The following is a 115,343-nucleotide window of genomic DNA, read 5'->3' as shown; positions in this document are numbered from 1 at the left end:
GGCATTTGTCACGTGTTTTCACGACGCTCAACCCTCATTTAGCGTCTTGACAGATCACGGTATTTTCACGGAAATGGTCGTCCGCACGCTCCCGGGTCCTATCTCTCGATGATCAAATCCGAACTTGTTCAGCGTATCGCCGAGCACAACCCGCATCTGTACCAGCGGGATGTCGAGAACATTGTGAATGCGATTCTCGAAGAGATCGTAGCGGCTCTCGCGCGCGGTGATCGCGTCGAGTTGCGCGGCTTCGGTGCCTTCTCGGTCAAGCATCGCCCTGCGCGCGCAGGGCGCAATCCGCGCACCGGCGCCCATGTGCCTGTCGATCAGAAGAGCGTTCCGTTCTTCAAGACCGGCAAGGAAATGCGCGAACGGCTGAATCGCGACCATCCGGATCCAGGCGCGCCAGACTGAGGTCCACCTCAGGGTTTCCCGCGGTCGCCAGTGATGCGGCCGCAACCTTGATTCAAGGCGAGCGAGCCGAGATGCGAAAATTCCTGAGCGCGCTGGTCGTGATTCCGCTGGGCCTGGTCCTGATGGTCTTTGCCGTCGCCAACCGGCATTTCGTCACGGTCTCGTTCGATCCCTTCGTTTCCAACGACCCGTCATTCTCGGCAACGCTGCCGCTGTTCCTGCTCCTGATCGTGGTGGCTGCGCTCGGGGTCCTCGTGGGCGGGTGTGCCGTCTGGTTCGGCCAGCGGCACTGGCGGCGTGCGGCGCGCCGGCATGACGCGGATGCCCGGGCCGCGCGAGGCGAGCTGGCTGATCTGCGGGCCCAGTCTGCCGCAGCAAGGCCTGAGTCCCAGCGCCTCCCCGTTCCCTCCGGTGTGGGGCTTTACGGGCCCGTCGGGCGAGACAAGCAGCGCGCGACGTTGTAGAAGCGGCCGCAACCGAAAAGCCCGTTTTCCGGCCGCGGACCCGCGGCCCTCCATTTGCTTTGAGCCCATATCCGTCGAGAACATGTCCTTGCTCGTCAAAATCTGCGGCCTGTCCACGCCCGAGACGCTCGAAACGGCGCTCGAGGCGGGTGCCGACATGGTGGGCTTTGTGTTCTTCCCGCCGTCGCCGCGGCATTTGTCGCTGGAAGCCGGCCGGGAGCTCGGCCGGCAGGTGAAGCGGCGCGCGCTCAAGGTCGCGCTCACCGTCGATGCCGACGATGCCACGCTCGACAACATCATGGACGCGCTGTCGCCGGACATTTTCCAGCTTCATGGCACGGAGAGCGTGGCCCGGCTGCGCGACATCAGGCAACGGGTCGGTCGTCCGGTGATGAAGGTCGTGCCGGTCGCAACGTCAGCCGATCTCGCCGTGCTGCCCGGTTACGCCGAGATAGCCGAACGCATCCTGTTCGATGCGCGCGCACCGAAGGACGCAACGCGGCCAGGCGGCCTCGGCGCACCATTCGATTGGCATCTGCTCGGAAACCTGGAGCTCGCGTTGCCGTATATGGTCTCGGGCGGCCTCAGCGCCGACAACGTCGCCGAAGCCGTTCGCGTCACCCGGGCCGGTGGCGTCGACGTCTCCTCCGGTGTCGAGAGCGCCCCGGGCGTGAAGGACCCCGAGATGATCAAGGCCTTCATTCGCGCCGCGCGCGCAAGCCAAGATGCAAGTCAAGAGTTGAGCGTCCGATGAATGTTGCAAAACCCAATTCCTATCGCAGCGGCCCCGACGAGCGCGGCCATTTCGGCATTTTCGGCGGACGCTTCGTTGCCGAAACCCTGATGCCGCTGATCCTCGATCTGGAGAAAGCCTACACCGAGGCCAAGGTCGACCCGGCCTTCCAGATCGAGATGAACGGCTATCTCAAGAATTATGTCGGCCGGCCCTCGCCGCTCTATTTCGCCGAGCGTCTGACCGAGCATCTGGGCGGCGCCAAGATCTACCTCAAGCGCGAAGAGCTCAACCACACCGGCTCGCACAAGGTGAACAACGTGCTCGGCCAGATCATGCTGGCGCGACGCATGGGCAAGAAGCGCATCATCGCCGAGACCGGCGCCGGCCAGCACGGTGTCGCCACCGCGACGCTGTGTGCGCGCTTCGGCCTGGAATGCATCGTCTATATGGGCGCCGTCGACGTCGAGCGGCAGCAGCCCAACGTCATCCGCATGGAGATGTTGGGCGCAACGGTCATTCCAGTGCAGTCGGGCACGCGCACGCTGAAGGATGCCATGAACGAGGCGCTGCGCGACTGGGTCACCAACGTGCACAACACCTTCTACTGCATCGGCACGGTCGCGGGTCCGCATCCCTATCCGACGCTGGTCCGCGACTTCCAGTCGATCATCGGCAACGAGACCAAGGTGCAGATGCAGGAGATCGAAGGCCGCCTGCCGGATTCGCTGGTCGCCTGTATCGGCGGCGGCTCCAACGCGATGGGCCTGTTTCATCCGTTCCTCGACGATTCCACCGTCGAGATCTTCGGCGTCGAAGCTGCGGGCCACGGGCTGACGCAACTGCATGCGGCGTCGATCGCGGGCGGTCGTCCCGGCGTGCTGCACGGCAACCGCACCTATCTCCTGATGGACGCCGACGGCCAGATCCAGGACGCGCATTCGATCTCCGCCGGGCTCGACTATCCCGGCATCGGCCCCGAGCACTCCTGGCTGCACGAGATCGGCCGCGTGAACTATCTCTCCGCGACCGACGACGAGGCCCTCGCAGCGTTCCAGTTGCTGTCAAAGCTGGAAGGCATCATCCCCGCGCTCGAGCCGGCACATGCCATCGCCAAAGTGATGGAGCTCGCGCCGAAGCGGACCAAAGATCACCTGATGGTCGTCAACCTCTCCGGCCGCGGCGATAAGGACGTCCCGCAGGTCGGCGACATCCTGAGGGGCAAGAGCAAGTGACCACGCGTATCGACACCCGTTTCGCCGAGCTGAAGAAAGCCGGCCGCGCGGCCTTCGTCACTTTCGTGATGGCCGGCGATCCCGATCCGGCCACCTCGCTCGAGATCATCAAGGCGCTGCCGAAGGCGGGCGCCGATGTGATCGAGCTCGGTATGCCCTTCACCGATCCGATGGCCGACGGTCCGTCGATCCAGGCGGCAGGCCTGCGCGCGCTTAAGGCCGGCATGACGCTGAAGAAGACGCTCGATCTCGTGCGCGGCTTCCGCAAGGACGACAATGCCACGCCGATCGTGCTGATGGGCTACTACAACCCGATCTACATCTATGGCGTCGACAAGTTCTTAGGTGATGCCAAGAGTGCCGGCATCGACGGCCTCATCATCGTCGACCTGCCGCCGGAAGAGGACGACGAGCTCTGCCTGCCCGCGATGAAGGCCGGCCTCAATTTCATCCGCCTGGCGACGCCGACCACCGACGACAAGCGCCTGCCGGCCGTGCTCGCGAACACGTCAGGCTTTGTCTACTATGTCTCTATCGCCGGCATCACCGGTGCAGCGGAGGCGGACGCCAATGCCGTCGGCGACGCGGTCGCGCGCATCAAGCGGCATACCAAGCTCCCGATATGCGTCGGTTTCGGCATCCGCACGCCGGAGGCGGCGCGCGCCATTGCCGAAAAGGCCAATGGCTCGGTAGTCGGCACCGCGCTGGTCGATGCGCTCAAGAACAGCCTCGATGCGGAAGGGCGCGCGACGGCCAAAACCGTCAACGCCGTCGCCGAGCTGACGGCGGCACTGGCCCAGGGCGTCAAGGGCGCGCAACAGGCGGCGGAATAGGCCTTAATTCCGCTGCCAAGTCCGACGAGCAAGGCGGACGATACGGCGGCTTGCCGGGCCGGGTCCCGGCCGCCATATATCCCTTCAGGTGGTCCCCAGGCGGGATCGCACATCGGAGCAAACCATGAACTGGCTTACCAATGTGGTCCGGCCGAAGATCCGCAACATGCTGCGGCGGGAGACGCCGGAGAATCTGTGGATCAAGTGCCCGGATTCCGGACAGCTCGTGTTCTACAAGGACGTCGAGGCCAACCAGTTCGTCATCCCCGGCTCGAACTATCATATGCGCATGAATGCGGTGGCGCGTCTGAAGTCGATTTTCGACAATGAGACCTGGTACGACGTCGCGCTGCCTGACGTCACGCCCGATCCGCTCAAGTTCCGTGACGAGAAGAAGTACGTCGATCGCATCAAGGATGCCCGCGCGCGGACCAATCTGAACGACGCGATCAAGGTCGGCTACGGCAAGCTCGAAGGTGCCGCCGTCGTCGTCGCGGTGCAGGATTTCGACTTCATGGGCGGCTCGCTCGGCATGGCGGCGGGCGAAGCCATCGTGCGCGGGCTCGAGCTCGCGGTCGAGAAGAAGTCACCCTTCATCGTGTTCGCCGCCAGTGGTGGCGCGCGCATGCAGGAAGGCATCTTGTCGCTGATGCAGATGCCGCGCACCACGGTCGCGGTGCAGATGCTGCGTGAAGCAAAACAGCCCTACATCGTCGTGCTGACCAACCCGACCACCGGCGGCGTCACTGCGTCCTATGCGATGCTCGGCGACGTGCAGATTGCCGAGCCCGGTGCGCTGATCGGTTTTGCCGGCGCGCGCGTGATCGAGCAGACCATCCGCGAAAAACTCCCCGAGGGGTTTCAGCGCGCCGAATACCTCAAGGAGCACGGCATGATCGACATGGTCGTGCATCGCCACGAATTGCGCCCGACCCTGGCGCGGCTCTGCCGACTGTTGACCAGGGCGCCGGCGCTTGAGACCGCGTCAAAGCCGGTGCAGCCGGTCGTCAGTCCGGCGCAGATTGTATCGGCTCCCGAAACGGCGCCGGCCGCGCCGCACGCGTGAACGCTTCCTCCGACCGCGCAAAGCCGCCGCTCGACGAATTGATCGGGCGGCTGTCGGCCCTGCACCAGAAACGCATCGATCTCGGGCTGGAGCGGATGCACCGCCTGTTCGAGCGGCTCGGTCATCCCGAGCGCAAGCTGCCGCCGGTGATCCACATCGCCGGTACCAACGGCAAGGGCTCGACGCTCGCTTATCTGCGCGCGACGCTGGAGGCAGCTAACCTGCGCGTCCACGCTTACACTTCACCCTATCTCGTTCGCATCAACGAATGCTTCCGGCTCGGCCGCGTCGGGGGCGGCGTGCTGGTCGGCGACGACGAGTTGCGCGCGGCACTGGAAGAGGTCGAGCGTGTCAATGCCGGCGAGCCGGCCACCGTGTTCGAGCTCAAGACGGCGGCTGCATTTCATCTGTTCGCGCGGAACCCGGCCGATGTGGTTCTGCTGGAGGTCGGCCTTGGCGGTCGGCTTGATTCAACCAATGTGGTTGACGCGCCGGCGGCCTGCGTGATCACGCCTGTCAGCATGGACCACATGGATTTCCTCGGTGACACCTTGACGTCGATCGCGGGCGAAAAGGCTGGGATCATCAAGCGTGGCGTGCCCGTGGTTTGCGCCGAGCAGCCGGCTGAGGCGATGGCCGTGATCGAGGCGCAGGCCAGGCGCATGCGCGCGCCGTTGTTTGCCGCGGGCGAGAGCTGGCATGTCAATGTCGAGAACGGGCGGCTGGTTTATTCCGATGAGCGCGGCTTGATGGATCTCACAGCGCCGCGCCTGTTCGGCCGGCACCAGTTCGACAATGCCGGTCTCGCCATCGCGACGTTGCGGGCCACCAACGCCTTCAAGATCAACCAGGCGGCGTTCGAGGCGGGGATCGTCGGTGCGGAATGGCCGGCGCGGATGCAGCGCATCGCTTCGGGCGAGCTGCTCGCTCTCGGCCCGCAGGGCTCGGAGATCTGGCTCGACGGCGGCCACAATGCGGAAGGCGGCCGCGTCGCGGCGGCCGCGCTCGGCGATCTCGAAGAGCGGGTGTCGCGGCCGCTGGTCGTGATCGTGGGCATGATGGCCAACAAGGACGCGAAAGGCTTTCTCGCCAATTTCGCCGGTCTGACCCGTCACATCATCGCAGTGCCGATTCCCGACACCGACAACGCGATGCCGGTCGACCGCCTTACGGATGCCGCCCGCAGCCTCGGCATGCGCGTCGAGCCCGCGCCCGGCGTGGAGGCCGCACTGCGCGCCTTGGCGAAGCTCGCCTACGAAGTGCCGCCGCGCATTCTGATCACCGGCTCGCTCTATCTCGCCGGCCACGTGCTCGCCATCAACGGCACGCCTCCTGTATAGTCTTCGCTCCATCCGAGCTACGGGAAGACCCATGCGTTTTGCCGCGATTGCCGACGTCCACGGAAATTACCTGGCGCTGGAAGCTGTGCTCGCCGACATCCGCGCGCAAGGCGTCTCCGAGATCGTCAATCTCGGCGACATGCTGAGCGGCCCGCTCGATGCGCGCCGGACCATCGAAATCCTGATGCAGCTCGATGCCGTGCACGTGCTCGGCAATCATGACCGCTATCTGCTCGACCGTCCGCCCGAGAAGATGGGCTCGTGGGATCGCCCGGCCCATGCCGCGCTCAATGCCGCGCAACTCGACTGGCTGCGCGCGCAGCCGATGACGCGCGTCTTTCGCGATCAGGTGTTCCTCTGCCACGCGACGCCCGACAATGACGAAGTCTATTGGCTCGATACCGTGCATCCCGACGGCGCGGTGGCGCTGTCGCCGCTCGATCGCATCGAGAAATTTGCGCAAGGCATCACGCAATCGCTGATCCTGTGCGCCCACACCCATCTCGCCCGTGCCGTGCGACTTCGCGACGGAAGGCTGATCGTCAATCCCGGCAGCGTGGGCGGCCCGGGCTTCCGTGACAAGCATCCGTTCCCGCATGTCGTCGAGGCCGGCACGCCGCACGCGCGCTATGCGATCCTTGAGCTAACCGATGGTGCCTGGCAGGTCACGTTCCGCCATGTGGTCTATGATCACGAGGCGATGGCCACGCTCGCTCGCCGCAACGGCCAGCCGGAGTTGGCGAACGCGCTGGCGACGGGATGGCTTGCCTAGCGGCTACGGCTACGGCTGTTTTAGCAGCTTCATCGGATCCACCGCCTTCTGCTTCAGCTGCTCGAAGCTGCATTGCCGCGGGGCCTTGTCGAGGCGCCAGCGCAGGATCGAGGTGCCGTGGCGAAAGCGCTCGCCGCTGAAATGGTCATAGCAGACCTCGATCACCAGCTTCGGCTTGAGCGGACACCACTTCGCCGAGCGCTCGGTGGACCAGCGGCTGGGGCCGCCCGGCGCGTTGCCGGTGAAGCCGGGCTCGCCGATCAATGCCTCAAGCCGATCGGTCAGGTCAGGCTTTTCCGCCGCTTTGATCGCCGAGGTGAAGCCGACATGGTGCAGGAGACCATCGTCATCGTAAAGCCCGAGCAGCAGCGAACCGACCACGCTCCGGCCGGCGATCTTGTTGGTCGCATAGCGGAAACCGCCGACCACGCAATCGGCGCTGCGGAATTTCTTGATCTTCTGCATGCCGTCGCGATTTCCCGCCTGGTAGGGCAGGTCGACGCGCTTGGCGATGACGCCGTCCGAGCCGCCGCCGGATTGCGCCAGCCACTTTTTCGCAAGGGCGTAGCTCGTCGTCGCCGGTGAGAGGCGGAAGATGCTGCTTTTCAGATTCGCCTTGGCAAACGCTTCCAGCGCCGGTCGCCGCTCCCTCAGCGGTTGCCCGGCAAGCTGCTTCTCCTGGCCGTCGCAAGCAGATCGAAGGCGAGATAGAGCGCCGGCGTCTCCTCCGAGAGTTTCTTCACGCGGCTCGCCGCAGGGTGAATGCGTTGCAGCAGCGCGTCGAAGGAAAACCCCTTGCCGTGCGGCACGACGATCTCGCCGTCGAGGGTGAAGCGATCCGCCTTCAGCTTCAGCGCCGCGGCGACGATCTCGGGGAAATAACGCGCAAGGTCTTCACCGGATTTCGAGCGCAGATCAATGCTGCCGCCGTTGCGCGAGAGCAGGCAACGAAAGCCATCCCATTTCGGCTCGTATTGCCACTCCTTGCCGCGCGGGATCGCGTCGACCGAGCGCGCCTCCATCGCCACGAGGGGGTCCGACTTTCGCGCGCGTTTTGCGGGAGGAGGAGGCAACAGGCGGGACTCATCATACGCTGGACATGTCCCATCAACGCGAAACGGCCGACTTTCGCCGGCCGTTTCCAAAAATAATCTTGCGCGCGGCGGATCAGACCGCGGAAGTGATCCACTGCTGCAGCTTCGCCTTCGGCGCCGCGCCGACCTGGCGGGAGGCCATCTCGCCGCCCTTGAAGATCATCAGGGTCGGGATCGACATCACGCCATATTTCGACGCGGTCTTCGGGCTCTCGTCGACGTTGAGCTTCACGATCTTGACCTTGTCGCCCATCGCGCCGGCGATCTCGTCGAGCGCGGGTGCGATCATGCGGCAGGGGCCGCACCATTCGGCCCAGAAATCGACGACCACGGGGCCGTTTGCCTTGAGCACTTCGGCTTCGAAATCGGTGTCAGAAACCTTACCAACGGCCATGGGAGTACCTCGTACCTGAGAGAACGGCGCGACGGGAATCGCGCCAAGATCATGGCGTCAACCTATGAATGGCTCCTTGCCGGGTCAAGGACGCTCACACCGAGATGAAGAGATGCCAGCGCCGCGTCCAGCGCGGGAGCCGAAATCTCCATATATTCAAGGGCCTCGGTCCAAAGCAGGACGGCGCGGACAGGCTTTTGGGGATAAAGCCGCGATAGCACCGCCCGATAGAGCGCAAGCTGCCGGACATAGGCGGCGGGCGCCGCATCGGCGCTCCTGGGAGCCGCCTGATTGGTCTTGAAATCGACGATCAGGACCTCATCCGGCCGAACGACCAACCGGTCGATCTGCCCCGACACCAGCGCCCGGGCGTGGCCCGGCCGTTCCAGCCGGCCGACGATCGCGACCTCCGCCCGGCTGCCGGCCGCAAACACGGGCGCAAACCGTGGCTCGGCGATCAAGCTGAGCACCTTGTCGGCCAGCGCGGTCCGGTCGGCCTCCGCCCAATCCGCCGCGTTGCGCGCCATGAAGCCGAGCGCGGCCTCGCGTCGGCGCTCAGTGGCGATGTCGGGGAGCGATTGCAATAGCCGGTGCACCAGCGTGCCGCGTTGCAGCGCGAGCGCGCGGACTGCACTGATTCGCCCGACTGCACGGCGCGGCCGTCCCCGGACGGCTGGCCGGAGGGGCGCACCGGATCGTCGTCGATGGTGTCGCGCGGTGCCGGCGTCCGCAGCCAGTCCGGGAGCGCGGTCGCCTGGTCCAACGAGGCCGCGGGCGTGCCCAGCGCCACGACATCCTCCGGTCGGGAGAAGCGCGTCGCCTTTCCCAGCGGCGTCTCGATCGTCTCTTTCGTCAGGCCCGAGCCGGCGAGCCCGGTGTCGACCAGATCGTACCAGCTCAGCTTGCGAACCGTCTTCATGTTGCCGGGCATGCAGCCGCCGACGATGAGCCGGTCGGCGGCGCGCGTCATCGCGACGTAGAGCAGGCGGCGATATTCGTCCTCGGTCTCCTCGAGCATCGCCTTGCGCGCCTCGACGACGGGTTTGGGATCATCCGCCTTGCGTCCGGCCCAGACCACCACCTCGCCGCCATTGCCGCGCGGGACATGGATCAGCCGCAGCCGCTGCGAATCCGCTGGCGACGATGTAGTGTCGACCATGAACACGACCGAGGCCTCCAGGCCCTTGGCGCCGTGCACGGTCATCACCCGCACCTCATCGCGGGAGATCTCCATGTCGCGCTTCACCTCGGTATCGGCCGAGCGCAGCCAGGCCATGAAACCCTGCAGCGAGGCGGGCGCCTTGCGCTCGTAGTTCAGCGCCAGCTCCAGGAACTCATCGAGCGCGTCATTGGCCTCATGACCGAGCCGGCGCAGCATGCGCGCGTCTCGCCGTCTCGCCCGAGCAACCAGGCGTAAAAGGCGAACGGCGTCTCCTCGCGCGCCCGCGTTTCGCAGGCTTCGAGGCCTCGCAACGCCGCAGCGAATGTCTCGCTTGTCGTGGCATGCTCGCCAAGCGCGCGGCGCAGCGATCCCTTGCGGTCATGGGCCAGCTGGAACAGATCGTCGTCATCGAGCCCGAACAGCGGGCTCTTCAGCGCGACCGCGAGCGCGAGATCGTCCTGCGGCAGCAGCAGCGCATCGGCAAGGTTCATCAGGTCGATGATTCCGATGTGCTCGGTGAGCTTGAGCCGATCGGCGCCCGCGACCGGAACGTTGGCATGCTTCAGCGCCTGGATCACGGCATCGAACGCATTGCCGCGCCGGCGCACCAGGATCAGCATGTCGCCATAGCGCAAGGGACGCCGCTCGCCTTCGTGCCCGGTCAGCGTGCCGCTCTCGACCAGCCGCTTGATCTCGGTTTGGATCCGGCGCGCGAGCTTCACCTCGGGGCTGGTGGCGGCGACGCCGTCGAACGGCGCGCGCCAGCCCTCGATTTCCTGCCTGTCGTCGGCTTCCGCAAGGTCCCACAGCTCGATCACGCTGGGGCCGGCATCGCCGAGTGCATTGTGCAGGGGATGACCGGTCTCGAGCGAATGGATGCTCTTGTAGATCGCGGGCTCGCGGAAGACGTGGTCGACCGAATGCAGGATCGCGGCGCCGGAGCGGAACGAATAGGTGAAGGCGACCGGATCGAATTTCAGTCCGGCCGCCGTGAACTTGCGGTGCAGTTCGCGCCGGCGTGCATCGAATTCCCGGGGCTGGGCGCCCTGGAACGAGAAGATCGACTGCTTCTCGTCGCCGACAGCGAAGACGGTGCGGTTCAGGCCCTCGCGCGCACCTTCGCCGGCGGTGAACTCCGAGATGATGTGCGCGACGATGTCCCACTGCCGCGGACTTGTGTCCTGGGCTTCGTCGATCAGCACGTGATCGACGCCGCGGTCGAGCTTGTAATGCACCCAGCCCGAGGAAACGCGATCGAGCATCGCCAGCGTCTTGTCGATGAGGTCGTCATAGTCAAGCAGCCCGCGCTCCTGCTTCTCGCGGCGGTAGTTTGCGGCAGCCGCGGTCGCGATATGCAGCAGGGCCGCGGTGCGGTCGCGCATGGTCACCGCACGGCGCGTCTCGACCAATCCGGCGACGCGCTGCGCCTCGTTCTCGAACAGGCGGGCGACGGACGGGTTGTGATCGCAAAACTTCTTGGTCAGCACCGCCTTGCGCGGCAGCTTTTCGTCGGTGAGGAAAACGCTGAGATAGGCATCGACCTGCGCGGCGCCGGAAAAGACCTTTGCCTCGCGAAGCCGGCAGGCCTGGTCGTTGTCGGACTTGCTGCCGTCCTCCAGCGCAAAGGCGATCTCGTTCCAGCGCGATCGCGGCAGGAACGGACCGTCGACAATCTCCGTCTCGACGTCCTCGATGCGATCGTTCGCGTCCACCCCCAGCGCCGCTGCCATCTGCACGGCAGCCAGCTCCGCGCTGCCGGCTTCATCGGTCCAGGCCATGAAGTGATCGCGGCTCAGGCAAGCCTCGCGCACCACCTCCTTGAAGGTGACATCGGCGGCGCTCGCCATCGCGGTCAGCAGCGCGCGGCCGGTCACGCTGTCTGGGTCGCGCGCGGCCTCCAGCAGCACCTTCAGATTGGCGCGTTCCATCATGTCGGTCTGGTCGCGCTCGTCGATCACGGCGAAGCGCGCGGGGACATTGGCCTCGAACGGAAACTGCTGGAGCAAACGCGTGCACAGCGCGTGGATGGTCTGCACCTTGAGCCCGCCCGGCGTCTCCAGCGCACAGGCGAACAGCTTTCGTGCGTCGCGCCGCAATTTTGCAGTGGGATGCGGGATGCCGACCGCGCGGATCGCCGCATCGAGTGCCGTGTCGTCGAGCGTCACCCAATGCCCGAGCGTGGTGAACACGCGCTCGGCCATGTTGGCGGCAGCCGCCTTGGTGAAGGTAATGCAGAGGATCTTTTCCGGCGGCACGCCCGCGAGCAGCAGGCGGATCACGCGCTGCACCAGCACATGCGTCTTGCCCGAGCCGGCATTGGCCGACACGAAGGCCGACGCGGACGGGTCCGATGCGCGCGCTTGCCTGGCGCGCACCTCATCCGGGATGGGGCGCGGTGCCTTCACCATTCCTCGATCCCCAATCCACCGGCCGCGGACCATTCCTTGATCCGGGCGAGATCGTCATAGGCGCCGTAGCGATTGGTCCACATCGGCAGGTTCAACGAGGTATAGGGCTGGTTCTCGTCCTCGAAGGCGCGGATCAGCGCCTCGAGCTTGGCCCTGGCCTCGGCAGCCGCGGTGTCCGGCGGCTGCGGCTCGTCGCCCTGCTTGAACTTGAGTTCGAGAATGCGTTCTTCGCCCGGCGGATTGTTGCCGCTCAGGCGAACATAGACGAGCTGGCTCACGGACGCGCCGGCATCGATGTCGGGAAAACCACCCTCGCGCAGGATCGCGGCTTCCAGCGTGAGCTGCGGCGACAGGCCCATGCGGACCTGCTTGCCGGTCGGTGGCTGGCCGGTCTTGTAGTCGAGGATGGCGTAGCCGCCGCCCCGGCGCCGTTCGATGCGGTCGGCGCGCGCGGAGAGACGGAAGCTGCGCCCATGGTCGAGCGGGATCGAGATCTCGCCGCGAGTTTCCGCGGCGATCGCCTCGATCGCGTCGCGCCGCGCCGTCTCCCATTCGCCGAACCAGCGTGCGATGCGCTGGAAGCGCGGCCACCACAGCGCCCGCGCCTCGGGTCGCTCCATCAGCGGCTCAAAGTATTTTTCGCCGATCGCGCGCAGCACGCGCGCCGGATCGTCGGGCAGATCGGTGGCGTAGCGTTCCGTGAACTCTCCGAGCGCATCGTGGATCGCCGAGCCGCGGTCGGCGGCCGACAGCGGCATGTCGACGGGATCGAGCGCGTCGAGCCGCAAAATGTGTTTTGCGTAGATCGTATAGGGATCGCGCAGCCAGTCCTCGATCCCAGTCACAGACATCCTGAGCGGCCGGGTCGCGCGTGGCGGTCGCGGCTCGGGCTGCTTGATCGGCCTCACCTCGTCGGGCTGGTCCAGCGCGGCTGCGAACTGCACGTATTTCTCGCCCGCGCAGATCGCGGCCTTCCAGTGCGCATCGCCCGCGACCGCCTCCAACCGGTGCAGGAAGCGCGAGGCAACCGCCGGGGCACCGCCAGCCTTGGCGGAGTGGGTGAGGATGACCTCGTCGCCGCCCAGCAGTTGCGCAAAATCATGCGCGGAGAGGCCGATACGGCGTTCCGGCAGATCGAGGCCCAGCTGGTGCCGCATCGGCCGGCTCAGCCACGGATCGATGCGCGGCGCCGGTGGCCAGACCCCTCGATCAGCCCGCCGACGATGATGCGGTCGGCCTGCATCAGGCGTGATTCCAGCGGTCCGTAGATCTGGAGCCGCGCGCCTGGCCTGTCCCGCCGCCGCACCGCGCGATCGCTGAACGCGGTCTGGAACACGTCTGCGTAGTCGGGCAGCGTGACCATCAGTCCGCTGGTCGTGCCGCCGCGCAGGAGATCGTCGAAGGCGCTCGCGAGCGCGAGGCCCTCGCGGTCCTCGAAGGCCACGGAAATGCCCTGCTCGTCGCGCGACAGCTCGATCATGATCTCGCGATGCCGATGCGCGAGTTCGGCGAAGTCATACGGTTTTGATGACGCAAGACTCTCGATCGGCGCCAAGGCTTGTCGTAAGGCATCGATCAGCGCCTGGATGCGATCGAGGTCTTCCGCCTTGAGACGTGCGCGCGGCTCGGCCTTATGCAGCGCGGAGACTTCGCTGCGCCACAGCTTGGCCAGCTCCTCGCGAAAGCGATTGAATTCGCGCAAGAGGCCGGCGGTGCCTGCAGGCGGGCGCGTGCCGCGCAACAAGGCGAGCTCCAGGCCTTCGATCGCAGCCTTCCATGCGCCAGGGGCCCGGCCGAGCCGGCATAGCGGATGCTTCAACATTGCGAGCAGCGTCGGCGGCTCCAGTCCCTTGGTCGCAGCCTCAGCTGTCAGTCGGGCAAAGACGCCGGCGGAGGTTTCCATCAGGACGTCGCCGCCGGAATCGTCGAATGCGAGATCCCACCGGGTCAGCGCGGCCATCACCCGCCGCGCCAGGGCGCGATCGGGCGTGACAAGTGCGGCGGATTTGTCGAGGTGCCGCGCCTCGCGCATCGCAATGGCGATGGCGAGCGCTTCCATTTCAGGGTTGGGAGCTTCGACAACCGCGAGGTTCTTCATACCGCCGGTGATCTTTAAGGCCACATCCGGCTGCTTCAACCGATCGTGCCAGATCTCGGTCTTGGCCGATGGCCGCATCGATTCGGAGGCGAGCAGATCGCGACCGCCTTCTGCCGGAGGCTTGAGAATATCGACGTCGCTGCGCTTGATGCCAAAGCGATCCAGCAGCGCGTGCATGGCATATTGCGGATGGTTCGAGACCGGATGCTCCGCGAACTTGCCGAGCGAGTCGCGGACGCCGCCGATGCTGCGCCAGGCATCGTCATCGAGATCAGTGTCGAGGCCGGGCAGCACCACGGCGCCATGCGGCAGCGAAGCGACTGCGTGGAGAAATCTTGCCGTGGCCGGCATCGAGCCGGTCGAGCCGGCCGCGATCACGGGACCATGGGGATGCGCGGTCAGCCGCTTGGCTTCGGCATCGATCAGGAGGTCGCGGCGGGCAGCGGGCTCGATGCGTTTGATCTCGGCGAGATGACCGGGCCAGGCGATGCGGGCGATGCGCAGAAATTCGAGCGAGTGCTGCCAGTAGCGGTCGAGCATATCCGGCACGAGGCCATCGAGCGCGCTCCAGTCGACGCCGCGCGTGACCATGTCGTCGATCAGGCGCGCGAGATCGGACGCGAGCGCCAGCGTCGAGGCGGGGCCGCCGACGACCAGCGGAGACAGCACCGGGCCCTTGGCCCAGGCCGCGACGAGTTGCGCCAGTGTCAGCCGCCGTTCGAGCTCGCCGAGCCGCGGCGGAATGTCGAGCGGCGTTGCGCCGGAAAACTGTTCGCCCTCATCGGCGAAAGCGAGCTCATCCTCGTCGATGTCGCCGAGCGCGACGATCCGCGGCAGCACGACAGCCTCCGCCTTCATCTCGTCGAGGAAGATCTCGCGGACGACGCGCATGGCGCGCCGTGTCGGCAGGTACAGCGTGGCATCCGCCAGCCGTGCCGGCTCCTTGCGTGCCTCAAAGCCCTCGACCAGCCGGCCGTCGAGCAAGCCTGAGACGACGGTGCGCAGGAACGGAACTGAGATGGGAACGCTGAAAACGCGCATGAGCTGCCTGATTCGGGAATCAGGCGCCAATATAGGGAGGCGGAGTCAAATGGTCATGGGCGGAGGTGGGATAGTCCCCGCTGTTTGCCGGACCAGAACAGGTGCCGTAGGGGACAATGGCGCAGCCCTACGCCACGCTCTCCAGAAACGCCTCTTCCGCCGCGTGCACGGCATCAGGCGTGCCGACATGCATCCAGACGCCGTCGAGGCGAAGGCCGAACAGCCGCTCCTGCTCGTTGGCACGATCGAACATCTTGGTCAGCGAGAACTCGCCCGCGGGGGGCATCGGCGAAGATCGACGGCGACAAAATCGCAGCGCCGGCATAGACGAACGGAACGACCTCTTTTTCCTTGCGCTTGCGCAGGGCACCGTCGGCCAGCATGCCGTAATCGCCGCGGCCGCTATAGCCGATGCTGGTCGCCGTCGGCGCCATCAGCAGCAAAATGTCCATCCGCGCGGGATCAAAGTTTTCGGCGAGCCGCGTCAGGTTGGAGCGTACGCCGTCGATCCACAGCGTGTCGGAATTGACGTGAAAGAACGGTGCGTCCCCGAGCAGCGGCAGTGCCTTGACCACGCCGCCGCCGGTGCCGAGCACCTGGTCGCGCTCGTCCGAGATGGTCACGCGCGGATGCTGGCGGGATGCGGTGTGATCGATGATCTGGTCCGGCAGGTAATGCACGTTGACCACCGCCTCGCTCACGCCGGCCCGACCGAGCTTGTCGAGCACATGGTCGAGCAGCGGCTGGCCGGCCACCGGAACCATCGGTTTCGGCATCTTGTCCGTCAACGGACGCATGCGCAGGCCGAACCCTGCGGCGAGCACCATGGCTTTGGTCGGTTTGACGGGCATCCTTCGCTTTCTCAGACCTACTGATCTCGCGTTCGCAGCAATCCTAACATGAGGTTCGACCGACCGCACCGCGTCTTAACCGCCTTAACCACCTGCCGTGACGCTTGTACGACAGGTGTTGCCGTTACGCCCCGATGGACGTTGACCGCGTCTTTTTCTTCTTGTCGCCGAGCTTGAGAAAGTTGACGCCGATCTGGTCGCCATTGACCCAGGCGAGCTCGCAGCGTCGGTATGCAAGTCCGGTGGACGATAGCAGCAGAAAAAACTCCTTCAGATGCAGGCCTTCGACTGAGCCGTCGATGGTCAATTTGGCGCCGCTGTCGGAGACGTCCTCCATGGTGCAGTCGCGCCGCCAGGTGCCGTCGATACCCATCATCTGGGCCGCGATCCCGCGCTCGAAAACAACCCGGCTGTTGCCGCGCTGGTCCGTCTTCACCGCCATCTGCCCTGCTCCAGCCCCGTAATCATCCGGCTGCTCCGCCGCCAGATTACCGGCGTCTTGGCTAACAGCCGGTAAATCGAGCCCTGAATCAGCCTTTTCAGCCCCTACTAGCCTTTTCAGCCTTGGGCCTCAGCCTTGGACCTCAGCCTTGGGCCTGCCTTTGGGGCGGCGGGACGTTAGCGAGATACCAGTCGCGCAGATGGGCGAGCGCGGGATGCGCCAGGGAGCGCTGGAGATAGGTCCAGATCCGCGGCTGGTGACGCAGATAATGCGGCTTGCCGTCGCGGCGGTTGAGGCGGGCAAAGGTGCCGAGCAGACGCGTGTTCCGCTGCGCCGACATGATGGCGTAGAGCTCGGCGAAGCCGGCCGCATCGAAGCTCGCCTCGCTGGCGCGGCGCGCCTTGATGTAGCGCGACAGCAGCGTCAGCTCGATCGTCTCGGGCACGTCGATGCGGGCATCCTGGAGCAGCGACACCACGTCGTAGGATTGCGGCCCCAGCACGGTGTCCTGGAAATCGATCAGGCCGACGCGTTCGATGCCGGTGCGATTGCCGAGCCAGATCAGGTTCGGCGAGTGATAATCACGGATGATCCAGGTCTTCGGCGACGCCTGCGCCTTCTGCAACAGCTCGCGCCACATCGCGAAAAATTCGGCGCGCTTCTCGTCGTCCAGCGGCGCGTTGCGATCAGGCAGGTACCATTCCGGCATCAAGCCGATTTCGATCAGCAGCGCCTCGGTATCGAAGACGGGAATGGCGTAGGTCTGCCCCCCGAGCGGCAGCGTTTCCGGCAGCGTCTTGCCGTGCAGCACGGCCAGCAAATCGGCCGCGGCTTCGTAGCGTTCGGGGATCGGGCGCGGCGGATCGCCCTCGATCACGCCTTCGGTCCCGAAGTCTTCGCTAATCAGGAAACCGTGGTCGAGGTCGCAATGATGGATCGCGGGGGCGGAGATTCCCTGCGCACGCAGGCCCTCGTCGATGGCGACGAAGGGTTTGATGTTTTCGGCGAGATGCACCGCGGCGCTGTAGGATTTTCCGTTGTACATCGCAGCACCATCGGGGCGCTGCGGCGAATTCATGAGGATGACGATCTCGTCGTCGCGCTGCAGCCGCGCATAGGAGCGCGTCGAGGCGTCGCCCGCCATGCGTTTGCGCGTTGCCTCCATGTAGCCGGATGCATCGAGGAATTCGCGCAGCGCCTGCAGCCGCGCGACGATGGCGGCAGCCTTGCCATGGCCGGTGATGTCGGCGGCGCGTGCATTCGAGCCCAGCGCCGGCCGGTGCGTCAGCGCGATGTCGATGCGGTCTTGAGGCATCGCCGACGGCGCGCGCTCCGGCCATTCGATCAGGACGAGGGTTGCTTCCGGCAGCGGCGACAGCCCGATCTCTTCGAGCTCGCTCTCGTCCTCGACGCGGTAGAGGTCGGCATGCATCACCGGGAACGGTGGCAGCTCGTAGCCCTGCACCAGCGTGAAGGTCGGGCTCGGCACTTCCAGTGCATCGTCGCCGGCGAGGTAGCGGATCATGGCCCGCGCCGCCGCGGTCTTGCCGGCCCCGAGATCGCCGGTGAGCGTGATGACATCGCCGGGGCCGACCAGCAGCGCGAGGTCGGCCACTAGTTGCGCAGTGGCTGTCTCGTTGCGGAGCGCGACGGCGAATGTGGTTGGCGCAGTCATTCGGCGGCGTCGCGATGCGCCGCCTGGTCGGTCGGGAAGTCACAGATCACGACCGTGCCCCTGCCCACGATCGAATCCACCCGGATATTGCCGCCATGCAACTCGACGAAGGAGCGCACCAGCGACAGGCCGAGCCCGGCGCCGCGATGACGCGAGCCTTGCGAGCGGCTCTCGAACCAGTTGAACACCTTGTCCTTCATGTCGGCAGGTATTCCAGGCCCGGAATCTGTCACAGTGAAGACCACACTGCGTTCGGTGCGGCGGGCGCTGATGCCGACGGTGGAATCCGGTGGAGAAAACCCGACGGCGTTGGCGAGGAGATTATAGAGCACCTGCACCACGCGCTTCTCGTCGCCGGTGAAGCTGCCGACATCGGGCGCGATCTCGACCTTGAGGCGGATGCGGTCGGTGGCGAGCCGGTCCTGAAGACCCTCGGCGGCGAGCTCGATGGTCTTGCTGACGTCGACCGGGCCGAGTTCCAGCTTCATGGCACCGGCGTCGATGGTGGCGAGATCCAGGATGTTGTTGGTCAGCGCCAGCAGCGCATTGGTCGATTTGGTGACGTAGTCGAGATATTCGGCCTGTTTCGGGGTCAGCGGCCCGGTCGAGGGATCGCTGAGGAAATGCGCAAAGCCGATGATGGTGGTGAGCGGCGAGCGCAGCTCGTAGGAGACGTGGTGGACGAAATCCACCTTCATCTGGTCGGCCGCCTCCAGCGCCTCGTTGCGCTCGCGCAGAGCGCGCTCGACGTTCTCGGTGTCGGTGATGTCCTGGAACGTCAGCATCGTGGCGCCGTCGTGCAGCGGCCGGATCATGCCGTCGAGCACGCTGCCGTCCTTGCGCTCAAGCTTCAGCGGAATGTCGGCGCGGCTCTCGATCGAGGTGACGGCCTCGCGGATCTGCCGCCAAACGATCGCGTCGTCGAACAGCTGATGGCACCAGCCCTCGACCGTCTGGATGTGCGGCTCGTCGCGCATGGCGTCAGCGGACAGCTTCCACATCCGGACGAACGCCGGGTTGAACAGCTGCGCCCTGCCATTGCTGCCGAACACCGCAACGCCCTCGGCGAGGCTATCCAGCGTCTCACGCTGGACCCGGATCATGCCGTCGAAGCGGCGGGCGAGCTCCAGGCTCTCGGTGACGTCGTCGAACAGATAGGTGACGCCGCCCTCGGGATTCGGCGTGGTGACGACGGAGAGCGCGCGCCCATCGGGCAGATACCAGGTGTCCTTGGCGGCCTCGACCGCCCGATAAGCCTCGTGCAGCTTGGCCTTCCAGGCGCGGAAGTCCGGCTGCTCCGGCAATTTGCGCGCGGCGCGAAGCTTGTCGAGCACGCTGGAATCATCGGGGTTGGCGTCGAGAAAGGTGCGGTCGAGGTCCCACAGCTGGCGGTAGGAATCATTGTAGAAGGCAAGCCGGCGCTGGCCGTCGAACACGGCAACGCCCGAGGAGAGCTGGTCCAGCGTACGGCGATGCGCCTCCGCCATCCGCACCAGCGCCGAGCTCAAGGCATCCGCCTCGCTGGCATCGATGGCAACGCCGACATTGCCGCCACCGACATTGACGGCGCGCACATCATAGATGCGCCGCTCGCCGCCGATCACGATCGGCAGCCGCGAGGTGAAATTGGCCGCTTCCTTCAGTCCCCGCTCCATCGCGGTGCGGTCGGCGCTGTCGAGCAGCTCGAGCTTGCGCTCCTGGGCGTCGGTGATGCTCGCCGCCTCGGTCGCACGGACATAGGCGGGATTGGCATAAGCCAGCGCGCCGTTCTCGCCCTTGGCCCAGATCGGCCAGGGGGCGGCGGTCGCGAAGCCGCGCAACATCTCCGTCTCGTCGGAAAGTGCCTTGTAACGCAGATTGGTCTCGGCCAGATCGCGGCGGAGCCCCGAGAGTTCGCGAATCCTGACGATGGCTTGGCCACCGATGGCGCGGCCGATGGCCTCCAGCGTGTGGCCATGCGCGGTGGTGAGCGTCAGCTGGAACCCGTCGCCGCGGTCGCGCAGCGCATCGACGGCGTGATCCATCTGCAGCGCCGGTTCCGGCGGCAACCAGGTTCCAAACGCGAGCACGCGCTGGGGAGAGGAGTCGCGCGGCAGCACCATGGAGATGTCACCGGAGATCTGCGCGCGATTGTCGCCGGCCGGCCAGGAGATCAGGATCTGCGGCTCGGCGAACAGCAATGCGCCGAAGCGGTCGGCCTGGAGCTGGAGTTCCCCGATCCGGGCGCGCAGCCGCGCCTCGTTCTTCGCCGTGCGCACGCGCGTGCGCATCAGGAGGATCGCGGCGACCACCGAGAAGCCGAGCAAGGCCAGCGCGGTGGCCAGCACCGCGAGCTCCTGCCGGTTGAAATCCAGCAACGTTGAGAGTGTGTCGACGAGGTCGGCGGCCTCAGCCGGCGCAGCCGGCAGCAGCGCCGCGAGAGCGCTTCCCAACAAGCCGTTGCGCACGAGCGATGTGCACGACAGCAGCGTCCGACGCATCGACACGATCACGCCTGACATAGTTGCCCCAAGATCGCACGAATTTGCGCGCGGCGACCCCCGTCGCGCGCGAATCAAACGACAATACCCTCACCGTGACTCCACCGGTAAGAGTCCAGATCGTGAACGCAATGGCGGTCCCAAAAAAATGCCGGAGGCGGTGTTCCAATTCACGTAGTTCCTCGAGTGATTCGGCAGGATGTGCCGTGTGTTAGCGGCCGGTCGAGCCGAATCCGCCGGTCCCGCGATCGGTCGCGGACAATGTCGACACGGGAACCAGCGCGGCCTGCACCATTGGCGCGATCACCATCTGCGCGATGCGCTCGCCGCGCTTGACCACGAAGGCGGTCTGGCCGTGGTTGATCAGGATCACCTTGATCTCGCCGCGATAGTCCGCGTCGATCGTGCCCGGTGAGTTCAGCACGGTGACGCCGTGCTTGGCCGCAAGCCCGGAGCGCGGCCGCACCTGCGCCTCGTAGCCGGGCGGCAACGCGATCGCGAGTCCCGTCGGCACCAGCGCGTATTGGCCGGACGCGAGCGTCAGCGGCTCGTTCTCAGGCACCGCCGCCATCAGGTCGAGACCGGCGGCATCATTGGTCTGATAGGCCGGCAGCGGCAGCCCCTCCGCATGGGGCAGGCGTTGCAGTTCGACGGTGACTTTGGTGCTCAAGATGCGGGCTCCCGGGATTTGCCGGTCACGCTCTTTGCGATATGCGCGACCAGTTCGATGGCGACCTGTTCCTTGGTCATCGCCGGCCAGGAATCAACTGCAAGCTCGCCATCCTTCTCACCGCTCTTGCGGCTGATGAGGTGCACGGTGTTGCGGTCCCCGCCCATGACGCCGGTTGCGGGGGAGACGTCGTTGGCGACAATCCAGTCGCAGCCCTTGCGGGCAAGCTTCGACTTGGCGTTGTCGATGAGGTGCTCGGTCTCGGCGGCAAAGCCGATCACCAGTGGCGGCCGCTGGTCGGTCAGCTTGGCGATCGTCGCGAGGATGTCGGGGTTTTCGACCAGCTGGAGCGGCGGCATGCCGGCCGAAGTCTTCTTCAGCTTCTGCTCGCCTTCATTGGCGACCCGCCAGTCGGCGACGGCGGCGGCGAAGATCGCGATGTCAGCGGGGAGCGCGGCCCGCACCTGCTCCAGCATCTGCCGTGCCGATTCCACATGCTTGACTGTCACGCCCTGGGGATCGCTGAGATCGACCGGGCCGCTGACCAGGATTACCTCGGCGCCCGCGGCCTGTGCCGCGGCGGCGATCGCAAAGCCCTGCTTACCGGAGGATCGGTTGGCGATGTAGCGCACCGGATCGATCGGCTCGTGGGTCGGACCAGCCGTGATCAGCACGCGCTTGCCGGCGAGGGGGCGCGGCACCGGCGGCCGCAGCAGTCGCTCGGTGGCAGCCGCAATTTCGATCGACTCGGACATGCGACCGATGCCGGCTTCACCGGCTTCCGCCATCTCGCCGGAATTCGGCCCGATCAGCATCACGCCGTCGCGTTGAAGTTGCGCGACATTGCGCCGCGTCGCCGCGTTGTTCCACATCAGCGGGTTCATCGCCGGCGCGAGCAGGACCTTGCGGTTGGTCGCAAGCAGGATGGCGCTGGCGAGATCGTCGGCATGGCCGTTGGCCATTTTGGCCATCAAATCCGCGGTCGCAGGCGCCACCACGATCAGGTCGCACTCGCGCGCCAGCCGGATATGACCGGCGTCGAACTCGCTCTGGGGATCGAACAGGTCGGTGTAGACGCGCTCATGCGAGAGCGCGCTCACGGCCAATGCCGTGACGAATTGTTGCGCCGCCTTGGTCAGCACGCAACGGACCTCGATCCGCCGCTCCTTGAGCCTGCGGATCAGGTCGAGCGATTTGTAGGCTGCGATCCCGCCGCCGATGATCAGGGTGACGCTGGCTTCTGGAATGGCGCCGGTGCGTTGGGGCATCGGGGTGGCGGAAGCCGCGGGCGGCGCCGTGAACGGCGTCAGGGGCTCCTCGCGGCCCTCGATCAGCTCGCCGAGGATGACCCGGACCTCTTCCTCGACCGACCTGCGGTTCTTGGCCGAGCGCAGCCTAAGGTAAGTTTTGATGCCTTCATCGAGCTTGCGAATGGTCAGGCTCGCCATGAGGCCCTCCAGCACAAATGATGGCGATGCTATCATTCGCATGATTGCACTGCAATCAAAGATTCCGGACGGCGATCAGGATGCCGATGAAGGTCGCGGCGATGATCCAGAGCGCCACGGTGCGCCAACGGTTCTTGCGGCCTTCGCTGCGGCCCATCGCCGCGATGCTCTCCGGCGACAGCCGGATGCCCTCCCGGGTCATGGTCTCCAGCTGTTCGAGCACCGCAACCGAGCGCGCGGCGATATCAGGCAGGCGCATCAGGATGCGCGCGAGATCGCCGGTGCCGGAGATCGCGCCCTGGACCCGGCCGATCGGACCGAGATTGCGCTCGATCCATTCCCGCACCACGGGGTCGGCGACCTTCCAGATGTCGAGCTTGGGATCGAAGCCGCGTGCCACGCCCTCGACCACCACCATGGTTTTCTGGAGCAGGATCAGCTCGGGCCGCGTGGTCATGTCGAACAGGCCGGTGACCTCGAGCAGCAGCGTCAGCAGCCGCGCCATCGAGATCTCTTCCGCCGTGCGGTTGTGAATGGGCTCGCCGATGGCGCGGATCGCTTGCGCGAAGTTCTCGACCGAGTGATGCGCCGGGACGTAGCCTGCCTCGAAATGCACTTCCGCCACACGACGATAGTCGCGGGTGATGAAGCCGAGCAGGATTTCGGCGAGGAAGCGCCGCTCCTTCATGCCGAGCCGCCCCATGATGCCGAAATCAACCGCGACGAGGCGACCCGCGTCATCCAGGAACAGATTGCCGGGGTGCATGTCGGCGTGGAAGAAGCCGTCGCGCAGCGCGTGGCGCAGGAAACTCTGAATCACCTTGCGGCCGAGATCGGGCAGGTCGACCTGCGACTCGGCCAGGCGCTTGTGATCGTTCAGCGCGATGCCGTCGATCCACTCCATCGTCAGCACGTTGTGCGTGGTGCGGTCCCAGTCCACGGTCGGTACGCGGAAATCAGGATCGTCGCGCGTGTTCTCCGCCATCTCCGACAGCGCCGCGGCCTCGAGGCGCAGGTCCATCTCCATCGCGACCGAGCGCGACATGGTGTTTATGACCTCGATGAGACGCAGGCGCCGCGCTTCGGACGAATAGGACTCGGCCTTGTATGCGACGAAGAAGAAGTCGGAGAGGTCGCGGCGGAAGCGTGCGGCCACGTTGGGGCGCAGCACTTTCACGGCGACTGCCTTGCGGATGCCATCGCGCAAGACTTCGCCGCGATGCACCTGTGCGATCGAGGCCGCTGCGACCGGCGCACTGAGGCTCGCGAATACGTCCGTCAGCGGACGCTCCAGCGACGTCGCGATCACGGCTTCCGCTTCGACTTGCGAAAACGGCGGCAGGCGATCCTGCAGGCTTTCCAGATCACGCGCCATGGCAACGCCGACCACATCGGGGCGCGTCGCCAGAAATTGCCCGAGCTTGAGATAGGCCGGGCCCATCCGGGTCAGCGCGCGCGACAGCCGGGGCCCGTCCTTAGGGCCACCCCGTTCGACGATGCGCGCAAGCTTCAGCGCGAGCTGTCCGGGCGGCGGCACCAGGCTGGGATCGACGGCGCCGAACACGCCCTCGCGCGCGAATACGAACGCGGCGCGCATCAGGCGCGCACTATGGGTTATGGCAGAGATCACAAACGCCAGCCCGAATGCAGTGCGACGATGCCGCCGGACAATATCTGCCAGTTCACGCGGGCGAAGCCGGCATTACGGATCATATCGGCGAAGGCGTTGGGTCTTGGGAACTTGCGGATCGACTCGACCAAATATTGGTAGGACTCGGCGTCACCCGTGATCATGCGGCCGAGCGGCGGGATGACCTTGAACGAGAACAGGTCATAAAGACGATCGAGTCCGGGCATCTCGACGGTGGAGAATTCCAGGCAGAGGAAGCGGCTGCCTGGCTTGAGCACGCGATAGGCCTCGGCCAGCGCGAGATCGATCCGAGGCACGTTGCGAATGCCGAAAGCGATCGTATATGCGTCGAAGCTGCGGTCGGCGAAGGCGAGCGCTTCCGCATTGCCTTTGACGAAATCGACCTGGGTCTCGAGACGCCGCTTTGCGGCGCGCTCGCGGCCTACCTCCAGCATCCCGGAATTGATGTCGCAGACGGTGGCATGGAAGCCGGGGCCTGCGCCCTTGGCGGCGCGGAACGAGATGTCGCCGGTGCCGCCGGCAACGTCGAGCAGCGCGAACCGCCGGTCGCCTCGCGGCGGGTCGAGCGCGGTGATCATGATGTCCTTCCAGACCCGATGCAGGCCACCGGACATCAAATCGTTCATCAAATCATAGCGCGACGCCACGCTGTGAAACACATCGTTCACCAGCGTCTGCTTGTCGCCCAGGGGGACGTCCCTGAAGCCAAAATGCGTGGTTTCGCCCGGCCGATCCATTACTCTACTCCACGAGGCGGACCATAGCGCGCCCGCCGCAATGGCGCTATCACACCGCCCTCATAAGGTGAATGCCTGACCATGCCCGAATTGCCCGAAGTCGAGACCGTCCGCCGCGGCCTTCAGCCTGTCATGGAGGGTGCGAAAATCCTGGTCGCGGAGACCCGCAGGCCCGATTTGCGCTTTCCTTTCCAGCCGGATTTCGTGGCCCGACTGAAGGGGCAGGTCGTCACGGGGCTCGGCCGCCGTGCAAAATATCTCATGGCCGATCTCGCCTCCGGCGACGTGCTGTTGATGCATCTGGGCATGTCGGGTTCGTTTCGCGTCATCAAGCCGGACAACGAGGCGGCGCCGGGCGAGTTTCACTATCCGCGCGCCAAGGACTCCGCGCACGATCACGTGCTGTTTCGGATGTCCTCCGGCGCCGACATTATCTTCAACGATCCGCGCCGCTTCGGTTACATGAAAGTGATCGCGCGCAGCGCGCTCGACGAGGAGCCGCTGCTGCGCGGGATCGGGCCCGAGCCGCTTGGCAACGAATTTGACGCCGCGATGCTGGCGCGATCCTGCGCCGGCAAGACCACGAGCCTGAAAGCCGCGCTGCTCGATCAGCGCGTGGTCGCCGGGCTCGGCAATATCTATGTCTGCGAAGCCCTGCATCGCTCGCATCTGTCGCCGCGCCGGATCGCCGCGACGTTGTCGACCAAGGCCGGACAACGCAAGGGCGTTGCCGGGGGCGAGCCGACCGACCATGCAAAGCGACTGGTCGGCGCGATCCACACCGTGCTGAACGACGCCATCAAAGCCGGCGGCTCCAGCTTGCGCGACCATCGCCAGACCTCGGGTGAGCTCGGCTATTTCCAGCACTCCTTCAAGGTCTACGACCGTGAAGGCGAGAAATGCACCACGCCGCGCTGCGGCGGCACCGTGAAGCGTTTTACGCAGAATGGCCGATCGACGTTCTGGTGTCCGAAATGTCAGAAGTGAGCGTCATTGCGAGGAGCCCTTGCGACGAAGCAACCCAGAATTTCTCCGCGGAAAGATTCTGGATTGCTTCGCTACGCTCGCAATGACGGCGGGGGTAGCGCCTTCACAAAAAAACGCGAAGCGAAGCAATCCGGCCGGGCTGGTGGCCGGATTGCTTCGTCGCTAAGGCCCTTCCGGATGGCGAAGGGCCGGCTGCTGTCCGAGCGATCGCCCCGCTCAGGACGCCAGTGTCGTGGTCTCGTTGGCCGCCAGCTCGGCGGCGACGTGCAACATTCCGTCCGCGGCCGCGATGACCTGGCCGATCAAGACATTGGTGGCGGCGAGCTCGAGCCGGGTCTCGATCCAGTGCCAGAGGCCGCGATCTCATCTGCCGACTTGCCGTTCGGCGCGAATTCGCTCACCGCAAGGCCGCTGGCGAGCGAGTCCTGATGGTCGTTGCGCATCACGATCAGGGGACGCGCGAGCACCTCGGCGAGATCAAGCGCTGCTTCCTCGGTGAGCGTGTTGGCGGCATTGTCGATGCGCTGGCCGCGGATCGGGGTTTGGTTCAGCACGAAGCTGTAAGGCCGCTTCCAGGCGCGCGCGACGCTCAGCGTCGAAACGGTGGCTTCGATGTCGGCGACTCTCGGACGGGCCGGGATCAGGCAGAGGTCAGAATGGCGGATCGCGGCGGTGGTCGCTGCGCTAAGGCCGGCGGCGGTATCGACGATCGCGAGCTGGAGGCCGCTGTCGGCCAGCATCTTCAGGCGCGGTTCGATGTCGGCGGCGTGATAGATCGGCTCGACGACGAGATCATCGGTGGTGCGGCGGCGCTGCCAGTTGGACAGTGTGCCCTGCGGGTCGGTTTCGATCAGGCGAACGGTGAAGCCAGCCTGCTTGGCTGCCAGCGCGAGGCCGATGGCGAGCGTGCTCTTGCCGCTGCCACCCTTTTGGGTGGCCAGTGCGATCGTGTGCATTGAAGATCAATCCTTTGGAGTGCTTGGGTCTCGGGAAACGCCACGCGAACGTGCATCGATCTCGATGCTGAGCTCTTCTCGCTCAGGACGTGCCGGCCCGATCCAAAGGGGATCGCTGAGGTCCGAATCAGCAGTCACGATGATGGCGGAATCGGGAATGCCAACGAATCCGTACCATTACTGGACCCGTACTCGTACGTGTGCTGTGCTTGCAGCCGTGAATAATAAGGACAAGCGGCATGGGCGGAAACTGGCGCGACCGGACGGCGACGAATTTCGAATGCCAGAAGATGCCCGCGGTATCGAGCCGCGGCATGGTGGTCAGCAACCATCCACTGGCCTCCAGCGCCGGCGCGGAGATGCTGGCCGCCGGCGGCAACGCCATCGACGCCGCGATAGCGACCCTGTTCACGCTGACCGTGGTCGAGCCGATGATGGTGGGCATCATCGGCGGTGGCATGGCGCACATCCGGCTCGCCGACGGCAGCCACCGTTTCATCGACGGACAGAGCACCGTGCCCGCGGCGGTGCTTGACACCAGCTACACCCCCACGCCGGGTTCCGCGCATGATGTGTTCGACACCGTCGGCAATGAAAATCTCAACGGACCAAAGGCGGTCGCCACGCCGGGCTCGCTGAAAGCCTGGTGCGAGACGCTGCGCCGCTTCGGCACCATGAGCCTTGCCGACGTCATGCAGCCCGCGATCAAGCACGCCGCGCGCGGCTATGCGACGACACCCTATCTGCACGAATGCATCACCGAGAGCGCCGCCGAGATGCGCAAGGACAAGCCGATCGCGGCGATCTATCTGCCAGACGGCGAGCCGCTCAAGGTCGGCGAGCGCGTGGTACAGGCCGAGTATGCCGAGACGTTGCGGCATATCGCCGACCACGGCGAAAAAGGCGCTCTATGAGGGGCCGCTTGGCGATATCCTGGTCGACTATATGGAAAAGGCCGGCGGCTTCATCCGGCGCAACGATCTCACCAGCTACAAGACCGTCGAACGGCAGCCGATCCGCGCCGATTACCGCGGCTGGACTATCTTTGGCCCGCCGCCGCCCGCGGCTTCCGGCGTGCATATCGCACAGATGCTGAACATCCTGGAAGGCTACGACATGCAAGGCCTCGGCTTCGGTACGCCCGAGACCATCCACTATCTTGCCGAGGTCCTGAAGATCGCATTCGCCGACCGCGCCGCGGCCAGCGGCGATCCTGATTATGTCGGCGTCCCCGTGGAGCGGCTGACCTCGAAGGCCTATGCCGAGGAGCGCCGCGCTGCGATCGATCCGGCACGGGCGCAGAGCTGGGGCGCCGGCGTGTCGCAGCTTGAAGGCGCTCACACCACGCACATGACGGCGGCGGATGCGTTCGGCAACGTGATTGCGACCACGCAGACCATCAATAATCTGTTCGGCGCCAAGATCATGATCCCGGGCCTCGGCGCCATCGCCAACAACTACATGAACCTGTTCGATCCGCGTCCAGGCCACGCCCTGTCCCTGGCGCCGGGCAAGCGGGTGACGACCTCGATGGCGCCGATGATGGCACTCCGTGATGGAAAGTTGCGCTATGCGCTCGGCTTGCCCGGCGGAAAACGAATCTTCCCGAGCGCGATGCAGGCGCTGCTCAATCTGATCGACCACGGTATGAGCTTGCAGGAAGCAGTCGAGGCGCCGCGGGTCTGGACCGAAGGCAATGCGCTTGAGGTCGAGCAGAGGGTGCCGGAGAGCGTGCGCGCGAAGCTCGCGGAGCTCGGCCACAAGGTGCAGCCTGTCGCGGCAGTCGCCGGCGGCATGAATGGTATCGCCTTCCACGACGACGGCACCATGAGTGGCGCCGCTTGCTGGCGTGCGGACGGCACGCCGGTCGGGATCTCGGGTGGTCTTGCGAAGGCCGGGATCAGGTTCAGGCTGAGCTAGGTCTCATGCCCCGGACGCAGCGCAGCGCTTCTTCAGCGGCGCGCATTTCATGCCGCACCGCGCCCGGGACACGAGAGCTACTTGCGCACGCAGATCACGCGCACGACAGCGGCTTTCGCATCTGTGGACGTTCCGTTCGCCGCGACACCGTTCGCCTTCAGGAAATCGCGCACCGTCTCCGCGGAGACCATCACCGCCTGCGACGCCGGCACCGACGTCGCGGGGCCCGCAACCATCGCCGGCTTCAATAGTGCGATGCCGGCGAACTTGCCGTCGCCGTCGATGGCGGGGCTGCCGGAGAAGCCGACAGACGGTGGCGGTGAGAGTGGGGAATCGCCACCACCGACGGATGCCAGCGTAGCCTTGAGGCTCGACACACCCGCGGCTCCGCCCTGGCTCTGCGGATCCGCGATACCGATGACATCGACACTCGTCTTCGCTGCGCCGGCCGCGAGGTTGAGGGGCTCCAGGCCGCGGGCGCCGTAAATATGCAGCAGCGCGAGGTCGTGTTCCCGGTCCTCGGCGAGACGGTCGGCGCTGCCATAGCCGGCGATCGTGATCGCGAGGCAGCTATCAGTGACGAGGCGGTCCGTGAGGATCGCGCCATCGTCGCTGACGACAATGCCGGTGCCATATTCGACGGTCTTGCGTGGCGGCGGCCCCGCCTGTGGCCCCGACGGAAACGCGTTGAAGGCGCTCGACATCGCGATCACGACCGGCTCGACCGTGTTCTCGGTCGCCTGATCGTAGAGGATCGTCATGATGCGGACCTCGTCACCCCTGGAGGTGCCGCGCAAATAGAATTTCTTCAGGCCCTGCAGACCCGACAGCACGAAGAAGTCGGGCTTTACCACGGTGTAGTCGACCTTGCGACCCGGCTCTTTCTTCTCCGCTTCGGCAAGCTTGGCTGTGGTCGGGTTCGCCTCCTTGCGGCGGCTGAGCAGAACCTGCACCGTGCCAGTGGGCGAGGTCCATTTCGAGCCGTTGGCGTCGGTCGCCTGCTGCGGCACCAGCTTTGAGGGAATGCCGAGCCGCGCGCCGCTGGTCATTTCCGTCACGATCTTCCAGCCGACGCTGTCCTGTTTGCGGCGCGCGGTCTCGGCGAGCGCTGCGCGTTCCTGCGGATTGAGCACGCCGGTCGCCTTGCCGCCCTTGGCCTTCTGATACTCCTTGATGGCCTCGACCAGGCGCGCGCTGACGTCGCCGGTGATGGCGCCGTTATACTGGCCGACCCAGGCGAGGTCGGACTGCAGCGACAGCCGCTCCGCCTGCGCCATGGCATCGGCCGTCGCAGCCGGCGTCTGCAATGCAGGAGGCCGGATCGGAACGGTCTGGACCGGCTTCGGCTTGGTGCCAGGAAGCTGCGGTGTCGTCATCTGGGCGTTCGCGCCTGTCGCAGCCGCAAACATCAGTGTTGCCGCAAGCATCGATCTCATGACAAATCCAGCCCGCCCATTGAACGCAATGCCATTGAAGCACATCTCGTTGGTCGCGAACAATGTTGCGGTGGTTCAGACCGGCAGGAGAGGTCTAGCTCCTCATCCTGAGGAGCCGCGTAAGCGGCGTCTCGAAGGATGAAGGCCGTGCAGCCGCAGCGGGGCCTGCATGGTTCGAGACGGCGCTTCGCGCCTCCTCACCATGAGGAGAGGATCTGGAAGGATAACGATGCTGAGCCCGGACGAACTCGAACGTTATGCCCGCCATATCGTGCTGCGCGATGTCGGTGGCCCCGGCCAGGCTGCGCTGAAGCGGGCCTCCGTGCTGGTGATCGGCGCCGGCGGGCTCGGTGCGCCCGCTTTGATGTATCTGGCGGCCGCCGGCATCGGTACGCTCGGCGTGGTCGATGACGACGTGGTGTCGCTGTCGAACCTCCAGCGCCAGGTCATTCACACCACGCCCGATATCGGCCGGCACAAGGTCGAGAGCGCGGCCGAACGGATCTCGGCGCTCAACCCGCATGTCCGCTTCGTCGGTCACGCCACCTGGCTCAATGCCGACAATGCGCTGTCGCTGATCGGGGACTATGACCTCGTGCTCGACGGCTCCGACAATTTCTCGACCCGCTATCTGGCCTCGGACGCCTGCTTCTTCGCCAAGAGGCCGCTGATCACGGCGGCGCTCGGCACCTTCGATGGCTCGCTGACCACCATCCGCGCGCATGAGACAAACGAGCAGGGCGAATTCAATCCGACCTATCGCTGCCTATTCCCGGAAGCGCCGCCGCCCGGGACCGTGCCGGCGTGCGCGGAAGCCGGCGTCATGGGCGCGCTCGCGGGCGTGATGGGCTCGATGATGGCGCTGGAGGCGATCCGCGAGATCGTCGGCTTTGGCGACGGCCTCGTCGGCCGCCTCCTGATGATCGATGCGCGCGCGATGCGCTTCGAGACGCTGCGTTACGCGCGCGATCCCGCCAATCCGCTCAATGGCGATGGGCCTGTGATCACCGATCTCAGCGCCCATCGCACTTGATTGCAGACGTTATGCTGTGGCCGGCTTCTCGCTGTCGAGATGCGCCATCTGCTCAGCGGCGTAACGCGTGCCGGCAGCGACATCGGGCGGGAAGGCCGTTGCCAGCACGGCGAGATGAGCCGGCGTCAGCGTGACCTTGGCCGCGCCGAGTGCTTCGGTGAGGCGGTTGCGGGTGCGGGCGCCGACCAGCGGCACGATCTGCTTGCCTTGCGCCGCCACCCAGGCGATCGCGACCTGTGCCGGCGTCGCGCCAATCTCAGCGGAGATGGCGCGCAGCTGCTCCACCAATGCGAGATTGGCATCGAGATTCGATCCCTGGAAGCGCGGCGTCATCAGCCGGTAGTCCTTGCCTGTCTTGCCGGAGTCCTTCGACCAATGGCCGCTGATGAGGCCGCGCGCCAACACGCCGTAAGCCGTGATGCCGATGCGCGGCATGCGCGCGGCGGATGGTGGCGGAGCCGACCTCGGACAGGCCGATATGTTTGATGTAGCCGGCCTTCACGAGATCGGCGATGCCGCCGATGGTCTCCTCGATCGGAATGTTGGGATCGAGCCGCGCCGGACGGTAGACGTCGATGTAGTCGGTGCCGAGCCGCTGCAGCGAATAGGCGAGGAAGTTCCTCGTTGCGGCCGGCCTCGTGTCCATGCCGGTGAATTCGCCAGCAGGACCGCGCAGCGCACCGAACTTGACACTGATCTGCACCTTGTCGCGCGGCACCTCCTTGAGCGCTTCGCGCACCAGCATTTCATTGTGGCCCATGGCGTAGAAATCGCCGGTGTCGACCAGGGTGATGCCGGCATCCAGTGCGGCGTGGATCGTGGCGATGCTCTCGCCGCGATCGGCGGGGCCGTAGACCTCGGACATGCCCATGCACCCGAGACCGAGAGCGGAGACGGTGGGACCGGTCGAACCGAGTTTGCGCTGTTCCATGATGGCTCTCCTCGAAAGGCGCTGACTGCGCCGCGTGACGAGGCCTGATATGCGCTTGATCGATTGCGCCGATAAGCTGGACAATCGAGAATGGCTTGTTCACATTAACGAACAATGGCTGAGCCCGACCTGCGTGATCTCGACGTCTTCATGGCGGTCGCCCGCACCCGCAATTTCCGGCGCGCGGCGATCGATATTCGCGTGTCGGTGTCGAGCCTTAGCCAGCGATTGCGGGACCTGGAGGAGCGCCTCGGCGTCCGCCTGATGAACCGCACCACCCGCAGCGTCGCCCTGACCGAGGCGGGCGATCTGCTGCTGTCGCGCTTGGCGCCGGCGCTGCGCGATGTCGGCGACGCCCTGGATCAGGTCCGCGGCCTGCGCGAGATGGCCTCGGGCCTCCTGCGCATTAACGCACCGCCGCCCGCGGTCGATCTCGTGCTGGCCCCCATGATCGGGCCGTTCCTTAAGGCCTATCCGCAGGTCGACCTCGAGATCGTTTCCGAGAGCGGGTTCGTCGATATCGTCAGCGCGGGCTTCGATGCCGGCGTACGTTATGGCGAGCATCTCGCGCAGGACATGGTCGCGATCTCGCTCAGCGGCCCGCAGAGCTATGTCGTGGTCGCTTCGCCCGATTACCTCGCGCGCCGCGGCAAGCCTGAGCATCCGAAGGATCTGCTCGACCACGATTGCATCCGCGCCCGCTACTCCAGCGGTGTCATGCACAATTGGGAGTTCGAGAAGGCCGGCCAGCTGGTGAAGGTCGATCCGCCGGCAAAGCTGATCTCGACCAACATGGGCCTTTCCATGCGCGCCGCGCTCGACGGCGCCGGCATCTGGGCGACGCTTGATGGTTATGTCGGCGAAGCCCTGAAGTCCGGCGCGCTCGTCAGTCTGATTCAGGATTGGTGCGAGCCGTTTCCCGGGCCGTTCCTGTACTATCCAAGCCGGCGACAAACGCCGCCGGCGCTGCGGGCCTTTATCGATTTCGTTGCCGACTGGCGCAAGCGCGAAACACGCAGCAAATAGACCTCACAGCATGCTCGGCAGCACGCGATCCGGCGGCTTGTGCGCATCGAGGAAGGTTCGGATGTTGATGATCACCTTCTCGCCCATCTCGACGCGGCCCTCGATCGTGGCCGAGCCCATATGCGGCAGCAACGTCACCTTGCCGGCCTTGGCGAGCCGCACCAGCTTCGGGTTCACCGCGGGCTCGTGCTCGTAGACATCGAGGCCGGCGCCGCCGATCTCGCCGCCTTCGATCAGCTTGATCAGCGTGTCCTCGTCGGTGACCCCGCCGCGCGCGGTGTTGACGATGTAGGCGTCCTTGCGAATAAGCTTCAGCCGGCGCGCCGACAGCAGATGGTAGGTCGCCGGCGTGTGCGGACAGTTCACCGAGATGATGTCCATCCGTGCCAGCATCTGGTCGAGGCTTTCCCAATAGGTCGCGCCCAGCTCTTCGGCGATCTTCGGCGCCACCGGCCGACGATTGTGGTAGTGGATCTGCAAGCCGAAGGCGCGGGCGCGGCGTGCGACCGCCTGGCCGATGCGGCCCATGCCGATGATGCCGAGGCGCTTTCCGCCGATGCGATGGCCGAGCATCCAGGTCGGCGACCAGCCCGGCCAGGGTTTTCCTTCCGTCAGGATCGAGGCGCCTTCGATCATCCGCCTGGGCACGGCGAGGATCAGCGCCATGGTCATGTCGGCGGTGTCTTCGGTCAGAACTTTCGGCGTGTTGGTGACGGTGATGCCGCGGGCATGCGCGGCCTCGACATCGATGTTGTCGACGCCGTTGCCGAAATTCGCGATCAGTTTCAACCTGCAGTCGGGCTGGTTGACGATGTCGGCGGAGATGTGGTCGGTCACGGTTGGGACCAGCACGTCGGCGGTACGGGCGGCTTCCGCGATCTGCTCGGGCGACATCGGCGTGTCGTCGAGATTGATCCGCGCGTCGAACAGCTCGCGCATCCGGGTCTCGATCGAGTCCGGAAGCTTGCGCGTCACCACGACGAGGGGCTTTTTCTTCACCGACATGTCCTGCCCTCATGAGGCGTTGCGAGCCGCCTCTGTCGCCAAAGGCCGGCCGTTGAGGCCTCATTAACCCGGTTGTTCGACACTGCGCTTGCCGTGTCGTCCCCGGCGTTTCCTTCAAGCTCTCCCGACATTTCCGGCCGGAAAATCGGGACAAACCGGTTGTTCAGATGTCCGTCCTCTCTAGCAGAAGGCCGGGCCAAGACAAGAACCACGGGTAAAGGGCTCGGGAACACCCGCGTGGGGCGGGGTCAGGGGCGACAGCGGCCTGGTTTGGGAATTTAGGGCGAGGGACCGGCTCGGCCGGACCTTCGACAGGAGACGGGTTGATGGCGTTGGGGCGTTTTTGTTCGGTGATGGCGCTCGTTTGCACCTGGTTGAGCGCTTCGGTCAGTCCCGGGCATTCGGCAAAGGACAACACCCCTCAGACGGCCTCAGGCCTCCCGGTGCCGCGCTACGTCAGCCTGAAATCGGATCACGTCAACGTCCGCGCCGGCCCGACCAAGGACAACGACGTCGCCTGGGTCTACACCCGTTCCGGCCTGCCGGTCGAAATCACCGCCGAGTTCGAGAACTGGCGCCGGGTCCGCGATTCCGAGGGCGCCGAGGGTTGGGTCTATCACTCGCTGCTGTCGGGCCGCCGTACTGCTGTCGTCACCATGAAGCACAAGGACGAGCTCGCGCCGATCTACGACCGCGCCGATCCCGAGAGCGCGGTTGCGGCCAGGCTCCAGGCCGGTGTCGTCACCCAGGTGAAGAAGTGCACTGCAAACTGGTGCCGCGTCAGCGGTAACGGCTTTGACGGCTGGATCCAGCAGGAGCGCCTCTGGGGCGTCTACTCGGACGAGCAGGTGAATTGATCTGGGCGGGAGCGGAACTGTTGCTCCACCGTCATGCCCGGGCATCCACGCATTTTTCGACGCCTGACCGAATAACGTGGATAGCCGGGACAAGCCCGGCCATGACGATCAAATCAGCAGTTCAGGATAGATCTCAGCGCTTCTTGCGCAACCGTACGACCATGTCGATGCGGGCGATCTCGTAACCCGCGGGCACCTCAGGCATCTTGGACAGCGCCAGATGCGGATCCTCGATGTCGACCAGCTCATGGCTGTTCTCGAGGTAGTAGTGATGGTGGGTCGTGACGTTGGTGTCGAAATAGGTCTTGGTGCCGTCGACGCTGACCTGACGCAGCAGACCGGCATCGGTGAGCTGGTTCAGCGTGTTGTAGACGGTCGCCAGCGAGACCGGCACCTTGGCCAGCGTCGCTTCCTCGTAAAGCATTTCAGCCGTGAGGTGACGTGCACCCTTGCCGAACAGGAGCCAGCCGAGCGCCATGCGCTGGCGCGTGGGGCGAAGCCCTGCGGACTGGAGCATTTCGTTGACGTCGTGCCACGGGCAGCCGGTCAACGCCGGCTGGCGGCCGGACATAAGAGCCGCCGCATGGGCCTCTTCGTCGCGATGGGGCGCGTTATTTTCGTTCATTTCCAGCTTCGGGCACGCGTGAACACTGTCGTTGCCCAACATATATGGAGAGATAGATGCAGATGCAAGTTTCTCGCAACTAGAGTGGTTCTAATCAGGCAGGGAACCGGGGTGGCGGCCCGTCATTTTACCTTCATGAGAGCGCTTTGCTACCCGAAATGGCCTGTGTTAGAGAGCCCGCGGTTCCGCTTAACCCATTTTGGCGCGACCCGGCATTGAGGGCCGCTCGCTATCCATCCAGGGTCCTTCGGTATTCTCGTCTGACAATGGCAACAGATGTCGCCTTTCGAACAGGATGGGGCCCATTTTCGCCGGAAACGCCGCTCAATCGGGGTTTGAACACAAAGGCTTCCGCATGCTGAACAGGCGCAACGGTTACGAATATGAAGATCTGCTGGCATGTGCCCGCGGCGAGATGTTCGGCCCTGGCAATGCGCAATTGCCGCTGCCGCCGATGCTGATGTTCGACCGCATCACGGACATCAGCGAGACCGGCGGCGAATTCGGCAAGGGGGTGGTGCGCGCCGAGCTCGACGTGAAGCCCGACCTCTGGTTCTTCGGCTGCCACTTCAAGAACGATCCGGTGATGCCCGGCTGCCTCGGGCTCGATGCGCTGTGGCAAATGGTCGGCTTTTATCTGGGCTGGAGCGGCGGTGAAGGTCGCGGTCGCGCGCTTGGCCTGAACGAGCTGAAGTTCAGCGGCCAGGTGCTGCCGGAGGCCCGCAAGGTTGTGTACAACATCGATATCAAGCGCGTGATGCGTTCAAAGCTGGTGCTCGGTATCGCCGACGGATGGCTTTCGGTGGATGACCAGATTATCTATCGCGCAAAGGATTTGAAGGTCGGCCTGTTCAAGCAGGGCACGAGCCTGGGCTGAGCGCATCACCACGAAGACAACGATTGAGGCGAGGCTGTCATGAGGCGGGTTGTGGTCACCGGGATGGGCATTGTCTCCTCCATCGGAAACAACACCCAGGAGGTGCTTGCGAGCCTTCACGAGGCGAAGTCGGGCATTTCGCGGGCTGAAAAATATGCCGAGCTCGGCTTCCGCTCCCAGGTGCAGGGTGCGCCGACGCTCGATCCTTCGACGGTGGTCGACCGCCGCGCCATGCGTTTCCTCGGTCAGGGCGCGGCGTGGAATCACGTCGCGATGGAACAGGCGATCCAGGATTCCGGTCTTTCGCCCGACGAAATTTCCAATATTCGCACCGGCATCATCATGGGCTCCGGCGGTCCGTCGGCGCGCACCATCGTCGAAGCCGCCGACATCACCCGCACCAAGGGACCGAAGCGTGTCGGGCCGTTTGCAGTGCCGAAGGCGATGTCCTCCACGGCCTCCGCAACGCTTGCGACCTGGTTCAAGATCAAGGGCGTGAACTATTCTATCTCGTCGGCCTGCGCGACGTCGAACCATTGCGTCGGCAATGCCTATGAAACGATCCAGATCGGCAAGCAGGACGTCATCTTCGCCGGCGGCTGCGAGGAGCTGGACTGGTCGCTGTCGGTGCTGTTCGACGCCATGGGCGCGATGTCCTCGAAGTACAACGACACGCCTGCGACGGCCTCCCGTCCCTACGACGTCAACCGCGACGGCTTCGTGATTGCCGGCGGAGCCGGCGTGCTGGTGCTGGAAGAGCTCGAGCATGCCAAGGCGCGGGGCGCACGCATTTACGGCGAGATCGTCGGCTATGGCGCGACGTCCGACGGCTACGACATGGTCGCACCATCAGGTGAGGGCGCCGAGCGCTGCATGCGCATGGCGATGTCGACCGTGAAGACCAAGGTCGACTACATCAATCCGCACGCGACATCGACCCCGGCCGGCGATCCGCCGGAGATCGACGCACTCCGCAGGGTGTTCGGAAGCGGCGAGAAGTGCCCGCCGATCTCGGCGACCAAGGCGCTGACCGGTCACTCCCTGGGCGCAACCGGCGTGCAGGAAGCGATCTATTCGCTGCTGATGATGAACAATGGTTTCATCTGCGAGAGCGCCCACATCCAGGAGCTCGACCCCGTGTTCGCCGACATGCCGATCGTGCGCAAGCGCATCGACAACGTCAAAATCGGCACCGTGCTGTCGAACTCCTTCGGCTTCGGCGGCACCAACGCCACGCTGGTGTTCAGCCGGCTGGATGCGTAATTTTGGCACGCTGTCATGCCCCGCGAAGGCGGGCATCCAGCACGCCGCAACTTCTCGATTTGCAGTAATCGCCTCGAAATACTGGATCGCCTGCCCCAGTGCGCAAGTGCGCGCAAGGCGGGCGATGACGCCGGAATAATGGGAGCTATCAGGCAATGGAAGGTTTAATGAAAGGCAAGCGCGGTCTGATCATGGGCATCGCCAATGATCATTCGATCGCCTGGGGCATGGCGAAGACGCTGCATGCCCACGGCGCCGAGCTTGCCTTCACCTTCCAGGGCGAGGCGCTGGGCAAGCGTGTTAAGCCGCTGGCGGAGCAGCTTGGCGTCGACATGGTGCTGCCCTGCGACGTCGAGGACATCGCCAGCGTCGACGCCACATTCACGGCCTTGCGCGAAAAGTGGGGCCGGCTGGATTTCGTGATCCACGCGATCGGCTTCGCCGACAAGAACGAGCTCAAGGGTCGCTACGCCGACACCAGCCGCGAGAATTTTTCGCGCACCATGGTGATCTCCTGCTTCTCCTTCACGGAAGTGGCAAAACGCGCCGCCGAGCTGATGACGGAGGGCGGCAGCATGATCACGCTGACCTTCGGCGCCTCGGAACGCGCGATGCCGAACTACAACGTGATGGGCGTGGCCAAGGCGGCGCTGGAAGCCTCGGTGCGCTATCTCGCCTCGGATTTCGGACCGCGCGGCATCCGCGTCAACGCGATCTCCGCCGGCCCGATCCGCACGCTCGCCGGCTCCGGCATCGGCGAGGCGCGCGCGATGTTCGCCTTCATGCAAAAACATTCGCCGCTCCGCCGGGGCGTGACGCTCGACGAGCTCGGCGGCTCGGCGCTGTATCTGTTGTCGGATCTCTCCGGCGGCGTGACCGGCGAGATCCACTATGTCGATTCCGGCTACAACACCGTCCTGATGCCGCGGCCGGACGATTTGAAGGCGCAGGATTAGCTCTCGTAGAGTGGGCAAAGGCGCGCAAGCGACGTGCCCACGATTTCTCAATAATCGAGACCAGTTCCTGCTGCGAAGGACGTGTCGATCAGCGCGCGTCGCTGTTGCGCGCCGCTCGTTGAACCCCGATCAGCAGCGGCAGCGTCTTGTCGAGGCTTTCCGTCAGCATGGCACGCACGTCGTCGCGCAGTGCGGGATTGTCGGCGGCATCTTCAGGGCGGGTTGGAAACGATTCTGCGGGTAGTTCGCGATAGGGGCCGCCGATTTGCACGCCCAGGAGCCTCTGCACCATAAGGGAATGATGCGTGTTGATCAGCGCAGAACTCTGTCTGACAACGGAGAAGTCGCGCCCATCGAAGATGCGGACAAACGCCAGGGCGTAGAGATAGATGCGACGCCCGAGCACCACATCATGGTTGAGGATGCCGAAGCCGCGGACCGTATAGTTGGATGACCCGAAAGGGCTGATTGAATTGAGGATCTGGATGTAGTGCCGGCAATTCGTTCCTTTCGCGACGTCGCGCATGTATTGGGCCAGCTCCGCATTGAGATCGCGGAACAACCTGTCCTTCAATGTGTCCTTGGACTCATCGCGGGGAGGAAATTTCGCCGGGTTGTAGGGGATTCTCCAGAACGGACACGCCGGCAGGGATCGTGGCGCGAGATCCGCGCGAAGATCAGATCATTGAGTCCCCAGCCCGGGATCGGGACGACCGTCTTCTTGTGCTGAAATACGGTCAGGCCGGTCGTCAGCACGGTGAACTCATCGCCGGTGGTGACGACGACACCGAAGTCGCACGGGCCGCCGACCACGGGAGCGGGTTTGCCCGTCGCTTCACGCCGCGTGGTCGTCTTGTTGTTGCTTTGCTTGACGGCTGATCCTGCCGTTTCCGCCCCTGGTGGTACCAATTTGGTCTGCGCCCAAGCAGATGTCGAAAAGCACCACGCGACGGCCGCAAGGACGACGAGCCGGGCCAAAACGTCAAATGCAGCCCAGCCGCAGGAAGCGGACGAGCGATAGTCTTTGTCGCGTCCCCTCGGCAAAGGCGCTTACTCGCCCTTGATATACGCGGGTAGATACCTGTCCAGCTGGGCCGTGAGCAGGCTGCGTGTGCTGTCACGCAGCAATGCACTGCTGGTCACCTGTTCAGGGGTCTTGGGAAATTCGAGATTGTTGAGGATTTGCATATTGTCGTTCTTGTTGGAGAAACTCGAAGCAATCACATCGCCGAAGCTGCGGGTAGGCGCCCGATGGATGTCGAAAGTCCGTCCGTCAAAAACGTTTATGCGGAAATAGGAAACCACGACGCCGCGCCCGGAAGGGCTCGCCCAATTCTTGTAGACCCCGAGGCCCTCGATTGATTGATTGGTGCCATCCACCGAAACGCGGGCTTTCGTGGCTACGACGTAGCGTTCGCAATTTGCAGCTCCGGCGATCTGCCGCACCAGCGCCGTCAGGTCGTCGCGGTCATTGCGGAACAGTTTCGCTTCCGGATGATAGTACGGCCTGAAGGCTCCGCTTGCGTAAGCGACCTTTCGGACAGCCGTGCCGGGAGCCGTGGCGCGAACCCTCGCGACGAACAGATCATCGATACCCCACGTCTCGATCGGCGCCTCCATATACTCGTTGCCGAACATCGTGAGGCCGACATGTTGCACCGAGAACTGGTCTCCGATCGCGGAAATGACGCCGATCTGACAGGGGCCGCTCTCCGCCGCAACTGGCTGTTGTGCAGCCGGTTTGGCCTTCGGCGCCGCCTTCTTGACTGCCTTCTTGGCTGGCGCCGCCGTCTGAGCGGGAGGCGCGGTGGTTGCGGGAGGGGCTTTGCGCGGCTGCCGTGGTGAGCAGGGACAGCAACGCGATCAGCGAGACAGCAATTCGAAGCATCGATTCCGGGAGATCAGGGGGCAGGAGGACGGCGGATACGCCACAGTAAATTGGAACCGTGACAACCGCAAGCTGCACCAGGCGACCACTGCCTATCCGGCGGGTCGCTGCCGCCGCCACCGATAATACTTCATCATGAATCCGTTCGACGGCTCGACCTCTTCTTTCTCGAACACAAAGCCCTCGCGCTCGTACCAGCGCCAGGCTTTTTCGTTCTCGCGGATGCAGCGCAGAGACATCTCGTCGGGCATTTGTGTGCGCGTGAAGCCAAGCAATTGGCGGCCGAGCGATTGGCCCTGATAGGCGGGCGCGACGAACAGCATGTCGAGATAGAGTTTTGGCAAATGCAGCGCCAGCATCGCGGCGATCGTGCCGTCGTCGTCGGCGACGAACAGGCTCCAGCCGTCCTCGGTCTCGCGCCGGATCCGTGCACGCAGGTTTGCCAGCAGGAAGTCGCTCGTCTCGCCGAGGCCGGTCGAGACCCAGCTCTCCATCCAGATACGGCCGATCTCGTCGTATTCGTCCGCGCGGGCTGGGCGAATGATGGGATGCGACATCGAGGCCTCAGGTTGGCTTGCTGCGCACGGATGGACGTGCGCGCACCTTGCCCGCCGACAGGCACACCACCTCGGAGATTTGCAGGAGTTGCCGCGCCAGCGGGCTGGTCTTGCGCCAGACCATGCCGATGGTGCGCGACGGCTGCGGGTCGCGGAAGCGCGCGAGCGAGACCGAGGCCGATCGCGTCTCAACTGACACCGCCATCTCGGGGATCAACGTGACGCCGATGCCGGCGCTGACCATCTGGACCAGCGTCGACAGCGAATTGGCATCCAGCATCTCGCGTGGCGGCGCCGATTGCATGTTGCAGAATGACAGCGCCTGATCGCGGAAGCAGTGCCCCTCTTCGAGCAACAGCAGCCGCATCTCGCGCATCATCTCCCGCGACGGTGCCGGCGTTCCCTCATCCGCACTCGGCCGCACCAGCAGGAATTTTTCCTCGAACAGGGCGACCTCGGTGAGCGAGGGCTCGGACACCGGCAGCGCCACGATGGCGGTATCGAGCCGACCCTCCACCAGTTCCTGAATCAGCCGCGGCGTCATCGTCTCGCGCACGCGGATGTCGAGCTCCGGATGCATGCGCGTCAGATTCTTGGTGATCGTCGGCAGCAGATAGGGCGCGATCGTCGGAATCATGCCGATGCGCAGCCGTCCGGAGAACCGGTCCTGCGAGGCGCGGGCGAAATCGCCGAGCTCGTCGACCGAGCGCAAGATGTCGCGGACGCGCTGCGCGAGCTCCTCGCCAAATCGGGTCAGCGCCACCTGCCGGGCGCTGCGCTCCAGCAGCAGACCGCCGAGCGCCTCCTCCAGCTCCTTGATCTGCATCGACAGGGCAGGCTGCGAGATCGAGCAGGACTCAGCCGCGCGGCCGAAATGACTGTGACGGGCCAGGGCGTCGAAATACCGGAGCTGGCGCAGCGTGAGGTTTAGCATCAGAAAATCTTATCGCTGCGATCATTAAAGTCAACTTCCCCTGATCGAACGTGAAGCTTAGAGTGTTTCTATCTGGTCAAAGGCGCGAGTTCGACGCCACCAGAGGAGGTATTCATGGACGACACTTCAAAGTGCCCGTTTTCGGGTGGAAAACGTGTGCCGGCGAACCGCGATTGGTGGCCGACCCAGCTCAGCATCGAGATGCTGCACAAGAATTCCGCCAAGTCCGACCCGATGGACAAGGACTTCGACTACGCCAAGGAATTCAAGTCGCTCGACCTGAACGCGGTCATCAAGGACCTGACCGCTCTGATGACGGAATCGCAGGAATGGTGGCCCGCCGACTTCGGTCACTACGGCGGCCTCATGATCCGCATGGCCTGGCACAGCGCGGGCACCTACCGCACCACCGACGGTCGCGGTGGCGCCGGCGCCGGACAGCAGCGTTTCGCGCCGCTCAACAGCTGGCCCGATAACGCAAATCTCGACAAGGCACGCCGTCTGCTCTGGCCGATCAAGCAGAAATACGGCCGCAAGATTTCCTGGGCCGATCTGATGGTGCTGGCGGGCAACGTCGCGCTGGAGTCGATGGGCTTCAAGACCTTTGGCTTTGCCGGCGGCCGCGTCGACGTCTGGGAGCCGGAAGAGCTCTATTGGGGTCCGGAAGGCACCTGGCTGGGCGATGAGCGCTACAGCGGCGAACGCCAGCTCGCCGAGCCGCTCGGCGCGGTGCAGATGGGCCTCATCTACGTCAATCCGGAAGGCCCGAACGGCAAGCCGGATCCGATCGCCGCGGCCAAGGACATTCGCGAGACCTTTTTCCGCATGGCGATGAACGACGAGGAAACCGTCGCACTGATCGCCGGCGGCCACACCTTCGGCAAGACCCACGGCGCCGGCGATCCGTCGCTGGTCGGACCGGAGCCGGAAGCGGGCGCGCTCGAAGATCAGGGCCTCGGCTGGAAGAGCAAGCACGCGTCGGGCATTGGCGGCGATTCCATCACCAGCGGTCTCGAGGTGACCTGGACCACGACGCCGACGAAGTGGAGCAACAACTTCTTCGAGAACCTGTTCAAGTACGAATGGGAGCTGACTAAGAGCCCGGGCGGTGCGCAGCAGTGGACGGCCAAGGGCGCCGAGGCGATCATTCCCGATGCCTTCGACAAGTCCAAGAAGCATCGGCCGACGATGCTGACGACCGACCTCTCGCTGCGTATGGATCCGGCCTATGAGAAGATCTCGCGCCGCTTCCTCGAGAATCCCGATCAGTTCGCGGACGCCTTCGCCCGTGCCTGGTTCAAGCTCACCCATCGCGACATGGGTCCGGTGGTGCGCTATCTCGGTCCGCTGGTGCCGAAGGAAACCCTGATCTGGCAGGATCCGATCCCTGCTGTGAATCACGAGCTGGCCAGCGAGCAGGATATCGCCTCGCTGAAGACCAAGATCCTGGCCTCGGGTCTGTCGGTCTCGGAGCTGGTCTCGACCGCCTGGGCGTCGGCCTCGACGTTCCGCGGCTCGGACAAGCGCGGCGGCGCCAACGGCGCGCGTATCCGCCTCGCCCCGCAGAAGGATTGGGAAGTGAACGAGCCGGCTCAGCTCTCGAAGGTCCTGGGCAAGCTCGAAGCGATCCAGAAGGACTTCAACGCGTCATCCGGTGCGAAGAAGGTCTCGCTGGCGGACCTCATCGTGCTCGGCGGCACCGCCGCGGTCGAGAAGGCCGCCAAGGATGCCGGCGTCGACGTCAAGGTCGGCTTCACGCCGGGCCGCATGGATGCCTCGCAGGAGCAGACCGACGCCGCTTCGTTTGCTCCGCTGGAGCCGCGGGCCGATGGCTTCCGCAACTTCATCGGCAAGCGGCAGCAGTTCATGATGCCCGAGGAGGCTCTGGTCGATCGTGCGCAGCTGCTCCGGCTTACCGGCCCGGAGATGACGGTGCTCGTCGGCGGTCTGCGCGTGCTCGGTGCCAATGCGAACGGTTCGAAGAACGGCGTCCTCACCTCGAAGGTGGGAACGCTGAGCAACGACTTCTTCGTCAACCTGCTCGACATGAGCACGCAGTGGACGCCGGCCGGCACCGACGGCACCTATGAGGCCCGCGACCGCAAGACCAACGCGGTCAAGTGGACCGGCACGCGCGTCGACCTGATCTTCGGCGCACACTCGCAGCTTCGCGCCTACGCAGAGGTCTATGCCACGTCGGATTCCAAAGAGCAGTTCGTCAAGGACTTCGCCAAGGCCTGGACCAAGGTGATGAACCTCGATCGCTACGACATCGCGGCCTGATTCCAAAGTTCGGCAAGCGACAAACAAAAAGGGCGGCCGCGAGGCCGCCCTTCGTGTTTCTGGCAGGTAGCGAGATTTACTCGCCGGCCGCTTCGCGCGCGGGCTGCTGGCTCTCGCCCTTGCCCTCGAGGTCTTCGCCGGTCTCCTGGTCGACCACCTTCATCGACAGGCGGGTCTTGCCGCGGTCGTCGAAGCCGAGCAGCTTGACCTTGACCTTGTCGCCTTCCTTGACGACGTCGGAGGTCTTCTGCACTCGCGCCGAGGCGAGCTGGCTGATGTGGACAAGGCCGTCCTTGGAGCCGAAGAAGTTCACGAAAGCGCCGAACTCCATCACCTTGACGACGGTGCCGTCATAGATCTGGCCGACTTCCGGATCGGAGGCGATCGACTTGATCCACTTGATCGCGGCCTTCATCGCCTCGCCGTCGCTGGAGGCGACCTTCACGGTGCCGTCGTCCTCGATGTTGACCTTGGCGCCGGTCTTCTCGACGATCTCGCGGATCACCTTGCCGCCGGTGCCGATCACTTCGCGGATCTTGTCGGTGGCGATCTTGAAGGTCTCGATGCGCGGCGCGTATTCGCCGAGCTCGGCGCGGGCGTTGGTGAGCGCCTTCGACATCTCGCCGAGGATGTAGATACGCCCATCCTTAGCCTGACCGAGCGCGACCTTCATGATCTCCTCGGTGATGCCCTCGATCTTGATGTCCATCTGGAGCGAGGTGATGCCCTGCTCGGTACCGGCGACCTTGAAGTCCATGTCGCCGAGATGGTCCTCGTCACCGAGGATGTCCGAGAGAACCGCGAAGCGCTTGTCTTCGAGGATCAGGCCCATTGCGATGCCCGCGGTCGGCCGCTTCAACGGCACGCCGGCGTCCATCAGCGCGAGCGAGGCGCCGCAGACCGATGCCATCGACGAGGAGCCGTTGGATTCGGTGATCTCCGACACCACGCGCGTGGTGTAGGGGAATTCGTGGTGCGGCGGCAGCACCGGGTGGATCGCACGCCAGGCGAGCTTGCCGTGGCCGATCTCGCGGCGCTTGGTACCGCCGAGGCGGCCGGTCTCACCGACCGAGTAGGGAGGGAAATTGTAGTGCAGCAGGAACGTCTCTTTGTACGTTCCCGACAGCGCGTCGATGTACTGCTCGTCCTCGCCGGTGCCGAGCGTGGTCACGACCAGCGCCTGGGTCTCGCCGCGGGTGAACAGCGCCGAACCGTGGGCGCGGGGCAGCACGCCGACTTCGGCGACGATGTTGCGCACGGTCTTGGAATCGCGGCCGTCGATGCGCTTGCCGGTGTCGAGAATGTTCCAGCGAACGATCTTGGCTTCGAGCTCCTTGAACACGCCGCCGATGCGCAGCTTGTCGTATTTCGGCTCTTGGCCTTCCGGGAAGTAGTGCGCGATCACCTTTTCCTTGACCTTGCCGACCGCGGCGTAGCGATCCTGCTTGACCGGAATGGCGTAGGCGGCGCGCAGTTCCTGCTCGACCATGCCGAGCATTTCCTTTTCGAGCGCCGAATTGTCGATCGCGGTGACCTCGCGCGGCTCCTTCGCGGCCTTTTCGGCGAGCTCGATGATCGCGTTGATCACCGGCTGGAAGTGGCGGTGACCGAACATCACGGCGCCGAGCATGATCTCTTCGTTCAGCTCCTTGGCTTCCGATTCCACCATCAGCACGGCGTCCGCAGTGCCGGCGACGACGAGGTCGAGCTGAGTGTCGACCATCTCGTCGAGCGTCGGGTTGAGGATGAACTCGTCATTGGCGAAGCCGACGCGCGCGGCGCCGATCGGGCCCTTGAAGGGAGCGCCCGACAGGGTCAGCGCAGCCGATGAGGCCACCAGCGCGACGATATCGGGATCGTTCTCCATATCGTGCGAGAGCACGGTCACGATCACCTGGGTCTCGTTGCGCCAGCCGTCGACGAACAGCGGACGGATCGGACGGTCGATCAGGCGGGAGACCAGCGTTTCCTTCTCGGTCGGACGACCCTCGCGCTTGAAATAGCCACCGGGAATGCGGCCGGCTGCGTAGGTCTTCTCCTGGTAGTCGACGGTCAGTGGCAGGAAGTCGACGCCTTCACGCGGTGACTTCGCGGCAACGACGGTGGCGAGCACCACGGTCTCGCCGTAGGTCGCGACGACGGCGCCGTCGGCCTGGCGGGCGATCTTGCCGGTTTCAAGCTTGAGAGGGCGTCCACCCCAGTCGATCTCGACTGAATGCTTATTGAACATAGAGGTCTTCTTTCATGGGTTCTCGAAAGAAGGACGGGTCGAAAAACAAAAACCATGCGCAAGATTGCGGGACGTTGATCGAAGCGGGCGATCAGCGTCCTGCGATCCTGCCATGGTTTTTGGATTTCGATGGCGTCCATCCCTTCGGGTCATACGGGCGCCTTGCCCGTTGTGCCCAGCCGCCGGATTGCTGCTGGACTGTCAGTCGGCACGAACGCGAACACCGAAGCGCGGTGTTCGCCCATCATGCCCGGATGCTCGCCGTCAACGGCTCGCATCCGACGCGCACGCAGCCTCGACGAAAAACCTTTAAACAAACGCTTTCGTTCGAAATCACGCGCGAAAACGCGCGCCGGTTGGCGCGCGCAAGAACTCTTAACGACGAATGTTGTGCTTCTCGAGCAGCGCCTTGTAGCGCGCCTCGTCCTTCTTCTTCACATAGTCGAGGAGCGAGCGGCGGGTCGAGACCAGCTTCAAGAGACCGCGACGCGAATGATTGTCCTTCACGTGGGTCTTGAAATGGTTGGTGAGGTTGGCGATGCGTTCCGACAGGATCGCGACCTGAACCTCTGGCGAGCCGGTATCGCCGGCCTTGTTGGCATTCGTCTTGATGACTTCCGCTTTGCGTTCTGCGGCAATCGACATCGTCAATTTCTCTCGTTGCGATCGGCGCTGGCAGTCAGGCCGGTCAGGTTGAACACACGCTTGGGGATGATTTCGCCATTGCCGACTTCGGCAAGCGCGAGAAGCCGGCCTGCCACCGTGACATAGACTGTGCCGCTACAAGTGGGCGCATCCCGTCCGCGCAACAAAACGGCCTGGCCCCGATGGAGCCTTGCCGCATCAGCCCGAGTGACGGCCAGTGCCGGGATGTCGTCCAGCGCGGTCTCAACGGGCATAAGCGCGTCGGCGAGGCTACCCTCGCCGGACGCGGCTCTATCGCACAAAGCCTCCAGCTGATCCAGCGGAATCATGTCGTTCTCGCCAAATGGGCCGACCAGGGTCCGCCGCAGTGCGCAGATATGGCCGTAAGTGCCGAGAATCCGGCCCATATCGCGGGCCAGCGCGCGGACATAGGTGCCCTTGCCGCACTCGGCCTCGAACACGGCCAGGTCGCTATCCGGTTGATCTACAAGGCTTAATCGGTGAATCTCGACCGGGCGCGAGGCCAGTTCCACGATCTCGCCGTCGCGGGCGAGGTCGTAGGCGCGCTCGCCCTGGACCTTGATCGCGGAATAGCGCGGCGGGATCTGCTGGATCACCCCGGTGAAACGGGGCAGCAGGGCCTCGATGGCCTCCCGAGTCGGGCGCTGGTCCGAGGTTGCGGTCGCCCGGCCCTCGATGTCGTCGGTGTCGCGCTCCTCGCCCCAGCACACCGTGAACCGGTAGCGCTTGCGGCCGTCCATGACGAAGGGGACGGTCTTGGTGGCCTCGCCGAGCGCGATCGGCAGGCCGCCGGAGGCCAGCGGATCTAGCGTGCCGGCATGGCCGGCGCGTTTGGCGTTGAACAGGCGCTTGAGCACGGCAACGGCCTGCGTCGAGGTCATGCCGATCGGCTTGTCGAGCACGACCCAGCCGTGGACGTCGCGACGGTCGCGGCGCGGCTGGTTGCCCTTCTGCTTGTTGGCGCGCGGATCGTTGTTGACGCGGCGCGGCTCTTGAGCGGGCTGAGAATTGCCGCTCATGTCCGCAAAATTATTCTTCTGCACGTCGAGCTGATCGGCCTCTTCGCCGCCGATCGTGCCGTGAGCCGGGTCCATCGTCATCGTTCTTCTTCCCGATCCGTATCCGGATCCTGTTCCAGGTCCTTCTGCACCGCGGGTGTTCGCAAAAGCTTCTCGATCCGTTCCGCTTCGTCGAATCGTTCGTCGACGCGGAAGCGAAGGTCAGGTGCAAATTTCAAGTTAACGCGCCGCGCGACCTCGCCGCGCAGGAATTTCTTGTTGCGCTCGAGCGCAGCGAGGACGATCTCGGTGTCGCGGCCACCGAGCGGCATCACGTAGACTGTTGCGAGCTTCAGGTCGGGCGACATCCGCACCTCCGGCACGGTGATGATGTGACCTTCGAGGTCAGCATCATGCACGCTGCCTTGCGCCAGAATCTCGGCTATCGCATGGCGAACCTGCTCGCCGACCCGCAACTGACGTTGCGAGCCGCCAGACGCGGAACTCTTTTTTTGATGATGGCGGGGCATGGTCTGAAAATCACCTCGTCATGCCCGCTTTTGGGACACGGGCATTGTCATTTGTCTTGCTGAAACGAAGAGGGGCGGATGGCCGGAAAAAATCCGGCCATCGTACTCCCGCAATTCAGTTCAAAAAGATCCAGGCGCTTCGGTAAGATTTGGACTTACAGGGAGCGCTGGATCGTCTCCACGCGGTAACACTCGATGACGTCACCGGCGCGCATGTCGTGATAGTTCTCGAAGGCCATGCCGCATTCCTGACCGGACTGGACTTCCTTCACTTCGTCCTTGAAGCGCTTCAGCGTCGACAGCTTGCCTTCGTGCACGACGACGTTGTCGCGGATCAGGCGCACGTTGGCGCCGCGTTCCACGGTGCCGTCGGTGACGCGGCAGCCGGCGACCTTGCCGACCTTGGAGATGTTGAAGATCTCCAGGATCGCGGCATTGCCGAGCATGGTTTCCCGCAGGGTCGGCGCGAGCAGGCCGCTCATGGCCTTCTTCACGTCGTCCACGAGGTCGTAGATGATGTTGTAGTAGCGGATCTCGATGCCGTTGCGCTTGGCGGCCGCAGCGGCCTCCTTGTTCGCACGAACCGAGAAGCCGATGATCGCGGCGTTGAAGCCCTCCGCGAGCGTCACGTCCGATTCCGAGATGCCGCCGACACCCGCATGCAGGATGCGCGCGGCGACTTCGTCGGTGCCGAGCTTCTCCAGCGAGCCGAGGATCGCTTCCAGCGAGCCCTGCACGTCGGCCTTGATGATCAGCGGGAATTCCTTGCGGCCCGCCGTCTTCAACTGCGACATCATCTGCTCGAGCGAGCCGCGCATGCCGGAGATCGAGGCAGCCGCGTTCTCGCGCTTCTGGTGCGCGCGGTAGCTGGTGACCTGGCGGGCGCGGGCTTCGTTCTCGACCACGGCGAGACGATCGCCGGCTTCCGGCGGACCGTTGAAGCCGAGCACCTCGACCGGCACGGATGGACCTGCCTCCTGCACCGTCTCGCCCTGATCCGAGATCAGCGCGCGGACGCGGCCCATTTCGGCGCCGGCGACGATGATGTCACCGACACGGAGCGTGCCGCGCTGGACCAGAACGGTCGCGACCGGACCGCGGCCACGATCGAGCTTGGCTTCGATCACGGTGCCTTCGGCCGGACGATCCGAATTGGTCTTGAGGTCGAGGATGTCGGCCTGGAGCGCGATCATCTCGAGCAGCTTGTCGAGATTCGTCTTGTTCTTCGCCGACACTTCGACATCGACGACTTCGCCGCCGAAGGATTCGACCTGCACCTCGTGCTGGAGCAGCTCGGTGCGCACGCGCTCGGGCTTGGCGTCGGGCTTGTCGATCTTGTTGATGGCAACAATGATCGGCACCCGCGCCGCCTTGGCGTGGTTGATGGCTTCGATCGTCTGCGGCATCACGCCGTCGTCGGCCGCAACCACCAGCACGACGATGTCGGTCACCTTGGCGCCGCGCGCGCGCATCGCGGTGAACGCGGCGTGGCCGGGCGTGTCGATGAAGGTGATCTTCTTGCCGCTTTCGGGCGACAGCACCTGATAGGCGCCGATATGCTGGGTGATGCCGCCGGCTTCGCCGGAGACCACGTTGGCATGACGAAGCGCATCGAGCAGCGAGGTCTTGCCGTGGTCGACGTGACCCATCACCGTCACCACCGGCGAGCGCGGCTCGGTGTCGGTCGAATCGTCGATGGCGTCGAACAGGCCTTCTTCAACGTCGGACGCGGCAACGCGCTTGACGGTGTGACCAAGCTCCTCGGCGATCAGCTGCGCAGTGTCGGCATCGATCACGTCGGTGATCTTGTGGATCGCGCCCTGCTTCATCAGCATGCGGATGATTTCCACCGCGCGCTCCGACATGCGGTTGGCGAGCTCCTGGATGGTGATCGCTTCCGGAATGACCACCTCGCGGATGAGCTTTTCCTTCGGCTCGTTCGCGGCATGGCCCTTCAGGCGCTGGGTGCGGCGGCGGAACGAGGCGATCGAGCGCTCGCGGACGTCGTCGGCATTGAAGGCGGTGACGACCGTCAGGCGGCCGCGCTCCTTCTGCGGGCCGGGCTTGTGGGTGGGCTTGGGAGCGACCACAGGCCGCGCAGCGCCGCCGGGGCCGCGACGGATCTGGCGCGGACCGTCGTCCTCGTCCGGTCCGGCTGCGACGGCGGGGGCGCGGCCCACCGGGCCTCCCGGCCGCTGCGTGGTCGTTCCGGGTCGCGCGGTCGTTGTTCCCGGGCGTGCCGTGGTGGTTGTGCCGGGTCGCGCCATCGGCGCTCCGGGCCGCGCTGCAGGAGCGGCCGAGGTCCCCGTTGCAGGGCGCGCCACAGATTGCGGCTGCTCGCCTTCGCCAAAACGCTTCTTGGCCTCGGTTTCGGCCTTCCGCTTGGCTTCCTCCTCGTGACGGTGACGCTCCTCCTCGGCCTTGCGGCGGGCTTCGGCGGCCTCACGATCAGCACGCTCGGCGCTTTCGCGGACCGCGCGGCGCTGGGCCTCTTCTTCGGCATGGCGGCGCTCTTCGACTTCGCGCACCTTGGCATCGGCCAGCGCGCTGGCGCGGGCGGAACGTTCGTCCTCGGTCAGCGTGCGCAGCACCACGCCGGAGCCGGCGTTGCGCGGCGGCGCGGGGCGCGCCGGGGCAGGCTTGGGCGCGGCGGCCGGCGCGGGCTTCGCCACTTCGGCCACCTGCGGTTCAGGGCTGCCGTCGACACGGCGCTTGCCACGCTTCTCGACCACGACCTGTTTGCTACGGCCATGACTGAAGCTCTGGCGCACGGTGCCCGTTTCGACGCGCGGCTTGAGCGATAGCGTCTTGCTCGGAACGCTCAGCTTCTTGTCGCCAGGGGTCTTGGTATCAACCATTAAGCAGTCCTAATCCTGATCTTGTTGTCTTGTGCGTTGCCGCACCGTGCTATCGGGTGGTCGTTGTCTCTCAGAAATCCTGGCCGGGCTTTTCGGCAGTCCTGTCAGCGTCCGCCATCCGGTATCGGACCAGCATCTGGCTACGTGACAGGAATGACTTGCTCGCCGGGCCCGCGAGCAGGGCAGCATGTATCACATTTGACCGGGTAAGTGCCAAATCCAATTCTGTCGATTTTAGTGCAGTGACGACGGGAATCTCCGGCTTGGCGCCGCGATTTCCCTCATTTTGACGCGCCAGCATGTCCAATTTGCGGATTCCGTCCGCGGCCCCGTCGCTGGCATGGATCAGGACCTCGACCGTACCCTCCCGAAGCGCGCTTTCGACCTTGCCGAAACCGGCGACGATCTGGCGCGCCTTGGCCGCAATCCCAAGGGCTTCGACCACGCTCCGGACCAGGAGCGCCTCGAGGTCGGCGGGAAACGTCTGAGGGATGCGCAGCTCGCGCTTGAAGGCTTTCGTAAAATGGTGACGCCGAACGGCTTCCGCAACCACCTCGCGCGAGGCGGTGACCCACATGCCGCGTCCGGGCAGCTTGCGCTTGAGATCGGGAACTATGTGCCCTTGCGGCGAGACGACGAAGCGGATCAGCTCGTCGATCGGCCGGACCTCGCGGCTGACCGCACACATCCGCACGGTCGCGGACCTTTCGGTCCGCGGTCCATGGTCGAGTTCGGGGTCAGTATCGGCGAGCATCCGGGTGACATCCTCCTTCGCCCTAAGCCGGCTGATCTTCGGTCGCCTCGGCCTCTTCAGCAGGCTTGGCGAGATCGGCCTCGGTGATCCATCCGGCCTTGACGCGGGCCTGCATGATCATCGCTTCAGCATCGTCACGGGAGATCTCCAGGCCATCGAGCGCGCCCGGATATTTGGTCTGCTCGCCGCCTTCCTTGCGCTCGGTCCAGCCGACCAGATCGTCCGTGGCGCAGCCGGCGAGGTCGTCGACGGTCTTGATGTCGTTCTCGCCGAACTTCACCAGCATCTTCGAGGTGACGCCGGGCACGTCCTTCACGGCGTCCTCGACGCCGAGTTCCTTGCGCCTGGCCTCGAGCTCGGCTTCCAGCTGTTCGAGATATTCCCGGGCGCGGTTCTGGAGTTCCTGCGCGGTCTCCTCGTCGAAACCTTCGATGCCGGCGAGTTCCTTGACGTCCACCATCGCGAGTTCCTCGACCGACGTGAAGCCTTCGGACGCCAGCAACTGGCCGACCACTTCGTCGACATTGAGCGATTCCATGAAGACGCGGGTGGAGTTCTCGAAGTCGGCCTGGCGGCGCTCCGATTCCTCCTGCTCGGTCAGGATGTCGATGTCCCAGCCGGTGAGCTGCGAGGCCAGACGCACATTCTGGCCTCGGCGGCCGATCGCCAGCGAGAGCTGGTTGTTGGTGTCGGGCACGACGACCTCGATGCGCTCGCGGTCTTCGTCGATGACGACCTTGGAGACTTCGGCCGGCGCCAGCGCGTTGACCACGAAGGTCGCGATGTCGGGCGACCAGGGGATGATGTCGATCTTCTCGCCCTGCAATTCGTTCACCACCGCCTGCACGCGCGAACCGCGCATACCGACGCAGGCGCCGACCGGATCGACCGAGGAATCACGAGAAATCACGCCGATTTTTGCGCGCGAGCCGGGATCGCGGGCGACCGCCTTGATCTCGACGATGCCGTCATAGATCTCGGGCACTTCCTGCGCGAACAGCTTTGCCATGAACTGCGGATGGGTGCGGGAGAGGAAGATCTGCGGCCCGCGGGTCTCGCGGCGGACATCGAAGATGTAGGCGCGGACGCGGTCGCCGTTGCGGAACACTTCGCGCGGCAGCATCTCGTCGCGGCGGATGATGGCCTCGCCGCGGCCGAGATCGACGATCACACTGCCATATTCGACGCGCTTGACGACGCCGTTGACGATGTCGCCGATGCGGTCCTTGAATTCCATATATTGCCGGTCGCGCTCGGCTTCGCGCACCTTTTGCACGATCACCTGCTTGGCGGATTGCGCGGCGATGCGGCCATATTCCAGCGGCGGCAGGGTGTCGGCGATGGTGTCGCCGACCTGGGCACCGGGATTGGCGCGCTGCGCATCCACCAGCGAAATCTGGTTGGAATGGTTTTCGACCGTCTCGACCACCAGCATGTGGCGCGACAGCCGCAGCTCGCCCTTCTTCGGGTCGATCTCGGCGTGAACGTCGGTCTCGCTGCCGTAGCGGGCCCGCGCCGCCTTGGCGATGGCATCCTCCATCGCCGCGATGACGATGCCGCGGTCGATCGATTTCTCGCGCGCAACGGCGTCGGCGATCTGAAGCAATTCAAGTCGATTGGCGCTGACTGCCATGGCTAGTCTCCTTCGTCAGGATCGATTTCGCCCCGTCGCGCGCGTTCGGCGGCCAGGCGATGTTTCTTGGTATTGGTCGGAGCCGGCTTCTTCGTCGCGGCCGGCGTCGGTTTCTTAGTCGGCTTGGTGTTCTTGGTCGTTTTTTCGCTGATGCTGGCGTGCGGCGCCGCCGGCGGCTCGAGGCCGAGATTGCGGCGCATTTCGCGGGCCTGGGCCTTGCCGCGGCGCATGGATTCCGCGATCAGCTCGTCCGTCAGCACCAGCCGTGCCTCGGCGATGTCTTCCATCGTCAGGAGAACGTCGGCAGCCTCGCCCGCCTTGATGTCGTCGCGATGCAGATGCACGCGGTCGCCTTCGACGGGGCCGATCGTGCCGCGGAACCGCTTCCGCCCCTCATGGGCGACAGCCATTTCGACCTTCACCAGATGGCCGGCATAACGCTCGAAATCGGAGCGGCGCACCAGCGGGCGGTCGATCCCCGGTGAGGAGATTTCCAGCCGATAGGCGCGATCGACGGGATCGGCGACGTCGAGCACGGGCGACAGTGCCCGCGAGATCGCCTCGCAATCCTCGATCTGCATGGAGCCGTCCGGCCGCTCTGCCATAACCTGCACGGTGCAGCCGGATTCCCCGGAAATGCGGATCCGCACCAGGCGGTAGCCCATGCCTTCGAGCACCGGCCCCGCGACCGCGGACACCCGCGCCGCGACGCCCGGCTCGACCACGAGCCTCGGCTCGGCCAGCAATTCGGCATCCGTGGAACCAGGGTTCGGTTCGGTCATGTCAGAGGTCAAGGCGCTCGGTATGGTTAAGGCTTGGTTAAGCTTTCAAGCCCGCTTCGGAACTCTCCCGACAGATCGGCGGGCCGCACATCTTCCACCAGGCCGCGTTCAGGTAATAAAAAAGAGCGGGTCCTTTCGGGCCCACTCTCACTACGCGGATCGTATGAGAAGATGAATTGCCGGTGATATAGCCCTTTCCGCCCTCTCGGACAAGGCCCATTGCACGGCGCGCGAGGCTTTTTGCGCCCGCTGTGCGGCCCGCTGGCGCAACGCTTCCTTCACCTCCAAGGCCTAGATTCCCTGATTGTGGGGCGGCTTGGACCAGGGCGTACCCGCGGCGTGCCCCCTACGAGTTTGCGTTTTCATGACCGTTGCCACGTCGCTCATTCCCGGACTGGACGATATCGTCAAACGCGGCGACCCGCGGCGTCGCGGCGAGATCGCGCATGCCATTTCCCAATTGTTCTTTCAGGACGCCGAGAACCTCCGTCCCGATGTCATCGATCTCTTCGACAATCTGCTGATCGATCTCGTCCCGCATGCCGAGCTCGCCTCGCGCGTCGATCTCGCCGAACGCTTCTCGCGCCTGAACAACGCGCCGCGGCGTCTCGTGAGCGAGCTCGCGCGCGAAAACGAAATCGCGGTGGCGGGCCCCGTGCTGCGCCATTCGCCCGTGCTCGACGACGCCGCTCTCGTCGAAATCGCGCGACTGAAGGGCCAGGGACATCTGCTGGCGATGAGCGAACGCCCCACGCTGTCGGCTGTCATCACCGACGTGCTGGTCGAGCGCGGCGATCGCGACGTGGTGCGCCGCGCCGCGGGCAATGCCGGCGCGGTGTTCTCGCCTGGCAGCTATTCGGAGCTGATCAAGCGTGCCGCGCAGGATGGCGTGCTGACGCTCAGGATCGGCCAGCGCAGCGATCTTTCGGGTGAGAACCTGAAACAGCTTCTCGACGGTACGCTCGACGTCATCCGCCGTCGCCTCTCGAGCGTGGTCAATCCCGTGCGCCAGGTCGAGATCACGCGCGCCATGGCGGCCATCGAGGAAGCCACGCTGCCGCCGGGCCCGCGTCGCGATTTCTCGGGAGCGCAACGTACGGTGCTGGCCTTGCATCGCGGGGGCCATCTTGGCGAGAGCGCGCTGTTTGGCTTCGCGAAGGCCTACAAATACGAGGAGGCGATCGCTTCGCTCTCGGCGATGTCCGGAGTCCGCCTCTCGGTCCTCGACCGCCTGATCACGGGTGACCGCTACGATCCAATTCTGGTGCTGGGGCGTGTGCTGAATGTCAGCTGGCCGACGGTGCGGGCGCTGATCCTGATGTGGTACGGCCCGAATCGCACGCCAGCCGATGCCGATCTTGAGCAGGCGCGCGCGAATTTCACGCGCTTGATGCCGACGACCGCCGAGCGCGTCGTGAATTTCTGGCGCAACCGGCAGACGATCTAGACCCGCCTGAATCGCAGATACGCCGCCTTGCGCCCCTCGCGAGTGGCCTTTCGGCCGTAGCGCGTCATCGTGTATCCGGCCCACGGCAGGCGAAAATCATCGGCGCGCTCCGCGAGCCAGACAAAGTCCTGCGAGCGCGACAGATGCGACAGCGTCCAGGCGCAGTAATCGTCGATGTCGCAGACGAAACGAAATTCGCCGCCGGCTTTCAACACGCGCGCCATCGCGGCGATGGTCCGGTCCTGGACGAAGCGCCGCTTCCAGTGCCGCCGTTTCGGCCAGGGATCGGGATGGATCAGGTCAATCCGCGACAGCGAAGCTTCCGGCAGCCAGGCCAGGAGCTCGGCGGCATCGCCTGCGAACAGGCGGATGTTGCCGATCTCGGCGGCCTCGATCTGCGCGAGGATCTTCGCCATGCCGTTGACGTAAGGCTCGCAGCCAATGAAGCCGGTTGTGGCGAAGGTCTGCGCTTCCGCCGCAAGATGCTCGCCGCCGCCGAAGCCGATCTCGAGCCGCAAATCGTCGGCTGCGGGGGCGAAGATCTCGCGGGCATCCGCCGGTGCTGCGCGGTCGATGGCGAGCGCAAGACGCGGCAGCAGATGATCGATCAGCTCGGCTTGGTGCTGCCTGAGCTTGTGGCCCTTGCGGCGTCCGAAGAAGGCGCGCTCGCTGTCCTCGCGATCCGGATCTGATTTGCGCTCACTCATCGTAGCGTCTGGTAGAGGCGGTGGAGCAGCCGCGCGCGCGGTGCGAGCGACGAGACATAGAGCTGCTCATAATGGGTGTGCGCGCCCTTGCCGTCGACGCCGAGCCCGTCGAGCGTCGCGGTGTGGGCGGCGGTGAAATTGCCGTCCGAGCCGCCGCCGGTGTGAACGTCCACCAGATCGAAGCCGATCTCCGTGGCAACCGTCTTTGCATGTTCGTACAGCGAAGCGCCTGCATTGCTCTTCTCGTAAGGCGGACGATTGAGCCCGCCCGTGACCTTGACGGTGACGCCATCTGTCTTCGATGTCAAAGCGAGGATCTTGCCGACGAATTCATCCGCGTCCTTGAAGCTCGGCACGCGCAGATCGATTTCAGCATAGGCTTCTTCCGGGGTCACGTTGGGCCGCGTGCCGCCGCGCACCACGCCGACATTGACGGTGACGCCGCGCGCCAGATCGTTCATCGCCTCCAGCGCCAGGATGACGTTGGCAAGCTCGCGGATCGCGCTGCGGCCATCCTGGGGCCGCGTGCCGGCATGCGCGGGCACGCCCTTGATGAACACTTCGAATCGCCCGACGCCCTTGCGACCGGTGACGATCTTGCCGCCCTCGCGCGCCGGCTCCGTCACCAGCACGTACTTCGCCTTGCGCCCTTCGGTCTCGATGAGTGCGCGAGAGGTGGGGCTGCCGATCTCCTCGTCCGAAGTGAACAGATGGGTGATGCCGAGCGGCCGGCGATCGGCCGTGGCGCAAAGCGCGCGAAAGGCGTGGTGGGCGATGTAGGCGCCGCCCTTCATGTCGTAGATGCCGGGACCGAACGCGCTGTCGCCTTCGACCTTGAACGGCAGGCGCTCGATGAATCCCATGGGGTGAACGGTATCGAGGTGGCTCAGCACCAGGATGCCCGGCCGGTCCTGGCCCCAGGTCGAGCGCGCCACGAGATGATCGCCGCAACCATCGACACCGGCGATGCGCTCGAGCGTAACAGGGAGATCGCGGTATTGCTCCGCGACCATCGAGACGAGCTTGTTGACCTGTTCAGGCGTGTCCGTTGGCGTCTCGACCTCCACCCAGCGGCGGATGCCATCGAGAATAGTTTGAGAATCGAACCAATTGGAGCTGGCCATGGGCGCATCTGTGCCTTTGAATCGCATCATCAAGGAGGACGCGCATCAAAGCGCGCCACAAATGACGACATAGGCCAGATTTGACGCAGTCTCAAATCGGATTGAGATGGCGCGTCAGCGCTTGTCGGGGCCTTCGCGGGCCGCAATCTGCTCGACGAGATCGACGATCGAGCGGCGCATCTTCGAATCGGTGATTCGGGTGAACGCCTTGGTCAAAGCGAGTCCTTCGGAAGTCGCGAGGAAATCCGAGACGTAAGACGGCGATGCGCCTTCTGCGAAGCCGTCCGGCCCCGCCACGCCGCTCGGACCGCCCTCGAACAGGAAGGACACCGGCACCTGGAGAATTTCGGCAATTTGCTGGATGCGGCTCGCGCCGACCCGGTTTGTGCCCTTCTCGTATTTCTGAACTTGTTGGAAAGTCAGGCCCAAAGCTTCACCGAGCTTTTCCTGGCTCATGCCCAACATGATGCGGCGCATCCGCACGCGACTGCCGACATATTTGTCAACAGGGTTGGGCGCTTTCGACATTTCCTCAGCCCTCCAAACATCACCTTCGGCGCAATCAGGAATGCCTGAGGTGTAAGCAACGTCAAAATCAGACCCTGTTATTGGGAAACATTGCGGAGAAATTTAGCAATACCCACTGTCTTTTGCAGCCGGTGCAGAATGAGGAGGCCGCGTGCAGTCTGTCAACCGTGGGACTACGGTTGTCAAAAGCTATCGGCCGCGGCTGCGTGATCAGGGATGCCGTTTGGCAACACGTCGGCGGATAGCCAGAAACACGGCGAGCGCGACAAACATGGCCGCGGGTACATCGCCCACGCGCGCATAGATGGTCGGCGGGATCGCGGCGGGCAGATTTGCATCCAAAATGCCTTCGATCCCGAGACCGAGGCTGGCGACGATGCGTCCCACCGGATCGATCACTGCGGAAACGCCGGTATTGGCGGAGCGAACCAGCGGCAATCCGAGCTCGATCGCGCGCATCCGCGCCTGTTCGAGGTGTTGGTAGGGGCCGGTCGAGATTCCGAACCAGCCGTCATTGGTGAGATTCACGATCCAGCCCGGACGTTCATTGCGTCCAGCCACCTCGCCGGGAAAGATTGCTTCGTAACAGATCAGCGGCAGCGCGGACGGCGCGCCGGGGACCGGCAGCGCATGCCGCACGGTGCCGGCAATGAAGCCGCCGCGCACACGCGTGAGTTGCTCGAAACCGAGCTTCTCCATCAGACCCTGGTAGGGAAGAAACTCGCCGAACGGCACCAAATGCAGCTTGTCGTACATAGAGAGCACGCTGCCGTCGTGGTCGATCACGTAGATCGAATTGTAGGCGCGTGTGATCGGCGTGCCCCGCGGCAGGTCGGGCGCGCGGACCGAGCCCGTGATCAGCACCGTGCCCTTGGGCAGAAGCTCCGCGATTTGCGCCATCGCATCGGCTTCGCGAGTCAGGAAGAACGGAAAGGCGGATTCCGGCCAGATCAGGATGGTGGCATCGCGCACGCCGGTCGATTGCGGTCCGGAGGCGCGGTCCGACAAGGCCAGATATTTCTTCATCACCTCCGCCTTGGCGGCGTAGTTGAATTTCGCGTCCTGCTGGAGATCCGGCTGCATCAGGCGCAATTTGGTGCCGGCGACCATCGTGGTCGGATGCAGCGACAGGCGGATCGCGCCGAAGATACTCATGACCAGCAGGACTGCCACGGCTGCGGCCGGCGCGCGCCACGCCAGGCGGCGATCGGGCGTGCGGTCGATCAGCGCCGCGGGGCTTGCGAAGATCGCAACCGTCAGGAACGTCATGCCCCACAGGCCGATCAGCGACGCCGTTTGTGCCAGCGGCAGCGGCTCGGACAGCGCATAGCCGAACGCGTTCCAGGGAAAGCCGGTCAGCGCATGACCCCGCAGCCATTCCGTGATGGTGAGGCTTGCCGCGAGCGCAAGCACGCGCGTCGCGTTCTTGGTCCAGAGCAGGCGGGCGAGCGCAAAGCCCATTGCCGTGAAGATCGACAGATAGGCCGGCAGGCCCAGCACGGCGAACGGCGTCAGCCAGGCGAATACATCGGCGTCGACGAAGAAGGCGTAGCCGATCCAGTAGAGGCCGGGCACGAAATAGCCGAGGCCGAACCAGTAGCCGGTCAGCGCCGCGGCGGGGACGCCGCGATATCGTCCGGCGCCGGCGCCGTCGATCAGCCAGACCAACACCGGGAAGGTGACGAATAGCACCGGGAATACATTGAACGGCGCCAGTGCGAGCACCGAGAGCGCGCCGGCAGCCATTGCGACGAGCGCGCGCTTCCATCCCCAGGTCAGGATGATGGCAAGCGCGATCTGGCGAAATCGCTGGAAAGGGCTCACTGCGGACCGGTCCCGTCGCTCGGCGGCGGGGTGGGCGTGTCGCTGGCCGCCGGCTGGCTGCCATCCGGCGCAGCCTCGCGGCGCCGGCTCTCGCGCTGGGTGCGCGGCGCGGGGCGCTCCTTTCGCGTCGAGATCCGCAGTCGCTTGACCCGGCGCGGATCGGCATCGAGCACCTCGATCTCGTAATGGCCGGGACCCGAGATCACCTCGCCGCGCACCGGCAGGCGCCCGACGAAGCTGACGAGATAGCCGCCCAGCGTCTCCACTTCCTCGCCGGCCTCGCCGGTGACGAAGTCCTCGCCGATCACGGTGCGGACGTCGTCGAGGCTGGCGCGGGCGTCGGCGATGAAGGCGTTGTCGGGCAGCCGCACGATCGAGGGTGGCTCGTCGCTGTCATGCTCGTCGTCGATCTCGCCGACGATCTGCTCGACGATGTCCTCGAGCGAGACCAGGCCATCACTGCCGCCATATTCGTCGACCACCAGCGCCAGATGGATGCGGGTGGCCTGCATCTGCGCGAGCAGGTCGATCGCCCGCATCGACGGCGGCACGTAGAGCAGCTTGCGGATGATGCGCGCTTCCTCGAGCGGCAGCGCGAGATCGACCGTACGCAGATCGAGCCCGGCCGGCAGAGGTTTCTTGCGCTTGGTTTTCGTGACCCCCGACACGCGCGCACGCGCGGTCATGAAGGCGAGCAGATCGCGGATATGGACGATGCCGACGGGATCGTCGAGCGTCTCGTTGTAGACCACGAGGCGCGAATGGCCGGCGCTCTCGAAACGGTCCATCAACTCGCCGAGCGGGATGTCGCGCTTGACCGCGACGATGTCGGCGCGATGCACCATGACGTCGGCGATGCGACGCTCGTGCAGGCCGAGGATGTTGCGCAGCATGGTGCGCTCGACCGTCGAGAAGCCGGTGTCGTCGGGCGTCGTCGCGTCGAGCACGACCTGGAGGTCGTCGCGCACCGAACCCGCCTTCCAGCCGAACAGGCTGCGAATGGCACGCAGCAGCCAGCCCTCCGCGGTCGGGCGCATCACCTCGCCGGAGGTCACCACGACCGGTAAATTGGCCGTGTTGCGCGGATTGTCGTGAGTCGGGTCCGAATCCGGCATCTCAATGCGTCCCTGGGCGGTCGGCATAGGGGTCGGGAATGCCGAGATGAGCCAGGATCTCTCGTTCGAGCGCTTCCATTTCCTCGGCGTCGTCTTCGTTTTCGTGGTCGTAGCCGACCAGATGCAGGAAACCGTGCACGGCGAGATGGCTCAAATGATGATCGAACGGCTTTTGTTCCTCGTCCGCCTCACGGCGCGTGGTCTCGTAGGCGATCGCGATGTCGCCCAGCATGCGCGGCGCATCGCCAGGCTTCCAGTCGCCTTCCGGCTGCAGCGCGGGAAACGACAGCACGTTGGTCGGCTTGTCGATGCCGCGCCAGTTGCTGTTCAGGGTGCGGATGCCGGCATCATCGGTCAGCATCACCGCCACTTCCGCCTCCGCAACGTCTTCGTCGACATTCTCGGCGGCGGCCGCCACGGCGCGCTGGATCACGGCTTCGGATTCGGGCTCCCGCTGCCAGCAATCGGCGACGACGAGGACCTCGGTGATGGGAAGGTTGGGGTGTGACATTGTCCTTGTTCCGAACGAAGGGGCGCCGTGTCCGCGCCCATATGGTCCGGTTGCTGTCTCGTCAGGATTTACCGGCGGCCGGCCGCTGCGGCGACCCTTCGTAGGCGGAGACGATCCGCGCCACGAGCTCGTGGCGGATCACGTCTTCGGCCTTGAAATGAACTTGCGCAATGCCTTCGACGCCGCTCAGCAGGCGCGTCGCCTCGGCGAGGCCCGAGGTCTGGCCGTTCGGCAAGTCGATCTGCGAGGGATCGCCGGTGACGATCATGCGGCTGTTCTCGCCAAGGCGGGTCAAGAACATCTTCATCTGCATGGACGTGGTGTTTTGCGCCTCGTCCAGGATGATGGCCGCGTTGGTCAGCGTGCGACCGCGCATGAAGGCGAGTGGCGCGATCTCGATCTCGCCGGTCTGCAGCGCGCGCTCGACAATGCGCGCGTCCATCAGGTCATAGAGCGCGTCGTAGATAGGGCGGAGATAAGGATCGACCTTCTCGCGGAGATCGCCGGGCAAAAAGCCGAGCCGCTCGCCGGCTTCCACCGCCGGGCGCGACAGGATGATCTTGTCGACTTCCTTGCGCTCGAATAGCTGCGCGGCATGCGCGACCGCGAGCCAGGTCTTGCCGGTGCCGGCGGGGCCGATGCCGAACACCAGCTCGTGGCGCTTCAGCGCGCGGATGTAGGAATCCTGCGCCGCCGTGCGCGCACGCACCGGGCGCTTGCGCAGATTGATGCTGTCGAAGCTGGATTTGGCCGACTTGGCATCGAACTCGAACAGCGAGCCCTGCGCGATCACGGCTCGGATCGCGCCCTCGACCTCGCCCTGGTCGAGATCCTGTCCCTTCACGGCCTGGGCGTAGAGCGTCTCCAGCACCCGGCGCGCGGCATCGCAGCCGTCGCGCGAGCCGCCAATCGTGATGTGGTTGCCCTTGGAATCGACGACGACGCCGAGCCGCCGTTCGATCTGTGCCAGATGCTGGCCGTAAGGACCGACCAGCGCCGACGCGGCGCGGTTGTCGTCGAAATCGATGACGACCTGGGTCTCGGGCGGAACCTGCATGTCGCGGTCAAATTTGCGGCTGGGAGCGATGGAAGAAGACGAATCCGATGCGCTTTTTGGCAAGGGTTCAGGCTCCAGTGGCGATGGGCGATAAAGCGGGCACGCGCGCCATGGCGAGCTCGCCGAGGAAGCTGTAGCGTTCGAGACTGTCGATCCGGACCGGCAGGATCTGTCCGATGATGTCGGGGGAGGCCATCACATGCGCGGGCTGGAGGAAGGCGGTGCGGCCGACGATCTGGCCGTCCTTGCGGGCCGGGCGCTCGAACAGCACATCGACCGTTGAGCCAATCGCAGCCTTGTTGAAGGCCGATTGCTGGCTGTCGATCAGTTCCTGGAGCCGCTCCAATCGCTGGTCCATCTCGGAGGGGGACACCGTCTCCTGCATGTCCGCGGCCGGCGTTCCCGGCCGGGCGGAGTATTTGAACGAATATGCCGCAGCGTAGCCGATTTGCGTGACAAGCGCGAGGGTCGCGAGAAAATCTTGCTCGCTCTCGCCGGGGAAGCCGACGATAAAATCTGATGAGAAAGCAATGTCTTGGCGTGCGGACCGGAAACGGTCGACGACACGCCGATAATCATCGGCGGTATGTTTCCGGTTCATGGCAGCCAGAATCCGGTCCGAGCCCGACTGCACCGGCAGGTGCACGAACGGCATCAAGGCATCGAGATCGCGATGGGCTGCAATCAGACTGTCATCGACATCGCGCGGATGGCTGGTCGAATAACGCAGCCGCGCGACGCCCGGGAGCGCCGCGAGGTGCTCCAGCAGCCTGCCGAGCGGCCAGCTTTTTCCGTCCGGTCCCTCGCCGTGATAGGCGTTGACGTTCTGTCCGATCAGCGTGAGCTCGCGCACGCCGTTCTCGGTGAGCCGCTTCACGTCGTCGACGATCTTTGTCACCGGCCGCGAGACTTCCGAGCCACGCGTGTAAGGCACGACGCAGAAGGTGCAGAACTTGTCGCAGCCTTCCTGCACCGTGACGAAAGCGGAAATGCCGCGGGCGCGGATCGCGCCGGGCTTGGGTTGGGCCAGGAAGCCGAACTTGTCCTGAGCCGGGAATTCGGTCTCGATGGCGCGGCCTTCATTGCCGGCGCGCTTCAACAGCTGCGGCAAATGATGATAGCTCTGCGGTCCCACCACGACGTCGACCGCGGGTGCACGGCGCACGATCTCCTCGCCCTCGGCCTGTGCCACGCAGCCTGCGACCGCGATCTGCATGGTACGCCCGTCGCGCGCGGCGGCGTCCTTGGCGACGCGCAGGCGGCCGAGCTCCGAATAGACCTTTTCCGAGGCCTTCTCGCGGATATGGCAGGTGTTGAGGATGACGAGGTCGGCGTCATCAGCGCTGGCCGTCTCCACGAATCCTTCCGGGGCCAGCGTGTCCACCATGCGCTGGGCATCGTAGACGTTCATCTGGCAGCCATATGATTTGATGTGCAGCTTGCGCGGCGGCGTCATGGAATCCGGAATTGAGGTGGAGGACCGCCCTCAGATATAGGCTGGGGAGGCGAAAATCCAGCGATTGGCGCCCTTTGGGCTGTCATTCCGGGGCGAGCGCTGGCGGGAAGTGCGGAATCCCGCCAAAACCTCGGGATTCCGGGCGTGTGCGTGTCCCGGCAGCCGCCAGCTGCACTCAGAAAATACCCTGAATCAGCCCGCCAGGGTGTTCGCCGCGACCCGCCGGACCAGCTCCGGCAATTGCCGCATATCGTCGAACGTCAATCCGGCCCCGGCGGCCCGGAGCCTTTCAGCGTGGCCCGGCGGGCAATGGCTGCCACCGTGAAAGCCCAGCACGGTCATCCCGGCGGCATGCGCGCCGGTCACCCCGGGGACGCTGTCCTCGATCACGAGGCACCGCTCCGGCGCGACTTTCATCTGCGCGGCGGCGAACAGAAAAAGATCGGGCGCGGGCTTGCCGCGCGCGACCTGGCTCGCGGAAAAGATGTTCGGCGCAAGCAGATCGTAGAGACCGGCGCAGGTCAGGCCATGATGGATCTTCTCCGGTGTGCCGCTCGACGCAACGCATTTGGGCAAATCGATTGCGCCAATCGCTGCGGCCACATGGGTGATCGGCTGCAAATCGCTGGCATAAAATTGCAGCGTCGCAGCATTCACTTGGCTTTCGAGATCATCGGGAAGATTGCGGCCGATCTCCTGTTCGACCATTCGCCGTGCATCTTTCTCGGATACGCCGAGGAAGCGGACCAGCACCTGCTCCGATGTGATCGGATAGCCGTGCCTCGACAGCACATCTGCATGCGCGCGACAGGAGATCACCTCGCTGTCCACGAGCACGCCGTCGCAATCGAAGATGACGAGATCGATCGCCACTTAACTTGTGGGTTTGTCGTCGTCGAGCGGGACGCAATAGAGTTCGAGCCGATGATCGACCAGCTTGTAGCCGAGCTTGCGGGCGATCTCCGCCTGGAGCTTCTCGATCTCTTCGGAGGTGAACTCGATCACCTTGCCGTCGCGCAGGTTGATGAGGTGGTCGTGATGGCTGTCGCGCATCTGCTCGTAGCGCGCGCGGCCTTCGCGGAAATCATGGCGCTCGATGATGCCCGCATCTTCGAACAGCTTGACGGTCCGATACACGGTCGAGATCGAGATCTTGTCGTCGACCGCGACACAGCGGCGATATAGTTCCTCCACATCGGGATGATCGACCGCCTCCGCGAGCACGCGGGCGATGACACGACGCTGCTCGGTCATGCGCATGCCTGTGGCGGCACAGCGCGCCTCGATGCCGGACGCCTTGGAAGCGGGGGAAGGTTTAAGACCAGTCATGTGATGTCCGCCTGACGGGGCGCTTTCTGCCATCAATGTTACGACAAGTCACGTCGCATCAGAAGTGCGTTCAATTGTTCCCCGTTCGGCTGCTTATAGTAGCGTTCGCGGCGTCCGACCACCATGAATCCGGCTCGGTCGTAGAGCCGCCGCGCCGGCTGGTTATTTTCCTCGACCTCAAGAAATATCGTGCGCACGCCGCGTCCTGCCAGGTGGCCGAGATGGGTCATCAGCAGCGTGCGAGAGAGGCCGCGGCCGCGATGGGCCTGATCGACCGCGATCGAGAGAATCTCTGCTTCGTCTGCGCCGATCCGCGACACCGCGAAGCCCACGGTCTTGCGGCCGAGCCGCAACCGGTGCACCAGCGTGTTGCGCTCGCTGAGCATGCTCTCGAACTCGCCTTCGCCCCAACCGCGCGCGAAGGAGGCGCCGTGGAGTTGCGCAAGCCGTGCGACGTCGCGCGCGACAGCCGGCTCGACGACGGCCGTACCGCCGCGCCACCATTCCGACAACCATTTCATCGTGAGCTTGCGGCTTGTGCTGCAAGCGGCAGTTGTGCGGGCGGCTTTGCGTCGGGCGCCCGCAGATAGAACGGCCGCGCCGGATTTGTCGCGGGATCGGCGGCGGCGCCAAGCCATGCGACCCAGCCGATGTCGGGCGCGGGCTGCGCGTCGACCGCGACCGGCTGCGGCATATCTTTCGGCCAGCGCTCGGCGAGGATCTTCGCGGCATTGCCGACCAGATGCGGCGCGCCGAATTGCGACGCCGCGATCGCCTCGTCGATGGGAGCGACGCCCGGCCGCACCAGCTGACTGCCGTCACCGGCCACGATCTGGAAATAGACGTGGTCGTGCCGCGCGTCGATCGCCGCGATCACCGGCGCCGCTCCGCTCTGGCCGACGACTGCGGCGGCATAGGCCGACAAGGTGGTCAGGCCGACGGCGGGCCGCTTCGCAGCAAGCGCAAGGCCGCGGGCGGCCGAAATGCCGACGCGCAGGCCGGTGAAACTTCCGGGGCCCATGGTGACCGCGATGCGCTCGAGCGCTGTGAAGGCGAGGTTGGCTGACTGCATCACGCGCGCGATCATCGGCATCAGCGCTTCGGCGTGGCCGCGCTTCATCAGAAGCTGCTCCTGCGCGAGGAGCTGGCCGGCATCGGTGTCGAGAACGGCAACCGCGCACGCTTCCAGCGCGGTATCGATGGCAAGGATCAGCATGGAACGATGGTAGCACCATCCGTCATGGAATGCTCGTCATCATGGCCGGGCTTGTCCCGGCCATCCACGCCTTTGCGGCCCCAGCCTACATCGGCCGGACTTCGACCACGTCGGGGACGAAGTGCTTGAGCAGGTTCTGGATGCCGTGCTGGAGCGTCGCGGTCGATGACGGGCAGCCGGCGCAGGAGCCCTTCATGTTGAGATAGACGATACCATCCTTGAAGCCGCGGAAAGTGATGTCGCCGCCGTCATTGGCGACCGCTGGCCGCACGCGGGTCTCGATCAGATCCTTGATCATGTCGACCGTCTCGGCATCGGCTTCGTCAAAGAACTCGTCCTCTTCGTCGAGATCGACATCGCTCGCGGCCGCACCGTCGGCGAGCAGCGGCGCGCCGGACATGTAGTGCTCCATGATGGCGCCGAGGATCGCGGGCTTGAGCTGTTGCCATTCACCGTTCGCTTTGGTCACGGTGATGAAGTCCGAGCCGTAGAACACGCCGGTGACGCCGGGGACTTCGAACAGCTTTTCGGCGAGCGGCGAGCGTGCGGCCGATTCGCGGTTGGCAAATTCCATCGGTCCGCCGTCGACCACGACGCGGCCGGGAATGAACTTCAGCGTGGCGGGATTGGGGGTGGCTTCGGTTTGAATGAACATGGTTTTCTCCAGACGTCGCCGGTTCAAGGCCGGCGCGTGCTCTATCCACTAGCAGATGGCGACGGCGAACGCACGGTCAAGGGGTAAGCTGGCCGTTCACCTGTTATATCAGCGGGTTAGGGTACCCGCTTCTTCCCTCTGTCGGCTAACGGGGCGAGGCGAACGAGCAGCAGTCTAGGACAGCGAATCCACGCTCTGGTCGCTGAGCGCGCCGGAAATGACCGTCACCGGCACCGGGAACGTGCCCAGCGCGTGCGCGAGCAGCGCGACCAATGGCCCCGGGCCTTCCGCGCCCGGGTTCGCGGCGAGCACCAGCATGGCGATGTCGGGGTCCTCGTCGATCACCGCCAGCAGCTGTTCCATCGCAGCGCCTTCGCGGATCACCCGTTCCGGCGTGATCGCGGCGATGCCGTTGGCGCGGCCGGCGGCACGGTCGAGCGCGGCTTCGGCCGCCTCATGCGCTTCGGCGCGCATGATGTCGGCGACCCCCAGCCATTCCTGGCTCTGCTGTTCGGGCTCGATGATGCGGAGCATCACCACGCCGCCACCGGCCCGAATCGCCCAGCGGCTGGCGTAATAGACCGCGCGATCCCATTCGGCGGTGTCGTCGACGATGACGAGGCATTTGGGCTTGTGACCCGGCTCGAAGCAAAGTCGCTTGCTGGTCATGCATGTCCCGGAATGTCCACGCTGACATGCTGCCACACTCCGTCGTACTTGGGGAGAGCAGAAGCGAGCCGGCGCCGTGGCGTCGGCCGCGTTTTCGCGAACTTATTATCAGCGCCGACGGATGAAGCCCACGATGTCCTTCGAGAGCGTCATGGTCTCGTCTGCAATCGCGCGCGCGCGGTCGGCGCCATCGTTCAGGATCGCGTCGATATGGCCGGGGTCGGCGACGAGGCGCTTCATCTCGCCGGCAATCGGCGCGAGCTTCGTGACGCACAAATCCACCAGCGCGTTCTTGAAGCTGGAGAACTGGCCGCCGCCGAAATCCCTGAGCACGTCGGCCTTGGAGCGGCCGGAGAGCGCGGCGAAGATACCGACGAGATTGTCGGCCTCGGGACGCGCTTCCAGACCCTTCTCCTCGGTCGGCAGCGGCTCCGGGTCGGTCTTGGCCTTGCGGACCTTCTGCGCGATGGTGTCGGCGTCGTCGGTCAGATTGATGCGCGAATTATCCGACGCATCCGACTTCGACATCTTCTTGGTGCCGTCGCGCAAGCTCATCACGCGCGTCGCCGGGCCCGTGATCAAGGGTTCCGGCAGCGGGAAGAACAGGCCGTCATTGGCGCCGAGGTTGCGGATCGACTCAGCGAAGTCGTTGTTGAACTTCTGCGCGATGTCGCGCGACAGCTCGAGATGCTGCTTCTGGTCCTCGCCGACCGGCACGTGGGTGGCGCGGTAGAGCAGAATGTCAGCCGCCATCAGCACGGGATAGTCGAACAGACCGACGGAGGCGTTCTCGCGGTCCTTGCCGGCCTTCTCCTTGAACTGGGTCATACGGCCGAGCCAGCCCATGCGCGCGACGCAGTTGAAGATCCAGGCGAGCTCGGCGTGACCCGAGACCTGGCTCTGGTTGAACACGATGTGCTTGCTCGGATCGATGCCGCTGGCGATGAACGCCGCGGTCACCTCGCGGGTGTTGCGCGCGAGCTCGACCGGTCCGCCCCAGACGTCCACGCCCTGCGTGATCGCGTGCATGTCGACGACGCAATAGATGCAGTTGTGGGTTTCCTGCATCTTCACGAAGTTGACGATTGCGCCGAGATAATTGCCGAGGTGCAGATTGCCCGTCGGCTGGACGCCCGAAAAAACCCGTTCAACGAATGGCATGGCAGCTTCCCTGCAAGATACGGGGCGTCGTTTCCAACAGCGGCGCTGCCCCGTCAAGGGAATTTCGCTGACTTCAGGCGCCGGGATCGGGCTGGGCGGGGCGCTTCAAGGCACCGGCCGCCTCGCGCCAGGACGCGACGCGGAGGATTTGCAGGAGCAAGCCATAGACGACGATTCCGGCGGCGATCTGTGATCCCAGCGCAATGAAGCGGATGAGCCCATGGGCCTGTGAAGGCAAGAGGCCCGCGGTCAGCCACAGCAGGCCGCCCATGGCGAGCGCGGCGAGCACGATTCGCGGCAGCCGCTTGCGGGCGGCGGCGTCGACCGAGAAGCCGAATTCACGCGTGCCTTTCCGGAGCAGCGAGATCGCACTGCTCCAGGCGCCGGCGGCAATGCTGGCGGCGATCCCGCTCGCGCCGAAGAAGTGACCGAGCAGGATCGCGAGCGCGACCGCGACCACGAACCCTTTCGCGGTCGCAAGCAGCGGCGTCATCGTGTCGCTGCGGGCAAAATAGGTCGGGGACAGCGCCTTGATCAGCACGTGCGCCGGCAGTCCCAGCGCCAGCCACATCAGGGCGCGCGCCGTGGTCGCGCTGTCCTCCGCGCCAAAGGCGCCGTGTTCAAACAGCAGCCGCACGATCGGCTCGGCCAGCACGATCAGGCCGAGCGTCGCCGGCAATGCCAGCCCGGTCGCGAGTTCCAGCGCACGCGATTCCGCATGCGCAACCGCGTCACGGTGACCGCTCCTCACCGCGCGCGTCAGCTCCGGCACCAGCACCGTACCCATGGCGACGCCGACAATGCCAAGCGGCAGCTCGATCAAGCGGTTGGCGAAATAGAGCCAGGAGACCGCGGCCGGCGTGGCGGAGGCGATGATCGCGCCGGCAACCATCAGCCATTGCGGGCCGGAGCTCGCGATCATGCCCGGGATCGCCTTGGCGAAGAAGCCGCGCATGTCCTTGTCGAAGCTCACGCGCAACGGTGTCGCCAGACGCGCACTTCGCTGCGACAGCAGCATCAGGAGCTGCAACAGGCCGGCGATGCCGACGGAGGCCGCCAATATCCACGCGGCGACGGTCGCGTCGACGTGCCACCGCAGGAGTGTTGTGATCGCAGCGATCAGGGCGATGTTGAACAGCAGCGGCGAGAACGCGGTGAGTGCAAAGCGACCCTGCGCGTTGAGCAGGCCCATCAGCACCGTGACGGGTCCCGCGAAGGCAAGATAAGGCAGCATCAGCCGCGCATTCTGGACGGCGAGATCGAGCGATGCGCTGCCGACGAAGCCCGGCGCGATGATCATGATGATCAGCCGCATCAGCAGTGCAATCACGATTGAGATTGCGATCAGGCCCGCGCTCACGGAGCTGAGCACGCGTCCCGCGAACGCCGCGGCAGCCGCCTCGCCGTCGCGGTCACGAACGCGCAGCCAGGCCGGGATCAGCGCCGCATTCAGGGCCCCCTCGCTGAGCAGGCGCCGCACCACATTGACGAGCTGAAATGCCGCCAGAAACGCGTCCGCCACGGCGCCGGTGCCGAGCAGCGCCGCGATCAGGGAATCGCGTGCAAAGCCCAGCAGCCGTGAAGCCAGTGTCCCCGTCGAGACGGTCAGGAAGGAGCGGATCATCGGAACTGCATAATACCGTTGCTTGCCCGCGAAGGGCCGGCCGTGATAGGCCGCGAGCCAGATTTCAGACCGACAGGAAGCGGATTTCCGCGGGTATCGCAATCCGCCAAACAGGATCAAGGTGAATGGCTGACGTGAAATATGACGTTCTCGGCATCGGCAACGCGCTGTTCGACGTGCTGGTCAAGACCGACGAAGCCTTTCTGGGCAAGCACGGCATGACCAAGGGCAGCATGTCCCTGATCGACGAGGCGCGGGCCGCCGCCATCTACAAGGACATGGGCCCGGCGACGGAAGTTTCCGGCGGTTCGGCCGCCAACACCATCGTCGGCATCGGCAGCCTCGGGGCGCGCGCCGCCTATGTCGGCAAGGTCAAGGACGACCAGATCGGGAAGCTCTACGTCCACGACATCCGCGCGGCCGGCGTCGCCTTCAACACGCCCGCGGCGAAGGACGGTCCTGCGACCGGCTGCTCCTACATCCTGGTGACTGACGACGGCGAGCGCACCATGAACACCTATCTCGGCGCCGCGCAGGACCTGTCGCCCGCCGACATCGACCCGGCCGAGATCGCCGCGGCCGGCATCGTCTACCTCGAGGGCTATCTCTGGGACCCCAAGAACGCCAAGGACGCCTTCGTCAAGGCGGCCAAGATCGCTCATGATGCCAAGCGCAAGGTGGCGCTGACGTTGTCGGATTCCTTCTGCGTCGATCGTTATCGCGACGAGTTCCTGGGGCTGATGCGCAACGGCACCGTCGATATCGTGTTCGCGAACGAGTCCGAGCTGCATTCGCTCTATCAGACCTCGGACTTCGACACCGCGCTCAAGCAGCTGCGCAACGACGTCAATCTCGGCGTGGTCACCCGCAGCGAGAAAGGCTGCGTGGTGGTGACGCCAACTGACGCAGTCGCAGCCCCGGCGTCTCCGATCGCGAAACTCGTGGACACCACCGGGGCCGGCGATCTCTTCGCCGCCGGCTTCCTGTTCGGTCTGGCGCGCAACCTGCCCCACAAGCAGTGCGGCGAACTCGGCGCGCTCGCGGCCGCCGAAGTGATCCAGCACATCGGCGCGCGTCCACAGGTGTCGCTGAAGGAGCTCGCCGGGCAGCGCGGGCTGACGGCTTAAGGTGGAATAGCCTCATCCTCGCTGTCATCGCCCGGCTTGGCCGGGCGATCCAGTACTCCGAGACGGTCGTGGTTCTATCGAGAGGCTCCGGCGTATTGGATTCCCCGCCTTCGCGGGGAATGACAGCTGCGGCTCACGCCGTCTTCGCGGCTTTCAGTCCAAGCCGTTGCTCCACGTCGTCGCGCATCAGGAATTTCTGGACCTTTCCGGTCACGGTCATCGGAAACTCGTCGACGAATTCCACGTACCGCGGAATCTTGTTGTGGGCGATCTGGCCGTCGCAGAAGGTGCGCACCTCTTCCTTCGTCAGCGTCTCGCCGGGCCTGACGCGGATCCAGGCGCAGAGCTCCTCGCCGTAGCGGGTATCCGCAACGCCAAAGATCTGCACGTCCTGAATCTTGGGATGGCGGTAGAGAAATTCCTCGATCTCGCGGGGATAGAGGTTCTCGCCGCCGCGGATCACCATGTCCTTGATGCGGCCGACGATGTTGCAATAACCCTGGTCGTCGATGATGGCGATGTCGCCGGTATGCATCCAGCCTTTGGCGTCGAGCACATCCGCGGTCTTCTCCGGCTCCTCCCAGTAGCCCAGCATCACGCTGTAGCCGCGGGTGCAGAGCTCGCCCCGTTCGCCGCGCTTGACGATCTTGCCCTCGAGATCGACGACCTTGACCTCGACATGCGGATGGATTCGCCCGACCGTCGAGACGCGGCGATCGAGCGGGTCGTCGACGGCGCTTTGGAAGCTGACCGGGCTTGTCTCGGTCATGCCATAGGCGATCGTGACCTCGCCCATGTTCATCTCGCTGTTGACGCGCTTCATCACCTCGATCGGGCAGGGTGCACCGGCCATGATGCCGGTGCGCAGCGATGTCAGATCGAAGTTTGAGAATTCGCCGTGGTCGAGTTCGGCGATGAACATGGTCGGCACACCGTACAGCGCGGTGCATTTTTCCTGCTCGATCGTCCGCAGCGTTGCGAGCGGATCAAACCCCTCGCCGGGATAGACCATCGTTGCGCCGAGCGTGACGGAGGCGAGGTTGCCCATCACCATGCCGAAGCAATGATAGAGCGGCACCGGAATGCAGATGCGGTCCTGTTCGGTCAGGCGCATGGCGCGGCCGACGAAATAGCCGTTGTTGAGAATGTTGTGATGGGTCAGCGTCACGCCCTTGGGCGATCCCGTCGTTCCGCTGGTGAACTGGATGTTAACGGCATCGTCGAATTGCAGCGAGGCACTGAGCGCGGCGAGCTGTTCGCGATGCAGGGTACCGCCCATGCCGGCGACCTCGTCGAACGGGATCGTGCCCGGGCAGGCGGGGCCGCCGATCTGGATCACGATGCGCAAGGCCGGCAGCCGCGCCGCGCGCAATTGCCCGGGCTTGGCGCTCGCGAGCTCCGGCAACAGCGTGTTGAGCATGTCCATGTAGTTGCTGGTCTTGAATGCCGTCGCGGTGACGATGGCGCTGCATCCGACCTTGTGAAGCGCGAATTCCAGCTCGCTCAGCCGGTAGGCCGGATTGATCGTCACCAGGATGAGGCCGGCCTTGGCGGCGGCAAACTGGGTCAGTGTCCATTCCGGCCGGTTCAGCGACCAGATGCCGATCCGCGCGCCGCGTTCGAGGCCGAGCGCGACAAAGCCGGCGGCGAGCGCGTCGACCCGCGCGGCAAACTCTCCCCATGTCCATCTCACGCCGTGGCCGGGCGAGACCAGCGCCTCACGATCGCTCCAGCGCCGCGCGGCCTGATCGAGGCTGCGCCCGATGGTGTCGCCGAGCAGCGGCGTGTCGGAGGTGCCGCAAACGTAACTGTCGGCTTTGTCTGCCAAGATCGTGTCCTCCAGTCAGCTGCGTGCACGGCCGGGACAACAAGCCCGGCCGTGACGCGTCGTGAGAGTCAGGCGCGCCTCACGCCGCCTTCTGCCCGCTTCCCGCATCGAGCCCGGCATAGACGCCGCGCTCGAAGCCGGCAAAAGCCTCGAGACACTTTGCGTCGGCGAATGGCAGCAGCTGCATCAGGATCACGCCGGTGACGTCGCGCGCCGGGTCGATCCAGTAATAGGTGTTGGCGAGGCCCGCCCAGGCGAGGCTGCCCGCGCTGCGGCCCTCGGCGGTCTTGGCGGTGTTGATCATGAAGCTGAGGCCCCACTTCTTCACCTGCTCCGGATAGAGATCGACGTCATTGGTGTACATCGGCGCCGCCGTGGTCATCTTGCCCATGGCGAGGTCGCCGATGTGGTTCTGCCCCATCGTCGCGATGGTCTCGGCCTTCAGCACCTGATTGCCGTTGCCGCGGCCCTTGTTCAGGATCATCTGGGTAAACTTGATGTAGTCGGCCGCGGTCGAATAAAGGCCGCCGCCGCCCATGTGGAATTCCGGCTCCTGCTCGAGCTCGAACGGGATCGCGGCGAGCTGGCCATCCTCGCCGCGCGCATGCATGCCGACCAGACGCTTGCGCATGTCGTCGGTGATCTTGAAAGCGGTATCGCTCATGCCGAGCGGTGCGAACAGATTGTCGCGCAGATAGGCATCGAGGCGCTTGCCGCTGACGGCTTCCACCGCCTTGCCGACGAAATCGATATTGGTGCCGTATTCCCAGCGCGTGCCGGGGTCGGTCATAACCGGCGTCTTCAACGCCGCGTTCTGGCAGGTGGTGATGGCGGGGATGCCGGATTTCTCGAGATGGATCGCGAGATCGCCGTTCCACATGTTGTAGGCAAAGCCGGCGGTGTGGGTCATGAGCTGGCGCAGCGTGATCGGCCCCTTGGCCGGCCGCAGCTTGGCTTCGCCCTTGGCATCGAAACCTTCGAGCACCTGCGGCTTGGCGAGATCGGGCAACACCTCGCCGATCGGCGCATCCAGCGACAGCTTGCCTTGCTCGACGAGCTGCATCGCGCCCGCTGATGTCACCGCCTTCGTCATCGATGCGATCCAGAACACGCTGTCGGCGGTCATCGCATCCGGCTTGGACAGGTCGCGTTTGCCGAACGCGCCCTGATACAGCACCTCGGTACCGCTGGCGGCAATGGCGACGACGCCGGGAATCTCCCTGGCCTCGCTCTTCTGGCGCAGAATCTGGTCGATCTCAGCTTTGCCTTGCATCCGCGTTTCCTCCGGTTTGATTATTGTTGGAAGCGATCGATTGTCCTCCCGCGTGCGCCGCGGGGCAAGCACATCCGCGTACCTGCCGCGGTCGCGATGTCGTGACTTGACGGTCGGCTCCCCGCGCACGACGACAAGGCGATTGACCTGCAACACTCCGTCACAATCTGTGGTGGATGGCCGCAACCAGCCGTGACCGTGGATGGGTGCTGGCGAGATGTTTCGACTGTTTGAAGCACTTGAAACATTTTGTGAGCTGCGGCGTTCAGCTCTCGGCCGATCGACGGTCAACGTTAAGACTTGATGCAAATTGGCGGCCGCCCACCGGCCGCGAGGGGGACCTCAGATGATTTCGACCTGGAGCGAATGGAAGCGCTATCCCCGTCCCGGACGGGGCGAGAATCTCGAAGCGCCGATCGCGCCCGGCATCTACGAGGTCCGCATCGCCGGCACCGGCGCACTTTATTCCTTCGGCGCTGTCGACAATCTGGCACAGGCGCTGGCGCTGCTGCCGGTCGGTTCAAAGTCCTGGTTCGGCCGCCGCAACGCGTCCGACGTTCCTGATCTCGAATACCGGACCTGCGCAACCTCCTCGAAGGCCGACGCCAAGGCCGCCGCCGAGCGCATGATCGGGCGGCGCGAGACCTATCTGAGCGGCGCGGCGTAACTCCGCCGCTCCGAGCCTGGCTCCCAGCAGATGTGCGTTGCGGGACGGTGCATTGCGCGCCGCGTCTCCCTATATTCCGGCCGAACCGGAACAGCCCGCAAAAGCCCCGCAGGAGCAACGCCATGACCCCGACCGCCGCCGCACGTGCCCAGCACGCCACGTCCAATCTGCGCGACCGGTTGAAGGACCCGTCGCTGCTGAAGGAGGCCTGCTACATCGACGGCACCTGGGTCGGCTCGCCGGTCTTCGCCGTCAACAATCCCGCAACCGGCATCGAGCTTGCAAAGGTTCCGCAGCTTTCGGCCGATGACGCCACCAGGGCGGTCGAGGCCGCCGAGCGCGCGTTCCCGGGCTGGGCCAAGCACACCGCCAAGCAGCGCTCCAATATTTTGCGCAAATGGTTCGAGCTGATCATCGCCAATCGCGAGGACCTCGCGCTGATCCTCACCTCCGAGCAGGGCAAGCCGCTCGCCGAAGCGCTCGGCGAGGTCGACATCGGCGGCGCCTATGTCGAATTTTTCGCCGAGGAGGCCCGCCGCGTCTATGGCGAGACGATTCCGACGCAGCGGCCGGATGCGCGCTTGCTCGCGATCAAGCAGCCGATCGGCGTCTGCGGCGCGATCACGCCGTGGAATTTCCCGAACTCGATGATCACACGAAAGGTTTCGCCGGCGCTTGCGGCCGGGTGCACCGTGGTGCTGAAGCCCGCCAATGAAACGCCGCTGTCGGCGCTGGCGCTTGCCGCGCTCGCGGAGAGAGCCGGCGTGCCCAAGGGTGTGTTCAACATCGTCACGGGCGATGCAGCGCCGATCGGCAAGGTGTTGTGCGAGCATCCGGCCGTGCGTTTCGTCGGCTTCACCGGCTCGACCGCGGTCGGCAAGATTCTCTACCGGCAGGCCTCCGTCGGCGTGAAGCGGCTCGGCCTCGAGCTCGGCGGCAACGCGCCGTTCGTGGTGTTCGACGACGCCGACATCGATGCGGCGGTCGACGGCGCGATCGTCTCGAAATACCGCAACATGGGCCAGACCTGCGTCTGCGCCAACCGCATCTACGCCCAGGACAAGATCTACGACGAGTTCGTGCAGAAGCTGTCGAAGAAAGTCGCGGCGATGAAGATCGGTGACGGTACCGAGAACGGCGTCACGCAGGGCCCACTGATCAATTTGAAAGCGGTCGACAAGGTCGAGCGCCATATCGCGGACGCCGTCAAGCGCGGCGCCAGGATCGTCACCGGCGGCAAGCGCAGCGAGCTCGGGCGTTCGTTCTTCGAGCCGACGGTGCTTGCCGACGTCGAGCCGGACTCGCTGGTGGCGCAGGAGGAAACCTTCGGCCCGCTCGCACCTGTGATCCGCTTCAAGGACGAGGCCGACGTCATCGCGATGTGCAACGCCTCGCCATTCGGGCTCGCCTCCTACTTCTACTCCCGCGATCTCGGCCGCGTCTGGCGCGTCGCCGAGGCGCTGGAATCCGGCATGGTCGGCGTCAACACCGGCCTGATCACCACCGAAGTGGCGCCCTTCGGCGGCGTCAAGGAAAGCGGCCTCGGCCGCGAAGGCTCGCATCACGGCATGGAAGAATATGTCGAGATCAAATATGTGATGATGGCGGGGGTTTAGCTGCTGGTCGCCGTGGCCTGAAACGCGGCATCTACGGCGTTCGCCGTCCTCCCGTGAGGGCCTAACGTTCTCTGCAGCAGGGCTCAATGCAACGGCCCCTACGCAGGAGAACGTGATGACCAAACTAAGTGAGCTGGCGATCGAAGCCCATGGTGGGCTTCAGCGCTGGAACCAGTTCGAGCAGGTCGCGGCCGACCTTCAGCAGGGGGGCGTGTTGTGGTCCTTGAAAGGGCAGCCCGAGACGCTTCAGCAGACCACCGTGACGGTTGGTCTGCGCCAGGAATGGGCGTCCCACTCGCCCTTCGGCGCCGAGCGCCGCCGTTCGCGGTTTGAGCCGGGGCGGGTCGCCCTCGAAGCGGCCGACGGCACGGTGCTCGACGAGCTTCGTGACCCGCGCAGCAGCTTTGCAGGTCATACTCTGCAAACGCCGTGGACCGATCTCCAGCTCGCCTATTTCGCCGGCTGCGCCATGTGGACTTACCTCAACACCCCGTTCGTGCTCGCCTGGCCGGGAGTCGAGGCAGAAGAGCTGGAGCCGGTGCGTACGAATGACGGGCTGTGGCGCCGTCTTGCGGTCCGTTTTCCAAATGACATCGCAACGCACAGCGCGGTGCAGACGCTCTATTTCGATGCGGACGGACTCTTGAAGCGGCACGATTACGACGTGGAGATCGCCGGCAATACGCCCGGCGCGCATCTGATCGATGGCTATGTCGAGGTCTCGGGCATCCGGTTTCCGACCAAGCGTCGCATTTATGCACGGCAACCCGAAGGCAGCTTCAGCACCGAGCCGCTGGTCGTCTCGATCGATCTGTCCAATATCCGGCTGAGCTGATTTGAGGCACGTCAGAGCATGGCGAGTGGCCCAGCCTCCTTGCGGAAGGTCCGCGGCGCCTCGCCATGCACGCGGACAAAAGCCTGTCGCATGCGCTCACGGGTCGCAAAGCCGGTCTCGCGCGCCACGACCTCGATCGGCAAACGAGTCTGCTCCAGCATCAGCTTCGCGGATTCGAGGCGCAAGGCTTCGACGGCCTTGGCCGGCGTCGTGCCGGTCGCCGAGCGGAAGAGTCGCGTGAATTGCCGCGGGCTGAGACAGGCGGCGCGGGCCAAATCCTCGATCGTGAGGCTCTCGCGCAGGTTTTGCCGGGCGTAGTTCAGGGCCTTCTGGATCCTGTCTTCGCTCGTTCCGACCTCCAGCAAAACCGAATGCTGCGATTGTCCGCCGGGGCGGCTGTGGTACATGACCATGCCTTTGGCCACGGAGCGAGCCCTCTCGGCACCGAGGTCTCGTTCGATCATGCCGACGACCATGTCGGTGCCGGCGCTCATGCCGGCAGACGTCCAGATCTGGCCGTCGGCAATGAAGATCTTGTCGGCGTCCACATTGCAACCCGGGAATCTGGCCTGCATCTCCTGTGCGTAGCGCCAATGCGTGGTCGCTCGCCGCCCGTTCAACAGCCCGGCGTCACCGAGCACGAACGAGCCGAGACAGATCGACGAAACCCGCCGCGCATTCCGGGCCGCTGCGCGAAGCAGCCGGACGAGGCCGGGTGATGAGGTTGGAATGTCGAGGCCCGCCGCGACGATGAGGGTGTCGAAAGCGGCCTGATCGAAAGGCTCCGTCATGACTTGCATCCCAGCAGACGAGGTGACCAGCCCGCCGTCTTCCGAGAACGCACGAACATCGTAGATTTTTTCTCCAGCCTGCTTGTTCGCCACGTCGAAAGCGGCGACGGCGCCGAAACAGACGGCCTGGAAGCTCGGAGACAGAACCAAGCCGATTCTCATGATGACTCCTGGATGCGACGGACCACCTGTTTGTGCGCCTGCTCCCCTCGCCAATTGGATGGCCGAAATGATGGCATCTACGTCCTGTCGATGCCGTAAGCCGGCTGATACGTCTCCACCCTCGAGCGCGGGAAGACCACATACATATGGCGAGCGTCATATATGGAGTGCTCGCCGTCGTGCCAGCAGCCATCCGTGCACTTCAAGAAAAAGGAAAAGGCATGTCCCTTGAAACGGCGCGAACGGAATTCATCGAGGCCGGCGGTATGCGCTTTGCCTTCAGGCGCCTCGGCCCGGCAAAGGGTATGCCACTGGTCCTGCTTCAGCATTTCACAGGCAACATGGATTCCTGGGATCCGGCCGTGGTGAACCAGCTCGCGGAAACCAGGCCGGTCATCGTTTTCAACAATTCGGGCGTCGGCACGAGCTCCGGCGCGACGCCGGACAACGTCGAGCAGATGGCGGCGGATGCCGAAACTTTCATCAGGGCGCTCGATCTCGGTGAGGTCGATCTTCTCGGCTTCTCGCTCGGTGGCATGATCGCTCAGGTGCTCGCTGCCCGGGGGACGGGGCTCGTCCGCAAGATGATCGTGGCGGGAGCGGCGCCGCGCGGCGGCGAGGAGCATCTGATGGCCGTCGTCAACGACGCCTTTGCCCGTGGGGCTGCCGATGTCAGGCTGCCGCTGTTCTTTACGCCCTCCGAGGCCAGCCAGCGCGCCGGTAGGGGCTTTATCGCGCGAGCGACTGCGCGCGCACAGGACCGGGATCCCGAAAGCGGAGACAGTGTGAGCGAACCTCAGGCGAAGGCGATCATCACCTGGTGTGCCCGCAAGGACGAGGCGTCCATCCTCCGCGCAATCGCGCAGCCCACCTTGATTGTTCACGGCAGCGACGATTCAATGTTCCCGAGCATCAACGCCTACAACATGTTCAAGGCGATGAGTGATGCGCAGCTCATCCTGTATCCCGACCCGGACACGGCGCACCTTTCCAATACCCGGATTTGTTCGTAGCACATTGCAGAACGTTTCTGGATGCGAGGGCTACCGCCTGAGCACCGCGATCGTGCGGTTCGCAAAGGTCAGCCGCTCCGCCATGACCGACACGAAATAGGTCAGCAGCTTGTGGCTGAGCGCTGGATCCTCGGTCTTGATGGCGTCGAACTGGTGCGTATTCAGCACGTAGAGCACGCTGTCGACCTCGGCCTGGATGGTCGCGCTGCGCGGTGTCTGTGACACCAGCCCCATCTCGCCGATCGTGGTGTAACGGCCGAGGCTGCGCACGCGTGTGGTGCGGTCGTGATCGGCCGGGATCATGATGCCGACGCGGCCGTCGAGGATGAAATGCATGGAATCGGCCGGGGCGCCGGCCTGCACGATGACCTCGCCGGCTTCGACCTCGATGCGCTGGCAGCGGCGGATCAGCTCGTCGGCGCCGTCTTCGCTGCCGAGCATTCGCGTGAACCAGTCACGCAGGCTGGCTTCTTCCTGCGCCAGCTCCTGATGCTGCGAGATGAGCTCGTTCTCGCACCATTCCAGCGCGCGATCGAGCTCGGGGATGATGGTGACGCCCTCGCCGACGAAGTCGCTGGAGCGCAGCACCTTCTCGGCCGCAGCCGACAGATGCACCAGGATCAGCTCGACTCCGAGATCGCCGGCGCTGCGCTTGATCTGGGCGAAACTATAGGCAGCCGATGAATCCACGCCGGTGACGAGCTTGAAGTCAAACAGCAGATAGCGGCACTCGGGGCGTTCCTGCAGCAGCTGCTTGACGTGCTGGTAGAGCCGGTTGGCGGAGCCGAAGAAGAGATAGCTCTGGAGATTGAGGCCCTGGATCTTGCCCCCGTGGGCAAGCAGCACGGCCTGGTCGTCGCGCGAGCGGTCGAGCGAGGAGCGGTACTCCGAGCCGTCGAAACTGTATTTGATCGACTCGACCCGCGCGGCGCTGAACGCAAACGTCGCGCAGCCGATGATGACGCCGATCAGGATGCCCGGCACGAAACCCCAGGCCACGATGATCGCGATGATGGCGATCAGCGAGAGATATTCGAGCTTCGACAGCCGCTTGCGCGACTCGATGATCCATTTGTGCAACTGGTCGGCGCCGAGATAGAGCAACAGCCCGCCGAGCACGCATTTGGGGATGAAGCCGAGCAGCTCGGGTGCGACGGCAAGCACCAGCAGCGACAGCGCTGCGGCGGTGAGGCCGGACAGGCGCCCGCGGCCGCCGCTGCTGAAATTGAGCATCGAGCGGCTGGTCGAGCTGCAACCGGGGTAGCCGCCCAGCATGCCGGTCAGGATGTTGGCGGCGCCGGTGACGTTCAGCTCACACTCCAGATTGGCTTCGCGATGCGTGGCCACCTCGATGCCGGTGGTGTTGAACAGCGTGCTGGAGGCCGTGACGAAGATGACGGCGACGACATTGCCAAGCAGGTCCGGTATGGCAAACCAGGGATAGCGGGCGAGATCGTCGGTATGCCAGGGCAGCATGAACACCGCTTGCGGCGGGGGCTGAAAGGTCCAGCCCAACGCCCGCGCCTCATCGAAGGAAACGCCGGTGATCCAGAACGCCAGATGCGCGGTGAGCACGCCGCCGACCAGGATGATCGGCAGTCCGAACGGGCTGCGCGAGCGGTGCCAGGTGAGATACAGCACCAGCGCCATCGCGCAGGCGGCACCGAGCTCCAGCAGGATGGTGCGGTCGGCGAAGTGCGACAGTGTCGCGAATTGCAGCGGGTGGTCGGTGATCACCCGGACCGCACCCATGACGATGAGAAGTCCGGTGGCGCCGAGGAAGCCGCCGACCACCGGATAAGGCACGTAACGGATGGCGCGGCCAAGCCGCGTCAGGCCCAGTCCACACAGCACCAATCCTGTCAGCATCGTCGACAGGCCGAGCGTGATCAGGATCGGGGACAGCAACGGCGTCGACAGGTTCGCCGTCTCGATGCGTTCGACCACCGAGGCCGCCAGGATACCCGTCACCGCGGCGGTCGAGCTGTCGGGGGCTGCAATCGCGAAGGGCAGCGAGCTGCCGAGCCCGACGACGGCCGCAAGCACCGCGGAGCTGACGAAAGTGGCCGTGATGCCGTAGGACAGATAGGGCGACAACGGCCCCGCGAAGATCAGCAGCGCGTAGGACAGTCCGAACGTGACGGTCAGGACGCTGGCGGCGCTCCCGCCCAATATATCGTTCAGCGCGCGCTTGAGGGCCGGATTGAGCCCGGTCGACGGAGTGAAGCCAATCGCTGGATCTGTCACGCCGTGCCACTCGCTGAGTATTCCCCTCCGAGAGGTAGACGACTGGAGACTTAGCGCAACAAGATTCTTGCAAGCCGGATGGAAGAAACCGACGCGCCCGCCATTCGGTGTCGTCCCGGCGAAGGCCGGGAGGTGGATTCACACTCGAAGTGCAACAGTTGAGAGGAGAAGGCCTCTGCCGGGGTTCTGAAGTCAAGGCATTTGCGCGGGGTGTTGTTGTAGGCGGCAATGGACTGACGGAAGCGCCTGGTTGGGAGCTTTTCGAGGTCGGTCTTTCGGGGGATGAAGCGGCGCAAGCGGCCGATGGCGTTCTCGATGCCGCCCTTTTGCCACGGCGCGTGCGGGTCGCAGAAGAAGGTCTTCATCAAGAGGCTCTGCAAGGAAAGGTGGGCGGCGAACTCGGTGCCGTTGTCGAAGGTGACGGTACGGCGCAGTGCCTCCGGTACGGCTTTGAACAGGCGTACGAGATGGCTAGCGATACCGGCGGCGAACTTGCGTTCGATGGGAACGGCGAGCAGCAGGCGCGAGGTTCGCTCGTGGACGGCCAGGATGGCCTGCCGGTATTTGGAGAACATCATCAGATCGGCTTCCCAGTGGCCCGGGACTTTGCGATCGGCGACCTCGGCAGGCCGTTCTGCCAGCGAAACACGGCCTTCGATGAAGCTTGCGGGGCTCCCGCCTCGTTTGCCGCGGTGGCCTCGCTTGCTCTTGCCTCGAGGCAGATAGCGCCGCCAGGTGAAGTCCGTCGTGCGTGTGATCTGGGCGTAGATGAAGCGGTAGATGCTCTCGCAGGAGATCACCCTACGGCCACGTTCCCGGGCCAGCCTGCCTGCGACCTGTTCGGGTGACCAACCGCGGCTCAAGCCTGCCAAGACCTCGCGGCGCAAGCTGGCGTCCCACTCGAGGCGAGAGCCCTTCCAGCGCCGCGCCCGGGTCTGCTGCTGAGCATAGCTTGGCTTGTAGCCGACTTGCCTGCCACGGTTCCGCCTCAGCTCCCGAGAGATCGTTGATGGCGGCCGATCCAAAGCTGCCGCGATTTGCCCGACCGAGCCGCCATTGGCCGAAAGGCGGGCAATCTCGCATCGATCGTCAAGGGAGAGCTGTTTGTAAGTCCGCCCCATGGCAACACCTCCAGATGGAAGTGTTGCACTTCGTTTGTGAACTCAGGGGACCCATTATCCCAGGGAGGAGTCGTGGCGCGAGGTGACGGCCACAGTCTTCGCCAAACCGCGCCCGGCGGTAATGGGTCCTGGATCGGCGCTCACTTCGTTCGCTGGTCCAGGACGACGCTAAGGCCTGCACTAGATCTTGAGTTCGCTTCCCGTCACGCGGCGATATGCTTCCAGATACCGCTTGCTGGTCGCGTCCACCACGCTTGCGGGCAAAGGCGGCGGCGGGGCGTCGCCGTTCCAGCGGCCGGCGCGGCGCTCGACATCGAGATAGTCGCGCAAGGGCTGCTTGTCGAAGCTCGCCTGCGGCTGGCCGGGTTTGTAGGCATCGACGGCCCAGAAGCGCGAACTATCCGGCGTCATGACTTCGTCGATCAGGATGATGCGGCCGTCCTTGTCGCGGCCGAATTCGAACTTGGTGTCGGCGATGATGATGCCCTGTTCGCGGGCGAGCTCCTCGCCGAGCGTGTAGATCGCGCGCGTCATGCTCTCGAGCGTGTAGGCCGTCTCGTCGCCGACGACCTCGCGCATTTTTGCGATGGTAATGTTCTCGTCATGGCCGGTCTCGGCCTTGGTCGCCGGGCTGAAGATCGAGGGCTCCAGCTTCTCGCTCTCGACAAGTCCCGCCTTCAGCTTCTCGCCGGCCAGCGTTCCGCTTGCTGCATATTCCTTCCAGGCCGAGCCCGAGAGATAACCGCGGATCACGCATTCGATCGGAAACACCGTGGTCCGGCGGCACAGCATGGCGCGGCCGAGAATTTCGGCGCGATGCGGCTTCAAGGCCGGCACGGCGGCGATGATCTCGTCGGTGTCGGCGCTGATCATGTGATGCGGCACCACGCCTTCGAGCTCGTTGAACCAGAAGGCGCTGATTTGCGTCAGCACCGCGCCCTTCATCGGGATGGTCTCGCCCATCACGACATCGAAGGCGCTGATGCGGTCCGTGGTGACGAGCAGCAGGCGGTCGTCGTCGACGGCGTAGATATCGCGCACCTTGCCGCGCCCGATCTTGGGCAGGGGCAGGTCGCTGGAGAGCATGGTGGTCATCGGCAGAACTTTCGGAGCAAGGCCTTGCGACGGGACATCCGGCCGCGCCTGATCGCGCGACCGGAAACCGGGATAGCCTATTCCGGCAGCGGAATGAACTCATGTTCCTGCGGAACCGCAGCGAAGCGGCCGGTTTTCCAGTCCTGCTTGGCCTGCTCGATCCGCTCCTTGCTGGAGGAGACGAAATTCCACCAGATGTGGCGCGGGCCCTCCAGCGCGTCGCCGCCCAGAAACATCATCCGCGTGGCTTTGAGCGCCTTCACCGTGATGCGGTCGCCCGGCCGGAAGATCAGGAGCCGCGGCCCCTCGTAGCGCTCGTTCGCGATCTCGACCTCGCCGTCGACGACATAGATGGCGCGCTCCTCGTGATCGGGGTCGAGCGGCACGATTGCGCCCGCGACCGCGGTGACCTCGGTGTAGAACCAGGGCGAGACCATCGAAACAGGGGAAGTGACGCCGAAGGCCGAGCCCGCAATCACCTTCGCGGTGAAGTCGCGCTCGGAGACCATCGGCAGGTCACCCGCGCCGTAGTGCTGAAACGACGGTGCGATCTCTTCCGATCCCGCCGGCAGCGCGATCCAGCTTTGCAGGCCCAGCATCTTCTGCCCCGAGGCGCGCTGCACATCCGGCGTGCGCTCGGAATGCGCGATGCCACGGCCTGCCGTCATCAAATTCATCGCGCCGGGCTGGATCTCCTGGATGTTGCCCTCGCTGTCACGATGCATGATCGCGCCGTCGAACAGATAGGTGACGGTGGCAAGCCCGATATGCGGGTGCGGCCGCACGTCCATGCCCTTGCCTGAGACGAACTGCACCGGCCCGAAATGGTCGAAGAAGATGAAGGGGCCGACCATCTGCCGCTTGCCGTGCGGCAACGCGCGGCGTACCGCGAAGCCGTCGCCGAGATCGCGCGTGCGCGGCACGATGACGAGATCGAGCGCATCGCAGGACATGGGATCGCCGAGCACGGGATCGTTCGAGGGTTGCCAGCTCATGGTAAAACTCCGTCTAAATTGCTTGGGCTCGATACTAGCAGGATTCCGCGCCAGCGTCGCGGCTAAGCCCGCTGTCATGCCCCGCGAAGGCGGGGCATCCAGTACGCGGCGGCCTATCCGTTCAATCATGGCCGTCTCGGAGTACTGGATCGTCCGGTCAAGCCGGGCGATGACAGAGTGCGCGCGGCGAGCGATGGTGCTTGAAAAAACAGGCGCTACGAAGGATGTTCGGCCGATGTCAACCGCGACCCATCGCAGCACCCGATGACCCCAGCCGCAACCGAACTCGCCTTTCGCGCCGCCGCCGTGGCGCTGCTGCTGGTGCTGGCAGCGTCATTGCTCTCGGATTTCCGCAATGTGCTGGCAGCCCGGCTCGGTGCGGCCTTTGCGCTCGGCTCGGCCGCGCATGCTGTGAGCTATTCTGTCGGAACATCATCGCTGGTACCGGCATGGCATGCGCCGCTGATCGCGTTGTCGACCGGCAATATCGTGGTGTTCTGGCTGTTCACGCGGGCGCTGTTCGACGATGAGTTTCGCCTGCGCCGGTGGCACGGATTGACCTGGGGGCTGGTGACAGCCTTCAGCTTCGTCAGCTGTCTCTGGATCGCACCCGGCGGACATGTCCGGGTCGCCGTCACCGCGGTGAACCTGATCGTGCTCGGCTTCATTGCGCTCGCGATCGTGCAGACGATCGGCTCATGGTCGGCCGATCTGGTCGAGCGCCGCCGCCGCGTCCGTGTCTTCATCGTCTGTGCTGCCGCGCTCTATGGCGGATTGAACGCGCTGCTCCAGATCCTCGCCGGCAGCGACGTCGGCGATGTTGCCAACACCGTCAATACCGGCGTGCTCGCCAGCATCGTCGCGGCCATCGCCTATGCGATGATGCGCGTCGATGGCGCCGACCTGTTTCCGGCTGCCGCGGAGGCTGCGCCCGCGATCGCGGCGAGCCAGCCTATCATCGGCGAGGATGCCGCCGACCAAAAGCTCATCGACGCCCTGATGCGGCTGATGGCGGACGAACGGATCTATCGCCAGGAGAACATCAGCATCGGCGTGCTGGCGGGCCGGCTGAAAATTCCCGAATACCGGCTGCGCCGGCTGATCAACCAGGGGCTCGGCTACCGCAATTTCAATGTGTTCCTGAACAGCCACCGGATCGAGGAGGCCAAGGCCGCGCTGGCCGATCCCGCCCAGGCCGAGGTCCCGGTCATCACCATCGCGATGGACTCCGGCTTCCAGTCGCTCGGTCCCTTCAACCGCGCCTTCAAGGCCGTGACCGGCGTGACGCCGACGGAATATCGTCGGCTCAAGATGAATGCTATTCAATCTATAGCGCACTGAAATATCTAGCTTATTTCAGAATCGGCGAGCGTCTCGCTGCTTTCGGCTCTGCCGTTTTCCAAATCCGGCGAGCGGGCATCGCGTGAATGCCGCTTCGTCTCCGGCACGCGCCTCAAGCCGGAGCAAGCCCGTGACCCGCCGCCGCAAGATCGTCCTTCTCATCACCACCGTCGCCTTTGCCGGCCTCGCGCTCGGCGCGGTTCGCGCCCATGACCTGCCCAAGGTCGCCACCGGCTTCATCGCCGACGTGCTCTGCTCGGAGACGTTTGTCTCGGGCCTCGATATCAGGCGCAACCTGACCGAGACCGCCGATGCGATGCCGGGCGCCGGTCTGCTCACCTGGGCGATGGACTATCAGGTCGATCGCGCGCGCAAGGACGTCACGGTGACGCTGTTCGGCATTGGCCGCAGCCATGCCATCTATCGCGAGGGCCTCGGCTGCACACTCGAGCACGGTGCTGAGATCGCCGACGTCAGGCTGCCGCCTGGTGACAGGCAGCCGGCGTTGCTGCCCGAGATCGCCGGCCCCGCGGTCGTGTCGCCGCAAAGCCCGGAACTGTCAGCCGCGCTCGATCGCGCCTTCGCCGAGCCGACATCGCCGCCATTCCGCCGCACCCGCGCAATTGTCGTCATGAAGTCGGGCCGCATCATCGCGGAGCGCTATGCGGACGGCATCGGACCGGAGACGCCGCTGCTCGGCTTCTCCATGACCAAGTCCGTGATCTCGGCTCTCACCGGGATCCTCGTGCGCCAGGGCCGACTGAAGCTCGACGGGCCCGCACCGGTCGCCGCCTGGACAAATCCGGACGATCCGCGTCACGCCATCACCGTCGATCAATTGCTGCGCCACACCGCGGGCCTGGCACTCGGCAGCTCGCTTCAGGCCTCGCTTGGCTCCGCCTTCGAGCCGGTCAATCGCATGAAATTCGTGGAGGCCGACATGGCCGCCTATGCAGCGAGCATGCCGCTTGCGACCGCGCCGGGCACCGTGTGGAATTATCACGATGCCAACACCATCATGCTCGCGCATCTGATCCGCAATGCCGCCGGCGGCAATCCCGAAGGAGCGCTTGCCTTCGCGCGCCGCGAATTGTTCGCGCCGCTTGGCATGCGACACGTCACGCTCCAGCTCGACGGCGCCGGCACGATCGAGGGGTCGAGCGAGATGCTCGCATCCGCGCGCGACTGGGCACGCTTCGGCCAACTCTATCTCAACGATGGCGTCGCCGGCGGCCGACGCATCCTGCCCGAGGGCTGGGTGAATTACTCGGCGTCGGCGACGCCCAATGCCTGGGTCGGTATCGGCGCCGGATTCTGGACCAACCAGGGCGACAGCTTTGGCGCGACCTTTCGCGTCGATCACGGCTGGCCGCGCGATGCCTTCTTCGCCAAGGGCACGATCGGGCAGTATACGATCGTGATTCCGTCGGAACGACTCGTGATCGTGCGGCTCGGCCGTTCGCCGAACTCACCGCCGGAAGCGGACGGTGTGTTTGATCTGGTGCGGGATGTGATTGCGGCAACGCGCGCTAAAGGGAAGGTGGCGGGGATGGATTGAGGTGCTTTACCTTCCCAGCTCCGTCGCCTTTGCCACGCGATCGAACCGCTCCAGCGTCATGATCGCGTCCGCGAATTTCTCCGCGCGCGCATTCAGCACCGGGCGTGCCAGCGTCAAGAATTTTTGCTGCATCGCCTGTGCATCCGGGAACGAGGTCGGCTCTCCCGAGGGATCGGCGTAGAGCCGCTCATGCACGCCGTCGTCCGTCGTGATACTCACGCGCGCGCCAAAGGGGTGGGTGCGGCCGATTTCGAGGCGATCGTCCTGCACTACGTCGAACTTGTCGGCGAGTGCGTCGATGGCGGCGTCGCCAAGACGATTGTAGTCGTCCCAGCCAAATGAGCCCTGGTCGAGCGCGAGCGCGCCGGTGAAGAACATCGAGAACTGGCCGCCGACGATCGAGGTCGGGTGGCGCTTGGTCGCGGCGTCGCCGGTGAGCGTGATGCCGTTGCGATGCAGGCCGATTTCGACCCGCTTGACCTGATCGGGCGTCAGATTGTGCTCGCGCCGCATTGCGATCAGCGCGTCGATCGCGGCGTGAGTGTAGCGGCAGCTCGGATACGGTTTGACGCCGATCTTCATGGTCTCGTAGGTCTTGCCGAGCTCGGCGACCGCCTTGTCGGGATGCGCATCGTCGGTGTAGCCGGCGAGCAGGCCATGTTTGCCCTCCACGGATTCCGTCGCCCCGACGAAGTCGTTGCGCGCCAGCGTCGCGGCGATCACGCCATTCATCGCGGCGGCTCCGACCTGGTAGCGCTTGTTCCAGGCGCCATTGACCAGGAATTGCAGCGAGCCCGCGGCCTGGCTGCCGGCGACGCCGAAGGCGGCGATGAGCTGTTGCTCGGACAGGCCGAACAGTTTTCCGGCGGCCGCTGCTGCGCCATAGGTGCCAGCGGTGGCGGTCGGATGGAAGCCGCGCGCATAATGCGAGGTCGGGTCGAGCGCGTTGCCGAGCCGGCAGCAGACCTCATAGCCCGCAACGATCGCGGTCAGCACGTCGCGGCCCGACGCGCCGACCATCTCGCCGATGGCGAAGGCGGCCGGAACGACCGGCGCGCTCGGGTGCAGCGAGGAGTCCGCATGGGTGTCGTCGAAGTCGAGGGAATGGCCGAGCGCGCCGTTGAGCAGCGCCGCGACCGCCGGCGTCCAGGTCTTGCTGTCGCCGAACACGGTGGATTCGCCGCTGGTGTCGAGCGCGAGCGCCTCCAGCATCTTCAGGATCGAGGGGGTCGATTCCGCTTCGCTGCGGGCGCGGATGGCGCTGCCGAGGAAGTCCAGCGTCAGCACCTTTGCGCGATCCAGCACTTCCGCCGGAATATCCCCGTATTTCAGATTGAAGACATAGGCAGCGAGCGTTGCGGTTTCGTGGGCCATCGTGTTTCCTCGTTTTGGCGCGCAAGTTAGGCGGGCTGATTTGGCCTTTCAAGCGGCCATGGGCTGCGGGCATCAGCTATGCTTTTGGCAGGCTCCAAGAGGATCGGGATATTCCACGATGGGACTTCCAAAAGATGTGTTCGACCGGGTCCGGGCGCGGCGAACGCAACTGGGCCTGGCGATCCGGGTCACGGTCGCGGCCACCGCGGCCTACGCGATCGCCACCGCGCTGCATCTGCTGCTGCCGCTCTGGGCGGTGCTGACCTCGCTGATCGTGACCCAGTTGAGCGTCGGGCGCTCGCTGAAGGCGACGCGCGATTACGTGCTCGGCACCATCGGCGGCGCCATCTATGGGGGCGCCATCGCGATCCTGATCCCTTATTCGACCGAGGCCGGCCTGTTGGGCCTGCTGGTGCTGGCGGTCGCGCCACTCGCCTTCGTCGCCGCGATCAACCCGAGCCTCAATGCAGCGACGGTCACCGCCATCATCGTGCTGCTGGTTCCGACGATGCATCATTCCGATCCCATGACATCGGCAATCGATCGGGTCAGCGAGGTCGGGGTCGGCGCAATCACGGGATTGCTGGTCTCGTTCCTGGTGCTGCCCTCGCGCGCGGTGCGCCAGATCCGCGCCAGCGCGGCAAGGCTGCTCGAGCTGATCGCGGACGCCTTCACCGAGCTGCTCGCGGGTCTCACGCGCGGCCGCGACAACGATGCGCTGCACCGGATCCAGGACGGCATCGGCACCGCGATGGTGGGCATGAATGCGATCGGTGCCGAAGCCGAGCGCGAGCGGGCCGCGCGCCTGTCAAGCGGGCCCGACACCGGTCCCTTGCTGCGAACGATCCTACGGCTGCGCCACGACGTCGTGATGATCGGCCGCTCGACCGTGGTGCCGTTGCCGGCCGAGGTGCAGATGCGGCTCGCCGCGCCGCTGGCGGAGGTCAGTGCGGCGATCGTGCGCTTTCTGCGCTCGGCGGCCGAAGCGTTGCGGGCTGGTGCCGGCGCGCCGCCGATTCATCCCGTGCACGTCGCGCTCCAGCATTACGCCGAGGCGGTTGCCGCCGTTCGCCAGGACGGCCTGATCCGCGGCCAGCCGAGCGACACCGCCGAGCGCTTCTTCGCGATCGGCTTCTCGCTGGAGCAGATGCACCAGAATCTCTGCGATCTCGATCGCGTCGTCGGCGAGTGGTCGGAAGCCTCGTCGGACAAGTCAGCGCGCTTGGCCGAGTGAGCTAGCGCCGCATCAGGTCCTTGCCCTGCATGCGCCAGACCAGCAAATCGATGCGGTCCTGGCCGAAGAACGGCTCGTTGTCGAACACGAAGGTCGGCACGCCCCAATGGCCGGAGGCGGCGTGGTCCTTCTCGTTCTCCGTGATCACCTGCTCGTAGCGATCAGGGTCCGCGGTGATTGCGGCATCCATCGCGGCGAGATCGAAGCCGGCCTTTTCGGCGCCGCGCCCGAGATGATCGCCTTCGTTCCAGCCCGACACCGAGCCGTCCCACAGCACGCGGGCGATTGCATCGGTGAATGCGAGCGAGCGTCCCTCGAGCTGCGCCATGGCACCAAGCCGGGTCAGACGGTGGATGTAGGGCTGCTCCGCCGCGACCTCGAACGTCACCTTGTCCTGCACGATCGGATCGGGCCTGGGAAAGCGGAACGGAATGCCTTCGTGCTGCGCCACGCGCGTGCTGTCGAGCACCACATAGCGAATGAAGTTCGGGCTGGCCTTCTTGAAAAACCCGGGCACACGGACTGCGAGCGGATAGACCGGCCGCAAATTCACCGTCAGATCGTAGGTTTCGACCAGGTTGAGCGTTTTCGGCAACGCCAGATAGCTGAACGGGCTGCGAAAGGAGTAGAAGAGGTCGACGGAGAGCGTCATCGGGCCGGCTCCGCGAGCCGCCCCATCATGCTGCGGGCGACGAGCTTGTGGAAGGGCGTGATGAACGCGAGATAGGCGCGGCCCAGCCGATTGTTGGTCCGCACCAGCGTGGTCAGGGTGACGTGGCGCAGCACCGCTTCGCCGGCGACATCGACCACGATGCGGAAGTCGAGATGATAATCATTGAAGCCGGCGACCAGCTGCTCCGGCGTTTCGCTCAGCACCGGAAACAAGCCGATCAGGCCGCCCGGCGCTGGTGCGCCTTCACCCGATGTCTTCAATCCAAAGGGCCTCACGAGGATGTTGCGCAGGCGTGTCAGTGCACCGATCCAGCGCGGTCCGTGCAACAGCATCCTGGTGCAGGCCTCGCGGGCATTCACCGGTGCTGTGCCGATCTCCACGCGAAAGGCGTCGATGAATTGCGCACCGGCCAGCAGCGTGCCGGCGTCGACATCGGGGATGACTTCGCGGACGGTCCCGTTCATCCCGCCAGTTTGCGCGTCAGCATCCGGAAGCGCAAGATCAGAAGTCCGGCATAGACGAACGATCCGATCGACAGTCCGATCCAGACACCGACCGCGCCGAAATCAGCGTGAAAAGCGAGCAACCAGGCGATGGGAAAGCCCACGCACCAGTAGCCGATCGCGGCGAATACCAACGTCATCCTGGTGTCATTGATGCCGCGCAGTGCGCCGCCCATGATGGTCTGGATGGCATCGGCGATGAAGAAGGTCGCGCCGACCAGCAGCAGCGTTGCAGTCAGCTCGACGGTCGCCATGCTCGCCTCGCCGCTGCCGAAGAACAGCCGTCCGAGCTCATAGCGGCCGAGAATGATTGCGACGGTGAGGGCCGAGACGAACGCGATCCCGATCACGGCTGCCACGAGACCTGCGCGCCTCACCGCAGCCGGGTCGCCCCGGCCGAAGGCGTGGCCGACCCGCACCGTGGCTGCCATGCCGATGCCGAGCGGGACCATGAACAGCACGGCGGTGACCTGGAGCGCGATCTGATGCGCCGCGAGCGCCGTGGTCGAGATCAACCCCATCAGCAGCGCCGCCGAAGAGAACAGGCCATATTCCAGCAGCAGCGAGAACGAGATCGGGGCGCCGATCGCGATGAGCTTGTGCATCAGGGGCCAGTCGATCCGCCAGAGATGGGCAAGCGGACGATAATCCGCGAACGGCTTGCGCAGCCCCGCAATGGCGAGCGTGGCGACGAACGTGCCGAGATTGACGATGGTGGTCGCAAGCCCTGCGCCGAACAGACCGAGCTCCGGCAGGCCGAACAGGCCGTGGATCAGGGCGTAGACCAGCGCGGCATTGACGGGGATCGCCGCGAGCGTGATCCATAGCGGGGCCTGCGGCCGGTTCACCGCGCTCATCATGCTGCGCAGCGCGATGAACCCGAGCGCCGGCGCGATGCCCCAGGCCAGCCCATTCAGATAGCGCTGGGCGAGCGCGGCCGAGTGCGGCGCCTGACCGAGTGCGACCAGGATGTGCTCGCCATAGAGCGGCGAGGCCATCATCGGCAGCGAGATCAGCAACGCGACCCACAAGCCGACGCGCAGAGAGCGGCGGATGCGCCTGACATCGCCGGCGCCGAAGGCTTGCGCGACCAGCGGCGACACCGCCGTCATCAATCCGAGCCCGAAGGTGAAGCTGACGAAATAGACCGTGTGCGCCAGCGCTGCTGCTGCGACCGCGCTCTCGCCGAGCCGCCCGATCAGCGCGAGATCGGTCGTGATCATCGCGATCTGCCCGAGCTGCGTCAGCATCATCGGCACGGCCAGCCGCAGCGTCGCGACGAATTCGTCGGCGAGAGGATTTGGCGGCACGCCGGCTTGCGGCTGCGAACGAGGCTGGACGGTGTCGAGCATGGCCGGGTCAATAGCACAGCCGGGCGACGAAAACATGGCTTGGTCTTCTCCCTCTCCCCTTGCGGGAGAGGGTGGCTCGCCGCAGCAGCGGCGAGACGGGTGAGGGGGATCTCTCCGCGTACGGCCCTCAAGCAGCAGGACTCGCTGAAGCAACCCCTCATCCCGCGCTATAGCCGATGCGAAGCTTCGGCGTTCTCAAAAACGGCGGCCAAAGGCCGCCTACGCCACCTTCTCCCACAAGGGGAGAAGGGAAGAAGCGCCTCAGCCCTTCCGTTCAGGCACGCGCCTGATCTTCGCGCCGAGCGCGTTGAGGCGCTCGTCGATGCGCTCGTAGCCGCGCTCGATCTGGTCGGCGTTGTTGATCGTGGAGGTGCCCTCGGCGCAGACGGCCGCGAGCAGCATGGCCATGCCGGCGCGAATGTCGGGCGAGATCATCGATGCACCGCGCAGGCGGCTGGGGCCGGCGATGATGGCGCGATGGGGGTCACAGAGCACGATACGCGCGCCCATCGCGATCAGCTTGTCGACGAAGAACATCCGCGATTCGAACATCTTCTCGAACATCAGGATCACGCCCTCGCATTGCGTGGCGGTGACGATCGCGATCGACATCAGATCGGCCGGGAAGGCCGGCCAGGGCTGGTCTTCCAGCTTCGGCACGTGGCCGCCAAAATCGTCCTGGATCTTCAGCGTCTGGTTTGATGGCACGATGAGATCGTCGCCCTCGATGCGGCAGACGATGCCGAGCCGTTCGAATCCCATGCGGATCGAGCGCAGATGCTCGACGCCCGCGCGCACGATGCGAAGCGGCGACCGCGTCACGGCCGCGAGTCCGATCAGCGAGCCGACCTCGATATGGTCGGGCTGGATCCGGTAGGTCGCGCCGCCCAGCGTCGCCGGACCGTGCACGATCATGGTGTTGGTGCCGATGCCCTCGATCCCTGCGCCGAGCGCGACCAGGAAGTTGGCGAGGTCCTGCACATGCGGCTCGGACGCGGCGTTGCGCAAATAGGTGGTGCCTTGGGCGGCGACGGCTGCGACCAGCGCGTTCTCGGTCGCGGTCACGCTGGGCTCGTCCAGGAACACGTCGGCGCCGGTCAGTTTCGAAGCGCGGAATTCGAGCCGGTCGGTCGCGGTGACCTTGGCTCCCAACTGCTCGAGTGCGAGCACATGCGTGTCGAGCCTTCGGCGGCCGATGACGTCGCCGCCGGGCGGCGGTAGCATCACTTCGCCGCAGCGGGCGAGCAGGGGGCCGGCGAGCAGGATCGAGGCGCGGATGCGCACGCACAGATCAGGATCGAGATCGGCGGCGCGGATGCTCTTGGCGTGAATATGAAGCGTGTTGCGGGCGGTCCATTCCGCCGCCGCGCCGACCGAGCGGATCAGCTCGACCAGCGTCTCGGTGTCGCGGATCCGCGGCACGTTCTCCAGCGTCACCGGATGCTCGGTGAGCAGGGCTGCCGCGATGATCGGCAGGGCCGCATTCTTGTTGCCGGAAGGCTCGATCGAGCCCGAGAGCCGGTGACCGCCCTCGACAATGTACTGGATGGGCGCCACGGGGTCTCTCGCTGTCGTGTTGGGTGGGCGGGTTTTCGAGGCGGAAACTACCGAGAATTGAGCGCGGGAGCAATTCTGCACTTGTCGCGAGGGCGGGGGAGGTTCAGCCGTGTCTCTACGTCATGGCCGGGCTTGTCCCGGCCATCCACGCCTTTGCCAGATGCACGGAGAACCTAGATGCCCGGGACAAGTCCGGGGCATGACGACCGTCCAAGCCATCCGATCTCAGATATCGATCGTCGCGCTCAGCGAATGTTCCTGGATGAAGTCGCGGCGCGGCTCGACCACGTCGCCCATCAGCTTGGTGAAGATGTCGTCGGCCTCGTCGACCTCTTTGACCTTCACCTGGAGCAGTGATCGCGCATTGACGTCCAGCGTCGTCTGCCAGAGTTGCTCCGGATTCATCTCGCCCAGCCCTTTGTAGCGCTGCAGCGAGACGCCCTTGCGGCCGGCGTCGGTGACGGCTTCGAACAGATCGACCGGGCCGTAGACCATGTGCTCGGTGTCCTTGCGCCGCAGCTTGCCGGGGCGGGCATAAACGTCCTGGAGCTTGACGGTGTACTCGTCGAGCTTGCGGGCTTCGACCGAGCCCAGGAACGCGTCATCGATGAGGGCGACGTCCTTGACGCCGCGCACGGTGCGCTCGAACTGGAAACCATGGCCTTCGACGTATTGACCGATCCAGCCGCGCTCGACCTCGTCGGCGAGCGTGTCGAGGCGGGCGGCGATGTATTGGGCTGCCGCGGCGGCTTTCTCCGGATCGCCGTAGATCGCCTTGTTGAGCACGCCGGTGATGGCGGCCTGCTCGATCACCTTGCGATTGTAGCGGGTGTGCAGGCTGCGCAGGACGCCGCGGACGGCGCGGGCGTCATCGACCAGCGAGCGCAGGTCGCGGCCGGTGCGATCGCCGCCGGTGCCGGGAATATAGACGCAATCGTCCAGCCCGGTATCGATCAGATAATCTTCCAGCGCCCGCTCGTCCTTCAGATATTGCTCGGACTTGCCGCGGTTGACCTTATAGAGCGGCGGCTGGGCGATATAGAGATAGCCGCCGTCGATGATCTCGCGCATCTGCCGGTAGAAGAAAGTGAGCAGCAGCGTGCGGATGTGGGCGCCGTCGACGTCGGCGTCCGTCATCACGATGATCTTGTGATAGCGCAGCTTCTCGATCGAGAATTCGTCGCTGATGCCGGTGCCGAGCGCGGTGATCAGCGTGCCGATCTGCTCGCTGTGCAGCATCTTGTCGGGACGCACGCGTTCGACATTGAGGATCTTGCCGCGCAGCGGCAGCACGGCCTGGAATTCGCGGTTGCGGCCCTGCTTGGCGCTGCCGCCTGCCGAGTCACCCTCGACGATGAAGAGCTCGGATTTCGCCGGGTCCTTCTCCTGGCAGTCGGCGAGCTTGCCGGGCAGCGAAGAGACCGAGAGCGGGCTCTTGCGCGTCAGCTCGCGCGCCTTTCGCGCGGCTTCGCGGGCAGCCGCCGCCTGGATCACCTTGCCGACGATCATCTTGGCTTCGGAGGGATGCTCCTCGAACCAGGCCTGCAGCGCCTCGTTGAGCACGTTCTCGACCACGGGGCGCACTTCCGAGGACACCAGCTTGTCCTTGGTCTGCGACGAAAATTTTGGGTCCGGCACCTTCACCGACAGCACCGCAGTGAGGCCTTCGCGGCAGTCGTCGCCGGTGAGCGCGATCTTTTCCTTTTTCGCGTTGGCCTCGGCATAGCCGTTGACCTGGCGCGTCAGCGCGCCGCGGAAGCCGGCGAGATGGGTGCCGCCGTCGCGCTGCGGGATGTTGTTGGTGAAGCACAGCACGTTCTCGTGGTAGCTGTCGTTCCACCACAACGCGGCCTCGACACCGATGCCGTTGGATTCCGCGCGCACCATGATCGGCGCCGGAACGATCGCCTTCTTGTTGCGGTCGAGATATTTGACGAATTCCTCGACGCCGCCGGAATAGTGCATCTCCTCGCGCTTCTCGACGGCGTGACGCATGTCGGAGAGGGCGATGTTGACGCCGGAATTGAGGAAGGCGAGCTCGCGCAGCCGGTGCTCCAGCGTGGCGAAATCATACTCGATGTTCTTGAAGGTTTCCGTCGAAGCCTGGAACGTCACCTCAGTGCCGCGCCTGCCGGGCGCGTCGCCGACCACCTTGAGCGGCGCGACCGCATCGCCATGGGCGAATTCGATGTAGTGTTCCTTGTTGTCGCGCCAGATGCGCAAGCCGAGCTTGCTTGACAGCGCGTTGACGACGGAGACGCCGACGCCGTGCAGACCGCCGGAAACCTTGTAGGAATTCTGGTCGAACTTACCGCCGGCATGGAGCTGGGTCATGATGACCTCGGCTGCCGAGATGCCTTCGCCCTTGTGGATGTCGACGGGAATGCCGCGGCCGTCGTCGCGCACGGTGACGGAATTGTCGGCGTTGAGGATCACGTCCACGCGCGTGGCGTGGCCCGCGAGCGCCTCGTCGATCGCGTTATCCACGACCTCGTACACCATGTGATGCAGGCCCGAGCCGTCATCGGTGTCGCCGATATACATGCCGGGACGCTTGCGGACGGCGTCGAGACCCTTGAGCACGCGGATCGATTCCGCCCCGTAATCGCTCGGATTTGAGGGTTCGTTTTCGGCAGGCGTCTGCCGAGCAGGTTCTGTCATGAGAGGCCTTCGAGATGTCGCCCGAATCAGCGGCGCAAAAGGCGCTGATATGCGGGCTATTTGTGCCACGAAAGACGGATTGCGCCTAGCGCAAAGTATCCCCCGGCAAGTCTTTGATTAAATAGAATTTTTTGGCCGATTTTCAAGGCCTTCGAAGCCCGATTCGGCGGCTTGGAAAAAGCGCGATTCGGGAAGCCGTTTCGGGCCGTGGAAGGCGTGGATTTTGCGGGGACGAGGGCGTTCCGAGGCGCCTGGAACGCCCCGGAACGGCCTTGCAGCTCAATACATCTGAAGCGGCAGCACATCTCCGTTTGGCCCCACCAGGAGGCCCCAGGCATCGCCGGCGGCCACTGTGAGAATCTCGGTGCGAGTGGGGCGTCCCGGCAGACGCAGCGCGTACTGGTACTTGCCTGGCGGCAGATCGAGCATCGGGCCTTTCGGCGATTGCGGACCGCCGGCGCCGGCCGCGATCTTTACGGTCTGATTGTTGATCGTCAGCGATGCTTCTTTCGGCCCCATATTGCCGAGCATCAGCCTGGCCTGTCCGGCCTTCGGCATGATGTCGGCCTTGGCCGCGGCCTGCGGATTTCGCTGCATCAGGCTGACCGTGGTCTCGTCTCGGGCGCGGCCAAGCTTCAGCACGGCCGGCCCCTGCGGCGAGGTGAACGCGAGCTCCGCCCGCTCGGCCGTCACGATCGCGCCGTCGGCCTTCTCTTGCCAGCCCCGATTGGTCAGCTCCGCGCGATAGAAGGCGAGGACCTCGCCAAGCTCGGCGGGGATGCTGGCTTCGAGCTCGGTCCGGAACGACTGGTCGCTGCCGGGAAATTTCGTGGAGCTGATGCCGGTCGAGCTGTGCTGCGTCGGCACCGGCAGGGCCGAATCGGGATCGGGCGTGAGCGGCTCCTTCGATTTGGTCTGGACCGCCTTGGCTTGGGTCGATTTGGCCTCGACGGGCTTCGCCGCGGCGACGACCAGACCGGAGCCGTTGGCGCTAACGTTCACCTTCGGTCCCATCTGCATCACGGTCATCGAGATCGACTTGCCGCTCTTTGCGAACTCCATCACCGCCATGTTGGGCTGATTGATGACGGAGGGCTGCTCTTTCCAGCCCGCTGGCTTGAGCGATGCGCGATAGAACGCAGTGAGCGCCTTCACGCTCGAGGTCGAGGAGAACTCGAGCCTGCCCTCGTCGCTCTCGAACTTCACACCCTCGGCGTTTTCAGGCAGCGGCACCGGAATCTTGCTGTCGGCCTGCGCGTTGAGCGGCGCGTCGGACAATGCGGCCGCCTGCACCTTGCGCCTGGCTTCGTCGGCGGTGATGAGCTGCTTGGCCGCACCTAACGCATCCCCAAGGAACTTGTCGTCCGCCTCTTTCTTCGCCTTGGCACGGGCGGCAAGCGCGGAGTCCTTCACCTGCGCGGTCAGGCTGACCATGGTGAAATCATATTTGCGGCCAAGCCGCAGCACGCCGGTTTCCTCCGCCGAAGAGATCTTGATCGCGACCTCGTCACCGGGTGCGAGCTGCGCGCTGCCGTCCTCCTGCCAGCCGCGCGCGGCGAACTCGCGGTGATAGAAGGCGAGCACGGCCGGCAGCTCGGCCATCGCGGCGGCCGACATTTCGCGCTTGTTGTCGCTCGCGCCGCCGAGCCCCTGGCCGTCTTGGTCGGGCTCGGCCGCGGCAGGCCGGCCAGATCGCTATCGGCTTTGAGCTCGCTCGGCAGCGCGAAGGGGGCGACCCGGATATCGACATTGGTGCGGCCATCGTCGCGGCGCGTCAGCGTCAGCATCACGGGCTTCTGCTGATAGAAGCCGGTCTCCTTGCTATCGGCATGCGCGTAGAACGCGCGCAGGCCGTTGGGAACGGTTTCATTCAGGCTGGTGGTCCAGCGTGCGGCGGTTTCCGGCGTGAGCTTCTGCCAGCCGATCGCAGCCATCTGGCTGCTGTAGAAATCCGACGTTGCATCGAGCGGCGTCGGCGCGATGCAGCCGAGATAGGGCCGGGTCCCGTCGAACACGATGTCACTTGCGCCTTCCGGAAATGGCACGTTCCCGTAGATCCGGTCGGTGGTGTAGTAAACCACGGACTGGTCTGGCCGGCCGAGCGCCTGCGTGAAATGAACGGAAAGGCCCTGTCGTCCCTTCCTGAACTTCAGCAGGCTGCTTTTCTCCTCAAGCGGCATCACATAGGGCACCCATCCGTTGTCGCGCAGGAGCTTTTGGACCGCGGGCAGCGTCACGGCCTGCCGCATCGGTACGCGATATTCGACGCTATAGGGATCGGGGCGCGAAATGTCTTCCACCGCACCTTCGAGCTGGGGCAGCGCGTGGACGTCGACGATGCCCTCGTCGGCGCCGGCCGCGATCGAGCAGCTCGCCATCAGGAAGAGACCGCATGCAAGCAGCTGCCATCGTGCCGGGACTTGCATCCCGCGCGGGATCATCGCCATCGTTACGTCTCCAGGATGCCGCGCGGCGCTTGGGCGCGCGCGATTGCAACGGCTGCGACACCGTCGGCGGGGCCTCAGACCAGAAGTCGCGGCAGGAACCGGGCAGGTTCAAAGATTCGGACGGCTCAATACAGCTGGAGCGGCGACCATGCCTCGCCGTCGCGCCCGACGGTGAGCTCCCAGGCGTCGCCGGCCGCGACGGTGAGGATGTTGCTGTGGGCCGGACGGCCGGGCACGCCCAGTTCGTAGGAATATCTGCCGGGCGCCAGATCCAGCGAGACGGCGTTAGCGCCGGCGGAGCGCTTGATGATCTGCGCGTTGATCCCGAGCACGGCTTCCGTCTCGCCGATGTTGCTGAACACCAGCTTCGCCTGGCCCGGCTCGGGCATGACGTTCGCCCGGGTTGCAGTATCCGAGTTCTTCTGCACGAGATGAACCAAGGTGCTGCTGCCCTTGCGGCCGAGCTCCAGCATCGCCGGATCGAGCGGAGATGCGAACGCGAGCTGGACGTGATCGGCGGAGACGACGGCGCCATCGTGCTGCTCCTGCCACCCGAGCTTTCCGAGCTCCCTGCGGTAGAAGGCTAGGACGTCGCCGAGTTCGGCGGGCACGGTGGCTTCGAGCTTGACCCGAAGCGGCGCTTCGACGCCCCGCATCAGGGTGGTGTGGATTCCTCGAAAGCTGTAGCGGGTCGGTGCGAGCAGCCTGGCATCGGGATCCGGCGTGAGATCGGCGGAAAACAGCGCCGCGAGATGCGGCATCCCGGCGCCGGCGCTTGCAGCGAGCATGCAGATCGCGAGCAGGACGAGGCCGCACGCAAACGCCCGCCATCGTGCCGGAGCTTGCGCCCCGGACCTTGCCGTCCGCATCTCACTCTCCAGGGGTCTCGCGCGGCATGTCATTGCGCGATTGCAAAACGGCTGCGACGCCGTCGGCGCGGCCTCCGGCAACTAGTCGCGGCAGAAATGGGGCCGGTTCAACGGCGGCGACTAGCGCCGGGCCGATACCTGGCCGCTTTCGACGTCAAAGATCTCGCCCCCGGCGCCGATCTCGGCGAAGGCGGCAGGGTCTGCGCCGGTCAACCACACCTGCGCGCCGAGCTTGCGCAGCTCGTCGAACAGCGCCGCGCGCCTGCCGGGATCGAGATGCGCGACGACCTCGTCGAGTAGCAGCAGCGGCACGATGCCGGTCATCTCGGCGACCAGGCTCGCATGCGCCAGCACCAGCCCGATCAGCAACGCCTTCTGCTCGCCGGTCGAGGCATCGCGCGCCGGCATGCTTTTCGGCGCGTAGATCACCTGCAGATCGGTGAGATGCGGACCATCCGTGGTACGGCCGGCGATGGCGTCACGCGGACGGTTGTCGCGCAGGATCTGGCGGTAGCGGTCCTCGACCGACGTCGCGGTCTCCGTCAGCAGCGCGTTCTCCATCCAGCCGTCGAGCGCGATCTGCGCCGAAGGGAAGGCGGAGGCCTGCGCGCGAGCGTTCAGCATGCCGGTCAGACGCGCCGCGGTCTGGCCGCGCGTTGCGGCGACCGCGACCGCAAGCTCCGCGGTCTCACGCTCGATCGCGTCACACCAATGGTCGTCGTAATTGCGCGTCTCGAGCAGTCGGTTGCGCGAACGCAGCGAACGTTCGAGCGCGGAGATGCGGCTGGAATGGTCGCTGTCGATGGCGAGCACCAGGCGGTCGAAGAAGCGCCGCCGCTCGGACGCCGCTCCCATGAACAGCCCGTCCATCGCCGGCGTCAGCCATACCATGCGGATGTGGTCGCCGAACGCCGCCGCCGAATTGACCGGTTCGCGGTCGATGCGGCAGCGCCGGCTGACCGGGCTATCTGCGCGCGGCGGATCGATGCCGGTGCCGAGCGTGGCAAGGCCCAGCGCGCCCTCGACCTGTGCCGACACCGCCCAGGAGCCGTCGCCCTGGTTGTCGGCGACGTCGTCCAGCGTCGCACGCCGCAGGCCGCGTCCCGGCGACAGGAACGAGATCGCCTCGATGCAATTGGTCTTGCCCGCTCCGTTCGGCCCGACCAGGACCACCATGTCGGCCGCCGTCTCGAGCCCCGCCGCCCGGTAATTACGAAAATGCGTCAGCGTCAGGCGATGAATGCGGGAGGGGGTCATCAGATCTTTGTCGTGGCCGCGATTCTTCCCCTCTCCCCTTGTGGGAGAGGGTGGCGCCTCACAAGGTGAGGCGACGGGTGAGGGGTATCTTACCGCTCGGCGAGCTTTGCAAGGATGTCCTCCAATACAGAAGTGGGTCGCTGGAGCACGTCGTTGTTCCAGTAGCGCGCGATGACAAAGCCTTCGGCGAGAGAGCTGCGTCACGCGCTGCATCGCGTCGTGATTCTCCGTGCTGACCGCCGTCGATCTCGATCACCAGGCGCTTCTCAAAGCAGACGAAGTCGAGAATGTAGGTGTTGAACGGGACCTGCCGGCGAAACTTGAAAGCGGAGAGTTGCCGGTGCCTGAGCAGGCGCCACATTGCCGCTTCCGCATCCGCCGGTTCGTGCCGCATATTCTTCGCGAATTGGCGAAGACGTTTGGAGACTGGCCGATGGGATGGTTCCTGCGGCACGAACCCCTCACCCGACTGAGTATGTATCCGCCCGTGGAGATGCCCTCTCCCACAAGGGGAGAGGGCGCAGCAACGTGCATTGCGCTTGTTTCGGCAGGCGAAGCTGTAGCTTCCCCCTCTCCCCTTGTGGGAGAGGGGGCTTCGCGCAGCGAGGCCGGGTGAGGGGTTGTCTCTGCATAAAAGGTGTCGCGAGAGGAGGACCACGTCCCTCACACCCGCATCGGCATCAGCACGTAGAGCGCGCTCTTGTCGTCGCGGTCTTGCACCAGAGTCGGTGAGCCCGGGTCGGCGAGCCGGAGCGTTGCGACGTCGCCTTCGATCTGGGCGGCGATGTCGAGCAGATAGCGGGAGTTGAAGCCGATATCGAGGGCGTCGGAGGCGTATTCGACTTCGAGCTCTTCGGTCGCGCTGCCGGAATCCGGATTGGTCACCGACAGCACCAGCTTGCCCGGCGACAGCGAGAGTTTCACGGCTCGCCCGCGCTCGCTGGAAATCGTCGAGACGCGGTCGACCGCGTTCTCGAAATCCTTCTTGTCGACGACGAGCTCCTTGTCGTTGCCCTGCGGGATCACGCGGCCGTAATCGGGGAAGGTGCCGTCGATCAGCTTCGAGGTCAGCACCACATTGCCGATGGTGAAGCGGATCTTGGCCTGCGACAGCTCGATCGTGACCTCGGCCTCGTTGTCCTCGATCAGGCGCTGCACCTCGCCGACCGTCTTGCGCGGCACGATCACGCCGGGCATGCCCTCGGCACCCTTGGGCTGCACCAGGTCGAGCTGGGCGAGGCGGTGGCCGTCGGTGGCGACGCCGCGCAGGGTGGCGGCTTTGGCGGAGCCCGCGGCATGCAGGTAGATGCCGTTGAGATAATAGCGGGTCTCCTCCGTGGAGATCGCGAACTGGGTGCGATCGATCAGCCGCTTGACGTCCTTGGCGGCGAGGCTGAACGAATGCGACATGTCGCCGGCGGCGAGATCCGGGAAATCGTTTTCCGGCAGGGTCTGCAGCGTGAAGCGGGAGCGCCCGGCACGGATCGCCAGCACGGCGCGGTCGCCGTCGGCTTCGAGCACGATCTGCGAACCATCCGGCAGCTTGCGCACGATGTCGTAGAACATGTGCGCCGGCACGGTGGTCGAGCCCGCGGTCGCGGTTTCCGCCGCGAGCGTTTCCGTGACCTCGAGGTCGAGGTCGGTCGCCTTCAGCGACAATTTCGCGTTTTCGGCCCTAACAAGCACGTTGCCGAGGATCGGAATCGTGTTGCGGCGTTCGACCACGCGGTGGACGTGGCCCAGCGACTTCAGGAGTTGCGCGCGTTCGACCGTAACCTTCATTGCACTACTCGCCCGATCCCCAAGGAAACACAAATCTGGAAAAGCCGGGCGGCGGGACGCGCGCCACGGCACCGAAGACCCCGGAAAGCCGGATCATCCAGCCGATATGACCAAAGCCGTCAGGGTCGCGCAAGGTGGCGCGGATGGCCCCCGGATTCAAGGGATTGCGGGCAGTTCCCCACGATTTACCTATGTTTCCGCAACGCGCTGAACGCCTCGCCGGCCAAGGACGTCTCTGCGCCCGTCATGGCCGGGCTTGTCCCGGCCATCCACGTCTGGGTTCGCGGTCCTAAGAACGTGGATGCCCGGGACAGGCCCGGGCATGACGACCTCCGATGCAGCTTGGATGTGGTCGCACCCGCGCAGAAGCAAATAGGCGTTTATTCCTGAAGCTGGCGCTTGAGCGATTCGACCTCGTCCGACAGCGCCGTGTCCTTGGAAACCAGGGCCTCGATCTTGCGCACGGCGTGCAGCACCGTGGTGTGGTCGCGCCCACCGAAGCGGCGGCCGATCTCGGGGAGCGATCGCAAGGTCAGCGTCTTGGCGAGATACATCGCCACCTGGCGCGGACGGACCACGTTGGCGGTCCGGCGCGAGGACAGGAGATCGGAGCGGCTGACATTATACTGCCGTGCCACCACGCGCTGGATGTCCTCGATCTTGATCCGCTTCGGTTCCTGCGGCCGGATCAGGTCGCGCACCTCGTGCTCCGCCATCTCCAGCGTCACCGGCCGATTGTTGAGCTTCGAATGCGCGAGCAGGCGGTTGATCGCGCCTTCGAGATCCCGGCCGTTATGGGTGATGGCGCGGGCCAGATAGGTCAGCACCTCCTCCGGCACCTCGAAGGTCGCATGATGGGCGCGGGCGGCTGCGACGCGCGACTTGAGAATACCGTGCCGCAGCTCCTCGCCGAGCGAGGCCATTTCGACCACGAGGCCGCCGGCCAGCCGCGAGCGCACGCGGTCGTCGAGGCTTTCGAGGTCGGACGGCGGACGGTCGGCCGCGATCACGACCTGGCGGCCGGCATCGATCAGCGCGTTCAGCGTGTGGCAGAACTCGGCCTGGGTCGACTTGCCCTGCAGGAACTGGAGATCGTCGATCACGAGCACGTCGATGCCGCGCAACGCTTCCTTGAAGGCGAGCGCCGTCTGCGTCTTCAGCGCGGCCACGAAGCCGTACATGAATTTCTCGGCGGTGAGATAAAGCACCTTGCGCTCGTTGCCGGAATTGCCGGCCCAGGTCACCGCCTGCAAGAGATGCGTCTTGCCGAGGCCGACACCCGCATGGATGTAGAGCGGATTGAACATGACGGGATCGCCGCGACGACCCTCGGCGACCTGACGCGCAGCCGCATGCGCCAGCGTGTTGGAACGGCCGACGACGAAGCTCGCAAACGTCAGGCGCGGATCGAGCGGCGAGCCGCCGAGTGCATCATGATTGGCCGAGACCGGCGCGGTCGCGGTCGAGCGCAGCTCCGGCGCAGGCGAGCGGCGCGTTTCGACCGGCGCGGGCGCTTCCTTCTGCTGCACCACGGGGCGCACGGCCGAGCGCACGGTGAGATCGATGCGATGCACTTCCGGCATCTCGGCCTGCCAGCACGACAGCACGCGCTCGGCATAATGGGCCTGGATCCAGCTCTTCAGGAAGCGGGTTGGCACCGACAGACGCACGCTCTCGTCCTGGACGCCTTCCAGATCCATGCGCGCGAACCAGCTCGTATAGACGTCCTCGCCTACGTTCGAGCGCAGCCGACTCTTCACGCGTGACCAGCGATCCTGTTCCGGGGTTGTCATCATTTGAGAACTTTTCTTGAGAGATAAGGTTGCGTGGTGAGCGCCATGCTGAGTTCCTGCCAGGGATACCTGCTCAGGGATATTTGCGCTGGCGGGACCTCAAGCGATTTCACCTGCAGGCATGGCTCGACCGTTCGGCGGAAACGCCGCGTCCGATCAGCAATGTCTAGAGATGGAGGGGTCGCGAGGTCAGCGCGTACTCGGCGCTCCGTTACACGCGGGAGGCTTGATGTCCGACGGATCTAAAACGGCATCGCTGGAAGTCGAAATGCTGGAAGTCGAAATGTGTTTCAATACCGCGTTGAGTTCGTAAGACATGATACCTCCCCGTCCTGCCGTGATTGCTCACGACAAGGTCCTGCGTGTCCAAACGACACCCGCTTCGTAGTCGGATGCCTGCCCGTGTACTCGTCGTCCGCTCGGCTTCGCCATCATGCCTGTCGGGGCAGCTTTCAAGATGTCTCTTAAGCGCGAGAGAAAGATCCCGCTTGGAGACATTCAGACAAAGAGCTACCGTTCCCACATTGCTGTGGGTTTTGATCCGACAATCGCTTGTTGAAGCGTCGCCTACGTGCACACCGCCGCCGATTTGCACGCTCGCCCCGTTTCCGATACCGCGCTGGTCTCAAGATCGTGGGCGCCGCTGACGTCTTAAGGAATACACTATGCGGAAAGACTCGCAACGGAATTGATTCACACTTGAGGCATCAAAAATCTTGATCTGCGTTAACGCCACGCGGCACTTGTGCACAGGCTTCAGAGCAAGTTTTTGGATTCGTGCACAGAATCGAAGATGCCGCGTCCGATGTGACAATTCTCCGCCACCGCCAAAAATTTTTTACAAAAGCGTCACGCGCGCGACGCGCGGGTGAATTTTCCAAATGCTTGGCCTCACTATGTCGATAAGTTGTTAGCGAGCCATCGTTTTTTGAGTCTCGTTTCACAGGGTAACTCCATCGCGTGACGCGATCCGGGGAAACTACGGTGTGCAGAACTCGCAAGCCCGCGAATTCAACTTGCGCCCGCCTCGCAGGGGCTTTTTGCACCGCGGTGCAAGTTTCCGCTGTTGCAAAACCATTCGCAGGTAAAACTACGGACGCGTCATGGTGCAAGCGCCGCAATCCTCCGATCGAAGGTCGTTCGACGCGTGACTGCTTGCGTGAATATGACGGGCAACAAAAAAGCCCGGCGTGAGGCCGGGCTATTTGACGCGTGTGATGTGCGATGTGATCGCCCGATCGAACGACTCGATCGGACGGCGTGCCAGAACGCTCGCGAGTTTACTTGGCGAGCTTGGCGATCTGCGCGGTGAGCCGCGAGACTTTGCGGCTGGCATTGTTCTTGTGAATGATGTTTCGCTGCGCGGCGCGCATCAAGGCGGGCTCGGCATTCGCCAGCGCCGTCACGGCAGCGGCGCGGTCGCCGGTCTTGATCGCTTCTTCGACGTTACGTACGGCACCGCGCATCTGGGTGCGGCGCGACTTGTTGACAGCGGTGCGGCGGGCGATCTTGCGCGTCGCTTTCTTGGCGGAAGTGGTATTGGCCATGGTCTCAATGTCCTTTGCGGGTACCGGTCGCGTCTTCGTCGGGTAGCGCCGGCTTGCTTGACCGCGTAATCGACGCTCGGAATTAGGGTGTTCGGTTGCTAGGCTGTTCCCGGAACATGAGCGACGGCCTTACGGCTGCCTCTGAGGCCCAAGGAGCCTCTCAGCCCAAGAAGCCTCTAAGCCCAAAGAGCCTGCATCTGCTCAAAGAACAGCGGCGGCAGGATTGCGCCCGCCGCCAGTTGGCGCCCTTATAGAGAGGGTCTTCGGCACCGTCAACGCTTTCCCGGGCTGCAAAAGCAGCCCCTCAGAGCCGGGATGAGTGCCGTAACGCCCTGAAGAGGTTGAATTTCTGCCGTCTCCCTTGTATTGGCTGGCGGCGTTCCGAGGGTCGTCCGATCGGACGACTATATAGGGTGAGGCATGATCCGCGGCTTTTTCCGACTGATTGGGCTGTTGCTGCTCGCCGGCGGGTTCATCTTCATGGTCTATGATGGCGCCCGCTGGGTGGCCGACCAGACCCTGCGGTTCACCCGCTTCGGCCAGTTCTGGAACGACATCAATCAGGCCAGCCAGACGGCATTCCGGACCTGGGTTGAGGCCAAGGCGCCCTGGCTGTGGACCTCGGTGATCCGCCTGGTGCTGGATCAGCCGGTTTTCGCCGTCCTCGGCATTCTCGGCATCCTCCTGATGATCCTGTTCCGCCCGCGCAAGCCGTTGATCGGCTATTCCCGGGATTGAGCTTTCGAGCATGCCGCGCTGTAACAGGGCTGCCGCTCCGTGCGTAAAGACCTATATTCCCACCTGATCGCGAGCACGCCGCCTGAGTAATTAGCCCAGGCGATGCACGGCTCGTTCGGAGATCCGTCCATGCTGTTCATGCGCAAGACCACCGCATTGCCGAGCGCCGCGGAAGCGCTGCCGGGCCGTGCGCAAGCCATTCCGACCGCGACCACCCATTTCGTCAACGGCGCGAAGTTGCAGCCGCCTTATCCCGCCGGTCTCGAGCAGGCGGTGTTCGGGCTCGGCTGCTTCTGGGGCGCCGAGCGCAAGTTTTGGGAGCTCGGCGACGGCGTTTACACGACTGCGGTCGGCTATGCCGGCGGCCACACGCCGAACCCGACCTATGAAGAGACCTGCTCGGGCCGCACCGGTCACACCGAAGTGGTGCTGGTCGTGTTCGATCCCACCAAGGTGTCGTACGAGAAGCTATTGAAGACGTTCTGGGAGAGCCACAACCCGACGCAGGGCATGCGTCAGGGCAACGACGTCGGCACGCAGTACCGGAGCGCGATCTACACCTATTCAGACGCGCAGAAGAAAGCGGCCGATCAATCGAAGGCGCTCTATCAGAAGGCGCTTGCTGCAAAAGGTCTCGGCACCATCACCACCGAGATCGCACCCGCCGGCGAATTCTACTTTGCCGAGGACTATCATCAGCAATATCTGGCCAAGAATCCCGCCGGCTATTGCGGCCTGGGCGGCACCGGCGTGTCCTGCCCGATCGGCGTCGGTGTGAGCGCGTAAGCTGGTCCCTCGTCATGGCCGGGCTTGTCCCGGCCATCCACGATATTTCGTGCGGCACCAAGAACGTGGATGCCCGGGACATAGGCGAGCGGAAGCGACGCCGTCCTTCGGACGGCTACGCCCGGGCATGACGGAGTGTTTGGTACCATTGCCAAGCCACCCGCCCCCTCAACGCTTTATTAACCATAACCGGTGCATCACTGGATCTGTCTCGTTTCGAGGGATAAGTCCGGTGCCGGTTGCACGCGCGTTTCGATGGTCGATCTCGGCAGCATCCCTGGCAGCGTCCGCCGCGCTGACCCTTGGCGGCTGCATGCAAACCGCTGGTCCCGTCGCCTATGTGCAGCCGCGCGCCGATCTCGATTCGATGGTCTATGGCCAGCCGTACAACGCGCCGCAGCCCGCCGTCGTCGGCAGTGGCGGCGGTGCCATCGCAGCACTCAGCAATTCCTTTGCCTCGCCTGCGCCCATGCCGGTCGGTTATGCCGCGCCGATGGCGGCGCCTGTTCGCTACGATGCCTCCTATCATCTCGACGCCGGCGACAAGCTGCGCGTGGTTGTCTACGGCCAGGAAGGTCTCACCAACAGCTACGCAATCGACGCCGGCGGCTCCATCACCATGCCGCTGATCGGCGGCGTGCCGGCACGCGGCCGCACCCCCGCGGGTCTTGCCGGCGAGATCGCCGCAAGGCTGCGCAACGGCTACATTCGCGAGCCCTCGGTCGCCGTCGAGATCGAGGCCTATCGTCCGTTCTTCATTCTCGGCGAAGTCTCCGCGCCCGGCCAGTATCCTTACGTGCCGAACATGACGGTCGAAAGCGCCGTCGCGATCGCCGGCGGCTTCTCGCCCCGCGCCAAGCGCGACGTGGTCACCGTCACGCACACCGAAGCCGGCGGCGCCATGCGCGCCGTGGTGCCGCTCGGCACCCCCTTGAGCCCCGGCGACACCGTGTTTGTCGGCGAGCGCTGGTTCTAGAGCGTTTTCGAGCGAAGTGGATGCCGGTTCGCGTAAAGAAAACGCGTCAGAAAAGAATCTAGAGCCTCGGTTCTGATGCAATCAGAACCGAAGCTCTAGCTCACCGCCTGAAATCCAGACGCCCGTTCGGAAAACATCCGTCGATCCTGGTGGCGTCGACCACCAGTCCAACCCATGGCCGTGTGATCGCCGGGTTGGTCAGGTTGATATATTTCCCGACCAGGCGACCCGCGCGATCACGCGCCGTATCGATCAGCCCGTGCCGGCGGCCATGGTCCCAGTCGAAGCGGAGGAAAATGCGCTCGCCTGCGACCCGCACCTCCGCGCGTCCTTCTTTCCAGGCTTGCGGCGTATCGCCGGCAATGGTCGGATCTGCGCCGCCATTCCAGCGGCTGGCCCAGATGCCGTCGAGCGGGTCTGACTGTGCCGCGATAATTGCCCATGCCGCCGCGTTGACGTCAGCCGCATCGCCGGCAAGCGCGGCGGTTGCGGCATAGTCCATGACGTCGCGATCATCAGGCGCGGGCACGTCCATGGTGCCGAACGGATTGCGGATGACGATGTTCGTATTGGCCTGCTGCATCATGATCTCCCGGCGCGAATTGGCTTGATCAGCCAGCTCTATCGCCGGGCAGCAGGATGCAGCCACCCGATTCCTGCTCGTCATCCGGGGCGCGCGAAGCGCGAGCCCGGAATGACAGCGAAGACAGCCGCGCGCGCTACGATTTCAAATGCTTCGCGAAAAATTCCATGCTGCGCGGCCAGGCGATGTCGGCGCTGGCCTTGTCGTAGCTCGTCCGCTCGTCGCAATGGAAGCCGTGCTGCGCGCCCGGATAGACGAAGACCTCCACGTCCGGCCGCTTCGTCTTGATGGTCTCGACGTCGGTCAGGGGAATGCCGGCATCCTTCTCGCCAAAGTGCAGCTGTGTCGGAACTTTTGGTGTCTCGTCGGCATAGCGCACGACGGCGCCGCCGTAATAGCCGATCGCGGCCTTCAGGCCCGACAGCCGCGTCGCCGCGACGAAGGCGATGCTGCCGCCCAGGCAAAAGCCGATGATGCCGACCGGGCCGACGCTCTTCACCGCATCGATCGCCGCCTGCGTGTCGCGCAGCATCGCGTCCCAGTCCGGACTGGCGACGAACTTGCGCGCTTCCGCGATCTCGTCGGGCGAGTAGCCGGACTGGAAGCCCGGCGAGGTCCGGTCGAAGATCGACGGCGCGATCGCGACATAGCCTTCCCCGGCGAGGCGATCGCAGACCGAGCGGATGTGATGGTTGACCCCAAAAATCTCCTGGATCACCACCACCGCGCCCTTCGCCGTGCCGGCGGGGTCAGCGCGATAGGCACTGAGCTGGAATTTGTCGGAGGCCGTCAGCTTGATGTCCTGTCGCACGCGGGTTGTCCTTTTGGTTAGTCTTCGATTGCGGGTTCCGCTCGTTCCACAAACTCGTCATGCCCGGGCGTAGCCGTCCGAAGGACGGCGTCGCTTCCGCTCGCCTATGTCCCGGGCATCCACGTTCTTGGTGCGGTAGGAAAGATCGTGGATGGCCGGGACAAGCCCGGCCGTGACGATGTGGCAGCTCCAACGCATGATGGCGCAGAGACGATTGCTCTGCGTCATGAAAAGCCACTCTCACTCCCACATCCAGTTCTCGCCATAATCCTCCTTCCAGCCCGCCAGCCGTCCGTGGCGGAATTGCAGGAACAGGCGGTGACGGGTGGGGATCAGTCTGCTGCCGCCGATGTTGCGAAGGGCGAGATAGATCTCGTTGCCGGGGCGTCCCCGCACATATTGCAGCGGTTGCCCCAGCGCCCGCGCAGTCTGGTCGGCATCCATGCCGAAAGCGAGCGGCGTGTTGTTCGACAAGGTCGCGACGAAGGGCAGGCGGGGCAATGTCCCGCCGAGTTGCTCGGCTTGCGCGGATGCTGACAGCAACACCGCGCCCGCAGCCAATATAGCTCGCTTCATCGCCACTGTTCCTGTCCGACCTATTCCGGCAAGTTCTTCAGGAAAGGCAGCACCGCGTCAACAAAAGCCTGTGGCTGGTCGATGTTGACGGCGTGTCCGGCGGCGGGGATCACGACTTTTTGTGCGCCGGGAATTTTCGCGGCCATGTAGTCCGAGGCAGCTAGGAACGGCGTGTCGTCGGCGCCGACCACGATCAGGCTGGGCACCTTGATCTCCGGCAGCAGCTCGATCACCTTCGCATCGCGCTGGGTCAGCATGCCGCGTGCGGCGAGCGCCAATCCCCTGGCATCGCGATGGCTCGCGGTGGCGCGCTCGCGCGTTGCCGCCTTCAGCACGTCGAGCCCTTCGCGATCGAATTTGTCGGCAGTGGCGAGCGCGCGCGCATTCCAGGCCTCGCGTGCATCGTCCTTCTTGAAGCCGGGGCCGGTGTCGATGATCAGCAGCGCGCGGACGCGCTTTGGATGCGCGCGAGCGAAGGCAAGCGACATGTAGCCGCCGAGCGAGAGCCCGCCAATGATGGCGCGCTCCGTGCCGACCACATCGAGGATCGCGGCGATGTCGCCGACGGTGAGTGCTTCGCTGTAAGCGGCGGGATCGTCGGGATAGTCGGACTGGCCGTGACCGCGCATGTCCCACAAGATCAGCTTGTGATCCCGGGCAAGTGCCTCGACCTGCCCATGCCACATTGCCGAAGTCGATGAGTAGCCGTGGGTGAGCAGCAGCGGCCAGCCCTCGCCATGAACCTCGTAATGGATTCCAACGCCGTCCCGATCGATCTTAGGCATTGCATCCACCTTATTATCTTGTCTTCCCCCATCTTAACGCGCCGGGTTACTCGGAGGAAACTGCCTGAATGCGATGGCCTGCCTGCTTGGCGTGCACTCTGTTGCGTTCAGCCGCTGCATCACCGCTGTTCTCGCAACGCACAAGATGCGCGCCTCGTTTGTTTCGATCGATTCCAAATTGCATTTGCCTCCGCGCCTGAACGCGATCATTCTTGCGATCAAGGCTGGCGCCGGCCCGGTGGGCGTCCGCTACTCAAGTTGCCGCCGTAAGCGGCTTCATGCACCGGCAGGGGAAGACGCCTATGCCAACTCTCACCATCAACGGGCGGAGTCTGTCCGTGGATGCGGCGAACGACACGCCGCTCCTCTGGGCGATCCGCGAGCAATTGCAGATGACCGGCACCAAATTCGGCTGCGGTGCCGGCCTGTGCGGGGCCTGCACCGTGCACGTCAACGGTGAAGCCGTGCGTTCGTGCCAGACCATGGTCGGCGATGTCGCCGGCAAGAAGATCACCACCATCGAAGGCCTCGCCGCCAAGGGCGACCATCCCTTGCAGAAGGCATGGATCGCCGAACAGGTGCCGCAATGCGGCTACTGTCAGTCCGGTCAGATCATGCAGGCGGCCTCGCTGCTGGCGAAGAATCCCAACCCGACCAAGGAAGAGGTCGTGGCGCATATGGACGGCAATCTTTGCCGTTGCATGACCTATTCGCGGATCCAGAAGGCAATCATGCGCGCCGCAACCGAGATGCGCACCGCATCCGCCTCCGGCAACGAGCGGAGGCCCACATGAACAAGCACGTGAACAACGTTGCGCCCGAGGCGACCGATCTCAGCCGCCGCTCCTTCCTGGTCGGCACAGCGGCCACCGGCCTCGTGCTCGGCTATGCCGGCGTGCCCGGCATCGGTGAGGCGCTTGCGGCGCCTTCGAACTTCGAGCCGAGCGTTTGGTACGCGATCGCGCCCGATGGTCTCGTCACCGTCACCTGCGGCAAGGCCGACATGGGCCAGCACATCGCATCCACCATGGCGCAGATCGTGGCCGAAGAGCTGGGCGCGAAGTGGAGCGACATGCGCGTACAGCTTGCCTCCAACGATCCGAAGTTCAACGATCCCGTGTTGGGCGCTCAGATCACCGGCGGCAGCTGGTCGACCATGATGAACTTCGAGGCCATGAGCCGCGCCGGCGCTGCCGGGCGGATGGCGTTGACAGAAGGCGCGGCCGCCGCGATGGGCGTGCCGGCGTCGGAGCTCGTGGTGCGCGATTCCATGATCTCGCACCCGAAGTCGAAGAAGGCGATGTCCTTCGCCGATGTCGTCAAGAGCGGCAAGGCGACAAAAACCTTCACGCCGGACGAGCTGAAGGCGATCAAGCTGAAGACGCCGGATCAATACACCATGATCGGCGTGTCGGTGCCGCAGCTCGACATTCCCTCCAAGACCAACGGCACGGCCAAATACGGCATCGACGTGATGCTGCCAGGCATGGCCTATGGCGCGGTCGTGACGCCGCCCGTGCGCTTCGGCGCCACGGTGAAATCGGTCGACGACAGTGCCGCCAAGAAAGTGCCGGGCTTCATCAAGGCCGTCACCCTCGACGACAAGACCGGAACGACCTCGGGCTGGGTCGTCGCGGTCGCCGGCACCTATGCCAACGCCAAGAAGGCGGCGCAGGCGCTCAAGATTGCCTATGACGGCGGTCCAAACGCGAAGGTGTCGAGCCAGTCGCTGCTCGACGAGGCCATGCGGCTTCAGAAGCAGGAGGATTCCGGCCAGTTCTTCGTCAAGGACGGCGATCCCGCGGCGGCGTTCGGCACGGCGGCCAAGGTGCTGGAGGCGGAGTACACCACCAGCATCAATATCCATGCGCCGATGGAGCCGATGAACGCCACTGCGGAGTTCAAGGGCGAGATCCTGCACATCTATTCCGGCAACCAGTTCGCAACGCGCTCC

91 protein-coding genes and 10 pseudogenes (1 of these 101 only partly in view) are annotated in these 115,343 nt (G+C 64.9%); 31 read left to right on the top strand and 70 right to left on the bottom strand.

Annotated elements, in window-relative coordinates:
• The first annotated feature begins 108 nt into the window (after positions 1-108).
• From AB3L03_RS17095 to AB3L03_RS17060, 8 genes are all read left to right on the top strand, one after another.
• Positions 109-414, top strand: coding sequence for an integration host factor subunit beta (locus tag AB3L03_RS17095; RefSeq protein ID WP_007598410.1), 306 nt, complete (start codon positions 109-111; stop codon positions 412-414).
• Between the two features lie 71 nt (positions 415-485).
• Positions 486-878 (top strand): lipopolysaccharide assembly protein LapA domain-containing protein, encoded by a 393-nt coding sequence (locus AB3L03_RS17090; RefSeq protein WP_204513028.1) that lies wholly within the window; start codon positions 486-488, stop codon positions 876-878.
• An 82-nt stretch (positions 879-960) separates the two neighbouring features.
• Positions 961-1,632 (top strand): phosphoribosylanthranilate isomerase, encoded by a 672-nt coding sequence (locus AB3L03_RS17085; protein ID WP_018455762.1) that lies wholly within the window; start codon positions 961-963, stop codon positions 1,630-1,632.
• A complete protein-coding gene (gene trpB / locus AB3L03_RS17080; RefSeq protein ID WP_018455763.1) occupies positions 1,629-2,846 on the top strand; it encodes a tryptophan synthase subunit beta in 1,218 nt (405 codons plus the stop codon). Before AB3L03_RS17085 ends, trpB begins: the two co-directional genes overlap by 4 nt.
• Positions 2,843-3,679 (top strand): tryptophan synthase subunit alpha, encoded by an 837-nt coding sequence (gene trpA, locus AB3L03_RS17075; protein WP_085349901.1) that lies wholly within the window; start codon positions 2,843-2,845, stop codon positions 3,677-3,679. Before trpB ends, trpA begins: the two co-directional genes overlap by 4 nt.
• Positions 3,680-3,803: 124 nt before the next feature.
• A complete protein-coding gene (gene accD / locus AB3L03_RS17070; RefSeq protein ID WP_018455765.1) occupies positions 3,804-4,745 on the top strand; it encodes an acetyl-CoA carboxylase, carboxyltransferase subunit beta in 942 nt (313 codons plus the stop codon).
• A complete protein-coding gene (locus AB3L03_RS17065) occupies positions 4,742-6,085 on the top strand; it encodes a folylpolyglutamate synthase/dihydrofolate synthase family protein (protein ID WP_204513029.1) in 1,344 nt (447 codons plus the stop codon). Before accD ends, AB3L03_RS17065 begins: the two co-directional genes overlap by 4 nt.
• Before the next feature lie 31 nt (positions 6,086-6,116).
• Positions 6,117-6,857, top strand: a complete 741-nt coding sequence (locus AB3L03_RS17060; protein WP_083926409.1) for a metallophosphoesterase — start codon at positions 6,117-6,119, stop codon at positions 6,855-6,857.
• Positions 6,858-6,866: 9 nt separating this feature from the next.
• On the opposite strand, the pseudogene AB3L03_RS17055 reads toward AB3L03_RS17060, so the two are convergent.
• The 12 genes and pseudogenes from AB3L03_RS17055 to ubiE all read right to left on the bottom strand — a co-directional run bounded on the left by AB3L03_RS17055 (position 6,867) and on the right by ubiE (position 25,008).
• A pseudogene (locus tag AB3L03_RS17055) lies at positions 6,867-7,879 on the bottom strand (ATP-dependent DNA ligase).
• Positions 7,880-8,024: 145 nt separating this feature from the next.
• Positions 8,025-8,345 (bottom strand): thioredoxin, encoded by a 321-nt coding sequence (gene trxA, locus AB3L03_RS17050; protein WP_007598398.1) that lies wholly within the window; start codon positions 8,343-8,345, stop codon positions 8,025-8,027.
• A gap of 62 nt (positions 8,346-8,407) precedes the next feature.
• Positions 8,408-11,915 (bottom strand): annotated as a pseudogene (gene addA, locus AB3L03_RS17045) (double-strand break repair helicase AddA).
• Positions 11,909-15,054, bottom strand: a pseudogene (gene addB, locus AB3L03_RS17040) (double-strand break repair protein AddB). The pseudogenes addA and addB overlap by 7 nt, the downstream one beginning before the upstream one ends.
• Before the next feature lie 127 nt (positions 15,055-15,181).
• Positions 15,182-15,905: pseudogene (locus AB3L03_RS17035) on the bottom strand (nucleotidyltransferase family protein).
• 124 nt (positions 15,906-16,029) lie between these two features.
• The gene (locus AB3L03_RS17030) at positions 16,030-16,347 is read right to left on the bottom strand and encodes a PilZ domain-containing protein (protein ID WP_007598394.1); all 318 of its coding nucleotides are present in this window, start codon (positions 16,345-16,347) and stop codon (positions 16,030-16,032) included.
• Positions 16,348-16,489: 142 nt separating this feature from the next.
• Positions 16,490-18,022 carry a tRNA (adenosine(37)-N6)-threonylcarbamoyltransferase complex ATPase subunit type 1 TsaE gene (gene tsaE, locus AB3L03_RS17025; RefSeq protein ID WP_368508944.1) on the bottom strand — a complete coding sequence of 511 codons (1,533 nt, stop codon included), beginning with the start codon at positions 18,020-18,022 and terminating at the stop codon, positions 16,490-16,492.
• A complete protein-coding gene (locus AB3L03_RS17020) occupies positions 18,019-20,523 on the bottom strand; it encodes a PAS domain-containing sensor histidine kinase (RefSeq protein ID WP_018455773.1) in 2,505 nt (834 codons plus the stop codon). The genes tsaE and AB3L03_RS17020 overlap by 4 nt, the downstream gene beginning before the upstream one ends.
• A 190-nt stretch (positions 20,524-20,713) precedes the next feature.
• The gene (dut, locus tag AB3L03_RS17015) at positions 20,714-21,172 is read right to left on the bottom strand and encodes a dUTP diphosphatase (protein WP_085362020.1); all 459 of its coding nucleotides are present in this window, start codon (positions 21,170-21,172) and stop codon (positions 20,714-20,716) included.
• Positions 21,169-22,620, bottom strand: coding sequence for a bifunctional phosphopantothenoylcysteine decarboxylase/phosphopantothenate--cysteine ligase CoaBC (coaBC, locus tag AB3L03_RS17010; protein ID WP_368508943.1), 1,452 nt, complete (start codon positions 22,618-22,620; stop codon positions 21,169-21,171). Before coaBC ends, dut begins: the two co-directional genes overlap by 4 nt.
• 55 nt (positions 22,621-22,675) lie before the next feature.
• Positions 22,676-24,250, bottom strand: coding sequence for a 2-polyprenylphenol 6-hydroxylase (ubiB, locus tag AB3L03_RS17005; RefSeq protein ID WP_085362018.1), 1,575 nt, complete (start codon positions 24,248-24,250; stop codon positions 22,676-22,678).
• The gene (gene ubiE, locus AB3L03_RS17000; protein ID WP_368508942.1) at positions 24,247-25,008 is read right to left on the bottom strand and encodes a bifunctional demethylmenaquinone methyltransferase/2-methoxy-6-polyprenyl-1,4-benzoquinol methylase UbiE; all 762 of its coding nucleotides are present in this window, start codon (positions 25,006-25,008) and stop codon (positions 24,247-24,249) included. The genes ubiB and ubiE overlap by 4 nt, the downstream gene beginning before the upstream one ends.
• Before the next feature lie 81 nt (positions 25,009-25,089).
• Here ubiE and mutM point away from each other — a divergent pair, with 81 nt between their 5' ends.
• The gene (mutM, locus tag AB3L03_RS16995) at positions 25,090-25,995 is read left to right on the top strand and encodes a bifunctional DNA-formamidopyrimidine glycosylase/DNA-(apurinic or apyrimidinic site) lyase (protein WP_368508941.1); all 906 of its coding nucleotides are present in this window, start codon (positions 25,090-25,092) and stop codon (positions 25,993-25,995) included.
• 216 nt (positions 25,996-26,211) lie between these two features.
• On the opposite strand, the pseudogene AB3L03_RS16990 reads toward mutM, so the two are convergent.
• Positions 26,212-26,951: pseudogene (locus AB3L03_RS16990) on the bottom strand (AAA family ATPase).
• Positions 26,952-27,190: 239 nt separating this feature from the next.
• Here AB3L03_RS16990 and ggt point away from each other — a divergent pair.
• Positions 27,191-28,871, top strand: a pseudogene (gene ggt / locus AB3L03_RS16985) (gamma-glutamyltransferase).
• A gap of 77 nt (positions 28,872-28,948) precedes the next feature.
• Here ggt and AB3L03_RS16980 read toward each other — a convergent pair.
• Positions 28,949-30,307 (bottom strand): serine protease, encoded by a 1,359-nt coding sequence (locus AB3L03_RS16980; RefSeq protein ID WP_026233023.1) that lies wholly within the window; start codon positions 30,305-30,307, stop codon positions 28,949-28,951.
• A 229-nt stretch (positions 30,308-30,536) separates the two neighbouring features.
• Here AB3L03_RS16980 and AB3L03_RS16975 point away from each other — a divergent pair, with 229 nt between their 5' ends.
• A complete protein-coding gene (locus AB3L03_RS16975; RefSeq protein WP_018455782.1) occupies positions 30,537-31,340 on the top strand; it encodes a molybdopterin-synthase adenylyltransferase MoeB in 804 nt (267 codons plus the stop codon).
• A 9-nt stretch (positions 31,341-31,349) separates the two neighbouring features.
• Here AB3L03_RS16975 and AB3L03_RS16970 read toward each other — a convergent pair.
• A pseudogene (locus tag AB3L03_RS16970) lies at positions 31,350-32,271 on the bottom strand (aldo/keto reductase).
• A gap of 114 nt (positions 32,272-32,385) precedes the next feature.
• Here AB3L03_RS16970 and AB3L03_RS16965 point away from each other — a divergent pair.
• The gene (locus tag AB3L03_RS16965; protein WP_368508940.1) at positions 32,386-33,297 is read left to right on the top strand and encodes a LysR family transcriptional regulator; all 912 of its coding nucleotides are present in this window, start codon (positions 32,386-32,388) and stop codon (positions 33,295-33,297) included.
• Positions 33,298-33,300: 3 nt separating this feature from the next.
• On the opposite strand, the gene AB3L03_RS16960 is transcribed toward AB3L03_RS16965, so the two are convergent.
• A complete protein-coding gene (locus AB3L03_RS16960; protein ID WP_018455785.1) occupies positions 33,301-34,302 on the bottom strand; it encodes a D-glycerate dehydrogenase in 1,002 nt (333 codons plus the stop codon).
• Between the two features lie 326 nt (positions 34,303-34,628).
• Between AB3L03_RS16960 and AB3L03_RS16955 the strand changes: the two genes are divergently transcribed.
• A complete protein-coding gene (locus AB3L03_RS16955; RefSeq protein WP_026233024.1) occupies positions 34,629-35,159 on the top strand; it encodes an SH3 domain-containing protein in 531 nt (176 codons plus the stop codon).
• A 133-nt stretch (positions 35,160-35,292) separates the two neighbouring features.
• Here AB3L03_RS16955 and irrA read toward each other — a convergent pair whose 3' ends face one another.
• A complete protein-coding gene (gene irrA, locus AB3L03_RS16950) occupies positions 35,293-35,784 on the bottom strand; it encodes an iron response transcriptional regulator IrrA (RefSeq protein ID WP_018455787.1) in 492 nt (163 codons plus the stop codon).
• A gap of 355 nt (positions 35,785-36,139) precedes the next feature.
• Between irrA and fabA the strand changes: the two genes are divergently transcribed.
• The 3 genes from fabA (at position 36,140) to fabI (ending at position 38,880) form a co-directional block, all read left to right on the top strand.
• Positions 36,140-36,661, top strand: a complete 522-nt coding sequence (gene fabA, locus AB3L03_RS16945) for a bifunctional 3-hydroxydecanoyl-ACP dehydratase/trans-2-decenoyl-ACP isomerase (protein WP_007603915.1) — start codon at positions 36,140-36,142, stop codon at positions 36,659-36,661.
• A gap of 39 nt (positions 36,662-36,700) precedes the next feature.
• Positions 36,701-37,924: a beta-ketoacyl-ACP synthase I gene (gene fabB / locus AB3L03_RS16940; RefSeq protein WP_026233025.1), complete on the top strand. Its 1,224-nt coding sequence runs from the start codon at positions 36,701-36,703 to the stop codon at positions 37,922-37,924.
• A gap of 155 nt (positions 37,925-38,079) precedes the next feature.
• Entirely contained in the window at positions 38,080-38,880 is an 801-nt protein-coding gene (gene fabI / locus AB3L03_RS16935; protein ID WP_026233026.1) for an enoyl-ACP reductase FabI, read from the top strand.
• An 88-nt stretch (positions 38,881-38,968) separates the two neighbouring features.
• On the opposite strand, the gene AB3L03_RS16930 is transcribed toward fabI, so the two are convergent.
• From AB3L03_RS16930 to AB3L03_RS16910, 5 genes are all read right to left on the bottom strand, one after another.
• On the bottom strand, positions 38,969-39,442 hold the full coding sequence (locus AB3L03_RS16930; protein ID WP_368508939.1) for a hypothetical protein: 474 nt from the start codon (positions 39,440-39,442) through the stop codon (positions 38,969-38,971).
• Between the two features lie 8 nt (positions 39,443-39,450).
• Complete coding sequence (locus AB3L03_RS16925) at positions 39,451-39,858, bottom strand: hypothetical protein (RefSeq protein WP_368508938.1); 408 nt, start codon at positions 39,856-39,858, stop codon at positions 39,451-39,453.
• A gap of 72 nt (positions 39,859-39,930) precedes the next feature.
• A complete protein-coding gene (locus tag AB3L03_RS16920) occupies positions 39,931-40,539 on the bottom strand; it encodes a hypothetical protein (RefSeq protein WP_240543372.1) in 609 nt (202 codons plus the stop codon).
• A gap of 321 nt (positions 40,540-40,860) precedes the next feature.
• The gene (locus tag AB3L03_RS16915) at positions 40,861-41,325 is read right to left on the bottom strand and encodes a GNAT family N-acetyltransferase (protein WP_018455792.1); all 465 of its coding nucleotides are present in this window, start codon (positions 41,323-41,325) and stop codon (positions 40,861-40,863) included.
• A gap of 7 nt (positions 41,326-41,332) precedes the next feature.
• Positions 41,333-42,259, bottom strand: coding sequence for a hydrogen peroxide-inducible genes activator (locus AB3L03_RS16910; protein WP_018455793.1), 927 nt, complete (start codon positions 42,257-42,259; stop codon positions 41,333-41,335).
• Positions 42,260-42,373: 114 nt separating this feature from the next.
• Here AB3L03_RS16910 and katG point away from each other — a divergent pair, with 114 nt between their 5' ends.
• Positions 42,374-44,542, top strand: coding sequence for a catalase/peroxidase HPI (katG, locus tag AB3L03_RS16905; protein WP_026233027.1), 2,169 nt, complete (start codon positions 42,374-42,376; stop codon positions 44,540-44,542).
• 76 nt (positions 44,543-44,618) lie between these two features.
• On the opposite strand, the gene pnp is transcribed toward katG, so the two are convergent.
• The 8 genes from pnp to rimP all read right to left on the bottom strand — a co-directional run bounded on the left by pnp (position 44,619) and on the right by rimP (position 54,993).
• Positions 44,619-46,772: a polyribonucleotide nucleotidyltransferase gene (gene pnp / locus AB3L03_RS16900; RefSeq protein WP_018455795.1), complete on the bottom strand. Its 2,154-nt coding sequence runs from the start codon at positions 46,770-46,772 to the stop codon at positions 44,619-44,621.
• A 375-nt stretch (positions 46,773-47,147) separates the two neighbouring features.
• The gene (gene rpsO / locus AB3L03_RS16895) at positions 47,148-47,417 is read right to left on the bottom strand and encodes a 30S ribosomal protein S15 (protein WP_007598346.1); all 270 of its coding nucleotides are present in this window, start codon (positions 47,415-47,417) and stop codon (positions 47,148-47,150) included.
• 2 nt (positions 47,418-47,419) lie between these two features.
• Entirely contained in the window at positions 47,420-48,538 is a 1,119-nt protein-coding gene (gene truB, locus AB3L03_RS16890) for a tRNA pseudouridine(55) synthase TruB (protein ID WP_247375852.1), read from the bottom strand.
• Positions 48,535-48,966, bottom strand: coding sequence for a 30S ribosome-binding factor RbfA (rbfA, locus tag AB3L03_RS16885; RefSeq protein ID WP_026233028.1), 432 nt, complete (start codon positions 48,964-48,966; stop codon positions 48,535-48,537). Before rbfA ends, truB begins: the two co-directional genes overlap by 4 nt.
• Positions 48,967-49,121: 155 nt before the next feature.
• Positions 49,122-51,824: a translation initiation factor IF-2 gene (gene infB / locus AB3L03_RS16880; RefSeq protein ID WP_018455798.1), complete on the bottom strand. Its 2,703-nt coding sequence runs from the start codon at positions 51,822-51,824 to the stop codon at positions 49,122-49,124.
• 70 nt (positions 51,825-51,894) lie between these two features.
• On the bottom strand, positions 51,895-52,578 hold the full coding sequence (locus AB3L03_RS16875; RefSeq protein ID WP_018455799.1) for an RNA-binding protein: 684 nt from the start codon (positions 52,576-52,578) through the stop codon (positions 51,895-51,897).
• Between the two features lie 22 nt (positions 52,579-52,600).
• Positions 52,601-54,211, bottom strand: coding sequence for a transcription termination factor NusA (nusA, locus tag AB3L03_RS16870; protein ID WP_007603900.1), 1,611 nt, complete (start codon positions 54,209-54,211; stop codon positions 52,601-52,603).
• A gap of 2 nt (positions 54,212-54,213) precedes the next feature.
• Positions 54,214-54,993, bottom strand: a complete 780-nt coding sequence (gene rimP, locus AB3L03_RS16865; RefSeq protein WP_018455800.1) for a ribosome maturation factor RimP — start codon at positions 54,991-54,993, stop codon at positions 54,214-54,216.
• Between the two features lie 364 nt (positions 54,994-55,357).
• Between rimP and AB3L03_RS16860 the strand changes: the two genes are divergently transcribed.
• Positions 55,358-56,440 carry a DUF2336 domain-containing protein gene (locus AB3L03_RS16860; protein ID WP_085362006.1) on the top strand — a complete coding sequence of 361 codons (1,083 nt, stop codon included), beginning with the start codon at positions 55,358-55,360 and terminating at the stop codon, positions 56,438-56,440.
• Here the strand turns inward: AB3L03_RS16860 and AB3L03_RS16855 are convergent.
• From AB3L03_RS16855 to murJ, 16 genes are all read right to left on the bottom strand, one after another.
• On the bottom strand, positions 56,437-57,147 hold the full coding sequence (locus AB3L03_RS16855; RefSeq protein ID WP_085362005.1) for a tRNA (guanine(46)-N(7))-methyltransferase TrmB: 711 nt from the start codon (positions 57,145-57,147) through the stop codon (positions 56,437-56,439). The two genes, AB3L03_RS16860 and AB3L03_RS16855, sit on opposite strands and share 4 nt — an antisense overlap.
• A complete protein-coding gene (locus AB3L03_RS16850; RefSeq protein ID WP_026233029.1) occupies positions 57,144-58,301 on the bottom strand; it encodes a M20 family metallopeptidase in 1,158 nt (385 codons plus the stop codon). Before AB3L03_RS16850 ends, AB3L03_RS16855 begins: the two co-directional genes overlap by 4 nt.
• Positions 58,302-58,385: 84 nt before the next feature.
• The gene (locus AB3L03_RS16845; RefSeq protein WP_007598327.1) at positions 58,386-58,799 is read right to left on the bottom strand and encodes a helix-turn-helix domain-containing protein; all 414 of its coding nucleotides are present in this window, start codon (positions 58,797-58,799) and stop codon (positions 58,386-58,388) included.
• Between the two features lie 210 nt (positions 58,800-59,009).
• A complete protein-coding gene (lnt, locus tag AB3L03_RS16840; RefSeq protein WP_204513048.1) occupies positions 59,010-60,623 on the bottom strand; it encodes an apolipoprotein N-acyltransferase in 1,614 nt (537 codons plus the stop codon).
• A complete protein-coding gene (locus AB3L03_RS16835) occupies positions 60,620-61,738 on the bottom strand; it encodes a hemolysin family protein (RefSeq protein ID WP_231189577.1) in 1,119 nt (372 codons plus the stop codon). Before AB3L03_RS16835 ends, lnt begins: the two co-directional genes overlap by 4 nt.
• Before the next feature lies 1 nt (position 61,739).
• Entirely contained in the window at positions 61,740-62,249 is a 510-nt protein-coding gene (gene ybeY, locus AB3L03_RS16830) for an rRNA maturation RNase YbeY (protein WP_204513050.1), read from the bottom strand.
• Between the two features lie 61 nt (positions 62,250-62,310).
• Entirely contained in the window at positions 62,311-63,369 is a 1,059-nt protein-coding gene (locus AB3L03_RS16825; protein ID WP_085385549.1) for a PhoH family protein, read from the bottom strand.
• A gap of 4 nt (positions 63,370-63,373) precedes the next feature.
• Complete coding sequence (miaB, locus tag AB3L03_RS16820; protein WP_085349873.1) at positions 63,374-64,762, bottom strand: tRNA (N6-isopentenyl adenosine(37)-C2)-methylthiotransferase MiaB; 1,389 nt, start codon at positions 64,760-64,762, stop codon at positions 63,374-63,376.
• A 192-nt stretch (positions 64,763-64,954) separates the two neighbouring features.
• Positions 64,955-65,635, bottom strand: coding sequence for an HAD family hydrolase (locus AB3L03_RS16815; RefSeq protein WP_368508937.1), 681 nt, complete (start codon positions 65,633-65,635; stop codon positions 64,955-64,957).
• Positions 65,636-66,091 (bottom strand): Fur family transcriptional regulator, encoded by a 456-nt coding sequence (locus tag AB3L03_RS16810; protein WP_007598312.1) that lies wholly within the window; start codon positions 66,089-66,091, stop codon positions 65,636-65,638.
• A 38-nt stretch (positions 66,092-66,129) separates the two neighbouring features.
• Positions 66,130-66,612, bottom strand: a complete 483-nt coding sequence (gene rimI, locus AB3L03_RS16805) for a ribosomal protein S18-alanine N-acetyltransferase (protein WP_018455811.1) — start codon at positions 66,610-66,612, stop codon at positions 66,130-66,132.
• Complete coding sequence (gene tsaB, locus AB3L03_RS16800; RefSeq protein ID WP_204513051.1) at positions 66,609-67,307, bottom strand: tRNA (adenosine(37)-N6)-threonylcarbamoyltransferase complex dimerization subunit type 1 TsaB; 699 nt, start codon at positions 67,305-67,307, stop codon at positions 66,609-66,611. The genes rimI and tsaB overlap by 4 nt, the downstream gene beginning before the upstream one ends.
• Before the next feature lie 85 nt (positions 67,308-67,392).
• Positions 67,393-67,962, bottom strand: coding sequence for a NifU family protein (locus tag AB3L03_RS16795; RefSeq protein ID WP_026233032.1), 570 nt, complete (start codon positions 67,960-67,962; stop codon positions 67,393-67,395).
• A gap of 174 nt (positions 67,963-68,136) precedes the next feature.
• The gene (locus AB3L03_RS16790) at positions 68,137-68,631 is read right to left on the bottom strand and encodes a universal stress protein (protein ID WP_018455814.1); all 495 of its coding nucleotides are present in this window, start codon (positions 68,629-68,631) and stop codon (positions 68,137-68,139) included.
• Between the two features lie 108 nt (positions 68,632-68,739).
• Positions 68,740-69,792: a tryptophan--tRNA ligase gene (gene trpS, locus AB3L03_RS16785; RefSeq protein WP_018455815.1), complete on the bottom strand. Its 1,053-nt coding sequence runs from the start codon at positions 69,790-69,792 to the stop codon at positions 68,740-68,742.
• Between the two features lie 73 nt (positions 69,793-69,865).
• Positions 69,866-71,416: a murein biosynthesis integral membrane protein MurJ gene (gene murJ / locus AB3L03_RS16780; RefSeq protein ID WP_368508936.1), complete on the bottom strand. Its 1,551-nt coding sequence runs from the start codon at positions 71,414-71,416 to the stop codon at positions 69,866-69,868.
• Positions 71,417-71,541: 125 nt separating this feature from the next.
• On the opposite strand from murJ, the gene AB3L03_RS16775 reads away from it, so the two are divergent.
• Positions 71,542-72,543 (top strand): adenosine kinase, encoded by a 1,002-nt coding sequence (locus tag AB3L03_RS16775; protein ID WP_368508935.1) that lies wholly within the window; start codon positions 71,542-71,544, stop codon positions 72,541-72,543.
• A 133-nt stretch (positions 72,544-72,676) separates the two neighbouring features.
• On the opposite strand, the gene AB3L03_RS16770 is transcribed toward AB3L03_RS16775, so the two are convergent.
• Both AB3L03_RS16770 and AB3L03_RS16765 read right to left on the bottom strand, forming a co-directional pair.
• A complete protein-coding gene (locus AB3L03_RS16770; RefSeq protein ID WP_368508934.1) occupies positions 72,677-74,371 on the bottom strand; it encodes an AMP-binding protein in 1,695 nt (564 codons plus the stop codon).
• A 79-nt stretch (positions 74,372-74,450) separates the two neighbouring features.
• Positions 74,451-75,644 carry a serine hydrolase domain-containing protein gene (locus tag AB3L03_RS16765; protein WP_368508933.1) on the bottom strand — a complete coding sequence of 398 codons (1,194 nt, stop codon included), beginning with the start codon at positions 75,642-75,644 and terminating at the stop codon, positions 74,451-74,453.
• 346 nt (positions 75,645-75,990) lie between these two features.
• Here AB3L03_RS16765 and AB3L03_RS16760 point away from each other — a divergent pair, with 346 nt between their 5' ends.
• From AB3L03_RS16760 to AB3L03_RS16750, 3 genes are all read left to right on the top strand, one after another.
• Entirely contained in the window at positions 75,991-76,311 is a 321-nt protein-coding gene (locus AB3L03_RS16760) for a hypothetical protein (RefSeq protein WP_007603877.1), read from the top strand.
• Between the two features lie 122 nt (positions 76,312-76,433).
• Positions 76,434-77,927 carry an NAD-dependent succinate-semialdehyde dehydrogenase gene (locus AB3L03_RS16755; RefSeq protein ID WP_018455820.1) on the top strand — a complete coding sequence of 498 codons (1,494 nt, stop codon included), beginning with the start codon at positions 76,434-76,436 and terminating at the stop codon, positions 77,925-77,927.
• Between the two features lie 115 nt (positions 77,928-78,042).
• The gene (locus AB3L03_RS16750; protein ID WP_204513054.1) at positions 78,043-78,762 is read left to right on the top strand and encodes a hypothetical protein; all 720 of its coding nucleotides are present in this window, start codon (positions 78,043-78,045) and stop codon (positions 78,760-78,762) included.
• 11 nt (positions 78,763-78,773) lie between these two features.
• Here AB3L03_RS16750 and AB3L03_RS16745 read toward each other — a convergent pair whose 3' ends face one another.
• Positions 78,774-79,715 (bottom strand): GlxA family transcriptional regulator, encoded by a 942-nt coding sequence (locus AB3L03_RS16745; RefSeq protein ID WP_018455822.1) that lies wholly within the window; start codon positions 79,713-79,715, stop codon positions 78,774-78,776.
• Between the two features lie 221 nt (positions 79,716-79,936).
• On the opposite strand from AB3L03_RS16745, the pseudogene AB3L03_RS16740 reads away from it, so the two are divergent.
• Positions 79,937-80,769: pseudogene (locus AB3L03_RS16740) on the top strand (alpha/beta fold hydrolase).
• On the opposite strand, the gene AB3L03_RS16735 reads toward AB3L03_RS16740, so the two are convergent.
• The 4 genes from AB3L03_RS16735 to AB3L03_RS16720 all read right to left on the bottom strand — a co-directional run bounded on the left by AB3L03_RS16735 (position 80,759) and on the right by AB3L03_RS16720 (position 86,186).
• Complete coding sequence (locus AB3L03_RS16735; protein WP_204513055.1) at positions 80,759-82,975, bottom strand: SLC26A/SulP transporter family protein; 2,217 nt, start codon at positions 82,973-82,975, stop codon at positions 80,759-80,761. The pseudogene AB3L03_RS16740 and the gene AB3L03_RS16735 sit on opposite strands and share 11 nt — an antisense overlap.
• 50 nt (positions 82,976-83,025) lie before the next feature.
• Positions 83,026-84,096 (bottom strand): IS30 family transposase, encoded by a 1,071-nt coding sequence (locus AB3L03_RS16730; protein WP_368508932.1) that lies wholly within the window; start codon positions 84,094-84,096, stop codon positions 83,026-83,028.
• 180 nt (positions 84,097-84,276) lie between these two features.
• Entirely contained in the window at positions 84,277-85,191 is a 915-nt protein-coding gene (locus AB3L03_RS16725) for a phosphoribosylaminoimidazolesuccinocarboxamide synthase (RefSeq protein ID WP_018455824.1), read from the bottom strand.
• A 77-nt stretch (positions 85,192-85,268) separates the two neighbouring features.
• Entirely contained in the window at positions 85,269-86,186 is a 918-nt protein-coding gene (locus tag AB3L03_RS16720) for a pirin family protein (RefSeq protein ID WP_204513057.1), read from the bottom strand.
• A 264-nt stretch (positions 86,187-86,450) separates the two neighbouring features.
• Between AB3L03_RS16720 and AB3L03_RS16715 the strand changes: the two genes are divergently transcribed.
• Positions 86,451-87,527, top strand: coding sequence for a helix-turn-helix domain-containing protein (locus AB3L03_RS16715; protein WP_204513058.1), 1,077 nt, complete (start codon positions 86,451-86,453; stop codon positions 87,525-87,527).
• A 130-nt stretch (positions 87,528-87,657) separates the two neighbouring features.
• Positions 87,658-89,085: a serine hydrolase gene (locus AB3L03_RS16710; RefSeq protein ID WP_204513059.1), complete on the top strand. Its 1,428-nt coding sequence runs from the start codon at positions 87,658-87,660 to the stop codon at positions 89,083-89,085.
• 6 nt (positions 89,086-89,091) lie between these two features.
• On the opposite strand, the gene AB3L03_RS16705 is transcribed toward AB3L03_RS16710, so the two are convergent.
• Positions 89,092-90,459 (bottom strand): MmgE/PrpD family protein, encoded by a 1,368-nt coding sequence (locus AB3L03_RS16705; RefSeq protein ID WP_204513060.1) that lies wholly within the window; start codon positions 90,457-90,459, stop codon positions 89,092-89,094.
• Positions 90,460-90,577: 118 nt separating this feature from the next.
• Here AB3L03_RS16705 and AB3L03_RS16700 point away from each other — a divergent pair, with 118 nt between their 5' ends.
• On the top strand, positions 90,578-91,693 hold the full coding sequence (locus tag AB3L03_RS16700) for an aromatic acid exporter family protein (RefSeq protein WP_018455829.1): 1,116 nt from the start codon (positions 90,578-90,580) through the stop codon (positions 91,691-91,693).
• A 1-nt stretch (position 91,694) separates the two neighbouring features.
• On the opposite strand, the gene AB3L03_RS16695 is transcribed toward AB3L03_RS16700, so the two are convergent.
• From AB3L03_RS16695 to rpsT, 12 genes and pseudogenes are all read right to left on the bottom strand, one after another.
• Complete coding sequence (locus tag AB3L03_RS16695) at positions 91,695-92,345, bottom strand: 2-hydroxychromene-2-carboxylate isomerase (protein WP_204513061.1); 651 nt, start codon at positions 92,343-92,345, stop codon at positions 91,695-91,697.
• The gene (locus AB3L03_RS16690) at positions 92,342-92,830 is read right to left on the bottom strand and encodes a DUF2867 domain-containing protein (protein ID WP_204513062.1); all 489 of its coding nucleotides are present in this window, start codon (positions 92,828-92,830) and stop codon (positions 92,342-92,344) included. Before AB3L03_RS16690 ends, AB3L03_RS16695 begins: the two co-directional genes overlap by 4 nt.
• On the bottom strand, positions 92,827-94,221 hold the full coding sequence (locus tag AB3L03_RS16685; RefSeq protein WP_204513063.1) for an MATE family efflux transporter: 1,395 nt from the start codon (positions 94,219-94,221) through the stop codon (positions 92,827-92,829). Before AB3L03_RS16685 ends, AB3L03_RS16690 begins: the two co-directional genes overlap by 4 nt.
• A 261-nt stretch (positions 94,222-94,482) precedes the next feature.
• Positions 94,483-95,778 (bottom strand): UDP-N-acetylglucosamine 1-carboxyvinyltransferase, encoded by a 1,296-nt coding sequence (gene murA, locus AB3L03_RS16680; RefSeq protein WP_018455833.1) that lies wholly within the window; start codon positions 95,776-95,778, stop codon positions 94,483-94,485.
• A gap of 225 nt (positions 95,779-96,003) precedes the next feature.
• On the bottom strand, positions 96,004-98,439 hold the full coding sequence (gene gyrB, locus AB3L03_RS16675) for a DNA topoisomerase (ATP-hydrolyzing) subunit B (protein WP_018455834.1): 2,436 nt from the start codon (positions 98,437-98,439) through the stop codon (positions 96,004-96,006).
• A gap of 279 nt (positions 98,440-98,718) precedes the next feature.
• Positions 98,719-100,886: pseudogene (locus AB3L03_RS16670) on the bottom strand (hypothetical protein).
• Positions 100,887-101,011: 125 nt separating this feature from the next.
• Positions 101,012-101,755 carry a hypothetical protein gene (locus tag AB3L03_RS16665; protein ID WP_368508931.1) on the bottom strand — a complete coding sequence of 248 codons (744 nt, stop codon included), beginning with the start codon at positions 101,753-101,755 and terminating at the stop codon, positions 101,012-101,014.
• 120 nt (positions 101,756-101,875) lie between these two features.
• Positions 101,876-103,012: a DNA replication/repair protein RecF gene (recF, locus tag AB3L03_RS16660; protein ID WP_085361994.1), complete on the bottom strand. Its 1,137-nt coding sequence runs from the start codon at positions 103,010-103,012 to the stop codon at positions 101,876-101,878.
• 89 nt (positions 103,013-103,101) lie between these two features.
• A pseudogene (locus AB3L03_RS16655) lies at positions 103,102-103,466 on the bottom strand (endonuclease domain-containing protein).
• A gap of 209 nt (positions 103,467-103,675) precedes the next feature.
• On the bottom strand, positions 103,676-104,794 hold the full coding sequence (gene dnaN / locus AB3L03_RS16650) for a DNA polymerase III subunit beta (protein WP_007598262.1): 1,119 nt from the start codon (positions 104,792-104,794) through the stop codon (positions 103,676-103,678).
• Positions 104,795-105,174: 380 nt separating this feature from the next.
• On the bottom strand, positions 105,175-106,587 hold the full coding sequence (gene dnaA, locus AB3L03_RS16645) for a chromosomal replication initiator protein DnaA (protein WP_026233035.1): 1,413 nt from the start codon (positions 106,585-106,587) through the stop codon (positions 105,175-105,177).
• 1,280 nt (positions 106,588-107,867) lie between these two features.
• Positions 107,868-108,134 (bottom strand): 30S ribosomal protein S20, encoded by a 267-nt coding sequence (rpsT, locus tag AB3L03_RS16640; protein ID WP_007598259.1) that lies wholly within the window; start codon positions 108,132-108,134, stop codon positions 107,868-107,870.
• Between the two features lie 420 nt (positions 108,135-108,554).
• On the opposite strand from rpsT, the gene AB3L03_RS16635 reads away from it, so the two are divergent.
• From AB3L03_RS16635 to AB3L03_RS16625, 3 genes are all read left to right on the top strand, one after another.
• A complete protein-coding gene (locus tag AB3L03_RS16635) occupies positions 108,555-108,872 on the top strand; it encodes a hypothetical protein (RefSeq protein ID WP_007616084.1) in 318 nt (105 codons plus the stop codon).
• Between the two features lie 129 nt (positions 108,873-109,001).
• Positions 109,002-109,658 carry a peptide-methionine (S)-S-oxide reductase MsrA gene (msrA, locus tag AB3L03_RS16630; protein ID WP_247475054.1) on the top strand — a complete coding sequence of 219 codons (657 nt, stop codon included), beginning with the start codon at positions 109,002-109,004 and terminating at the stop codon, positions 109,656-109,658.
• A gap of 232 nt (positions 109,659-109,890) precedes the next feature.
• Positions 109,891-110,634 (top strand): polysaccharide biosynthesis/export family protein, encoded by a 744-nt coding sequence (locus tag AB3L03_RS16625; protein ID WP_018455842.1) that lies wholly within the window; start codon positions 109,891-109,893, stop codon positions 110,632-110,634.
• A 100-nt stretch (positions 110,635-110,734) separates the two neighbouring features.
• Here the strand turns inward: AB3L03_RS16625 and AB3L03_RS16620 are convergent, their stop codons facing one another.
• The 4 genes from AB3L03_RS16620 to AB3L03_RS16605 all read right to left on the bottom strand — a co-directional run bounded on the left by AB3L03_RS16620 (position 110,735) and on the right by AB3L03_RS16605 (position 113,389).
• Positions 110,735-111,217, bottom strand: coding sequence for a hypothetical protein (locus AB3L03_RS16620; protein ID WP_026233038.1), 483 nt, complete (start codon positions 111,215-111,217; stop codon positions 110,735-110,737).
• Positions 111,218-111,353: 136 nt separating this feature from the next.
• On the bottom strand, positions 111,354-112,028 hold the full coding sequence (locus AB3L03_RS16615; protein WP_018455844.1) for a dienelactone hydrolase family protein: 675 nt from the start codon (positions 112,026-112,028) through the stop codon (positions 111,354-111,356).
• Positions 112,029-112,268: 240 nt separating this feature from the next.
• Complete coding sequence (locus tag AB3L03_RS16610) at positions 112,269-112,604, bottom strand: hypothetical protein (RefSeq protein ID WP_026233039.1); 336 nt, start codon at positions 112,602-112,604, stop codon at positions 112,269-112,271.
• A gap of 20 nt (positions 112,605-112,624) precedes the next feature.
• Positions 112,625-113,389, bottom strand: coding sequence for an alpha/beta fold hydrolase (locus AB3L03_RS16605; RefSeq protein ID WP_018455846.1), 765 nt, complete (start codon positions 113,387-113,389; stop codon positions 112,625-112,627).
• Positions 113,390-113,691: 302 nt separating this feature from the next.
• Between AB3L03_RS16605 and AB3L03_RS16600 the strand changes: the two genes are divergently transcribed.
• Both AB3L03_RS16600 and AB3L03_RS16595 read left to right on the top strand, forming a co-directional pair.
• Positions 113,692-114,183 (top strand): (2Fe-2S)-binding protein, encoded by a 492-nt coding sequence (locus AB3L03_RS16600; protein ID WP_007616069.1) that lies wholly within the window; start codon positions 113,692-113,694, stop codon positions 114,181-114,183.
• Positions 114,180-115,343 carry the 5' portion of a molybdopterin cofactor-binding domain-containing protein gene (locus AB3L03_RS16595; protein ID WP_204513067.1) on the top strand. 1,119 nt of this gene lie beyond the right edge of the window, so 1,164 of the gene's 2,283 nt are visible here — the first part of the coding sequence; its start codon is at positions 114,180-114,182; its stop codon lies off the right edge, out of view. Before AB3L03_RS16600 ends, AB3L03_RS16595 begins: the two co-directional genes overlap by 4 nt.

Source organism: Bradyrhizobium lupini (assembly GCF_040939785.1).
In the GTDB taxonomy this organism is placed as follows: Bacteria; Pseudomonadota; Alphaproteobacteria; order Rhizobiales; family Xanthobacteraceae; genus Bradyrhizobium; species Bradyrhizobium canariense_D.
This window is presented reverse-complemented; position numbering and strand designations above follow the sequence as displayed.

What these genes read in the sequence shown, in the direction of transcription:
- AB3L03_RS17095 (WP_007598410.1), top strand. Translation starts at nt 109, where the DNA reads ATGATCAAATCCGAACTTGTTCAGCGTATCGCCGAGCACAACCCGCAT.
- AB3L03_RS17090 (WP_204513028.1), top strand. Translation starts at nt 486, where the DNA reads ATGCGAAAATTCCTGAGCGCGCTGGTCGTGATTCCGCTGGGCCTGGTC.
- AB3L03_RS17085 (WP_018455762.1), top strand. Translation starts at nt 961, where the DNA reads ATGTCCTTGCTCGTCAAAATCTGCGGCCTGTCCACGCCCGAGACGCTC.
- trpB (WP_018455763.1), top strand. Translation starts at nt 1,629, where the DNA reads ATGAATGTTGCAAAACCCAATTCCTATCGCAGCGGCCCCGACGAGCGC.
- accD (WP_018455765.1), top strand. Translation starts at nt 3,804, where the DNA reads ATGAACTGGCTTACCAATGTGGTCCGGCCGAAGATCCGCAACATGCTG.
- AB3L03_RS17060 (WP_083926409.1), top strand. Translation starts at nt 6,117, where the DNA reads ATGCGTTTTGCCGCGATTGCCGACGTCCACGGAAATTACCTGGCGCTG.
- trxA (WP_007598398.1), bottom strand. Translation starts at nt 8,345, where the DNA reads ATGGCCGTTGGTAAGGTTTCTGACACCGATTTCGAAGCCGAAGTGCTC.
- AB3L03_RS17030 (WP_007598394.1), bottom strand. Translation starts at nt 16,347, where the DNA reads ATGGCGGTGAAGACGGACCAGCGCGGCAACAGCCGGGTTGTTTTCGAG.
- tsaE (WP_368508944.1), bottom strand. Translation starts at nt 18,022, where the DNA reads ATGACTGCGCCAACCACATTCGCCGTCGCGCTCCGCAACGAGACAGCC.
- AB3L03_RS17020 (WP_018455773.1), bottom strand. Translation starts at nt 20,523, where the DNA reads ATGTCAGGCGTGATCGTGTCGATGCGTCGGACGCTGCTGTCGTGCACA.
- coaBC (WP_368508943.1), bottom strand. Translation starts at nt 22,620, where the DNA reads ATGGCGAGCCTGACCATTCGCAAGCTCGATGAAGGCATCAAAACTTAC.
- ubiE (WP_368508942.1), bottom strand. Translation starts at nt 25,008, where the DNA reads ATGGATCGGCCGGGCGAAACCACGCATTTTGGCTTCAGGGACGTCCCC.
- mutM (WP_368508941.1), top strand. Translation starts at nt 25,090, where the DNA reads ATGCCCGAATTGCCCGAAGTCGAGACCGTCCGCCGCGGCCTTCAGCCT.
- AB3L03_RS16980 (WP_026233023.1), bottom strand. Translation starts at nt 30,307, where the DNA reads ATGAGATCGATGCTTGCGGCAACACTGATGTTTGCGGCTGCGACAGGC.
- AB3L03_RS16975 (WP_018455782.1), top strand. Translation starts at nt 30,537, where the DNA reads ATGCTGAGCCCGGACGAACTCGAACGTTATGCCCGCCATATCGTGCTG.
- AB3L03_RS16965 (WP_368508940.1), top strand. Translation starts at nt 32,386, where the DNA reads ATGGCTGAGCCCGACCTGCGTGATCTCGACGTCTTCATGGCGGTCGCC.
- AB3L03_RS16960 (WP_018455785.1), bottom strand. Translation starts at nt 34,302, where the DNA reads ATGTCGGTGAAGAAAAAGCCCCTCGTCGTGGTGACGCGCAAGCTTCCG.
- AB3L03_RS16955 (WP_026233024.1), top strand. Translation starts at nt 34,629, where the DNA reads ATGGCGTTGGGGCGTTTTTGTTCGGTGATGGCGCTCGTTTGCACCTGG.
- irrA (WP_018455787.1), bottom strand. Translation starts at nt 35,784, where the DNA reads ATGAACGAAAATAACGCGCCCCATCGCGACGAAGAGGCCCATGCGGCG.
- fabA (WP_007603915.1), top strand. Translation starts at nt 36,140, where the DNA reads ATGCTGAACAGGCGCAACGGTTACGAATATGAAGATCTGCTGGCATGT.
- fabB (WP_026233025.1), top strand. Translation starts at nt 36,701, where the DNA reads ATGAGGCGGGTTGTGGTCACCGGGATGGGCATTGTCTCCTCCATCGGA.
- fabI (WP_026233026.1), top strand. Translation starts at nt 38,080, where the DNA reads ATGGAAGGTTTAATGAAAGGCAAGCGCGGTCTGATCATGGGCATCGCC.
- AB3L03_RS16915 (WP_018455792.1), bottom strand. Translation starts at nt 41,325, where the DNA reads ATGTCGCATCCCATCATTCGCCCAGCCCGCGCGGACGAATACGACGAG.
- AB3L03_RS16910 (WP_018455793.1), bottom strand. Translation starts at nt 42,259, where the DNA reads ATGCTAAACCTCACGCTGCGCCAGCTCCGGTATTTCGACGCCCTGGCC.
- katG (WP_026233027.1), top strand. Translation starts at nt 42,374, where the DNA reads ATGGACGACACTTCAAAGTGCCCGTTTTCGGGTGGAAAACGTGTGCCG.
- pnp (WP_018455795.1), bottom strand. Translation starts at nt 46,772, where the DNA reads ATGTTCAATAAGCATTCAGTCGAGATCGACTGGGGTGGACGCCCTCTC.
- rpsO (WP_007598346.1), bottom strand. Translation starts at nt 47,417, where the DNA reads ATGTCGATTGCCGCAGAACGCAAAGCGGAAGTCATCAAGACGAATGCC.
- truB (WP_247375852.1), bottom strand. Translation starts at nt 48,538, where the DNA reads ATGACGATGGACCCGGCTCACGGCACGATCGGCGGCGAAGAGGCCGAT.
- rbfA (WP_026233028.1), bottom strand. Translation starts at nt 48,966, where the DNA reads ATGCCCCGCCATCATCAAAAAAAGAGTTCCGCGTCTGGCGGCTCGCAA.
- infB (WP_018455798.1), bottom strand. Translation starts at nt 51,824, where the DNA reads ATGGTTGATACCAAGACCCCTGGCGACAAGAAGCTGAGCGTTCCGAGC.
- AB3L03_RS16875 (WP_018455799.1), bottom strand. Translation starts at nt 52,578, where the DNA reads ATGCTCGCCGATACTGACCCCGAACTCGACCATGGACCGCGGACCGAA.
- nusA (WP_007603900.1), bottom strand. Translation starts at nt 54,211, where the DNA reads ATGGCAGTCAGCGCCAATCGACTTGAATTGCTTCAGATCGCCGACGCC.
- rimP (WP_018455800.1), bottom strand. Translation starts at nt 54,993, where the DNA reads ATGACCGAACCGAACCCTGGTTCCACGGATGCCGAATTGCTGGCCGAG.
- AB3L03_RS16860 (WP_085362006.1), top strand. Translation starts at nt 55,358, where the DNA reads ATGACCGTTGCCACGTCGCTCATTCCCGGACTGGACGATATCGTCAAA.
- AB3L03_RS16855 (WP_085362005.1), bottom strand. Translation starts at nt 57,147, where the DNA reads ATGAGTGAGCGCAAATCAGATCCGGATCGCGAGGACAGCGAGCGCGCC.
- AB3L03_RS16850 (WP_026233029.1), bottom strand. Translation starts at nt 58,301, where the DNA reads ATGATGCGATTCAAAGGCACAGATGCGCCCATGGCCAGCTCCAATTGG.
- AB3L03_RS16845 (WP_007598327.1), bottom strand. Translation starts at nt 58,799, where the DNA reads ATGTCGAAAGCGCCCAACCCTGTTGACAAATATGTCGGCAGTCGCGTG.
- AB3L03_RS16835 (WP_231189577.1), bottom strand. Translation starts at nt 61,738, where the DNA reads ATGCCGGATTCGGACCCGACTCACGACAATCCGCGCAACACGGCCAAT.
- ybeY (WP_204513050.1), bottom strand. Translation starts at nt 62,249, where the DNA reads ATGTCACACCCCAACCTTCCCATCACCGAGGTCCTCGTCGTCGCCGAT.
- miaB (WP_085349873.1), bottom strand. Translation starts at nt 64,762, where the DNA reads ATGACGCCGCCGCGCAAGCTGCACATCAAATCATATGGCTGCCAGATG.
- AB3L03_RS16810 (WP_007598312.1), bottom strand. Translation starts at nt 66,091, where the DNA reads ATGACTGGTCTTAAACCTTCCCCCGCTTCCAAGGCGTCCGGCATCGAG.
- rimI (WP_018455811.1), bottom strand. Translation starts at nt 66,612, where the DNA reads ATGAAATGGTTGTCGGAATGGTGGCGCGGCGGTACGGCCGTCGTCGAG.
- tsaB (WP_204513051.1), bottom strand. Translation starts at nt 67,307, where the DNA reads ATGCTGATCCTTGCCATCGATACCGCGCTGGAAGCGTGCGCGGTTGCC.
- AB3L03_RS16795 (WP_026233032.1), bottom strand. Translation starts at nt 67,962, where the DNA reads ATGTTCATTCAAACCGAAGCCACCCCCAATCCCGCCACGCTGAAGTTC.
- AB3L03_RS16790 (WP_018455814.1), bottom strand. Translation starts at nt 68,631, where the DNA reads ATGACCAGCAAGCGACTTTGCTTCGAGCCGGGTCACAAGCCCAAATGC.
- trpS (WP_018455815.1), bottom strand. Translation starts at nt 69,792, where the DNA reads ATGCCATTCGTTGAACGGGTTTTTTCGGGCGTCCAGCCGACGGGCAAT.
- murJ (WP_368508936.1), bottom strand. Translation starts at nt 71,416, where the DNA reads ATGATCCGCTCCTTCCTGACCGTCTCGACGGGGACACTGGCTTCACGG.
- AB3L03_RS16775 (WP_368508935.1), top strand. Translation starts at nt 71,542, where the DNA reads ATGGCTGACGTGAAATATGACGTTCTCGGCATCGGCAACGCGCTGTTC.
- AB3L03_RS16765 (WP_368508933.1), bottom strand. Translation starts at nt 75,644, where the DNA reads ATGCAAGGCAAAGCTGAGATCGACCAGATTCTGCGCCAGAAGAGCGAG.
- AB3L03_RS16760 (WP_007603877.1), top strand. Translation starts at nt 75,991, where the DNA reads ATGATTTCGACCTGGAGCGAATGGAAGCGCTATCCCCGTCCCGGACGG.
- AB3L03_RS16755 (WP_018455820.1), top strand. Translation starts at nt 76,434, where the DNA reads ATGACCCCGACCGCCGCCGCACGTGCCCAGCACGCCACGTCCAATCTG.
- AB3L03_RS16750 (WP_204513054.1), top strand. Translation starts at nt 78,043, where the DNA reads ATGACCAAACTAAGTGAGCTGGCGATCGAAGCCCATGGTGGGCTTCAG.
- AB3L03_RS16745 (WP_018455822.1), bottom strand. Translation starts at nt 79,715, where the DNA reads ATGAGAATCGGCTTGGTTCTGTCTCCGAGCTTCCAGGCCGTCTGTTTC.
- AB3L03_RS16730 (WP_368508932.1), bottom strand. Translation starts at nt 84,096, where the DNA reads ATGGGGCGGACTTACAAACAGCTCTCCCTTGACGATCGATGCGAGATT.
- AB3L03_RS16725 (WP_018455824.1), bottom strand. Translation starts at nt 85,191, where the DNA reads ATGACCACCATGCTCTCCAGCGACCTGCCCCTGCCCAAGATCGGGCGC.
- AB3L03_RS16720 (WP_204513057.1), bottom strand. Translation starts at nt 86,186, where the DNA reads ATGAGCTGGCAACCCTCGAACGATCCCGTGCTCGGCGATCCCATGTCC.
- AB3L03_RS16715 (WP_204513058.1), top strand. Translation starts at nt 86,451, where the DNA reads ATGACCCCAGCCGCAACCGAACTCGCCTTTCGCGCCGCCGCCGTGGCG.
- AB3L03_RS16705 (WP_204513060.1), bottom strand. Translation starts at nt 90,459, where the DNA reads ATGGCCCACGAAACCGCAACGCTCGCTGCCTATGTCTTCAATCTGAAA.
- AB3L03_RS16700 (WP_018455829.1), top strand. Translation starts at nt 90,578, where the DNA reads ATGGGACTTCCAAAAGATGTGTTCGACCGGGTCCGGGCGCGGCGAACG.
- AB3L03_RS16695 (WP_204513061.1), bottom strand. Translation starts at nt 92,345, where the DNA reads ATGACGCTCTCCGTCGACCTCTTCTACTCCTTTCGCAGCCCGTTCAGC.
- AB3L03_RS16690 (WP_204513062.1), bottom strand. Translation starts at nt 92,830, where the DNA reads ATGAACGGGACCGTCCGCGAAGTCATCCCCGATGTCGACGCCGGCACG.
- AB3L03_RS16685 (WP_204513063.1), bottom strand. Translation starts at nt 94,221, where the DNA reads ATGCTCGACACCGTCCAGCCTCGTTCGCAGCCGCAAGCCGGCGTGCCG.
- gyrB (WP_018455834.1), bottom strand. Translation starts at nt 98,439, where the DNA reads ATGACAGAACCTGCTCGGCAGACGCCTGCCGAAAACGAACCCTCAAAT.
- AB3L03_RS16665 (WP_368508931.1), bottom strand. Translation starts at nt 101,755, where the DNA reads ATGCGGACGGCAAGGTCCGGGGCGCAAGCTCCGGCACGATGGCGGGCG.
- recF (WP_085361994.1), bottom strand. Translation starts at nt 103,012, where the DNA reads ATGACCCCCTCCCGCATTCATCGCCTGACGCTGACGCATTTTCGTAAT.
- dnaN (WP_007598262.1), bottom strand. Translation starts at nt 104,794, where the DNA reads ATGAAGGTTACGGTCGAACGCGCGCAACTCCTGAAGTCGCTGGGCCAC.
- dnaA (WP_026233035.1), bottom strand. Translation starts at nt 106,587, where the DNA reads ATGACAACCCCGGAACAGGATCGCTGGTCACGCGTGAAGAGTCGGCTG.
- rpsT (WP_007598259.1), bottom strand. Translation starts at nt 108,134, where the DNA reads ATGGCCAATACCACTTCCGCCAAGAAAGCGACGCGCAAGATCGCCCGC.
- AB3L03_RS16635 (WP_007616084.1), top strand. Translation starts at nt 108,555, where the DNA reads ATGATCCGCGGCTTTTTCCGACTGATTGGGCTGTTGCTGCTCGCCGGC.
- msrA (WP_247475054.1), top strand. Translation starts at nt 109,002, where the DNA reads ATGCTGTTCATGCGCAAGACCACCGCATTGCCGAGCGCCGCGGAAGCG.
- AB3L03_RS16620 (WP_026233038.1), bottom strand. Translation starts at nt 111,217, where the DNA reads ATGCAGCAGGCCAATACGAACATCGTCATCCGCAATCCGTTCGGCACC.
- AB3L03_RS16610 (WP_026233039.1), bottom strand. Translation starts at nt 112,604, where the DNA reads ATGAAGCGAGCTATATTGGCTGCGGGCGCGGTGTTGCTGTCAGCATCC.
- AB3L03_RS16605 (WP_018455846.1), bottom strand. Translation starts at nt 113,389, where the DNA reads ATGCCTAAGATCGATCGGGACGGCGTTGGAATCCATTACGAGGTTCAT.
- AB3L03_RS16600 (WP_007616069.1), top strand. Translation starts at nt 113,692, where the DNA reads ATGCCAACTCTCACCATCAACGGGCGGAGTCTGTCCGTGGATGCGGCG.